The 112,053-nt window shown below is 70.5% G+C and carries 103 protein-coding genes (2 of these 103 only partly in view); 67 read left to right on the forward strand and 36 right to left on the reverse strand.

The window, feature by feature from the left end:
• Positions 1–134, forward strand: partial view of an IMP dehydrogenase gene (gene guaB / locus LMH63_RS09775; RefSeq protein WP_109677462.1) — the end only. 1,333 nt of this gene lie to the left of the window's left edge; the window shows 134 of its 1,467 coding nt (coding positions 1,334–1,467); its start codon lies off the left edge, out of view; the stop codon is at positions 132–134.
• Between the two features lie 304 nt (positions 135–438).
• Here guaB and LMH63_RS09780 read toward each other — a convergent pair whose 3' ends face one another.
• The gene (locus LMH63_RS09780; RefSeq protein WP_109677464.1) at positions 439–1,236 is read right to left on the reverse strand and encodes an ATP-grasp domain-containing protein; all 798 of its coding nucleotides are present in this window, start codon (positions 1,234–1,236) and stop codon (positions 439–441) included.
• 104 nt (positions 1,237–1,340) lie between these two features.
• Between LMH63_RS09780 and guaA the strand changes: the two genes are divergently transcribed.
• Positions 1,341–2,918 (forward strand): glutamine-hydrolyzing GMP synthase, encoded by a 1,578-nt coding sequence (gene guaA / locus LMH63_RS09785; RefSeq protein WP_109677466.1) that lies wholly within the window; start codon positions 1,341–1,343, stop codon positions 2,916–2,918.
• Positions 2,919–2,936: 18 nt separating this feature from the next.
• Positions 2,937–3,431: a tRNA adenosine(34) deaminase TadA gene (gene tadA / locus LMH63_RS09790; RefSeq protein WP_109677468.1), complete on the forward strand. Its 495-nt coding sequence runs from the start codon at positions 2,937–2,939 to the stop codon at positions 3,429–3,431.
• Between the two features lie 77 nt (positions 3,432–3,508).
• On the opposite strand, the gene LMH63_RS09795 is transcribed toward tadA, so the two are convergent.
• The 4 genes from LMH63_RS09795 to LMH63_RS09810 are packed head-to-tail and all read right to left on the reverse strand — an operon-like array spanning position 3,509 to position 7,239.
• Complete coding sequence (locus LMH63_RS09795) at positions 3,509–3,973, reverse strand: cupin domain-containing protein (protein WP_109677470.1); 465 nt, start codon at positions 3,971–3,973, stop codon at positions 3,509–3,511.
• Positions 3,966–5,078 carry a RuBisCO large subunit C-terminal-like domain-containing protein gene (locus tag LMH63_RS09800; RefSeq protein ID WP_109677472.1) on the reverse strand — a complete coding sequence of 371 codons (1,113 nt, stop codon included), beginning with the start codon at positions 5,076–5,078 and terminating at the stop codon, positions 3,966–3,968. The genes LMH63_RS09795 and LMH63_RS09800 overlap by 8 nt, the downstream gene beginning before the upstream one ends.
• Positions 5,075–6,193 (reverse strand): GGDEF domain-containing protein, encoded by a 1,119-nt coding sequence (locus LMH63_RS09805; RefSeq protein WP_109677474.1) that lies wholly within the window; start codon positions 6,191–6,193, stop codon positions 5,075–5,077. Before LMH63_RS09805 ends, LMH63_RS09800 begins: the two co-directional genes overlap by 4 nt.
• A complete protein-coding gene (locus LMH63_RS09810) occupies positions 6,190–7,239 on the reverse strand; it encodes a phosphoribulokinase (RefSeq protein ID WP_109677476.1) in 1,050 nt (349 codons plus the stop codon). The genes LMH63_RS09805 and LMH63_RS09810 overlap by 4 nt, the downstream gene beginning before the upstream one ends.
• Positions 7,240–7,450: 211 nt before the next feature.
• Here LMH63_RS09810 and rraA point away from each other — a divergent pair, with 211 nt between their 5' ends.
• The 4 genes from rraA to LMH63_RS09830 all read left to right on the forward strand — a co-directional run bounded on the left by rraA (position 7,451) and on the right by LMH63_RS09830 (position 9,838).
• The gene (gene rraA / locus LMH63_RS09815; RefSeq protein ID WP_109677478.1) at positions 7,451–7,930 is read left to right on the forward strand and encodes a ribonuclease E activity regulator RraA; all 480 of its coding nucleotides are present in this window, start codon (positions 7,451–7,453) and stop codon (positions 7,928–7,930) included.
• A 75-nt stretch (positions 7,931–8,005) separates the two neighbouring features.
• The gene (locus LMH63_RS09820; protein ID WP_109677480.1) at positions 8,006–8,464 is read left to right on the forward strand and encodes a CBS domain-containing protein; all 459 of its coding nucleotides are present in this window, start codon (positions 8,006–8,008) and stop codon (positions 8,462–8,464) included.
• A complete protein-coding gene (locus tag LMH63_RS09825) occupies positions 8,442–8,843 on the forward strand; it encodes an RNA-binding S4 domain-containing protein (protein WP_109677482.1) in 402 nt (133 codons plus the stop codon). Before LMH63_RS09820 ends, LMH63_RS09825 begins: the two co-directional genes overlap by 23 nt.
• The gene (locus LMH63_RS09830; RefSeq protein ID WP_109677483.1) at positions 8,840–9,838 is read left to right on the forward strand and encodes a glycosyltransferase; all 999 of its coding nucleotides are present in this window, start codon (positions 8,840–8,842) and stop codon (positions 9,836–9,838) included. The genes LMH63_RS09825 and LMH63_RS09830 overlap by 4 nt, the downstream gene beginning before the upstream one ends.
• Before the next feature lie 241 nt (positions 9,839–10,079).
• Here the strand turns inward: LMH63_RS09830 and LMH63_RS09835 are convergent, their stop codons facing one another.
• Together LMH63_RS09835 and uvrA are read right to left on the reverse strand one after the other, a co-directional pair.
• Positions 10,080–10,544 carry a GlcG/HbpS family heme-binding protein gene (locus tag LMH63_RS09835; protein WP_109677485.1) on the reverse strand — a complete coding sequence of 155 codons (465 nt, stop codon included), beginning with the start codon at positions 10,542–10,544 and terminating at the stop codon, positions 10,080–10,082.
• A gap of 247 nt (positions 10,545–10,791) precedes the next feature.
• Positions 10,792–16,434, reverse strand: a complete 5,643-nt coding sequence (gene uvrA / locus LMH63_RS09840; protein ID WP_109677487.1) for an excinuclease ABC subunit UvrA — start codon at positions 16,432–16,434, stop codon at positions 10,792–10,794.
• Positions 16,435–16,751: 317 nt separating this feature from the next.
• Between uvrA and LMH63_RS09845 the strand changes: the two genes are divergently transcribed.
• A complete protein-coding gene (locus LMH63_RS09845; protein WP_109677489.1) occupies positions 16,752–18,071 on the forward strand; it encodes a short-chain fatty acid transporter in 1,320 nt (439 codons plus the stop codon).
• Between the two features lie 80 nt (positions 18,072–18,151).
• On the opposite strand, the gene LMH63_RS09850 is transcribed toward LMH63_RS09845, so the two are convergent.
• The 4 genes from LMH63_RS09850 to LMH63_RS09865 form a co-directional block, all read right to left on the reverse strand.
• Positions 18,152–18,727 carry an MliC family protein gene (locus tag LMH63_RS09850; RefSeq protein WP_158280328.1) on the reverse strand — a complete coding sequence of 192 codons (576 nt, stop codon included), beginning with the start codon at positions 18,725–18,727 and terminating at the stop codon, positions 18,152–18,154.
• Between the two features lie 413 nt (positions 18,728–19,140).
• Positions 19,141–21,195: a tRNA(Met) cytidine acetyltransferase TmcA gene (locus LMH63_RS09855; protein WP_109677493.1), complete on the reverse strand. Its 2,055-nt coding sequence runs from the start codon at positions 21,193–21,195 to the stop codon at positions 19,141–19,143.
• A gap of 56 nt (positions 21,196–21,251) precedes the next feature.
• A complete protein-coding gene (locus tag LMH63_RS09860) occupies positions 21,252–21,419 on the reverse strand; it encodes a hypothetical protein (RefSeq protein ID WP_158280329.1) in 168 nt (55 codons plus the stop codon).
• A gap of 193 nt (positions 21,420–21,612) precedes the next feature.
• Positions 21,613–23,454: an ABC transporter ATP-binding protein gene (locus LMH63_RS09865; protein ID WP_199225618.1), complete on the reverse strand. Its 1,842-nt coding sequence runs from the start codon at positions 23,452–23,454 to the stop codon at positions 21,613–21,615.
• A 65-nt stretch (positions 23,455–23,519) separates the two neighbouring features.
• Here LMH63_RS09865 and LMH63_RS09870 point away from each other — a divergent pair, with 65 nt between their 5' ends.
• Together LMH63_RS09870 and leuA are read left to right on the forward strand one after the other, a co-directional pair.
• Positions 23,520–25,547, forward strand: coding sequence for an ATP-dependent helicase (locus LMH63_RS09870; RefSeq protein WP_109677495.1), 2,028 nt, complete (start codon positions 23,520–23,522; stop codon positions 25,545–25,547).
• 471 nt (positions 25,548–26,018) lie between these two features.
• On the forward strand, positions 26,019–27,719 hold the full coding sequence (leuA, locus tag LMH63_RS09875) for a 2-isopropylmalate synthase (protein ID WP_109677497.1): 1,701 nt from the start codon (positions 26,019–26,021) through the stop codon (positions 27,717–27,719).
• Between the two features lie 177 nt (positions 27,720–27,896).
• Here leuA and recQ read toward each other — a convergent pair whose 3' ends face one another.
• The gene (gene recQ / locus LMH63_RS09880) at positions 27,897–29,747 is read right to left on the reverse strand and encodes a DNA helicase RecQ (protein WP_109677499.1); all 1,851 of its coding nucleotides are present in this window, start codon (positions 29,745–29,747) and stop codon (positions 27,897–27,899) included.
• 101 nt (positions 29,748–29,848) lie between these two features.
• Complete coding sequence (locus LMH63_RS09885) at positions 29,849–30,511, reverse strand: OmpA family protein (RefSeq protein ID WP_109677501.1); 663 nt, start codon at positions 30,509–30,511, stop codon at positions 29,849–29,851.
• A 216-nt stretch (positions 30,512–30,727) separates the two neighbouring features.
• Between LMH63_RS09885 and LMH63_RS09890 the strand changes: the two genes are divergently transcribed.
• The 9 genes from LMH63_RS09890 to LMH63_RS09930 all read left to right on the forward strand — a co-directional run bounded on the left by LMH63_RS09890 (position 30,728) and on the right by LMH63_RS09930 (position 37,048).
• Positions 30,728–31,165, forward strand: coding sequence for a nucleoside deaminase (locus LMH63_RS09890; protein ID WP_109677503.1), 438 nt, complete (start codon positions 30,728–30,730; stop codon positions 31,163–31,165).
• Between the two features lie 184 nt (positions 31,166–31,349).
• Entirely contained in the window at positions 31,350–31,856 is a 507-nt protein-coding gene (locus LMH63_RS09895; RefSeq protein WP_109677505.1) for a YHS domain-containing (seleno)protein, read from the forward strand.
• Positions 31,857–31,980: 124 nt separating this feature from the next.
• Positions 31,981–32,601, forward strand: coding sequence for a class I SAM-dependent methyltransferase (locus LMH63_RS09900; RefSeq protein WP_229332552.1), 621 nt, complete (start codon positions 31,981–31,983; stop codon positions 32,599–32,601).
• 3 nt (positions 32,602–32,604) lie between these two features.
• Complete coding sequence (locus LMH63_RS09905) at positions 32,605–33,027, forward strand: GFA family protein (RefSeq protein ID WP_199225619.1); 423 nt, start codon at positions 32,605–32,607, stop codon at positions 33,025–33,027.
• A 102-nt stretch (positions 33,028–33,129) separates the two neighbouring features.
• Positions 33,130–34,155 carry a branched-chain amino acid aminotransferase gene (locus LMH63_RS09910; protein WP_109677687.1) on the forward strand — a complete coding sequence of 342 codons (1,026 nt, stop codon included), beginning with the start codon at positions 33,130–33,132 and terminating at the stop codon, positions 34,153–34,155.
• A gap of 13 nt (positions 34,156–34,168) precedes the next feature.
• A complete protein-coding gene (locus tag LMH63_RS09915; protein ID WP_109677507.1) occupies positions 34,169–34,594 on the forward strand; it encodes a DUF2784 domain-containing protein in 426 nt (141 codons plus the stop codon).
• Between the two features lie 215 nt (positions 34,595–34,809).
• Entirely contained in the window at positions 34,810–36,300 is a 1,491-nt protein-coding gene (locus tag LMH63_RS09920) for a DUF1538 domain-containing protein (RefSeq protein WP_199225625.1), read from the forward strand.
• A complete protein-coding gene (locus LMH63_RS09925) occupies positions 36,297–36,644 on the forward strand; it encodes a transcriptional regulator (RefSeq protein ID WP_109677511.1) in 348 nt (115 codons plus the stop codon). Before LMH63_RS09920 ends, LMH63_RS09925 begins: the two co-directional genes overlap by 4 nt.
• 14 nt (positions 36,645–36,658) lie before the next feature.
• On the forward strand, positions 36,659–37,048 hold the full coding sequence (locus tag LMH63_RS09930) for a CBS domain-containing protein (protein ID WP_109677513.1): 390 nt from the start codon (positions 36,659–36,661) through the stop codon (positions 37,046–37,048).
• A gap of 60 nt (positions 37,049–37,108) precedes the next feature.
• On the opposite strand, the gene LMH63_RS09935 is transcribed toward LMH63_RS09930, so the two are convergent.
• On the reverse strand, positions 37,109–38,446 hold the full coding sequence (locus tag LMH63_RS09935; protein WP_109677515.1) for a sensor domain-containing protein: 1,338 nt from the start codon (positions 38,444–38,446) through the stop codon (positions 37,109–37,111).
• A 159-nt stretch (positions 38,447–38,605) separates the two neighbouring features.
• Between LMH63_RS09935 and LMH63_RS09940 the strand changes: the two genes are divergently transcribed.
• Positions 38,606–39,058 (forward strand): DUF302 domain-containing protein, encoded by a 453-nt coding sequence (locus tag LMH63_RS09940; protein WP_109677517.1) that lies wholly within the window; start codon positions 38,606–38,608, stop codon positions 39,056–39,058.
• Positions 39,059–39,349: 291 nt separating this feature from the next.
• Here LMH63_RS09940 and LMH63_RS09945 read toward each other — a convergent pair whose 3' ends face one another.
• Positions 39,350–39,880: a phage integrase N-terminal SAM-like domain-containing protein gene (locus LMH63_RS09945; protein ID WP_229332553.1), complete on the reverse strand. Its 531-nt coding sequence runs from the start codon at positions 39,878–39,880 to the stop codon at positions 39,350–39,352.
• Between the two features lie 216 nt (positions 39,881–40,096).
• Here LMH63_RS09945 and LMH63_RS09950 point away from each other — a divergent pair, with 216 nt between their 5' ends.
• The 5 genes from LMH63_RS09950 (at position 40,097) to LMH63_RS09970 (ending at position 43,396) form a co-directional block, all read left to right on the forward strand.
• Entirely contained in the window at positions 40,097–40,579 is a 483-nt protein-coding gene (locus tag LMH63_RS09950) for a hypothetical protein (RefSeq protein WP_146205182.1), read from the forward strand.
• 89 nt (positions 40,580–40,668) lie between these two features.
• Positions 40,669–41,226: a hypothetical protein gene (locus LMH63_RS09955; protein ID WP_146205183.1), complete on the forward strand. Its 558-nt coding sequence runs from the start codon at positions 40,669–40,671 to the stop codon at positions 41,224–41,226.
• A 77-nt stretch (positions 41,227–41,303) separates the two neighbouring features.
• Complete coding sequence (locus LMH63_RS09960) at positions 41,304–42,596, forward strand: hypothetical protein (RefSeq protein WP_199225620.1); 1,293 nt, start codon at positions 41,304–41,306, stop codon at positions 42,594–42,596.
• Between the two features lie 88 nt (positions 42,597–42,684).
• Positions 42,685–43,161 (forward strand): AAC(3)-I family aminoglycoside N-acetyltransferase, encoded by a 477-nt coding sequence (locus tag LMH63_RS09965; protein WP_109677522.1) that lies wholly within the window; start codon positions 42,685–42,687, stop codon positions 43,159–43,161.
• Positions 43,162–43,240: 79 nt separating this feature from the next.
• Positions 43,241–43,396 (forward strand): hypothetical protein, encoded by a 156-nt coding sequence (locus LMH63_RS09970; protein WP_199225621.1) that lies wholly within the window; start codon positions 43,241–43,243, stop codon positions 43,394–43,396.
• Between the two features lie 77 nt (positions 43,397–43,473).
• Here the strand turns inward: LMH63_RS09970 and LMH63_RS09975 are convergent, their stop codons facing one another.
• Positions 43,474–44,187, reverse strand: coding sequence for a glutathione S-transferase family protein (locus tag LMH63_RS09975; RefSeq protein WP_229332554.1), 714 nt, complete (start codon positions 44,185–44,187; stop codon positions 43,474–43,476).
• Positions 44,188–44,241: 54 nt separating this feature from the next.
• Here LMH63_RS09975 and LMH63_RS09980 point away from each other — a divergent pair, with 54 nt between their 5' ends.
• Positions 44,242–45,366, forward strand: coding sequence for an enolase C-terminal domain-like protein (locus LMH63_RS09980; protein WP_109677526.1), 1,125 nt, complete (start codon positions 44,242–44,244; stop codon positions 45,364–45,366).
• 7 nt (positions 45,367–45,373) lie between these two features.
• Here the strand turns inward: LMH63_RS09980 and LMH63_RS09985 are convergent, their stop codons facing one another.
• The 4 genes from LMH63_RS09985 to LMH63_RS10000 all read right to left on the reverse strand — a co-directional run bounded on the left by LMH63_RS09985 (position 45,374) and on the right by LMH63_RS10000 (position 48,408).
• The gene (locus LMH63_RS09985) at positions 45,374–45,796 is read right to left on the reverse strand and encodes a GFA family protein (protein ID WP_109677528.1); all 423 of its coding nucleotides are present in this window, start codon (positions 45,794–45,796) and stop codon (positions 45,374–45,376) included.
• Between the two features lie 3 nt (positions 45,797–45,799).
• Complete coding sequence (locus tag LMH63_RS09990) at positions 45,800–46,612, reverse strand: class I SAM-dependent methyltransferase (protein WP_109677530.1); 813 nt, start codon at positions 46,610–46,612, stop codon at positions 45,800–45,802.
• Between the two features lie 47 nt (positions 46,613–46,659).
• The gene (locus LMH63_RS09995) at positions 46,660–47,283 is read right to left on the reverse strand and encodes a GNAT family N-acetyltransferase (RefSeq protein ID WP_109677532.1); all 624 of its coding nucleotides are present in this window, start codon (positions 47,281–47,283) and stop codon (positions 46,660–46,662) included.
• Positions 47,284–47,454: 171 nt separating this feature from the next.
• Positions 47,455–48,408 carry a GlxA family transcriptional regulator gene (locus LMH63_RS10000; protein WP_109677534.1) on the reverse strand — a complete coding sequence of 318 codons (954 nt, stop codon included), beginning with the start codon at positions 48,406–48,408 and terminating at the stop codon, positions 47,455–47,457.
• 281 nt (positions 48,409–48,689) lie between these two features.
• On the opposite strand from LMH63_RS10000, the gene LMH63_RS10005 reads away from it, so the two are divergent.
• Complete coding sequence (locus LMH63_RS10005; protein ID WP_199225622.1) at positions 48,690–49,652, forward strand: ATP-binding cassette domain-containing protein; 963 nt, start codon at positions 48,690–48,692, stop codon at positions 49,650–49,652.
• The gene (locus LMH63_RS10010; protein ID WP_109677538.1) at positions 49,649–50,458 is read left to right on the forward strand and encodes an ABC transporter permease; all 810 of its coding nucleotides are present in this window, start codon (positions 49,649–49,651) and stop codon (positions 50,456–50,458) included. The genes LMH63_RS10005 and LMH63_RS10010 overlap by 4 nt, the downstream gene beginning before the upstream one ends.
• On the opposite strand, the gene LMH63_RS10015 is transcribed toward LMH63_RS10010, so the two are convergent.
• The 3 genes from LMH63_RS10015 to dgcN are packed head-to-tail and all read right to left on the reverse strand — an operon-like array spanning position 50,443 to position 53,311.
• Positions 50,443–51,318 (reverse strand): D-amino-acid transaminase, encoded by an 876-nt coding sequence (locus tag LMH63_RS10015; RefSeq protein ID WP_109677689.1) that lies wholly within the window; start codon positions 51,316–51,318, stop codon positions 50,443–50,445. The two genes, LMH63_RS10010 and LMH63_RS10015, sit on opposite strands and share 16 nt — an antisense overlap.
• A 5-nt stretch (positions 51,319–51,323) precedes the next feature.
• The gene (gene dgcA, locus LMH63_RS10020) at positions 51,324–52,313 is read right to left on the reverse strand and encodes an N-acetyl-D-Glu racemase DgcA (protein WP_109677540.1); all 990 of its coding nucleotides are present in this window, start codon (positions 52,311–52,313) and stop codon (positions 51,324–51,326) included.
• Entirely contained in the window at positions 52,310–53,311 is a 1,002-nt protein-coding gene (gene dgcN, locus LMH63_RS10025) for an N-acetyltransferase DgcN (protein WP_109677542.1), read from the reverse strand. Before dgcN ends, dgcA begins: the two co-directional genes overlap by 4 nt.
• A 198-nt stretch (positions 53,312–53,509) precedes the next feature.
• Here dgcN and LMH63_RS10030 point away from each other — a divergent pair, with 198 nt between their 5' ends.
• A complete protein-coding gene (locus LMH63_RS10030) occupies positions 53,510–54,274 on the forward strand; it encodes a DUF429 domain-containing protein (RefSeq protein ID WP_109677543.1) in 765 nt (254 codons plus the stop codon).
• Between the two features lie 102 nt (positions 54,275–54,376).
• Here the strand turns inward: LMH63_RS10030 and LMH63_RS10035 are convergent, their stop codons facing one another.
• Positions 54,377–55,357 (reverse strand): NAD(P)H-binding protein, encoded by a 981-nt coding sequence (locus LMH63_RS10035; RefSeq protein WP_229332555.1) that lies wholly within the window; start codon positions 55,355–55,357, stop codon positions 54,377–54,379.
• A 160-nt stretch (positions 55,358–55,517) separates the two neighbouring features.
• Here LMH63_RS10035 and bchE point away from each other — a divergent pair, with 160 nt between their 5' ends.
• Together bchE and bchJ are read left to right on the forward strand one after the other, a co-directional pair.
• Positions 55,518–57,215: a magnesium-protoporphyrin IX monomethyl ester anaerobic oxidative cyclase gene (gene bchE, locus LMH63_RS10040; protein WP_109677547.1), complete on the forward strand. Its 1,698-nt coding sequence runs from the start codon at positions 55,518–55,520 to the stop codon at positions 57,213–57,215.
• A 16-nt stretch (positions 57,216–57,231) separates the two neighbouring features.
• On the forward strand, positions 57,232–57,873 hold the full coding sequence (gene bchJ, locus LMH63_RS10045; RefSeq protein WP_199225623.1) for a bacteriochlorophyll 4-vinyl reductase: 642 nt from the start codon (positions 57,232–57,234) through the stop codon (positions 57,871–57,873).
• Between the two features lie 384 nt (positions 57,874–58,257).
• On the opposite strand, the gene LMH63_RS10050 is transcribed toward bchJ, so the two are convergent.
• From LMH63_RS10050 to map, 7 genes are all read right to left on the reverse strand, one after another.
• On the reverse strand, positions 58,258–61,338 hold the full coding sequence (locus LMH63_RS10050) for an error-prone DNA polymerase (protein WP_109677549.1): 3,081 nt from the start codon (positions 61,336–61,338) through the stop codon (positions 58,258–58,260).
• 89 nt (positions 61,339–61,427) lie between these two features.
• Positions 61,428–62,561 carry a succinyl-diaminopimelate desuccinylase gene (gene dapE / locus LMH63_RS10055; RefSeq protein WP_109677551.1) on the reverse strand — a complete coding sequence of 378 codons (1,134 nt, stop codon included), beginning with the start codon at positions 62,559–62,561 and terminating at the stop codon, positions 61,428–61,430.
• Entirely contained in the window at positions 62,558–63,079 is a 522-nt protein-coding gene (locus LMH63_RS10060; protein ID WP_109677553.1) for an ArsC/Spx/MgsR family protein, read from the reverse strand. The genes dapE and LMH63_RS10060 overlap by 4 nt, the downstream gene beginning before the upstream one ends.
• Positions 63,076–63,894 (reverse strand): 2,3,4,5-tetrahydropyridine-2,6-dicarboxylate N-succinyltransferase, encoded by an 819-nt coding sequence (gene dapD, locus LMH63_RS10065; protein WP_109677555.1) that lies wholly within the window; start codon positions 63,892–63,894, stop codon positions 63,076–63,078. Before dapD ends, LMH63_RS10060 begins: the two co-directional genes overlap by 4 nt.
• 36 nt (positions 63,895–63,930) lie before the next feature.
• Positions 63,931–65,145 (reverse strand): succinyldiaminopimelate transaminase, encoded by a 1,215-nt coding sequence (gene dapC / locus LMH63_RS10070; protein WP_109677557.1) that lies wholly within the window; start codon positions 65,143–65,145, stop codon positions 63,931–63,933.
• A gap of 213 nt (positions 65,146–65,358) precedes the next feature.
• Complete coding sequence (gene glnD / locus LMH63_RS10075; protein ID WP_109677560.1) at positions 65,359–68,070, reverse strand: [protein-PII] uridylyltransferase; 2,712 nt, start codon at positions 68,068–68,070, stop codon at positions 65,359–65,361.
• A 1-nt stretch (position 68,071) separates the two neighbouring features.
• Entirely contained in the window at positions 68,072–68,833 is a 762-nt protein-coding gene (gene map, locus LMH63_RS10080; RefSeq protein WP_109677562.1) for a type I methionyl aminopeptidase, read from the reverse strand.
• Between the two features lie 248 nt (positions 68,834–69,081).
• Here map and rpsB point away from each other — a divergent pair, with 248 nt between their 5' ends.
• The 15 genes from rpsB to rnhB all read left to right on the forward strand — a co-directional run bounded on the left by rpsB (position 69,082) and on the right by rnhB (position 83,395).
• Positions 69,082–69,876 (forward strand): 30S ribosomal protein S2, encoded by a 795-nt coding sequence (gene rpsB, locus LMH63_RS10085; RefSeq protein ID WP_109677564.1) that lies wholly within the window; start codon positions 69,082–69,084, stop codon positions 69,874–69,876.
• 63 nt (positions 69,877–69,939) lie between these two features.
• Positions 69,940–70,824 carry a translation elongation factor Ts gene (gene tsf, locus LMH63_RS10090; RefSeq protein ID WP_109677566.1) on the forward strand — a complete coding sequence of 295 codons (885 nt, stop codon included), beginning with the start codon at positions 69,940–69,942 and terminating at the stop codon, positions 70,822–70,824.
• Between the two features lie 46 nt (positions 70,825–70,870).
• Positions 70,871–71,590: a UMP kinase gene (gene pyrH, locus LMH63_RS10095; RefSeq protein ID WP_109677568.1), complete on the forward strand. Its 720-nt coding sequence runs from the start codon at positions 70,871–70,873 to the stop codon at positions 71,588–71,590.
• 4 nt (positions 71,591–71,594) lie between these two features.
• A complete protein-coding gene (gene frr / locus LMH63_RS10100; protein WP_109677570.1) occupies positions 71,595–72,152 on the forward strand; it encodes a ribosome recycling factor in 558 nt (185 codons plus the stop codon).
• A gap of 85 nt (positions 72,153–72,237) precedes the next feature.
• The gene (uppS, locus tag LMH63_RS10105; protein ID WP_109677572.1) at positions 72,238–72,999 is read left to right on the forward strand and encodes a polyprenyl diphosphate synthase; all 762 of its coding nucleotides are present in this window, start codon (positions 72,238–72,240) and stop codon (positions 72,997–72,999) included.
• Positions 72,992–73,813 (forward strand): phosphatidate cytidylyltransferase, encoded by an 822-nt coding sequence (locus LMH63_RS10110; protein WP_109677574.1) that lies wholly within the window; start codon positions 72,992–72,994, stop codon positions 73,811–73,813. Before uppS ends, LMH63_RS10110 begins: the two co-directional genes overlap by 8 nt.
• 5 nt (positions 73,814–73,818) lie before the next feature.
• Positions 73,819–75,000, forward strand: a complete 1,182-nt coding sequence (gene ispC / locus LMH63_RS10115; protein ID WP_109677575.1) for a 1-deoxy-D-xylulose-5-phosphate reductoisomerase — start codon at positions 73,819–73,821, stop codon at positions 74,998–75,000.
• Positions 75,000–76,361 carry an RIP metalloprotease RseP gene (gene rseP, locus LMH63_RS10120; protein ID WP_109677577.1) on the forward strand — a complete coding sequence of 454 codons (1,362 nt, stop codon included), beginning with the start codon at positions 75,000–75,002 and terminating at the stop codon, positions 76,359–76,361. The genes ispC and rseP overlap by 1 nt, the downstream gene beginning before the upstream one ends.
• A 24-nt stretch (positions 76,362–76,385) precedes the next feature.
• Positions 76,386–78,665: an outer membrane protein assembly factor BamA gene (gene bamA, locus LMH63_RS10125; protein ID WP_109677579.1), complete on the forward strand. Its 2,280-nt coding sequence runs from the start codon at positions 76,386–76,388 to the stop codon at positions 78,663–78,665.
• A 24-nt stretch (positions 78,666–78,689) separates the two neighbouring features.
• On the forward strand, positions 78,690–79,247 hold the full coding sequence (locus LMH63_RS10130) for an OmpH/Skp family outer membrane protein (protein ID WP_109677581.1): 558 nt from the start codon (positions 78,690–78,692) through the stop codon (positions 79,245–79,247).
• Positions 79,248–79,265: 18 nt separating this feature from the next.
• Positions 79,266–80,324, forward strand: a complete 1,059-nt coding sequence (gene lpxD, locus LMH63_RS10135; protein ID WP_109677583.1) for a UDP-3-O-(3-hydroxymyristoyl)glucosamine N-acyltransferase — start codon at positions 79,266–79,268, stop codon at positions 80,322–80,324.
• On the forward strand, positions 80,324–80,806 hold the full coding sequence (fabZ, locus tag LMH63_RS10140) for a 3-hydroxyacyl-ACP dehydratase FabZ (protein ID WP_109677585.1): 483 nt from the start codon (positions 80,324–80,326) through the stop codon (positions 80,804–80,806). The genes lpxD and fabZ overlap by 1 nt, the downstream gene beginning before the upstream one ends.
• The gene (lpxA, locus tag LMH63_RS10145) at positions 80,803–81,579 is read left to right on the forward strand and encodes an acyl-ACP--UDP-N-acetylglucosamine O-acyltransferase (protein ID WP_109677587.1); all 777 of its coding nucleotides are present in this window, start codon (positions 80,803–80,805) and stop codon (positions 81,577–81,579) included. Before fabZ ends, lpxA (LMH63_RS10145) begins: the two co-directional genes overlap by 4 nt.
• Positions 81,580–81,638: 59 nt before the next feature.
• Positions 81,639–82,811, forward strand: coding sequence for a lipid-A-disaccharide synthase (lpxB, locus tag LMH63_RS10150; protein WP_109677589.1), 1,173 nt, complete (start codon positions 81,639–81,641; stop codon positions 82,809–82,811).
• Positions 82,808–83,395 carry a ribonuclease HII gene (gene rnhB / locus LMH63_RS10155; protein WP_109677591.1) on the forward strand — a complete coding sequence of 196 codons (588 nt, stop codon included), beginning with the start codon at positions 82,808–82,810 and terminating at the stop codon, positions 83,393–83,395. The genes lpxB and rnhB overlap by 4 nt, the downstream gene beginning before the upstream one ends.
• Before the next feature lie 164 nt (positions 83,396–83,559).
• On the opposite strand, the gene LMH63_RS10160 is transcribed toward rnhB, so the two are convergent.
• The 3 genes from LMH63_RS10160 to lpxA (LMH63_RS10170) are packed head-to-tail and all read right to left on the reverse strand — an operon-like array spanning position 83,560 to position 86,433.
• Positions 83,560–84,666 (reverse strand): DegT/DnrJ/EryC1/StrS family aminotransferase, encoded by a 1,107-nt coding sequence (locus tag LMH63_RS10160; protein ID WP_109677593.1) that lies wholly within the window; start codon positions 84,664–84,666, stop codon positions 83,560–83,562.
• 31 nt (positions 84,667–84,697) lie between these two features.
• Complete coding sequence (locus LMH63_RS10165) at positions 84,698–85,663, reverse strand: Gfo/Idh/MocA family protein (protein ID WP_109677595.1); 966 nt, start codon at positions 85,661–85,663, stop codon at positions 84,698–84,700.
• Positions 85,660–86,433, reverse strand: coding sequence for an acyl-ACP--UDP-N-acetylglucosamine O-acyltransferase (gene lpxA / locus LMH63_RS10170; protein WP_109677597.1), 774 nt, complete (start codon positions 86,431–86,433; stop codon positions 85,660–85,662). The genes LMH63_RS10165 and lpxA (LMH63_RS10170) overlap by 4 nt, the downstream gene beginning before the upstream one ends.
• A 177-nt stretch (positions 86,434–86,610) precedes the next feature.
• Between lpxA (LMH63_RS10170) and dnaE the strand changes: the two genes are divergently transcribed.
• From dnaE to truD, 10 genes are all read left to right on the forward strand, one after another.
• Entirely contained in the window at positions 86,611–90,147 is a 3,537-nt protein-coding gene (gene dnaE / locus LMH63_RS10175; protein WP_109677599.1) for a DNA polymerase III subunit alpha, read from the forward strand.
• Between the two features lie 242 nt (positions 90,148–90,389).
• Positions 90,390–91,346 (forward strand): acetyl-CoA carboxylase carboxyltransferase subunit alpha, encoded by a 957-nt coding sequence (locus LMH63_RS10180; protein ID WP_109677693.1) that lies wholly within the window; start codon positions 90,390–90,392, stop codon positions 91,344–91,346.
• A gap of 16 nt (positions 91,347–91,362) precedes the next feature.
• The gene (gene tilS, locus LMH63_RS10185) at positions 91,363–92,718 is read left to right on the forward strand and encodes a tRNA lysidine(34) synthetase TilS (protein ID WP_109677601.1); all 1,356 of its coding nucleotides are present in this window, start codon (positions 91,363–91,365) and stop codon (positions 92,716–92,718) included.
• Between the two features lie 103 nt (positions 92,719–92,821).
• Positions 92,822–94,489, forward strand: a complete 1,668-nt coding sequence (gene pyrG, locus LMH63_RS10190) for a CTP synthase (RefSeq protein WP_109677603.1) — start codon at positions 92,822–92,824, stop codon at positions 94,487–94,489.
• A gap of 9 nt (positions 94,490–94,498) precedes the next feature.
• Positions 94,499–95,338: a 3-deoxy-8-phosphooctulonate synthase gene (gene kdsA / locus LMH63_RS10195; RefSeq protein WP_109677695.1), complete on the forward strand. Its 840-nt coding sequence runs from the start codon at positions 94,499–94,501 to the stop codon at positions 95,336–95,338.
• 31 nt (positions 95,339–95,369) lie between these two features.
• Positions 95,370–96,671, forward strand: a complete 1,302-nt coding sequence (gene eno / locus LMH63_RS10200) for a phosphopyruvate hydratase (protein ID WP_109677605.1) — start codon at positions 95,370–95,372, stop codon at positions 96,669–96,671.
• Between the two features lie 2 nt (positions 96,672–96,673).
• On the forward strand, positions 96,674–96,955 hold the full coding sequence (ftsB, locus tag LMH63_RS10205) for a cell division protein FtsB (RefSeq protein ID WP_109677607.1): 282 nt from the start codon (positions 96,674–96,676) through the stop codon (positions 96,953–96,955).
• Between the two features lie 71 nt (positions 96,956–97,026).
• Positions 97,027–97,740, forward strand: a complete 714-nt coding sequence (ispD, locus tag LMH63_RS10210; protein ID WP_109677609.1) for a 2-C-methyl-D-erythritol 4-phosphate cytidylyltransferase — start codon at positions 97,027–97,029, stop codon at positions 97,738–97,740.
• Positions 97,740–98,222 carry a 2-C-methyl-D-erythritol 2,4-cyclodiphosphate synthase gene (gene ispF, locus LMH63_RS10215; protein WP_109677697.1) on the forward strand — a complete coding sequence of 161 codons (483 nt, stop codon included), beginning with the start codon at positions 97,740–97,742 and terminating at the stop codon, positions 98,220–98,222. Before ispD ends, ispF begins: the two co-directional genes overlap by 1 nt.
• Entirely contained in the window at positions 98,219–99,265 is a 1,047-nt protein-coding gene (truD, locus tag LMH63_RS10220) for a tRNA pseudouridine(13) synthase TruD (protein WP_109677611.1), read from the forward strand. The genes ispF and truD overlap by 4 nt, the downstream gene beginning before the upstream one ends.
• A gap of 125 nt (positions 99,266–99,390) precedes the next feature.
• Here truD and LMH63_RS10225 read toward each other — a convergent pair whose 3' ends face one another.
• A complete protein-coding gene (locus LMH63_RS10225) occupies positions 99,391–99,927 on the reverse strand; it encodes a Smr/MutS family protein (RefSeq protein WP_109677613.1) in 537 nt (178 codons plus the stop codon).
• Positions 99,928–100,051: 124 nt separating this feature from the next.
• Between LMH63_RS10225 and surE the strand changes: the two genes are divergently transcribed.
• The 5 genes from surE to rpoS all read left to right on the forward strand — a co-directional run bounded on the left by surE (position 100,052) and on the right by rpoS (position 103,984).
• Complete coding sequence (surE, locus tag LMH63_RS10230) at positions 100,052–100,801, forward strand: 5'/3'-nucleotidase SurE (protein WP_109677699.1); 750 nt, start codon at positions 100,052–100,054, stop codon at positions 100,799–100,801.
• On the forward strand, positions 100,801–101,463 hold the full coding sequence (locus LMH63_RS10235; protein WP_109677615.1) for a protein-L-isoaspartate(D-aspartate) O-methyltransferase: 663 nt from the start codon (positions 100,801–100,803) through the stop codon (positions 101,461–101,463). The genes surE and LMH63_RS10235 overlap by 1 nt, the downstream gene beginning before the upstream one ends.
• Entirely contained in the window at positions 101,460–102,044 is a 585-nt protein-coding gene (locus tag LMH63_RS10240) for a YqaA family protein (RefSeq protein WP_109677617.1), read from the forward strand. Before LMH63_RS10235 ends, LMH63_RS10240 begins: the two co-directional genes overlap by 4 nt.
• The gene (locus tag LMH63_RS10245) at positions 102,041–102,844 is read left to right on the forward strand and encodes a peptidoglycan DD-metalloendopeptidase family protein (protein ID WP_109677619.1); all 804 of its coding nucleotides are present in this window, start codon (positions 102,041–102,043) and stop codon (positions 102,842–102,844) included. The genes LMH63_RS10240 and LMH63_RS10245 overlap by 4 nt, the downstream gene beginning before the upstream one ends.
• Before the next feature lie 159 nt (positions 102,845–103,003).
• Positions 103,004–103,984, forward strand: coding sequence for an RNA polymerase sigma factor RpoS (rpoS, locus tag LMH63_RS10250; protein ID WP_109677621.1), 981 nt, complete (start codon positions 103,004–103,006; stop codon positions 103,982–103,984).
• 189 nt (positions 103,985–104,173) lie between these two features.
• Here the strand turns inward: rpoS and LMH63_RS10255 are convergent, their stop codons facing one another.
• The gene (locus LMH63_RS10255) at positions 104,174–104,545 is read right to left on the reverse strand and encodes an Mth938-like domain-containing protein (RefSeq protein ID WP_308443938.1); all 372 of its coding nucleotides are present in this window, start codon (positions 104,543–104,545) and stop codon (positions 104,174–104,176) included.
• Between the two features lie 196 nt (positions 104,546–104,741).
• Here LMH63_RS10255 and alaC point away from each other — a divergent pair, with 196 nt between their 5' ends.
• The 6 genes from alaC to LMH63_RS10285 all read left to right on the forward strand — a co-directional run.
• On the forward strand, positions 104,742–105,974 hold the full coding sequence (gene alaC / locus LMH63_RS10260; protein WP_109677624.1) for an alanine transaminase: 1,233 nt from the start codon (positions 104,742–104,744) through the stop codon (positions 105,972–105,974).
• A 4-nt stretch (positions 105,975–105,978) separates the two neighbouring features.
• Positions 105,979–107,289 carry a homoserine dehydrogenase gene (locus LMH63_RS10265; protein WP_109677701.1) on the forward strand — a complete coding sequence of 437 codons (1,311 nt, stop codon included), beginning with the start codon at positions 105,979–105,981 and terminating at the stop codon, positions 107,287–107,289.
• Positions 107,290–107,348: 59 nt separating this feature from the next.
• Positions 107,349–108,488, forward strand: a complete 1,140-nt coding sequence (gene thrC / locus LMH63_RS10270; protein ID WP_109677626.1) for a threonine synthase — start codon at positions 107,349–107,351, stop codon at positions 108,486–108,488.
• Positions 108,489–108,491: 3 nt separating this feature from the next.
• A complete protein-coding gene (locus LMH63_RS10275; protein WP_109677628.1) occupies positions 108,492–109,499 on the forward strand; it encodes a phosphoglycerate mutase in 1,008 nt (335 codons plus the stop codon).
• Entirely contained in the window at positions 109,496–111,247 is a 1,752-nt protein-coding gene (gene recJ / locus LMH63_RS10280; protein WP_109677703.1) for a single-stranded-DNA-specific exonuclease RecJ, read from the forward strand. The genes LMH63_RS10275 and recJ overlap by 4 nt, the downstream gene beginning before the upstream one ends.
• 64 nt (positions 111,248–111,311) lie before the next feature.
• On the forward strand, positions 111,312–112,053 hold the 5' portion of the coding sequence (locus tag LMH63_RS10285; protein WP_109677630.1) for an EAL domain-containing protein. It continues 320 nt past the right edge of the window; only the first 742 of its 1,062 coding nucleotides appear in the window; its start codon is at positions 111,312–111,314; the stop codon falls past the right edge of the window.

Genomic DNA, 112,053 nt, shown 5'->3' on the forward strand with positions numbered 1-112,053 from the left:
ACTGCGGCTGCCGCGACATCCACGAGTTCCGCACCCGCCCGGCCTTCGCCCGCATCACCAACGCCGGCGTCCGCGAGAGCCACGTCCACGACGTGAGCATCACCAAGGAGGCGCCCAACTATCGGGTGGACTGAGCCGCGTCCCGGCCTTGCCTGATCCCGTTTATGCCGGGACAAGGGAACGGCGGTCGCCGTGCCCGGGCCCGGAGTGGGCCGCTGCGCCCGGGACACGCCGTGAATACATCCATGTAGGCTCGACTGCGGCATCCCTGCCGCAGAGGGTCCCGGGCGCTCCTGCCGCGGCTCGCGCCGGGCACCATGTACCGGAATCCCGCGCTATGCCGCGGGTCTGCAGTGCCGGGGCGGTCACTCGTTGCTGATCAGATACCTGCACTGCCGCCAGGGCACAGCGCCAATCGGTCCTCGTGCCGGCAACGCGCTACCCTGCCAGCCGCACCGGCGGTTCTCCCGGCGGCGTCCGGTCCCGCTCCAACCACGCCCGGATCGGGTCGCTGAGACGGATGCCCGCCTGCTGCAGGGCGTCGTGGCCGAAGAGCACGTTGAACTCCAGCATGTAGGCGTGGCCCCCCACGAGCATGAGGTCGAAGCCCGCGTGGTCAATGCCGAAGTGGCGGGCGATTCGTCCGACCAGACCCAGAGCCGCGTGGGGCACATCGTCGAACGACACCTCGCCGCCCCGGGCGACGTTGTTGTGAAAGCAGCCCTCCGGCCCTTGGCGCCAGTAGGCGGTGACCACGGCGTCGCCTACCCAGACCACCCGCAGATCCCGCTCCGCCGGCAGGCACTCCTGCAGATAGAGCACGGGCTCGCGCTCCGCCCAGCGGCGCAGGCCCGCGGCCGTCTCGACCAGCGCCACGCCGGCACCCTGGCTCGCCCGGGGCTGCTTCGCCACCAGCGGCAGGCCGAGCCGGTCCAGCGCCAGCTCCAGCGCGGCCGGCGTCGAGGGCAGGATCAGGGTCTCCGGTACGTGGTCCGGAAAGGCCGCCTGCAGGGCCCGGGTCATCTCGATCTTGTCGTGGCCGAGCCGGTAGCTCGCTGCACTCGGGAAGATCCGCGCGCCGAGGCCATGCACCAGGGCATTCACCTGCCAGTACTCCGGAAACAGCACGCCATCGGCGTGGGCCAGCGCCTCGCGGTGCTCGAGCCAGCGTTCGGGGTGGATGTAGCGGGCCGGCAGGCCGAGGCTGCGGAAGGGGTCGAAGGTAATCAGGGGCACGGGTTTTCGGTTATCCTTGCGCGCTCGTCGACGCGCCTGCGAGGCGGTGCCAGTCGCCGCCGGCGCGCATTGTAGCCACGCCCGCCGGAAAACGGTATCGCCCCATGGTCCAGGACATCCACGCCGAGCGCATCCTCATACTGGATTTCGGTTCCCAGTACACCCAGCTCATCGCCCGGCGGGTGCGTGAGGCGGGCGTCTACTGCGAGATCCGGCCCTGGGACGCGGAGCCGGCGCGCCTCCGCGAGTTCGCGCCCCGGGGCGTGGTCCTCTCCGGCGGGCCCGAGTCGGTGCATTTCGAGGACACGCCGCGGGTGCCGGACCTGGTCTTCGAGCTGGGCGTGCCGGTGCTCGGCATCTGCTATGGCATGCAGGCAATGGCCCACCAGCTCGGTGGCACCGTGGAGCCGTCCGCGCAGAAGGAATTCGGCTACGCCCAGGTGCGCGCGCGTGGCCACTCGCGACTGTTGCGGGATATCGAGGACCACGCCAGTCCCGAAGGCTACGGACTGCTCGACGTCTGGATGAGCCACGGCGACCGGGTCGCGGCGCTGCCGCCGGGCTTCAAGGTGATCGCCAGCACCGGGAGCGCGCCCATCGCCGGTATCGGCGACGACGAGCGCGGCCTCTATGGCGTCCAGTTCCACCCCGAGGTCACCCACACCCGCCAGGGCCAGCGGATACTGGAGCGCTTCGTCCGCGGTATCTGTGGCTGTGCCGGGGACTGGACCGCCGGCAACATCATCGAGGATCTCAGCGCCCGGGTGCGCGAGCAGGTGGGCGACGAGAACGTCCTGCTCGGCCTCTCCGGCGGCGTGGACTCGTCGGTCGTGGCGGCGCTGCTGCACCGGGCCATCGGCGAGCAGCTGACCTGCGTGTTCGTCGACAACGGTCTGTTGCGGCTCGGCGAGGGCGACCAGGTCATGGCCACCTTCGCCCGGCACATGGGCGTGCGGGTGCTGCGGGTGGACGCCGAGGACCGCTTCCTGGACCGCCTCGCTGGCGTGGCGGATCCGGAGCAGAAGCGCAAGATCATCGGCAACACCTTTATCGACGTCTTTGACGAAGAGGCCGGGCGCCTGGAGAACGTGCAGTGGCTAGCCCAGGGCACGATCTATCCGGATGTGATCGAGTCCGCTGGTGCCAGCACCGGCAAGGCGCACGTGATCAAGTCCCACCACAACGTCGGCGGCCTGCCGGAGCGCATGAATCTGAAGCTGCTGGAGCCCCTGCGGGAGCTGTTCAAGGACGAGGTGCGCCGCATCGGCCTCGAGCTCGGCCTGCCGGCGGAGATGGTCCAGCGCCACCCCTTCCCCGGGCCGGGCCTCGGCGTGCGCATTCTCGGCGAGGTGCGCAAGGCCTACACCGATCCGCTGCGGCGCGCGGATGCCATCTTCATCGAGGAGCTGCGCCGGCACGATCTGTACGACCGCACCAGCCAGGCCTTCGCGGTGTTCCTGCCGGTGAAGTCCGTGGGCGTGACGGGCGACGGCCGTCGCTACGAGTACGTGGTGGCCCTGCGGGCGGTGGAGACCATCGACTTCATGACCGCCCGCTGGGCGCAGCTTCCCTACGACTTCCTCGACCATGTCTCCCGCCGCATCATCAACGAGATCGACGGCATCTCCCGCGTCGTCTACGACATCTCCGGCAAGCCCCCGGCCACCATCGAGTGGGAGTGAGGGGGCTTCGCCGCCGTCATGACGACCCCCGCGCCGGACGACGAGACCCTGATGGCCGACGCCCTGAAGCTGGCGCGACGGGCGGCGGAGGCGGGCGAGGTGCCGGTCGGGGCGGTGCTGGTTGCGGCGGGGCGGGTGGTCGGTGAAGGCTGGAACCGGCCCATTGCGGCGTGCGACCCCACCGCGCACGCCGAGATCCTCGCGCTGCGCGCCGGGGCGCGGGCGCTCGGCGCCTATCGGCTGCCCGGCACCACCCTGGTGGTCACGCTCGAGCCTTGCCCCATGTGCGTGGGGGCCATGATCCATGCCCGGGTGGAACGGGTGGTGTACGGCGCGGCGGATCCGAAGACCGGGGCCCTGGGCGGCGCCATGGCGCTGCACGAGCACGGCTCCCACAACCATCGGCTGGCCGTGACCGGCGGCGTCCTGGCCGAGGCCAGCGCGGAGCTGCTGCGCGGGTTCTTCCGGGCACGTCGGGGAAGCCGGGGGCGGCGACCGGAGGACGACGCCTGAGTCCGCCCAGAGGACTGCCAGGTGTCGGTGTGCCCGTGTTGCCCGTGTGGGAGCGGTCTCCGACCGCGAAGTGCCGGCTACCGCCGCAGGCGCCTCGCGACCTCCGGGTTCGCGCTGATTCGGGCCACGGTGTCGTCATCGGCGAGCCGGGGGCGGTCGCGATCGCGGCTGACGATGCAGAGGAAGCCCAGCGGCTCGTCGCCGGTGGCGTGGAACTGATGGGCGGCCCAGGGGCCGATGTAGACCACGTCATGGGGTGCCACCGGTTCCAGCCGGTCTTCCAGGATGACCTCTCCACGCCCGCGCAGGATCACCACGGAATGCGGATGGCCGTGTTGCTCCAGGGAGGTGTAGCCGCCCGGCTCGACCTCGAAATAGCGGGTCTCCAGCGCGAGCGCCGCCTCGTCCTCGGCGGTGCCGAGCAGCGTCTGCCGGGTGACGCCCCGGAAATGCGTGCCTTCGGTCTTGTAGGCGTGCACCGACACGCCCTGCCACTGCCAGTCGCGGGCCCGGATCACCCGGGTCGGGCGCTCGTCACTCATGCCGCTCCTCGAGGGCCGCGCGGAAGCGCTGGGCCGCCGTCGTGAGGTCTCCGGCGCGATACAGGTCGCCGCCGATCAGAAAGATCGTGTCTGCCCCATAGCGTGCCGCCCATTGCGGCGCGGCGTCCATGCTCATACCGCCGCCGGGCATGGGCCACGCCCCGCGCAGGCCGCCGAGAGGCGCCCGGAGGCGCTCCGCGATCGCCAGACACCGGGCCTCGCTGAAGGCGAAGCGCCCGCCTGCATTCGGATAGATGACCGCGTCCGCGCCGGCGATCCGGAACAGCTCTCCGAGCAGCACCGGCGTGTCGATGCCGTGATCCGGCCGCAGCAGCCCGCCGGTCAGGGCCGGGTGGGCGAGCACGGCGAGGCCGTGGGCGTCGCGCAGGTGTGCAACGGCCGCGAGCCCCGCGATCCAGGCATTCAGCAGCACGGTATCGCAGCCGGCGGCGCGGGCGGCCTCGGCGCGGCGATCCAGCTCCGCCGGGCCGGCGGTGACGTTGGGGCAGTAGCGCGCCTGCCCGCCGGTGGCGGCGTTGGCCCGGGTCACGGCCGCCTGGCAGCGTGCGAGGCGCTCGGCGAACGGGGCGGTGCGCTGGTCGGCGAGGCCGTGGTCGTCCTTGATCAGGTCGAGGCCGCCGCGGGCGAAGGCCTCGCAGCGCTGCGCCAGGCTGGCGGCGTCGAGACCCACCGGCTTCAGGGCCGTTGCAAGCAGGGGACCGTCGTGCACGCGGAGCCGCGTGCGCAGCCCGGCGATGCCGAGCGCCGGGCCGCCCAGGCACGCCAGCAGGCCCGCCGGCCAGTCCACCCCCACCAGGCGGATTCCGGACTGCAGGGAGCTGTTGCCGAACAGCAGATTGAGGAGCTGGGTGAGCTCGCCGCCGGCCACCGCCTCGGGGAAGCTGACGCCGGCCAGCCAGAGGCCGTCGCCCAGGGGCTCGAGCGAGGTGCACCGGCCAATCCATTCCGCGGCGATGGGGTCGGGCAGCGTCTCCGACGGCAACTCCGCGGTCTGCTCGAGGCAGAGCGCCTCGACCTTGGCTACCGGATCCTCACCGGGGCCGACGCGAATCTCGTAGCGCGCAAGGAAACGCGGCTCGCTCACGGCGTTCCGTCGCCCACCTGGTCGCCGCCAGCCTGGCGCGCCTGCTGAATGGCAAGATCCGCCGCGTTCACGAGGCCCTCGGTATCGGCGCCGTGCTCAGGGTACGCGGCGACTCCGACCGAGACGCTCAGTGCCGCGTCGCCACTCGCCATGGCGGCCACCGCCCGACGCATCCCCTCGGCCCGCTGACGGGCATCGGCAGCGGAGCATTCCGGCATGATCAGCGCGAAGCGTTCCCCGGACAGCCGGCAGGGGACGTCCGCGCTGCGGAAGCGCTCGCGCAGCAGGCTCGCGATGGCCTGGAGCATGCGGTCGCCCTGCTCATGGCCGAAGCGGTCGTTGTAGAGCCCGAACCGGTCCACATCCACCAGCACCAGGGCAACCTGGCCGCCGCGGCGTTCGGCGCGGTGCAGCTCGCGCTCCAGGTGCTCCTTCAGGTAGGGCGGGTTGTATAGCCCGGTGAGGGGATCGCGCAGGGCGGAGTGCCGCAGCCGCCGCTGCAGGGCCATGCCGCCGAGCACCAGGCCGGCGCAGCGGGCCAGCAGCTCGGCGCGCTGCTCGAGGGTGTCGCCGAGACGCTGCGACTCGGACTCGGGCCAGACCCGCAGCGCGCCGAGGCGCAATCCGAAGCCGCGGATGGGAAATTCCAGCGCCTCGCCGGTCGGGCCCGCGGCCTCGCGCCGGGCCAGCTGCTCCGGCGGGCTCGCCGCCCCCCGCCGACCATAGCTGCGGTTCCACTGGTTCTGGCCGTCCCAGACCCCGACCACGGCGGGTTCGGCGTCCTCCGCGCCCAGGCCGAATGCGCCCCGGGTGCCGGGCAGCAGCTGCCGGGCGGCGGAGACCATGACCTCGATGGCGTCCGACTCGGTGGGCGCAACGGCCAGGCGGGACAGCAGGCCACTCACCTGAGACAGGGGCAGGCTCGCGGGGTCGCCGCTTTCCGGTGTGGCCAGGGTGCCAAGGGTGTTCAGCTCCTCGCCCAGGGCCTCCTTGAGCGCGTGGAGCTCGGCGCCGAGGGCGTCCTGGCGCTCCAGCAGCTCGCGCAGGCGGGCCAGGGCAAGCCGCTGCGCCGCGCCCGGGCGGCCCGCGCGGCCGGCATCGGTGGGCTCGCTCATGCGTTGGCCCGGGTCGCCGCTTCCTCGCTCCATTGCCGGAGCAGGGCAGAGACGTGGCCGAGAAACGGCCAGGCGACCAGCAGCTGGGTGAACAGGATGGTGGAGGGCAGCGCCTCGCGCTCGCGCGCCGTGGCCGCCGGCGCCGGCAGACCGGCGAGGTTGAGGATCTCGTCCTCGAGCTGGCGCAGCGCGTCCATGGGCATGCGGCCGTCCACGTGCACCACGTTCACCGGACGCCCCCAGAAGCTGCTGGGCACCGTCGCGATCATGAACGGCATCGCCTGCTGGCGGGTCATGTTGTTCATGTCCACCGGCATGTACAGGGAAGGCTGCGGCACTTCCGTTGGCGTGACGATGATCTCCATGTGGTAGCAGGTCTCCGGCACGCGCGCCTTCAGCTCCTCCACGGCGAGCGCCGCCAGCTCGCTCTGGTGGATGCGCACGATGACGTCCGCATTGGCCTTCTGGAAATCGATCCAGCGGCGGTAGTCCGCCTGCCGCAGCTCCATCTGGCGCCGGGCCTCCGCCGGCTCGTAGCCGCGCTCGCTGACGTCACGGTCGAGCTTCCACTGCCATTTCACGTCGTCGTCGGAGTCCACGTACAGGCGGAAGTCCACGAAGGGCAGGAACTCCGGATACAGGGTGTGCAGCCCCTCGACGATGATCACCGGCGTCGGCCGGTGCCGGCGCGGCGCGGCGAAGGTGCCCGTCTCATGGTCGTAGACCGGAACCTCCACCGTCTCGCCGCGGCGCAGCCGCGCCAGGTGGTCCACCGCCTGGGGCAGGTGGTTCGCCCGCGGATCCAGCGGCGAGCGCCCGCTCCGCCGGCGCTGGGCGCGGTCTTCCTTGTGGTAGCCATCGAGGCTGATCTGGCTGACCACATCGCTGCCCAGCAACCGCTCGATGCCCTGGGTGTAGGTGGTCTTGCCGCTGCCGCTGTCACCCGCCACGGCGACCACGATCGGCCGGCCCGCCTCGCGGAGGAGGCCCCGGAGATCGTCGCGGCGCTGCGCGGTATCCGCTGGGCGGCCGGGGTTGCGCTCCATGGCGGGTCCTCGCGGCAGGGGGTGACGGAAGCGGACGGATCAGGTCATGGACGACCGTAGATGCTCCCATTCTCCGGTCCGCCCGAGCGCTGTCAAATACTGCCGGCCCGGCGACGGCAGACCGCCTTCGGCGCTATGCTACCCAGACAGTTGTACGCCCCGCATGGGCGCGGTTAGCGTCGGCGGCGGATCGAGAGGAGTGAGTAGGAGCATGGCGATCAAGACCACCGATCTCTGCGATGAGCATGAGGAGGCACTCCGGGTGCTCGCCCCCCTGTTCGGGGATTATGGCGGGCGCCATGCCTTCGCCGGCACCATTGCCACGGTCAAGGTGTTCGAGGACAACAGCCGCGTGCGCGAGGCCCTCGACGAGCCGGGCGAGGGTCGCGTGCTGGTGATCGACGGCGGCGGCTCGCTGCGCTGTGCCCTGCTCGGGGATCAGCTGGCGGCCAAGGCGCGGGACAACGGCTGGAGCGGCGTGGTGGTCTACGGCTGCGTACGCGATGCCGCCGACCTCGCCGATCTCGACGTCGGCATCAAGGCGCTGAACACCCATCCCTGCCGCAGCATCAAGCGCGGCGAGGGCGAGCGTGACGTGGCGGTGACCTTTGCCGGCGTAACGCTGCGCAGCGGCGAGTGGCTCTGCGCCGATGCCGACGGCATCATCGTGGCCGAGCAGCCGCTGGCGTGACGGCAGGACGCGGGCCTTGAACCCAGGGCCGGCGCCCGCATTGTGAACTGAGCCAGTCGCCGGGAGGAGAGACGCATGCGCACACCGGTCAGCACCCTGTTGCGTGGCAAGGCAGGGCAGCTTCATGTCCTGGGTCCGGACGCCACCGTGGCGGATGCCGTACACGAGATGAACCGGCACGACGTCGGCGCCGTTCTGGTCATGGACCCGGAGCAGAATCTGCTTGGGATCTTCACCGAACGGGACGTCCTGCGGCGCGTTATCGAAGCGAACCTCGATCACGCCAGGACGCCGCTGGAGCAGGTCATGACGCGCAAGGTGATCTGCCTGCGGCCGGATACGCCGGTGCAGGACGCGCTCGCCCTGGTCAGCAGCCACAACATCCGCCATCTGCCGGTGGTGGAGAACGAGCGCGTGCTCGGCATGATCTCGGTGCGGGATCTGACCACGGCGCTGGTGAGCGAGCGCGAGCACGAGCTCGCCGAGCTCACGGACTACATCTACGGCAGCTATGGTGGCCATGCCGGAGGCTGACGGCGTCCGCCTTGATCGCTGGCTCTGGGCGGCGCGCTTCTTCAAGACCCGCCGGCTGGCCGTGGACGCGATCAAGGGCGGCAAGGTCAGTGTCGACGGCGCCCGGGCGAAGCCGGCGCGCACGGTGCGGGCCGGGCAGCGGGTCAGCGTCACCAAGGGTGCGGTGACCTTCGATGTGGACGTTCTCGGTCTCTCCGAGCAGCGGGGGCCCGCTACGGAGGCCGAAAAGCTCTACGCCGAGACCGACGCCAGCATCGCAGAGCGCGAGCGCCAGCGTGCCCAGCGCCGGGCGGTCGCCGCCGCCATTCCGCAGCCCGATCACCGCCCGGACCGGCGCGACCGCCGCCGCCTCGCCGCCTTCAAGCGCGGCAGCGGGTGACCACGGCGCCCGCAGTCTCTGTCGTCCTGCCGGTGCGGGATGGCGGCCACTGCCTCGCCACGGCTGCGGCAAGTATCCTCGACCAGACCCGGCCGGACCTGGAGCTGCTGGTGGTGGACGACGGCAGCCGCGACGGCGCCGTGGCGGCGCTGCCGCCGGAGCCGCGACTGCGCCGGCTGGCAGCGCGCGGCCGGGGCATCGTCGCGGCGCTGAACACCGGCCTCGCGGCGGCGCAGGCGCCGGTCATCGCGCGCATGGATGCCGACGACGTGGCCCGCCCCGACCGACTGGCACGCCAGCTCGCCCTGCTCCAGGCCGAGCCCGATGTCGATATCGTCGGCGCCGAGGTCAGGATCGTCACCGACCACGGCTCACCCGGCGCCGGCTATCGGCGCTACGAGGCCTGGATCAACGATCTGCGCACGCCCTCCGCCATCGCGGCGGCGATGTTCGTCGAGTCCCCCATTCCCCATCCCACGGCGGTGATGCGCCGGACGGCCCTGGAACGGCTCGGCGGCTATCGCGAGGCCCCCTGGGCCGAGGATTATGACCTCTGGCTGCGCGCCCACCTGGCCGGCTGCCGGATGGCCAAGCCCGCCGGCGTGCTGCTGGACTGGCACGACGGGCCGCATCGGCTCTCCCGGCGGGATCCCCGGTGCAGCGACGCCGCCTTCACCGCCGCCCGCGCCCATTATCTGATTCGCGGGCCGGCCGCGAGGCGGCCCCTCGTTATCTGGGGCGCCGGCACCTACGGCGGGCGGCTGTGCGATGCGCTGGTGCGGGAGGGCGGCGACGTACGCGCCTTCATCGATATCGACCCGCGCCGCATCGGCGGCCACAAGCGGAACCGTCCGGTGCAGGGGCCGGGTGACCCGCTGCCGCCCAGGGCCCTGGTGTTGGCGGCCGTGCGCTCAGCGGGCGCACGCGAGCGCATCGCCGCGCATCTGACGGGTCGAGGCCTGCGAGAGGGCACCGACTTCATCGCTGCCGGGTAGCCTCTGGTAAAGCCGGGGAGGGGGTAGCTTTGACCTTGGGGAGGGTTCGGAGCCGTTTCCCTCTCCCGGGACACGCCGTAAATACATCCCTGTAGGCTCCACTGCGGCATCCCTGCCGCAGAGGGTCCCGGTTACGGCGGCCGCTCTCCAGGCCCCGGCACGGCGTTGCTCGCCTCTTACTGCGCAGGCGAGGCAGCCGGGTGTCGACTTCCGCCTGCGGTGGCAGCCGACCTCCCGCGGATTACTCCGCCGCGTCAATCCCGGGCTTGAGGCCCGCGGCCTCGATGCCGGCGAGGGCGCATTCCTCGTCTGCGTCGGAGGTGTCGCCGGTGACGCCAACGGCGCCGACGCTGTGGTTCCGGTCATCCAGCACCAGGACGCCGCCGGGCACCGGGACGAAGCGCCCGTCCGAGGCGGCGGCCAGCGCCGCCTGGAAGGCTTCGCGGCCCTGGTTGCGGGCACCGATCGTGCGGCTGCCGATGCCGAGCCCGAGCGCGCCCCAGGCCTTGCCCTGGGCGACCTCCATGCGCAGGATCCCGGCGCCGTCCTCGCGCTCCATGGCGACGATGTGACCGCCGGCATCCAGCACGACCACCGTGAGCGGCATGTAGCCCTTCTCCCGCCCGCGGGCCTTCGCGCCCTCGATAATCGCCTTGGCCTTGGCCAGCGGCAGGGTAGTGGTGAGTGAGAAGACGTCGCTTGGCATTTCTACTTCCTTTGGTCGGGTTTCGTGTTGGGTGGGCGCTGCGCAGTGTAGCGCGCGTCGAAGTCTTGTTCTGACGGTCGCGTCCATCCCGCCTGGTCGCGGCCACGCAAACGCGAGGCCTCGCAGCGGCGGTGGACGCGAACCTTAAACGTTAAACCCGAAACCCGAAACCGCGCCGGGGCCGCCAGGCGAACGTCAGTGAGCCGCGCTGGGCGCGGCCGTCGGCGAGCGCTGCGCGCTTGCCGACCTACGCCCGCCGCTCCCGGAGCGCGCCGCGCTCGGCAAGGAACTCGCCGAGGATGCGACCGGTATGCGAGCCGTCAGTGGCCGCCACCTGTTCCGGCGTGCCTTCGGCGACCAGGCGGCCGCCGGCGTCGCCGCCCTCGGGGCCAAGATCCAGCAGCCAGTCGGCCTCGGCGATGATGTCGAGGTTGTGCTCGATGACCACCACCGTGTGGCCGGCGTCCACCAGGCGGTGCAGCACGTGGATCAGGCGCTCCACGTCCGCCATGTGCAGGCCGACGGTGGGCTCGTCGAGGACGTAGAGCGTGTGCGGCTGGCGGCGGCGGCCGGTGTCGGGGCGCGCCTTGGCGAGCTCGGTGACGAGCTTGATGCGCTGGGCCTCGCCGCCGGAGAGGGTCGGACTCTGCTGGCCGAGGGTCAGGTAGCCGAGGCCGGTGTCCTGCAGCAGGCGCAGGCCGTGGTGCAGGCGCGGGTGGGCGGAGAAGAAATCCACCGCCTCGTCGATGCTCATGTTCAGGACGTCGCCGATTGAGCGCCCACGCCAGGTGACGGCCAGGGTCTCGGGGCTGAAGCGGGCACCGCGGCAGCTCTCGCAGGGCACCGTGACGTCCGGCAGGAAGCTCATCTCCACCCGGCGCACCCCCTGGCCCTCGCATTCGGGGCAGCGGCCGTCCCGGGTGTTGAACGAGAACCGGCCCGGCCCGTAGCCGCGGATGCGCGCCTCCTCGGTCTGCGCGAACAGCCGCCGGATGTCGTCGTAGAGGCCGACATAGGTGGCCGGACAGGAGCGCGGGGTCTTGCCGATGGGGGTCTGGTCCACCTCCAGCACGCGGTCCAGCGCCTGCCAGCCCTCCAGCCCGTCGCAGCCTTCGGGCGCCGGTGTCTGGCCGCGCTTCGCGCCCAGCAGGCGCCGCAGGTTGCCGTGCAGGACGTCCCGGACCAGGGTGCTCTTGCCCGAGCCGGAGACACCGGTGACCACCACCAGCCGCTCCAGCGGCACCCGGGCATCCACGTAGCGCAGGTTGTGCCGGTGGGCGCCGCGCAGGGTCAGGGTCTCGGGCGCCGGCTCACGGCGGGCGCCGTTCAGCGGGTGGCGCAGGGGCCGGGCCAGGCTGCGACCGGTGACCGAGTCCGGATGGCGCAGCAGCTCGTCCACGGTGCCCGCGGCCACCACGCGACCGCCGCGCACACCGGCGCCTGGCCCGAGGTCGATGACATGCTCGGCCCGGCGGATGGTGTCCTCGTCGTGCTCCACCACCACCAGCGTGTTGCCCTTGCCCTCCAGGCGGCCGAGGGTGTCGAGCAGGCGACGGTTGTCCCGCGGGTGCAGGCCGATGGTGGGCTCGTCCAGAACGTAGCACACGCCCTGAAGGTTGGAGCCGAGCTGCGCCGCCAGCCGGATGCGCTGGGCCTCGCCGCCGGAAAGCGTCGGCGCGGCGCGGTCCAGCGTGAGATAGCCCAGACCCACCTCGCGCAGGAACGCGAGGCGGTTGCGCAGCTCCGGGAGGATGTCCCGGGCGATGGCGGCGTCGCGGCCGGCCAGCACGAGCTCGGCGAAGAATGCCTCGGCGGCGTCCACCGACAGCGCCCCGTAGTCGGCGATGCTGCGCTCGAGGAAGCGTACGGCCAGGGCCTCGGGGCGCAGGCGATGGCCGTGGCAGGCCGGGCAGGTGCGGACCTCGGTCGCATCCTCACTGCGCCAGGCGTTCTCCTCGCCGGTCTGCTCGGCGTCGAATCCCGGCAGCACCGCGCCGGTGCCGAAGCAGGTCGGGCACCAGCCCTGGCGCGAGTTGTAGGAGAAAAGCCGCGGGTCCAGCGCCTCGAAGCTCCGCCCGCAGCCCGGGCAGGCGCGCTCGGTGGAGTACAGCGCGGGCTCGCCATCGCCGGCGGTGATCCGGACGCTGCCCTTGCCATAGGCGAGGGCCCGCTCGAGGGCGTCGCGCAGCTCACCCTCCCGGGCCGGGTCAACGGTCACGGTGGCCACGGGCAGGTCGATGTCGTGCTCCTGGTAGCGGTCGAGGCGCGGCCAGTGGTCGGTGGGGCGGTCCTCGCCGTCCACGCGCAGATGGGTGAAGCCCTTGCCGGCGGCCCATTTCGCGAGGTCGGTGTAGTAGCCCTTGCGCGCCACCACCAGCGGTGCCAGCAGCGTGACCCGCTCGCCGCGGTGCGCCGCCAGCAGGTGGGCGGCGATCTCCGCGTCGCTGCGGGCCTCGATGGCGAGCCCGCAGTCGGGGCAGTGCTGGGTGCCGAGCTTCACGAACAGCAGCCTTAGGAAGTGATGCAGCTCCGTCATCGTCGCCACGGTGCTCTTGTGGCCGCCGCGGCTGGTGCGCTGCTCGATGGCTACCGTCGGCGGGATGCCGAAGATGGCGTCCACGTCCGGCCGCGCCGCCGGCTGCACGAACTGCCGGGCGTAGGCGTTCAGCGACTCCAGATAGCGGCGCTGGCCCTCGTTGAAGACGATGTCGAAGGCTACGGTGCTCTTGCCGGAGCCGGAGATGCCGGTGATGACCGTCAGGCGGTTGTGCGGCACGCTGATGTCCACGCCCTGGAGATTGTGCTCCCGGGCGTTGTGGATGGTGATGGCCCGGCGGTTGCCGGACGCGGGGACGGCACCGACAGCCCCTGTGGGAGCGGCGCCCTCGCCGCGAATCCCCGCTTCTGCCGCGCTCTCGAGGCTCCGGTACACCCCCGGAGCCTCCGCGATTCGCGGCGGCGGCGCCGCCGCCACGGGCTGTGTCGGTGCCGTTCCCGCTGCCGCCGCCTGGCGCGCGGCGTAGGCGGCCAGCGCCCGTCCGGTGTGGCTCTCCGCTACCTGCATCACCACCTCCGGCGTGCCCTCGGCCACCAGCTGGCCGCCGCCTTCGCCGCCCTCGGGGCCAAGGTCGGTGATCCAGTCCGCGGCGAGCATCACGTCCAGGTTGTGCTCGATCACCACCACCGAGTGACCCGCTTCCAGCAGGCGCTCGAAGGCCTGCAGGAGGACGGCGATGTCCTGGAAGTGCAGGCCGGTGGTGGGCTCGTCGAACAGGAACAGCGTCCGCCCGCGGCGGCGCCGGCCGCCGGCCTTGGCCAGATGGCCGGCGAGCTTGAGCCGCTGGGCCTCGCCGCCGGAGAGGGTGGGTACGGGCTGGCCCAGCTTGAGGTAGCCGAGGCCCACCGCCTGCAGTGGCTCCAGCCCGCGCAGCACATCCGGGTAGTCGGCGAAGAAGGCGAGCGCCTCGGTGACGGTCATCTCCAGCACTTCCGCCACCGAGGCGGGTGGGGCCTCGCAGCCGCGGGAGGGGGGCAGCTTCACGTCCAGCACGGCGTCCCGGTAGCGGCGGCCGTCGCACTCCGGGCAGCGCAGATAGACGTCGGAGAGGAACTGCATCTCCACGTGCTCGAAACCGTTGCCCCCGCAGGCGGGACAGCGGCCCTGACCGGCGTTGAAGCTGAAGGTGCCGGCGGTGTAGCGGCGCTCCTTCGCCAGCGGCTCGCCGGCGAAGGCCTTGCGAATGGGATCGAAGGCGCCCACGTAGCTGGCGGGGTTGGATCGGGTGGTCTTGCCGATGGCGGACTGGTCCACCAGCACCACCTCGTCCACGGCGTCGGCACCCTCGATGGCGACGTGGCTGCCCGGGGCGTCCACCGCGTGGCCACGCTGCTTGCGCAGGCCGCGGTAGAGAATGTCCTCCATCAGCGTGGACTTGCCGGAGCCGGAGACCCCGGCGAGGCAGACCAGGCGCTCCAGGGGCAGCGCCACGTCGATGCCCCTGAGATTGTGTGCGGCGGCGCCCCGCACCGTAAGCCAGCGCTCCGGCGCGGGCCGCCGCGGGCGGTCGTCGTCCACCACCCGGCGCCGGCCGCCGAGATAGCTGCCGGTGAGGGAGTCCGGCTCGCCGGCGAGGGCGGCCGGGCTGCCGTTGAACACCAGTCGCCCGCCGCGCTCCCCCGGCCCGGGGCCGACGTCCAGGACCCGGTCGGCGGCGAGCATGACCTGGGGGTCGTGCTCCACCACCAGCAGCGTGTTGCCGGCATCCCGCAGCCGGTGCATGACCGCGACGATGCGGTCCATGTCCCGCGGATGCAGGCCGATGCTCGGCTCGTCGAGCACGAACAGGGTGTTCACCAGTGAGGTGCCGAGGGCCGTGGTCAGGTTGATCCGCTGCACCTCGCCGCCGGAGAGGGTGCGTGACTGGCGGTCGAGTGTGAGATAGCCGAGTCCCACCTCGCCGAGGAATCCTAGGCGCGTGCGGATGCCCTCCAGCAGCAGCTCCGCCGCCTCGTCCATGGGCGCCGGCAGCTGGATGTCCTGGAAGAACCGGCGCGCCCGGGCCAGCGGCAGGCGCATGACGTCGTGGACGTTGAGCCCCGGCAGGCCGCGGAAGGCGTCGTCGCCCAGGGTGCTGCCGCGCGGGCGGTGACGCTCGTCCGGGGGCAGGGCGGCGCTGGCGTCGTCATGGCCGCCCAGCCGCCAGAGCAGGGCCTCGGGCTTCAGGCGGGCGCCCTCGCAGGCCGGGCAGAGGTCGTAGCTGCGGTACTTGGAGAGCAGCACCCGCACGTGCATCTTGTAGCTCTTCGACTCCAGCCAGTCGAAGTAGCGCTGCACGCCGTACCAGGCGTCCGGCTCGTCCCAGTCGCCCTCACCCTCCAGCACCCAGCGGCGGTCGGCCTCGGGCAGGTCGCGCCAGGGGACGTCCGTGGCCACGCCCCGGCGGCGGGCGAAGCGCAGCAGGTCGCGCTGGCATTCCGCGGAGCGGCCGGACTGCCAGGGCCGGATCGCACCCTGGGCCAGGCTCAGACCGCCGTCGGGGATCACCAGCCCATAGTCGATGCCCATGATGCGGCCGAAGCCCCGGCAGGTCTCGCAGGCGCCGAAGGGGGAGTTGAACGAGAACAGGCTCGGCACCGGCTCGCGGTAGTGACGGTCACAGTCCGCGCAGTGCAGATCGCGCGAGAAGCGATGCTCGCCAACCGGCTGGCGCGCATCATCCAGCTCCTCCACGACCACCTCGCCGCGGCCATGGGCGAAGGCCGCCTCCACCGCCTCGACGATGCGGTCGCGGCGGCTCTCCTCGACCCGCACCCGGTCCTGGGTTACCCGCAGGCGAGTCATGTCCAGCCGGCGCACCCGGGTGTAGCCCTGGCCCTCCAGCAGCTGGCGGACCTCCGCCTCGTCGAAGTTCTCCGGGCGCTCGACGTCGAAGCCGATCAGCACGCGGGCACCGGGGCAGCGGGCCTGAAGGCGGGCGAATACGCCGTCCGGCGTGTCGCGGGCCACCCGCCGCCCGCAGCCGCCGCAGTAGAGGCGCGCGGCGCGGGCGAACAGGAGCTTCAGGTGGTCGTTGAGCTCGGTCATGGTGCCGACGGTGGACCGGGACGTGCGCACCGGGTTGGTCTGGTCGATGGCGATGGCGGGCGGGATGCCCTCCACCCGGTCCACCGCCGGCCGGTCCATGCGGTCCAGGAACTGCCGGGCGTAGGGGGAGAAGGTCTCGACGTAGCGCCGCTGGCCTTCGGCGTAGATGGTGTCGAAGGCGAGGGATGACTTGCCCGAGCCGGAGACGCCGGTAACCACGATCATCTCGCCCACCGGCAGATCCAGGTCCAGGTTCCGCAGATTGTTCTGGCGGGCGCCGCGGATACGGATCTGGTCGTCGGCCATGGGCTGGGGTCCTTCGCTGCGTGGGCGCGCTGCCGCGGTCAGACCGCGGCAGCCTGAGGGCGTTCCGGGGGCCTGGCGCGGCCGCTACCGAAGCCCGCCAGTATACCGGTGATGACTAGCCCGCATCTCTCACCCATCCACGGCTGCGGGCGCGGATCGGTGAGGGATGCGGGCTGGCCGCGGACTGCTCACGCGGCCTGCGGGCGGTGCCGCGTCCCGTGTCGCAATGCCGCCGTGTGAGCGGATAGACTGCGCCCGCGGTGTGAAGCGATTCGCGCCCGTCTTGGGCCAACAAACAACCGTCCGGGGGAGAGAACATGTTCAAGCGCATGACCCGCGGCTCCGTCTTCATGGTGGAGCGCTACCTGCCCGATCCCTACGTACTCGTGCTGCTGCTTACCCTGGTGGTGTTCGTTGCCGGCATGCTGGTGCAGGGCGCGACGCCCGTTGCCATGGTCGAGCACTGGGGTAACGGCTTCTGGAACCTGCTCACCTTCTCCATGCAGATGGTGCTGATCCTGGTGACCGGCTTCGTGCTCGCCAGCACTCCGTTCTTCAAGCGCATCCTGCGGGCCCTGGCCGGGACCGCGAAGACGCCCGGGCAGGCCATCGTGCTGGTGACGCTGGTCTCGCTCGCCGCGGCCTGGATCAACTGGGGCTTCGGGCTCGTCATCGGCGCCCTGTTCGCCCGCCAGCTGGCCCAGGCAGTGCCGGACGTGGACTACAAGCTGCTGATCGCCAGTGCCTATAGCGGGTTCCTCGTGTGGCACGGGGGCCTGGCCGGCTCCGTGCCGCTGGTGATCGCCACCGAGGGGCACTTCACCGCCGAGCGCATCGGCGTCATCCCCACCAGCGAGACCATCTTCGCGACCTTCAACCTGGTCATCGTGCTGGCGCTGTTCGTGCTCGTGCCGCTGATCAACCGCGCCATGCTGGGCCGGCCGGAGGACGCGGTGAAGGTGGATCCGGCCCGGCTCGCCGCCGCGGAAGAAGAATCCGAGCTGCGCTGGGAGCGCCCGGCGGACAGGGTGGAGAACAGCCTGACGCTGGGGCTCGCCATCGGCGTCATGGGCCTGGTGTTCGTCGCCTACTACTTCCTCGTCAACAACGGCGGGCTCAACCTCAACATCGTCAACTTCCTGTTCCTCTTCCTCGGCATCTGCCTGCACGGGCGCCCGTCCCGGTTCCTGGCCTCGGTGCGGGAGGCGGTGGGCGGTGCCGCCGGCATCATCATCCAGTTCCCGTTCTACGCCGGGATCATGGGCATGATGACGGACTCCGGGCTCGCCGCGACGCTGTCCGAGGGGTTCGTGGCTATCTCCAACGAGGTGACCTTTCCGCTGTTCACCTTCCTCTCCGCCGGCATCGTGAACATCTTCGTGCCCTCCGGCGGCGGCCAGTGGGCGGTGCAGGCGGAAATCATGCTCGGCGCCGGCGAGGCCCTGGGCGTGGACGCCGCGCGCACGGCCATGGCGGTGGCCTGGGGGGACGCCTGGACCAACATGATCCAGCCGTTCTGGGCGCTGCCGGCACTGGCCATCGCCGGCCTTTCGGCCAAGGACATCATGGGCTACTGCCTCATGGTCCTGCTGTTCTCCGGCGTGGTCATCGGCCTTGGCCTGATGTTCCTGCCGTAGGCGTGTTCGCCTGAACCTGCTGCTGTCAGGGGCCTCCCTGGCAGCAGCGCAGCCCGGGGCCTGCGGAGGCGGGCACGCCCTCAGTGCAGGGCGATGCCGCAGCCCTGCAGGGCCTGCCCGTCGAGCTCCAGCGCCACCTGCCAGTCGAACGCCCGCCCGCTCATGTCATCCCGGCAGGGGGCCGGGGTCAGCGCGGCGCGGAGGCGGGCGTCGTCGGTTTCCAGTGTCAGGTCGAACCCGGTTTCCCGCGCCAGCCGGGCCTCTGCGTCCGCGGCCGGAAAGCGCAAGGTGCGCGTGCCGTAGTCGGTGACGAGGGTCGTGCGCCGCGGGCCGAGCTCCAGCCGCCAGCCCGGCTCGTTGCCGACGGCAAGGAAGTCCACGCCGCGCAGCCGCGCGTCCTCTACCAGGGAGCCGAAGCGGTCCTCCTCGCAATGGAGCGTGCGCCCGTCGGCGGTGGTTACCCGCGCCTCCCGGCCACCGCTGCGGAAGCTGACGCCTTCGGCACCGAGGTAGCGGCTGCCGGAGGCCGCAGGCACGCGTTCCAGCTCGACATTACGGGCGGGAAAGAAGAGATAGAGGCGGTCTTCGCCCGCTCGCTCGGCGACAAGCCGGCTGTCGTTGTCGCAGACGTAGGCGCGGGCGGCGAGGTCGCCCATCGGGAGCTGCCGGTCCAGCGTCCCGGGCGCGGACGTCGGCGACGGCGCCGCGCAGCCTCCGAGAATGAGGCTGAGCGCGAGCAGGGCTAGCCCGCCTATCTCACCGATTCGCGAAGCGAGGGCGTGGAGATGGCGGGCAAGACAAGGCGCGGGAGAGCACGGGCGCGCAGGCGTACTCGACAGTACGTCGAGCACCCGAGCCGAGCGCAACGCAGGTTTGTCCGCCAGATCCGCGCCCGCAGCCGTGGATCGGTGAGATAGGCGGGCTCGTGCGAGCCGGCGTTCTTCGCCCGACGCCGCGGCGCACCTGCGTCGGTCAGCGCCGGCTTGCTCCCGCAGGGCCGTCATGATGCCTCCCGATGATGCGCTGTTGCCCATGCCTCGGCCGCCGGGCATGGCTTCCGGGGGCACGGTCAGGCCCCGCCACCTGTGTCGGCCCCGTCAGTGCCAGCGAGCGGCCCTTGCGCAACCAGCGCCCGGAGCCGCTGCAGCGCTTCCCGTCGCCCGCGGAGGCCCGTGCGGCGGGCAATGGCCGGCAGGTCCGCGGGATGCTCGACGGCGGCCTCGAGCAGGATCCGATCGCGCTCCCGCAGGGTATCGCGCCAGGGGTCCCAGCCGGAAACGGCAGTCAGGGCGGCATGGGTATCGAGCAGGCTGCGATGACCGTGGGCGAAGGCGTAGAGGTCCCGGGCGTCGATGGCCGCGCCGCTGGCGGGTGTGGGCAGGCCGGCCACGACGGCTGCCGCCAGGGCCGGGGACATGGCCTTCAGCGCATGCCGTCGCTGGCTCGGAAAGTGCCTCGCGAGGCGCTCCCGGGACTCGTGGTAGAGGGCCTCGCCGGCGGTGCTCAGGGGCTGCAGCACCATCACCGCATGGCTGCCGCTGGCGGCGTCGGCGCGATTGCCGACGCGCACCGGCTCGAGGCCGGCCTCGCGCCAGAACCGGAGCAGGGACGGCGTCGCCCCGAAGCTCGCGCCGAGCCAGTCGAGGCCATCGCGGCGAGCCTGATCGCGGGCAGCGGCCACGAGCCGGCAGCCGAGGCCGCAGCGCCGACGCGCGGGATGCACGGCAATGCGCAGGATGCGCAGGCCGCGATGCCGCGGGGCGTCGGCGACCCCGGCGTGGAACCCCAGGGACTGGGCCATCAGGTGTCCTGCCGGGCGGCGGCGGCCGAGCCAGATCTCGCGGGTCAGGTCCGCCGCGAATCCGCCCTCGGGCCGGGCCGCCAGCACGCCCGTGACCTGATCCTGCTCGAGGGCGAGCCAGAGCCGGACCTCCGGGTCGTCGAGGAGCTGGCGCAGGTCCCGCGGCCGGGTCTGATAGTGGCCGGCCACCAGCAGCCCGAAGGCGGCGCGCAGCCGGGCCTCGTCGGCGCCGAGTGCACCGCCGTCGACGCTGTGGACCGCAGAGGGTCGGGAGCCTCCGGTGGGCAGCGCGGCGGGCTCGGCATCCAGCAGCAGGGCCTCGGACACGAACGCCTCCAGCGGGTCGCCGACGCGCCAGCGTACGGGGGCCTCCATATGGCGCTGACCCGAGCCGGGGAAGCGGTGGGTCAGGTGCTCCAGCAACCGCAGCGCGACGCCCCGGCCCGTGCCCTCGTAGCCGTGGATGGTGGTGGCGAGCACGGCCCGCGGCCGGCCTTCCAGCAACGCCTGCAGCCGGGGCAGCGGCAGCGCGGCCGCTTCGTCCACCAGCAGCACCCCCGTTTCGGGTGGCGGGGCCTCGGGTGGCATGAACGCCGGCTCCCGGGGCGCGGCCTGCCGGAACAACGCCGCGGCTGCACGCCGGCTGGGCGCCGTGACGGTTACCGGCGTCCCCGCTGCCAGCAGCCGGCGGGCCGCGATGCCCAGTGCCGCGGACTTGCCCCGACCCCGGTCCGCGGTGAGCAGCAGGGGGGTGGGTGTGGCGGCGCGGGCATGGACGAGGATATCTGCCACGGCGTCGGCCTGGTCGTCGGTCAGGCACTCGGGGTCATGCGCGCTGGCCGTCGGCCGCCAGCTCGGGAGCGCCACCTCGCCGACGGGGCAACGCCTGACCGCCGGGTGGCTTGCGAGGAGACGGATCAGCCGGGTCAGGAAGCGACCCTGGAAGCGCCTGGGCGGGCAGCCATGGCTTGCCAGACGCTCCAGGGCGGGATCGGCCGTTGCCGGCCAGTCGTCGGCCGGTGGTGTCAGCAGCAGCAGTGCCCCGTCGCCGCGGAGCGCGCCGCCGAGCGCGCCCAGGTCGTCCGGATCGAGGCCGCTGTGGGCGTCAAGCACCGCCGCCGTCAGATCTCCGCCGAGGGCGCGGTTGCCGTGACCCGGTCGCAGCGAGGCCACGCCGTCCGGCGCCGGGCTGCCGATCCAGAGGACCTGCGCCGGGTCGAGTCCATGCAGGCAGGCTCGGGCGTCCTCCCGGCAGGCCTCCGCCTCGCCTTCGATCCAGAGCAGCCGCCGCTCGCCGGGCGGCCAGTCCTGCCGGGCGGCCACGCGTGCGCTCAGGTCGCTTCCCCGCTGGGCCAGTCCGCCACGCCGCGGCCTGGGCGTCAGCCCTGACGCTGGCGGGCTGCCTGCAGCAGGCGGCGGGCCCGGCGGCCGGCACGGCCAGAGGCCCGGCTCAGGGTCAGGGCGCGCAGCCGGCGCTGCTGGTCGTTGCCGCCGCCGTTAGCGGCCTCCGCCGCGGTGCTCAGCAGATCGGACGGCTTGCGGGTCATGCTCCACCTCGGAATGCGTTTCAGGGTGGGCGCAAGATAGGCATCCGTGCCGCGGCGCACAAGACGCCAGCCACCGCCAGTGCCGGTTTGCCGATCAGCGGTCGCTCCGTATTGGCACGGCCGACGCCCCACCCAGGGCGTCGTGGCGAGAGGCCACCCACGCATGGCCGAGTCACGCAAATGATCGGGTCTGCTAACGGTAACCGGCCGCCTGCAGTCGGAACAGCCGGGCATAGGTGCCATCGGCGGCGATGAGCGCATCGTGACTGCCGTGCTCGAGGATGCGGCCGTCGTCCAGCACCACGATCTCGTCGGCCATGCGCACGGTGGAGAAGCGGTGCGAGATCAGGATCGCCATGCGGTCCCGGGTCAGGCTGCGGAAGTGCTCGAATATCTCCGCCTCGGCGGCGGCGTCCATGGCTGCGGTGGGCTCGTCGAGGACGAGGATGTCTGCACCCTGGCGCATGAAGGCGCGGGCCACGGCGATCTTCTGCCACTGGCCGCCGGAGAGCTCGCGGCCGTCCTGGAACCAGCGTCCGAGCTGGGCGTGGTAGCCGCCGGGGAGCTCCTCGATGAAGTCGTCCGCCAGCCCGCGCCGCGCCGCTTCCCGCCAGCGGGACTCGTCGTCGAAGCGCTCCACGTCGCCGGCGCCGATGTTCTCGCCCACGGGCAGCTGGTAGCGCATGAAGTCCTGAAAGATCACCCCGATGCGCCGGCGCAGGGTCTCCGGGTCCCAGTCCCGCAGATCGGTGCCGTCGAGCAGGATGCGTCCGGCGCTCGGCTCGTAGAGACCGGCCAGCAGCTTGATCAGCGTGGTCTTGCCGGAGCCGTTGCGCCCCACCAGGGCCAGGCTGCGGCCCGGTGCCAGCGTCAGGGAGATGTCCTGCAGCGCCGGTGCCTCGCTGCCCGGATAGCTGAAGCTCACCCCCTCGAAGCGCAGGCCGTCACCGGGGCGCTCGCCCGCGGTGCGGGTGCCGTGGACGGCGGTCACCGGCTGCTCCAGGTATTCGTAGAGGTTGGAGAGGTAGAGGTTGTCCTCGTACATCCCGCCGATGGCGCCGAGGCTCGCGCTCACGGCGCCCTGGCCCTGGCGGAAGACGGCGAGGTACATGGTCATCTGGCCGAGGCTGATGGCGCCGGCGACGGTGGTCGCCACGATCCAGGCGTAGGTGGCGTAGAAGGCGAGGGTCCCCACCAGACCGAGGACGAAGCCCCAGATCTCGCGGCGCAGGGTGAGGTTGCGGTCCTCCCGGTAGAGGCGACGGAAGATGTCGCGATAGCGCTCCAGGAGCAGCGGCCCGAGCTGAAAGAGCTTGACCTCCTTGGCGCTGTCCTCCCGGGCGAGCACGGTCTCCAGGTACATCTGCCGGCGCGTGTCCGGCGAGCGCCAGCGGAACAGGCGGAAGGCGTCGCCGGAGAACTTCGCCTCGGAGACGAACTGGGGCAGCCCGGCGGCGACCAGGATCACCACCGCCCAGGGCGAGAAACCGAGCAGCAGGGCGGCGTAGCTCGTGAGCGATATGCCGTTCTGGAACAGCCCAAAGGTGCGGTTGACCAGGCTCAGCGGCCGGCTCGAGGCCTCGCGCCGGGCGCGTGTGAGCTTGTCGTAGAACTCCGAGTCCTCGAAGTGGGCCAGCTGCAGGGTCTGGGCCTTTTCCAGGATCATCACGTTGACGCGCTGGCCGAGCTGGGCCCGGAGCAGTGACTGGGCGGTCTGAATGGCACGCTGGCTGCCGGCGATGCCGGCCATGATGCCGCCCTCCAGGGCGACCAGCCAGAAAAGTGGCGCCAGCGCGACCGCGCCCTCGGCCTGCACCGCGGCCACCACGCCGTCGACGATGAGCTGGCCGACCCATGCCGCGGCCGCCGGCAACAGGCCGGCCACCACCGTGGCCACGGCGAGCACCACCGTGAGCGGGCGGCTGGTCTGCCAGACCAGGGCCACGGCGCGACGGCTGTAGCGGAACACGCCCAGGTAATCGCGCCAGCTGGCGCGCTCGCGGGGCGGAGCGGGGGAGGCATGGGCGGACGCCATGCACACCAGTGTACCGCGCGGCCGGGCTGCTATCCTTGCGCGCCTTCAGGGCAGAGGAGGGCGGCATGCTCGATCCGGATCAGGCGCGCGTCGTGGCCCACGGCAGCGGCCCGGCGGTGGTGCTCGCCGGCGCGGGGGCCGGCAAGACCCGCTGTACCACCGAGCGGGCCCGCCGCCGGCTGCTGGAGGACGGCGTCCCGGCCGAGGCCATGGTGTTGCTCACCTTCACCAACAAGGCCGCCGGCGAAATGCGCGAGCGTCTGGCGGCGCGCCTGAACGGTGCCGTGCCGCCACCGTGGATCGGCACCTTCCACAGCTTTGGCAGCCGCCTGCTCCGCACCCACGGCGAGGCCATCGGCGTGCCGCCCAACGCCACGCTGATGGACGCCGAGGACAGCCGGCGCATGCTCGACACCTTGCTGGCCGGCCCTTTCTCCGACCCCGAGCGGCGCCGGCGGGCGCTGTCGCTGCAGGAGGCGCTGAGCGCCGCGGGTCTGGATCTGACCGACGACGCCGACCTGGAACCCGCCCGGGACCTCTGTGATGCTGCGGGCTTCGGGCCCGTGGCGGCCGCGCGGCTGCTGCAGCGCCTGCGGCGCTACGACCGCGAGAAGCGCCAGGCGGCGATGCTGGATTTCGCCGATCTCATCCTGCTGCCGGCCCGGCTCCTGCGCCGCGATCCGGCGCTCTGCGCGCGGCTCACGGGTGCCCTGCGCGACATCACCGTAGACGAGGCCCAGGACACCGACGGCGCACAGTTCCGCCTGCTGCGTCTGCTCACGCCCCAGGACCGCACCGTGGTGCTGGTGGGGGACGATGATCAGGCGATCTACGAGTGGCGGCACGCGCGGCCGCAGAACCTGCGGGACTTCATCGCCGCCGAGGCGCCGGCCGTCTACCGCCTGGAGCGCAACTATCGCTCCGCGCCGGCCATCGTCACCGGCGGCGTCGCCCTGGTGCGCCATAACCTGGAGCGCCTCGAGAAGCACCCCTATGCGGTGCGCCCTGCGGCGGAGGAGACGGTCCGGCTGCGACTGTGGGGTGATGCCGAGGGCATGGCCGAGGGCGTGGCGGCCACGTTGCAGGACGCCCTGGACGCCGGCACACCGGCGGACGAGCTGGCCGTGCTCTACCGCAAGAACCGTCTGGCCCGCCCGCTCGAGGCGGCGCTGCTGCGGCGGGGGCTGCCCTACCGGGTCAAGGCCGGTATGGATCTGCTGGCCCACGCCGACGTGCGCATGATGCTCGCTGCCGGCCGGCTTGCCGCCAATCGGCGGGACATGCGGGCCCTCGCGCGCCTGGCGGACCTGGTGCCGGGCCTCGGTGCCCGGGGCGTAGGCCGCCTGCTGGACGCCGGCGGCGATCCGCTGGCGCAGGGTGGGCGGCTGTCACCGAAGGGTGCGGCCGGAGTGGCCGACCTGGCCCGCGCCATTGACGCCCTGTCCCGGCAGGGGCCGGCAGGGCTCGAGAGCTGGTGCCTGCAGACGCCGCTGGTGCGCGACTGGCTGGAGCGCCGCATCCGCGCCGCCGCGGGCGGACGCAAGGCGGAGGCGCCGGCCGTGGAGCGCGGCTGGCGCCCGGTACGGGCGCGGCTCGCCGCGATTCAGCGCGCCATGCAGCGGCGCCTGCAGGGGCTGCCCGCCGCCAGCGGCGATGCGGAACGCTGGTCCGCGGCCCTGGAGATCGCCGCCACCGGCACCGAGGAGGCGGAGCCCGAGTCCGGGCGCATTACGCTGAGCACCATCCATGGGGCCAAGGGCCTGGAGTGGGGCCGGGTGCACCTGTTCGGCTTCAGCGAGGGGCTGCTGCCCATGGCCCGCGACGGCGTCGTGGAGAACCTGGCCGAGGAGCGCCGGCTCGCCTACGTTGCCGTTACCCGCGCGCGGGACGCCCTCATGCTGCACCATGCCGACCGGGTGGATACGGGGGATGGCCAGGGGGTGCGGAGCGTTGCCGTCTCTCCCTTCGTCGAGGAGATCCGCCGCGGCCAGCCGGTGGTGGAGGAGGACCGCCGCCCTGGTGCCGAGCTGCCCGCCGACGCGGGGGCGACGGACTGGCTCGCCGCCATGCGAGCGGGCCTTGGGAGTCCCTGAGGGTCCTTCCAGCGTGTCCCGGGAGAACGGCCCGCGCATCGCCCTGCCGCCGCACGCGATGAGCCGGCAGCATCGCGGATACGCGCGTGTCGCTACCGGGTCTTCACGCTGTCGGGTGGGGGGATCCCGCGGCCGGGGTTGACGCCACCGCGCTTTGAGCGCTTTACTGCGGCCATGCTGTGGAACCCTCGCCACCTGCCGAACGCCCTCCGCCTGCCGCTGCTCCTGTCCGGCGGGCTGCTGCTGCGCCGCGCGCGCAGCTGATCCACACCCCCCCAAACCGCTGAGCCTTGAGATGCACCGCCGACCCGGCGGAGCCAACCCGTGACCGGACAGGAGCCCGGTGATGCGAACCAACCCAGTTCCCCTTCTTCGACTGCCCAGCGGCTGCCGGGCCTTGCGCGGGCCATAGCCCGCCCGGCAGCCGACGCGCCGAACGCTCAACAGGCATAGCGAAGAAAGGGCAACACCATGCTTCAGGATCCATCGCGAAAATACCGCCCGTACCGCCCGGTTCAGCTCGCCGACCGCAGCTGGCCGGATCAGCTCATCACCCGTCCACCGGTGTGGATGAGCACCGATCTGCGCGACGGCAACCAGGCGCTGTTCGAGCCCATGGACGCCGAGCGCAAGCTCGAGCTGTTCCGCATGCTCACCGAGGTGGGGCTGCGGGAGATCGAGGTGGGCTTTCCGTCGGCCTCGCAGACGGACTACGACTTCGTGCGCCGGCTGATCGACGAGGACCGCATCCCCGAGGGCGTGTGGATCGAGGTGCTTACCCAGGCGCGCCCGGAGCTGATTCAGCGCACCATGGAGGCGGTGAGCGATGCGCCGCGGGTGATCGTGCACGTCTACAACGCCACGTCACCGGTGTTTCGCGAGGTGGTCTTCGGTCAGGACCGGGACGGCGTAATGGCCATGGCCGTGCGTGGCGCGCGCCAGATCCGCGAGCTCGCCGAGGCCAACCCGCAGACCGAGTGGCGCTTCCAGTACAGCCCGGAGACCTTCAGCACGACGGAGCTGGACTTTGCCAGGGACATAGTCGATGCCGTGACCGAGGTCTGGGAGGCAGGCCCGGAGCGGCCGGTGATCATCAACCTCCCCGCTACCGTTGAGATGTCCACGCCCAACGTCTTCGCGGATCAGATCGAGTGGATGCACCGCAACCTCTCGAGGCGTGACGGCATCGTGCTGAGCGTCCACCCGCACAACGACCGCGGCACCGCGGTGGCCGCGGCGGAGCTCGCGCTGATGGCCGGCGCGGACCGGGTGGAGGGGTGCCTGTTCGGCAACGGCGAGCGCACCGGTAACGTGGACCTGGTGACGCTGGCGCTGAACCTCTACACCCACGGCGTGCATCCGGGGCTCGACTTCTCGCGCATCAACGACGTCGTGCGCACGGTGGAAAACTGCACCCGCATCGCCGTGCACCCGCGCCATCCCTATGTCGGCGATCTGGTGTTCACGGCGTTCTCGGGGTCCCATCAGGACGCCATCCGCAAGGGCTTCGCGGTGCAGCAGGAGGACGGCCCCTGGCAGGTGCCCTACCTCACCATCGACCCGCGGGATCTCGGGCGCACCTATGAATCCGTGATCCGGGTGAACAGCCAGTCCGGCAAGGGCGGCATCGCCTACCTGATGGAGCGCGAGTACGGGCTCGCCATGCCGCGGCGGCTGCAGGTGGAGTTCAGCCAGGTGGTCCAGGCCTGGACCGACGACACCGGCAAGGAGGTCCGCGCCGAGGAGCTCTGGCGCATCTTCGAGCAGGAGTATCTCGTGCTCGAGGAGCCGGTGGACTACCTCGGGCACAGCCTCTTCGACGTCGAGGACCGCCAGGGCATCCGCCTGCGAGTACGCGAGCAGGGCCGCGAGGAGACGCTGACCGGCGTTGGCAACGGCCCCATCGACGCGCTGCTCGCCGCCCTGGATGCGGATGTCCGCGTCCAGCACTACGAGGAGCACTCCATGGGCCGCGGCTCGGATGCCCGCGCCGTCTGCTTCATGGAGCTCTCCGCGGATGGGGTCCCCGGCGACGTCTACGGTGTCGGCATTCATCCGAACATCGTGACGGCGTCCATCCGCGCCGTGATCAGCGGCATCAACCGCATCTGGGCCCGCCTCCCGGCCGACCGCCGCGAGGCCCTGTTCCGGGCCGGCGAACGTTTCGGCTAGGAGTGTCTGCGCCCGCAGCCGTGAATCGGCGAGATGTGCGGGCTAGTGGAGGGCCGCTCTAAACACAACGACACAACGGGCACAACGATTCACAACGAAATCCTCCTCTCTTCGTTGTGTACCGTTGTGCTCGTTGTGTCGTTGTGTTGGGTGTCGGCGCCTTTTGGCGTGCCACCGTCAGCTTCGCTCCAGCTCGCTCAGAGCCTCCAGGAAGGCCTCGCCGTAGCGTTCGAGCTTGTGCTCGCCGACGCCCGGCAGGGCGGCGAACTCCTGCAGGGTGCGCGGGCGCTCGTGGAGCATGGCGAGCAGGGTGGCATCGTGGAAGATGACGTAGGGCGGCACGCCTTCCTCTTCGGCGATGGCGCGGCGCTTGCTGCGCAGGGCGGCCCAGGCCGCCGAGTCCACGGCGATGTCCTCGGGGCGTACCTTCGCGGCCCGCTCGCTGCGCACCTTGCGGGCCGCGGGGAGGTCCCGGCGCAGCTGCAGGGTGGCCTCGCCCCGGAGGAGCGGCCGGCAGCCCCGGGCGAGGCGCAGGCCGCCGTGGCCCTCCGGGTCCGCCTCCAGATAGCCCCCGGCCAGTAGCTGGCGCAGCACCGACTGCCAGGTGCCCTTGTCGTGCCCGGTGCCGATGCCGAAAGTACTCAGCCGGTCGTGGCCAAGGCGCTGGATGCGCTCGCTGGTGCGACCGAGGAGCACGTCTACCACGTGCGCGGCGCCGAAACGCTGGCCGGTGCGGTAGACGCAGGAGAGCGCCATGCGGGCGGCCTCGGTGGCGTCCCAGGTCTCGGGGGGCTGCTCGCAGTTGTCGCAGCGCCCGCAGCCGCCCGGATGGGACTCGCCGAAGTGGCCGAGCAGCACCGGGCGCCGGCAGCCGGTGGCCTCGCAGTAGCCGAGCAGGGCCTCCAGGCGCTGGCGCTCCTGACGCTTGTGCGCCTCCGGGGCCTCGGAGGCGGCGATCATCTGGCGCAGGCGGTAGATGTCCTGCAGGCCGTAGATGAGCCAGGCCTCGGCCGGCAGGCCGTCGCGCCCGGCGCGGCCCGTTTCCTGGTAATAGGCCTCGAGGGTCTTCGGCAGATCCAGGTGGGCGACGAAGCGGACGTCCGGCTTGTCGATGCCCATGCCGAAGGCCACCGTCGCCACCACCACCAGCCCCTCCTCGCGCAGGAAGCGCTCCTGATGGCGCCGCCGGGTGGCGGCGTCGAGGCCGGCGTGATAGGGCACGGCGGGGATGTCGTGGCCGGCAAGGAAATCCGCGATCTGCTCGGTGGCCTTGCGCGACATGCAGTAGACGATGCCGGAGGCGCCGGCGTGGCGTTCGCGGATGAAGCGCAGCAGCTGATCCCGGGCGCGGTCCTTCAGCCCCACGCGATAGGTGAGGTTCGGGCGGTCGAAGCTCGCGATGAATACCGCCGCGTCCGCGGGCAGCAGCTGCCGGCGGATCTCCTCGCGGGTGCGCTCGTCGGCGGTGGCGGTGAGCGCCATGCGGGGCACGCCGGGGAAGCGTTCCCCGAGCACGCCGAGCTGCAGATACTCCGGGCGGAAGTCGTGCCCCCACTGGGAGACGCAATGGGCCTCGTCGATGGCGAAGAGCGCGATGGGCAGCCGTGCCAGCCGCTCGAGGAAGCTGTCCGACAGCAGCCGCTCCGGGGCGACGTAAAGCAGGTCCAGCTCGCCGGCGTCCAGGGCACGCTCCGTGGCCCGGCGCTCCGCCGGATCGAGTCCGGAGTTCAGGGCCGCGGCGCGCACGCCATTGTGGCGCAGGGCCTCCACCTGATCCTGCATGAGCGCGATCAGGGGCGAGACCACCACCGCCACGCCGGGGCGCAGCAGCGCGGGAATCTGGTAGCAGAGGGACTTGCCACCGCCGGTGGGCATGAGGACCAGGGCGTCGCGCCCGGCGCAGACCGTGTCGATGATCTCTCGCTGCCGGCCGCGGAAACTGCTGTAGCCGAAGACGGACTGGAGGGTGCTTTCAGCGGTAGGCGGGCTGGCGGCGGTCGACAGATCCGTGTCGGGAGTGACAGCCATCGGGCACTGGGTCTCTGGCGGCGGACAATACGGGATTGTCCGCCTCCCGCAAGCAGGCGGCAACCCGCCCCCGGGCGCGAGGCGCCCGGGGGTGGCGGCGGTTACTCGCTGACCTGGCGCTGGACCTCGCGTTCCAGCTCGAGCTCCATCACCACGCGGCGGTTGGGCGCCAGGCACTCGATCAGTGCCTCACGGCCCAGGTCGTCCTCGCAGGTGACGACGGGGTCGTTCTCGCCACGACCGACGGCCTCGATCTCCACGCCGTCGGTTTCCGGGCGGCTCTCCAGGTAGGACGCCACGGACTCGGCCCGCTGCCGGGACAGTCGCTGGTTGTCCTCCGCGCTGCCGATGCGGTCGGTGTGCCCGATGACGCGCACCCGCTGCAGCCGCCAGTCCCCGCCGGCCTCGGCCAGGCCTTCCCGAATGGCGTTGCGGCCATCGCGGGTCAGGCGCGCCGAGCCAAACTCGAACAGGGCTCTGGAGTCGAGCTCAAGCTCCTGCACGCGGGTAACGGTCTCCGGCTCGTCCTCCATGGCATCGCTGTCGGCGGCCGGCTCCGGCTCTGGCTCCGGCTCCGGCATGGCGTCGCCGCAAGCCTCGATCGGGCCGGAATCCGTGCCTGGCTCACGCCAGCATTCGCCGGCCTCGTTGGTCCAGGGCTGGCCCTGGGGATTGGTCCAGGGGGCATTCACCTCGCTCTGGGCGGCGGCGATGCCGCTGGCCCCGAGCAGGGCGAGAGCGCTGAGTGTTGCTGCGAGTCGCATAGTTTTCTCCTAGGTCATTGGCCCGCGTGGGGCACTGCGCCGATCGGCCGAGCCGGCCGCTAATCCGGACGGCAGGCCGCCCACGCAGGCTGGGAGCATGGCATATTTCGACGGCCGCGGTGGAGACCCGCGGGCGGTCCAGCTCGACTGCCGGGCGGGTGCAGGGCGCCGCGTGGCAACATTGAAGGCGGGTGTGGAACAGCCGGGAGCGCGAACGTGGAAGCGGGCATGCAGGCAGCAATCGAAGAGGCGCGTCAGGGCCTCGCCGAGGGCGGTGTACCGATCGGCTCGGCCCTGGTATACGGCGAGCGGATTATCGGCCGAGGCCACAACCGCCGCCGGCAACGGGGCAGCGTGGTCCTGCACGGCGAGATGGACGCGCTGGAGAACGCCGGCCGCCAGCCCGCTTCCGTCTATCGGCACAGTGTGCTCTACACAACGCTCTCGCCATGCCCCATGTGCAGCGGGGCGATCCTGCTCTACGGCATCCCCCGGGTCGTGATCGGCGAGAACCGCACTTTCCTCGGCGAGGAGGCCCTGCTGCGCGAGCGCGGCGTGGCGGTGGAGGTGCTGGACCTCGACGAGTGCGTCGAGCTGATGCGTCGCTTCATCGCGGACTCCCCAGAGGTCTGGAACGAGGATATCGGCGAGTAGGGGTGGCGGCGGTCGTGCCGCTGCGGGGAACCGCTAAGGGCAATTGCGAATGGCGGGCTGCCGGCCCGCGGGGCACTCTCCCGGCGTTCCCTGGCCGTGGCCGTCGGTTCGCTGCCGGTGGCCAGGCCTTCCACGCCAATCCGATGTTGGGCAGCGCCGCTGGCGTCTGCCGGGAGGTTGAACCATGAAGCGCATTCCACGACCCCGCATCCTCATGGCCCTGGCGGTCCTTCTCGCCGTGGGCGGCGGCCTGCTGCTGTACAACCCGCTCGGGCAGTCCGGGGGCCAGGCCATCGCCGCGGGCGAGTCCGGCCCGGTGTTCGTCGCGGACGGCTACGCCATCCGTGGCTATGATCCGGTGGCCTACTTCACCGAGGGCGAACCCGTGGCGGGCAGCCCGCAGTTCGAGGCCGAGTGGAACGGCGCCACCTGGCGCTTCGCCTCGGCGGAGCACCGCGAGCGGTTCCTGGCCGACCCGGAGGCCTACGCGCCGGCCTACGGCGGGTTCTGCGCCTGGGCGGTGGCGGAAAAGGGCGAGCTTTACTCCATCGATCCCCATGCGTGGAAGATCGTGGATGGCCGGCTCTACCTGAATTACAGTGAGTCCATTCAGCGCCGCTGGGAGCAGGACATCCCGGGGTTCATCGAGCTCGGTGACCGGCGCTGGCCCGAGATCGTGGAGGGATCCTGATCCCATCGCGGCCCTGGCCTGCCACTGCGCGCAACAGGGAGCCCGGAGCCTGGAGCAGACCACCGACAACGAGGCCCGGATCCGTGCCGCATGGCAGGCCAACGGCGAGCCATGGACGGAAGCCGTGCGCGGCGGCTGCATCGCCAGCCGCCGGCAGGCGACGGATGCCGCCATCCTGTCGGCCGTCCAGGCGCTTGCGCCCCGATCGGTGCTGGACATCGGCTGCGGTGAGGGCTGGCTCGCCCGGGCCCTCGCGGCGAAGGGCATCGATGTCACCGGGATCGACGGCAGTGCGGAGCTGGTAGCGGCGGCGCGCGCCGCCGGCGGCGGGACGTTTCACCGTGTTGACTACGAGCACCTGGGCGCGCCCGGGGGCTTGCCCCTGGCGGAGCCGGGATCCTTCGATGTGGCGGTCTGCAACTTCTCGCTGCTCGGCAAGGCATCGACGGCCTCGGTGATCGAGGCGGTGCCCCGGTGGCTCGCGCCAAAGGGTTATCTGGTGATCCAGACGCTGCATCCGCTGGCCTGCGCGGACGGCGCCTATCGAGACGGCTGGCGCGAGGGTTCCTGGGCGGGGCTCGGCGAGGGGTTCGGTGAGCCGGCCCCCTGGTACTTCCGGACCTTCGAGGGCTGGAGCGGGCTGTTCGGGAGCGCGGACTTCGTCATCGAGGACCTTCTCGAGCCGCGGCTGCCCGGTACCGATACGCCGGCTTCGGTGCTTTTCGTGCTCTCGCGCAAGGTGTGATCCATGAGCCAGGACAACGGGGCGCCGATTCACAGCGGAGGCTGCCTTTGCGGTGGCGTCCGCTATGAGCTCGACGCGCCCATCGAGGGGATCTCGCTCTGCCACTGCCGCCAGTGCCGCAAGGCCTCCGGCTCGGCGTTCGTTGCGGTGGCGGTGGTGAATACGGCGGCGCTTCGCATCACCGCCGGCGAGGGGCTGCTGACGGCATACCGCGCCACGCCCGGGAAGCAGCGTGTCTTCTGCAGCCGCTGCGGGAGCCCCTTCTTCAGTGCCCGTGACGGGCAGCCCGAGGTGCGCCGGCTGCGGATCGGCACCCTGGATACGCCACTCGGCGAGGTCGCCAAGGTGCACGCGTTCACTGCCGACTGTGCGGACTGGGACGAAATCCTCGACGAGCATCCGCGGTTTCCCGGTTTTGCCCGCTGAGACCTGACCGTACTTCCGAAACGATCAGTGAGTATCCGGGAGGGCTGCCGGCCGGCCGCCTGATCCGCTAAGGTAGTGAGGTCCGACCTCACGGGTGCCATCATGCCGCCGGAAACCGCCAGCCAGACCGCGCCGCCCACCACGCCCGCCGCCTTCGGCACCGTGTTCTGCGACTGGATGACCGTCGCCCGTTATCGCGGCGGGCAGTGGTCAGGACCGGCGGTGGAGGCCGTCGCGCCGCTTGCGCTCCATCCGGGCGCCCACGTACTGCACTACGGCAGCAGCTGCTTCGAGGGGCTCAAGGCCTTTCGCATGCCGGATGGCCAGGTGCGCCTGTTCCGCGCCGACCGCCACGCCGAGCGGCTGCGGCGCAGCGCCGAGCTGCTCTGCCTGCCGCTGCCGCCGGTCGAGGTGGTGGAGGGCATGATCCGCGAGGCCGTCGCCGCCAACCGCGACGATACCCCGCATCCCCCGGGTGCGCTCTACCTGCGGCCGACGCTCATCGGTACCGAGGCCAACATCGGTGCGGCGGGCGCGCCGCCCGCGGAGGCGCTGCTGTACATCCTCGCCTCTCCGGTGGGGGACTACTTCAGCGGCGGCGGCCGGCCGCTCACCGTGCTCATCGAGGAGCACGGCATGCGCAGCACTCCCGGCTTCGGGCAGGCGAAGACCGGCGGCAACTACGCCTCCGCCATGCGCCATGTGGTGGCTGCGCGGCGCGAGCACGGCGCCGATCAGGTGCTGTTCTGCCCGGGCGGCGATGTCCAGGAGACCGGCGCCTCCAACTTCCTGCTCATCGACGACCGCCGGGTGCTCACCAAGCCGCTGGACGGCTCGTTCCTGCACGGCGTGACGCGGGATTCCATCCTCACTCTGGCCGCCGATCTCGGCTACGAGGTGGTGGAGCGGGACTTCAGCGTCGACGAGCTGCTGGCCTGGACGGCCTTCGGCGAGGCGGCCCTCTCGGGTACCGCCGCGGTCCTGACCGGTGTCGGCGAGCTGATTCGTGACGGTCGCCGCCACAGCGTCGGCGATGGCAGCATCGGGCCCAACACACGGCGGCTGCGCCAGGCGCTGACCGACATCCAGGCCGGCGCCGCGGAGGACCGCTTCGGCTGGCTGAGCTGAGACGGAGACTGCCGTGCAGGCCCTCGCGGATGCCGTGCTGCTGCTCCACCTCGCAGTGGTGCTGTTCGTGGTGAGCGGCCCGCCGCTGATCGCCCTCGGCAACCGGTGGGGCTGGCAGTGGGTTAACCGGCCGGCCTACCGGGTGGCGCATCTCCTCCTGATCGCCGTCGTCGTGGCCCAGGCGTGGCTAGGGGCGCTCTGCCCGCTGACGACGCTGGAGGTCTGGCTACGCCGGCAGGGCGGCGGCGCCGGCTATGAGGGCAGCTTCATACAGCAGGGGGTCCGGGCGCTGATCTACCACGAGGCGCCGATGTGGGTGTTCGCCGTGGTCTATACCGTCTTCGCCGGGATCGTGGTGCTGTTGTGGTGGCGATATCCGCCGACTCGCGGCCGGAGTGGGCGCCAGAGCCTGCGGCGACCTCTCTCCCAGCCTCGCTGATCACCGACAGGACCCGCCGGTCTGTCGTACCGATCCGCGTCCGCAGCCGCGAACCGGTGAGACATCCGGTCTGGCCGGGCTCGTGAGTAGACTGTCGGCTCTGCGGCACGCCGGCATGACCGACACGCGAACAGGGTCTTTCCTGCCGGCTGCGTCGACCGTGTGGATGCAAGGGATATGAGAGGGCAGTGACGGCGCTCCGCGAGTTCTACGGCATGGTCTGGCATGCCTTCCGCAATCTCCTGCCCATCATCCTGGTCGTAGGCTTTTTCCAGTTCGTGGTGATGCGGGAAGTGCCGGAGGGCTGGCTGACCATGACCCTCGGGCTGGGCGTGGTCGTGCTGGGCGTGGCGCTGTTCCTTCAGGGCCTGGAGCTCGGCATCTTCCCGGTGGGGAAGAACCTCTCCAACGAGTTCGCCCGGCGAGGTTCGCTGATCCTGCTGATGGCCTTCGGATTCTGTCTCGGCTTCGCCGCGGTGATCGCCGAGCCGGCACTGATCGCCGTGGCCGGGCAGGCGGAGGTCATCAGCGAGGGCCGCGTGAACGGCCTCGTGCTGCGCGCGCTGGTGGCGACCTCCGTGGGCGCGGTGACTGCGCTCGGGATCGTGCGCATCGTGCTCGGCCACAGCCTGCACTGGTACATGATCGTCGGCTACGTGCTGGTGGTAGCGGTGACCTTCTTCGCGCCGGAGGAGATCGTGGGCCTTGCCTATGACTCCGGGGGCGTGACCACCAACATCGTCACCGTACCGCTCATCGCGGCCCTCGGCATTGGTCTCGCCACCTCCATCCGCGGCCGCAACGCGCTGATTCACGGCTTCGGTCTGGTGGCGCTGGCGGTGATGGTGCCGATGATCTCGGTGCAGCTCTACGGGATTGCCGTGTACACCTTCGGCGACCCCGGGGCGGCGGCAGCCACGGGTGGGGCGGTCATCGCGCCGGAGGACAGTGCGCCCGCGGAGCCGGAGGCCGGGAGCCTGCTGCGTGGCATGGGCGCGGACCTTCTTGGCATGGTCCGGGACGTGCTGCCCATCATCGTCGTGGTGCTGGTGTTCCAGTACCTCGTGATCCGCAAGCGCATCGCCCACCTGCACCGGGCGATGGTCGGCTTCGTGCTGGTGATTGTCGGCCTCTATGCCTTCGTGCTGGGGCTCAAGCTCGGGCTGTTCCCCATCGGCCAGAGCATGGCGGCGCAGCTTATCGCCCGGGACGGCGTGGCGCTGGTCTACCTGTTCGCGTTCGCCATCGGCTTCGCCACCACCATGGCGGAGCCGGCGCTGATCGCCATCGGCGAGCAGGCTGAAGACGCCGCTCGCGGGCGGCTGCGGGGCAGTGTCATCCGGATGCTGGTGGCGCTCGGCGTGGCCATTGGCATCACCATCGGCGTGCACCGGATCATCTCCGGAGACTCCATTCACTACTACATCATGGGCGGTTACGCGGTGGTGATCCTGCTGACCTGGCTTGCGCCGCGCTTCATCGTGCCGCTCGCCTTCGACCTTGGCGGAGTGACCACCTCCGAGGTCACCGTGCCGCTGGTCACCGCGCTGGGTATCGGTCTCGCCAGCGCGATCGAGGGGCGCAACGTGCTTGTCGACGGCTTCGGCCTGATCGCCTTCGCGTCCATTTTCCCGATCATTACCGTCATGCTCTACGCTATCGTCGCGGATCTCGTCGTTCGGGCGAGAGGAGTGCAGGAATCATGAAGTTTGCAGCGCTCGTGGCCGTGCTTGCCGAGGACATGGAGGACGCCGCCATCGACGCCGCCAGGAACGCGGGCGCCGGCGGCGTGACCATACTCGGTGGGCGCGGCATCGGCATCGAGGAGAAGAAGACCTTCTTTGGTCTCACCTATGAGGGCAGCCAGTCGGTGCTGCTGTTCGTGCTGGAGAAGAAGCTCTCGGTACGCGTGCTGAAGGCGCTGACCCGCGACCTCGACCTGCAGAACGGCAGCAAGGGCGTCGTGTTCACCCTGCCGCTGGAGCATCTCGCCGGTATCGACCTGCAGCAGCTGGAGCGATTCGAATCGCAGCTGGAGCGCGAGATCTGACAAGGGGAGCCAGCATGCTCGTCAAGGACATCATGAAGACCGACGTGGTGACCATCTCGCCCCTGGCCTCGCTGCGCGAGGCCATGCAGCTGATGCGCAGCCGCGACGTCAAATCCCTGGTGGTCGAGAAGCGTGGGCCGCACGATGCCTACGGGCTGGTCACCTACACCACGATCCTGCGCACGATTGTGGCGGAGGAGGGCGACATCGACCTCATCAACGTCTACGACGTCTGCTCCAAGCCCGCGATCTCCGTCCATCCGGAGCTGGACGTGCGCCATGTGGCGCGACTGATGGTCAACCAGAGCTTCCGCCGGGTGCTGGTGCTCCGGGACAACGAGCTCGCCGGCATTCTGACCCGTAACGATATCGTCGCCTCAGTACTGGAGATGGCGGAGGATTAGCCCCCATATCTCACCGATTCACGCCTGGGGGTTGGATCCATCGCCACACCGGTGCTGGCATCAGCCTCGCCGGCGTTTCTCGGCGTACATGGCGCCATCGCCGATCCGGATCAGGGTCTCGCGGTCTTCGCCGTCCTCCGGATAGAGGGCGAGCCCGATGCTGCCCCTGATGGCGGCCTCCCGGCCCTCGCCGATGGCGCATGGCGCCTCCAGGGCGGCGTGGATCTTCTTCCGCATGCGCTCGGCGGCCTCGCGTCCGTCGATGTTGTTGAGCACCAGCACGAACTCGTCGCCCCCGACGCGGCTGACCGTATCCGCCTCGCGCACGCAGCCCGTAAGGCGGCGCGCCACCTCCTGCAGCAGGCGGTCCCCGGCTTCGTGGCCCCAGCGGTCGTTGATCTGCTTGAAGCCGTCAAGGTCCAGGTACACCACGGCGACCTGCTCCTCGTAACGATGGGCCCAGCGCAGGGCCACTTCCAGGCGGTCCTGCAGCATCCAGCGGTTGGGCAGGCCGGTGAGCGGATCGTGGCGGGCGGCATGCTCCAGCCAGGCCTGGGCGCGCTGGTGCTCGATGGCGGCGGCCAGCTGCAGCGAGACGAACTGCAGCAGCTCCAGATCCTGGCGGCTGTAGCGCAGGGGCCGGCTGCCGGAGTGCATCACCAGCGCCCCCATCACCCCATCCGCCATCGGCAACGGCACGCCGAGCCAGGCCTGCGCATCAACATTGGCCAGCTGGAGGCCGTTGGCGCCGGTACTGCCGCCGTCCTCGTCCGGTATCCAGATCGGCTCCCCGGTACGGATGACCTGGGTGCTGACCAGATGCGCCTCCAGGGGCTGCGGCGGCGGTGTCGGCCGCTCGGGATCCTGCCAGTAGGGGTAGGTGACCCGCTGGGTCTCGGGCTCGTAGAGCGCCACCGTAAAGTGGCTCGCCGGCAGCAGGTCCGCCAGAATGCGGTGCAGGCGTTGGTACAGTGTGTCCAGACCCTCGGCCTGGTGACTCGCCGCGGAAATCTGGTAGAGCGCGTTCTGCATCCGCTCGGCGTGACGGATCTCGGTCACATCCCGGGCCACCCCGATCCGCAGCCCCGCCTCCTCGGACCAGCGGGCCGACCACATCACATGGACCAGTCGCCCGTCCTTGTGCACGTAGCGGTTCTCGAAATGGGGCAGCGGCTGCCCCGCCATGACCTGGCGCGCCGCGTCCATCGTCCTGGAACGGTCTTCCTCGAAGACGAAATCCATCATCTTCCGGCCGAGCATCTCCTCCGGCGGGTAACCGAATACCTGCTCGGCCGCCGCACTGACGAAGACGAACCGGCCCTGCGCGTCGACGGCGCATACGGCATCGAGCAGCAAGTCCAGAACCTGTTCGAGGGGGATGGGCAGGTCGTTCGTCATCAGCAAAGGCAGCCGCGTGGTTTCCCGCGTTTTAGCACGGTATTACGGGTGCCGCCTCGAACCGAAAGTCGGCCCGGGCTGTCGCAGGGGGTGTGGGCCGGGCAGGGGTTCCGGGCCTCGTCGTTGAATGACACCGAAAACAATCCCTGGAGCATCGCCATGAAACGTATTCAGCGGATCGCCGTCGCTCTTCTGCTCGGCACCACCACCGGCGTATGGGCCGCCGACGGCCTGGTCAGGGTGCAGAGCCCTCATGGACCCAGGCAAACCATGGACCGCTTCGAGACCATCGTCGAGGAGCAGGGGCTCAACGTATTCGCAAGGATCGACCACGCCGAGGGAGCCGAGAGCGTGGACATGGACCTGCGGCCCACGGAAGTGCTGATCTTCGGCAACCCGAGGGGCGGGACGCCGTTCATGCAGTGCGCCCAGTCCGTGGGCATCGACCTGCCGCTGAAGGCGCTGGTCTGGGAAGACGAGGACGGCCAGACCTGGCTCGGCTACAACGACCCGGCCTGGATCGCCCAGCGCCACGACGCTGCCGACTGCCCGCCGGTGGAGAACATCAGCGAGGCGCTGGAGAAGCTGAGCGCGGCGGCGGTCGCGGAGTAGGCGGACCGGCAGGCCATTCCCCGCGGCGGCCGCTGCGGACTCACCGCGCAGCCTCCAACCGCGGAACGGGCTTCGACAGTACGCTCCCCCAGGGCACGCCGCGGCGGGCCAGCGCCTTCGGCTGCCCACCCGCCGCCCCGGCGATCCTCATGCGAGGACGTGCGCCGGTTCCCGCTACCGTGACGGCGCCATGCTCTGCCGCTAGACTCGGCAGGGGTGACGCTCCCGGCCGTGCCCGTGCCGGGATCCTGCGGACGGGATGAGGGCAGCGCAATGGATCGCCGGCCAGGCTCAGGATGCAGCATCCCGCCATTCGAACCGAACGCCCGCTGCACGGGCGCCGCTTGCCCCGCTCTGCCTGACCACGCCCACAGCCTTTCGCCGCAGACGCGACACTTCCGTAACGCGCAACCCGCTCCCGTACATCCGCTCTGCGAGCAGCCGTATATCCCCTCGCATGCAGGCGAGCACCCGAAGCACCTCGGCATGCGAGAGCACCACCGGAAGCCGGCGTGTGCGCCGTGCGCGCGTGACCGCCCCGATGTTGCCGATCGGCTGCTCCAGCACGCGGCGATACAGAAAGACAATGGCGTTCAGCGCCTGGTTCTGCGTCGCCGCCGCCACGTGCCGTTCGACAGCCAAGTGCTCGAGGAAGGACCTTACCTCGCGCGCGTCCATGGCGGCAGGATGCTGAAGCCCGTGAAAGCGGATGAAGTAGCGGATCCAGTAGCAGTAGGACTTCTCGGTGCGGCGGCTGTAGCGCTTGGTCCGGAGTGTGCGCCGAACACGCTCCATAAGACGGGGCTTGCGTTGCGAGTCCATTCGCCTACCTCCGTGCATACTGTATATAAGTACAGTTTCAAGCGAGCCGCGTCAACGTGCCGGCGTGATATCCAGGCACGCAAGACACGCTGGGAGCGAAAACCACATGGGATCGGGGAGTTGGCGCGGTCCGTGCCGCAACGGCACCAGAGATATCACGCCGGCACAGCTACTCGATATCGGCGCCGGCGAGCCAATCACTGTTAGAAGGGGCACATGGACAACGCATTCCGACATCTACATATGCCAGGCGAACTAGCATGCGAATTCATGGCGGTTTTCGCGAGGATGGAGTATGCGCTGAAGGCGACGCGATTTGCCGTGGGGAACGGAGGAATCGTGTCTGCCTCGTGGGATAGATTTGCCAATGAAGCTGATGAACTCTTCCATGCTGAATCAAGGGAAGACCTGAGGGACGCGGTCGAGTATCTCTGGGAGAGCCCGCCCCGCAAGCAGGTTCTCACTGAGAACAACGGAGTCAAGTTTTGTGATTTTGTGATTGATCCACAACAACGAGAACTCCAGCAACTCCTTCTGATGATAAGAACGGTGCGCAACAATCTATTCCATGGGGGGAAGCATCTACCGGATGGTGAGATGGAGCCTGGTCGTAATGAGGCGCTAGTACGTTCATCGCTCGTCGTACTAAGAACGTGTGCTCAGCTCGTGGAGGATGTGCGAGAGAGCTATGAACGGTAACCCTTCTAACAACAGCTTCAACTCGGACCGGCTTTTCCGCTGGCGCTCCAAAGCCGCCCGGTTAAGCTGAGCGTTAGGCGTCTATTGCTATGGCGGAAATTGAGAACCCCAAATTTAATAAGAACCACTCGCTCGATCTGAAGCCAATGCGGCTCGACGTGTATCGCCTCGCGTGCCAGTTTGAAGGTAGCGGTCCTTTGTCGGACGAAAGGGAAGATCTATCGGTCGATATGCATCAGGCGCTAAAGGACTTGGAGAAAGAATTCTTCTGTGATGAGGCGAGTCGGATTCTGCTTCAATCCGCAACCATCATACGCATGCTCGATGACGAGTCGGAGGCGGATTCCGACGAAAAAAATCCGTTCTTCTGCGGATTCCTACAAACGGCCGACAAGGAAGAGAGGCTTTCGCTTCGTGAGGCTTGTAATAAAATCATTCATGCCCGAAAAATAAACTTCGATCAGTCGCTTGAGGAAGGCACGCAGGGCTGCTTCGGCCCATACGTCTACCTCTACGGAACCCGTAGTCGTACAGATTGGAAAGCAACGCTATACATTCGCCAGTTCCTTGCTTATGCGGGCCAATTGCTCCGCGCGCGCAGCTTGGCGGAGTTTCTCGAATGGGAGAAGCGATATGGGTGTGCCTAACCAAGGCTTTCAGCCGACCTCGTACCTTGGCGGCTGAAGCCGCACGTTAGCCGTTGAAGAAAGCTTGAGGATCACTGATGAGCAAATCAGGAGGATATGTAGTTAGGTTGTCTCCCGATCGAAAGGATGCGTTTGAGCACAATCCTTACGACACTTTTGGTGAGCCGGTTCAAGAGTTCTCTCATAGTCGAAATGTCCCGTTGGCTTGCTTCGTCATAGATAGCTCAAATAAATTAACAGATATCGCTCTCGGCAAACGAGGTACGAGAGCTGGTACCGATATGCGCAGATTGAATCTGCATGATATATACACCCTAAAATCACCTGTGGATATCGATGACATAGAAAAAAGGGTTCCTAATAAACTCAAAAAAAAGGTCTCAGAGAAAATTGCATTTGGAGGATTGCTCCCGCCTAAAAGCTTCGAAAGCTTTCTCAATATTGTCAGTTCGCTTGCGCCTGATTCCTCACGCATTCTGTCCAGATTCAGTGAGGCTAGGTATAGGCGTATACAGAATCTCTCAAGTCAAGTGCGGGCGACCCTGGCCGAACAAAAAGAAGCTGTTGCGACGGCATTAACGATCGCAGGCATTGGTCGGGATGAGATCTACGGTTGGGATGTTAATGATAAGGGAACAACCACCTCATTCCTCGATGGTTTAGAACAAGTAAGGCTTCGTGAAGATCCTATGGTAGTTAATGATTTAAATAGCTTGCCAGGGTATGAAGCCATTCGACACACAAGTCATGCATTGGTTGTTTTCGAGAATACACAATCAAAACTGACAGTGGTATTAGCCAACCGGCTTCCTTTGGAGAAACAACTGGGCGTCGATCTGATCTACTACAACGAAACATTTTCATGCTTTCTCATGGTTCAGTATAAAGCGATGGAGGAGGAAGGTGGACAAGCCGTATATAGATTTCCAAATCAGCAGCTTTCAGACGAAATAGATCGCATGAGGTTGGTGTTAAGTGAGCTTCGTAAGGTTGGTCCCAATGCCGAAGCTGACGGCTTTAGATTGTCAGAAAATCCGTTCTTTCTAAAAATCTGCCCGAGGCTAGTGTTTGATCCAGATAATATCGGGCTGGTGAAAGGCATGTATCTCCCGCTCGACTATTGGGACCTTCTTTCAGAGCATCCAACGACGGTTGGTCCGAAAGGGGGGAAACGCCTTTCGTATAATAATGTCCGCCGATATTTTGATAATACCGAGTTTGTCACGATTGCCTCCGGTGGGTGGGTCGGTACAACAATTGCGCAATCTAAGCATTTGGAATCAGCTATAAGAAGTACATTAAAGTCAGGTCGAGCAGTTGTCTTTGCCGTAAATATACAAACGGACCGCAGGCATCGCCGAAATCGCTAACAAGGCGCTCGTTCGGACGCAAACTGCGCTGCGCTTCGTTTCCGCCGCAGAGCTTGGTCGTTGTGTAGCGTAGGAGCGTCAGTCATCGATGCGAGATTGTTACACAGTCCAAAAGCTTTCCGAAGACGATCTGGAGTTGATGGACGCGCTCTTGCACACGTTCGGTGAGGTATTCAATGAACCGAAAAACTACGCAGAAGCGCGTCCTGGTGCCGAGTACATGCGTCGATTGCTCGGCAGTGACTACTTCATCGCCATGGTGGCCGTAAAGCATGGCAAGGTTGTGGGTGGTCTCGCCGCATACGAGCTTAGGAAGTTCGAACAGGAGCGGAGTGAGATCTACATCTACGATTTGGCTGTTTCGAGCCAGCACCGACGGCAGGGAGTCGCGACCGCGTTGATCCGAGAACTCAGGAAAATAGGCGAGGCACGGGGAGCCTATGTGATCTTTGTGCAAGCTGATACCGGAGCGGAAGACGAGGCGGCCATAGCCCTCTACTCCAAACTGGGAACTAAGGAAAGTGTCCTGCATTTTGATATTCCGGTGATCGAGGACGATACATAACCATCGGTTCCAGGCGACGCGCGTACCTCGCGCGCCTGAACCGAAACGTTAGCCGTCAGGTCCCGGATGATTCCATTCCGTGGAGCGACAGCCGCAGTTGCCGCCGGTGCAGGCCGGTGAGCTGGTCACGACGGGGACGATCACGACGGCGCACGCCGTGCACCCGGGCGAGGTCTGGCGAACGCAGGTGGACGGCATCGGCCTGCCTGGTCTGACGGTCGAGCTCACTCGTTGAGCCCGGTCATCTCGGAGGTGTCATGCAGACAGGGATTGCCAGCCCGCGCGCTGTCCGTGGCGCCCTCGCTGCCGCGCTCAGGAGGCGGCCAGCGGAATCGGCTCTGGTGAGACACCCTGTTCCTGCGCCGCCTGGCGTTGCCGCTCCAGCGCGCGTTGGAAGGGGTCGCGTGCCTGCAGGCCCTGCCAGTAGTCCTGTATGCCAGCGGAGAAATGCTCGCCAAGACCAAGGTCGGAGGCCAGCAGCAGAGCGTAGCCCACGGCGATGTCGGCGATGGTGAAGCGCCCTGCGCAGAGACAGGCCCGGTCCGCCACCGCGGCGTCAACGGCCCGCAGCCGTGCCAGGAACCAGCGGGTGTAGTCCTCGACGACCTGCGGGTGGCGGCGCGCCTCGGGCTCCAGGCGGCTGTAGCGCAGCACGAGGGTCTGCGGAAAGGTGAGGGTGGCCTCGCCGAAGTGCAGCCAGTTGAGGTAGGCCCCGAAGTCGGGCTCCGCGCTCCCCACCTCCAGATCGGAGGGGCCGTAGCGGCTCACCAGGTACTGGCAGATGGCGACCGACTCGGTCATGCGCACCGGGCCGTCGAGAAACAGCGGAATGGTGCCGATGGGGTTGAGCGCCTTGTAGTCCTTGCGATGGACGCGGGGCGGGAACGGCAGCACCTGCAGCTCGCAGGGCAGGCCGAGCTCCTCCAGCGTCCACAGTACGCGAAAGGAGCGGGCGTTCACGCAGTGGTAGAGGGTGATCATGGGTGGCACGTCATCCGCCGGCTGCAGCGCACGGAAAGATAGCATTCCCCCCTGGCGGCTAGACTACGGGTTAGTGATGGCCGGGAGGCAGACGCGCTGATGACCGCCGAGCTGACCATCCGCGATCTGCAGGTGCGCGGAGCGAGCGTGCCGATGCCCCGCCCGCTGGTGACGGGGGGCGGCACCATCCGCACCGCACCGCTGGCACTCGTGGACCTGCTTACCGAGGAGGGGGTGACCGGCCACACCTACCTCTTCTGCTACACGCCGCCGGCCCTGGGGCCCGTGGTGGCGCTGCTGCACAGCCTCGCGCCGGTGCTGCAGGGGCAGCCCCTTGCGCCGCACGAGCTGGAGCGCTCCCTGCGCGCCCGCTTCCGCCTGCTGGGGAGTACCGGCATTGTCGGCATGGCTATCGCCGGCATCGACATGGCCGCCTGGGACGCCCTGGCCCGGTCGCGGTCCCTGCCGCTGGTGCGCCTTCTCGGCGGCCAGCCCGGGCGGATTCCCGCATACAACAGCTGCGGTCTCGGGATGATCGGACCGGAGCGCGCGGGTGAGGAGGCGCGGGAGCTGGTGGCGGCGGGCTTCCCGGCGGTGAAGATCCGCCTCGGCTATCCGGAGCTCGCGACCGATCTCGCCGTGGTCCGCGCCGTTCGCGAGGCCGTGGGCGAAGGGGTGCGTCTGATGTGCGACTACAATCAGTCCCTCTCCGTGCCGGAGGCCGAGTGCCGGGTGGCGGCGCTGGCCGGGGAGGGCCTGACCTGGATCGAGGAGCCGACCCTCGCGGATGACCTTCGCGGCTATGCACGCATTCGTGCCGCCGCTGCCACCCCGATACAGGCCGGAGAGAACTGGTGGGGCGCGCGGGAGATGCAGGCAGCCCTGGACGCGGGCTACTGCGACCTGGGCATGCCGGACGTCATGAAGATCGGCGGCATTACCGGCTGGCTGCGGGCCGCCGCGGTGGCGGACACGGCAGGGCTGCCCCTCTCGAGCCATATCTTCCCCGAGGTCAGTGCCCACCTCCTGGCCGCCTCGCCCACGCGCCACTGGCTCGAATACGTGGACTGGGCGAACCCCATCCTGCGCGAGCCGCTTGCCATCGAGGACGGCCATGCCCTCGTCCCCGATCGGCCCGGTTCCGGGATCGAGTGGGACGAGGCCGCCCTGGCGCCGTACCTTTGCGGCGCCCCGGACTGCGTCGACGGTTCGGTCAAGGGCTGATGACCGCTCACTCCGAGGAATAGAGCGCAAACACCTCCGCCGCGGTCAGATTCGTGGTGTCCTCCGCCAGCGAATAAAAGGCGGGCTTATCGTCGATGAAGATCTGCCTGGTGAGCTGCCAGCGGTCCTGGTCGTCGAGCAGGCCGACGGGCAGGGCGTAGTGGGTACCGGCCTGGAGCCGATAGAAGAGGTGCGTGCCGCAGTGGCGGCAGAAGCCGCGTTCGGCCCAGTCCGAGGAGGGGTAGACGGCAATGTGCTCGGCGCCTTCGAACGCCACGGCGTCGGCGCATTCCACGGCGAACATCGGCCCGCCGCTCCAGGTGCGGCACAGGCTGCAGTGGCAGACGTCCACCTCGTGGCTCTTCGGGGTGGCCACGAGGCGCACGGCGCCGCAGAGGCAGCGGCCGTGCAGCGGTTCGGTGGGATCCATGCCTCAGTCCTCCACAGCGGTGTGATGGGGTATGGCGGGGCGCCGCGAGCCGCGCTCGCTGCCCTTCTTCTCCAGGACCCAGATCATGAACGGGCTGCGCGCCGGATCGAAGGGGCTGCGGTCGTAGTGACCGTGGACGTCCCGCACGCGGAAGCCGGCATCCCGGGCCATGGCGGCAAAGCGCTCGCGCTCGATCAGCTCGAAGCGCATCGGTAGCAGGCGCTTCCAGCGCAGGCTGCCGTCGGCGCCGAAGCACTCGAAGAATTGCAGGCGGTTGACGACGGGCTGGCCGCCGGTCTCAAAGCCGGAGACAACGAGACTGCCTTCCCGGTGGGGAAAACGGCCGACCAGGCGCAGGGTGCCGTCGACCTGGCGGCGGCGCAGCGCCGGGTTGTGCAGGGTGCAGATGAAGCGCCCGCCGGGCAGAAGGCAGCGGTGCACGGCCGCGAGTGCCTGGCGCTGGCGTGCCTCGCCGGTGATTTCCATGAACGACTGGAACGGCAGCAGCGCAAGCCGGAAGCGCGCGGGCAGCTCGAGCTGACAGATATCCGCGCAGCGCAGCTCGGCGCGCAGCCCACGCTGCCGCAGCTTGCGGTCGAGCACCTCGAGCATCCGCGGCGAGACGTCGACGCAGGTCAGCGCCACACCGGCCTCGATCAGCGGCAGCGACAGCCGACCGGTGCCGGCGGTGAGCTCCAGCACGGGTCCGGCCGCCGCCTGCGCCTCCTGCAGGAAGAACGGGACGTCATCGACGGCCGTGACGTAGAGATCGTAGATCTCGGCGACGGGATCGTAGTCGATGCTGGTTGCGCTCATTGCACTGATCCTCCCGCAGCGGGGGGTACACGCCCCTGTTGCCGCGATCAGCCGGCCTCCGGCATCGGTTCCGGCGCGCGCTGCTCCGCCCGCCCTTCCATGGGCTCGAGGGAAGCCGGGAGGTGAAGCGCCTTCGCCATCCGCACGACGGGAAACGCGATGCCTTCGCGCAGCGGCAGCGCGGTGCGCTCGATGCGCCGGAAACCGCGCCGGGCGTAGAAGCGCTCGGCGGTGAGCGTCGAGCGCAGCACGAGGCTGCCGGCGTGCCCTTCCGCCGCCGCGGCCTGCTCCAGGTGCTCGTAGATCCGCCCGCCGACGCCGCGGCCCGCGGCCGCCGGATGCACGTAGAGTGCGCGAATCTCCACCTCGGGTAGCACGCCCTCCCTGGTACAGCGCATCTGCCCGGTCGGCTGCCAGCCACCGCTGCCGACCAGCGCACCGTCCAGGGTCGCGACCAGGAGTCGGCCAGCTTCGAGGCAATCGGGTGCCGTCGTGTCGAAGTCGCTCAGGAACGCCGCCAGCTGGACGCCGGAGTAGTCCCTGGCGCAGAGCGTCAGCACGCTGAGGATATGCATGGCGCGGAGCGCCGCGACGTCTTCACCGCAGGCGGGCCGCAGACAGAGGTGGGGACCGTCGGCCGGACTCTGCTGACGGTTTTCCACGGTAAACATTCTTGACCTCCGGGTTGTAGTGGACCGCGCCGGCGTCTGCCGGGCGGGCTGCCAATCCGGGGGGAACGATAGGCAAGAGCCGCGGGAAGGTTGAGGTCGAATCACCACGGAAAAGCGTCATGATCGGGGCCCTGTCGGCGCCGGGCGACAGGCCCGCGAGGCGGCCAGGCCTCAGGCAGCGATCGGGCCCGTGCGGCGGCCGTCACGCAGCTCCGTGGGTTTGCGGCCAAGAACGCGCAGGAACGCCTCGCGCATCCGGTCCTCGCAGGCGAAGCCGACCTCTCTCGCGATGGCGCCCAGGCTCAGGCGGGTGTTCTCCACCATCGGGCGCGCCTCCTCGACCCGCACGCGCTCGATGAAGCGTGCCGGGGTGATGCCCGTCTCGTTCTTGAAGGCGCGGGTGAACTGGCGCGGTGAGAGCAGGGCGACCTCCGCAAGCCGCTCCACCGGCAGCGGCTCACGCAGGTGCTCGCGGATGAATCCCACCACGCGGCGCATGCGGTTGCTGCTGGTTGAAGTGTTCAGCAGCGTGGAGATCTGCGGGCTCATGCCATCGCGCCGCGTGTAGATGAGCATGTCCCGCGCCACGCGGGAGGCCAGCGACGGGCCGAAGTCCGCCTCCACGAGGGCGAGGGTGACGTGCAGCGCGGAGACGTCGCCGGCGCAGGACCAGACCGGCCCCTGGTCCAGATACAGCCGACCGGGCACGATCTCCACCTCCGGAAACTGGCTGCGGAAGGCCTCGAGCTGCTTCCAGTGCACCGTCGCCCGGGCGCCGGCAAGCAATCCGGCGCGGGCGGCGACGAAGTTCCCCGAGCAGAGCGCAACCGTTCGCCGCGCCCGCGCCGCCAGGGTGACGGCCAGCTCGCAGAGCGCCTGGGGCTGGGTGGTGACGAAGTCCGGGCAGCCGGCGATGAAGAGGGTGGTGAGGCGCCCCGGGTCCGGTCGGTGCACGCGCAGCTCGACTCCGAGATCCGTGGGCACCATGCCGTCCTGCACCCCGACCAGCTCCCACTGGTAGCTCCCCGGGCGGGCGAGCTCGGCGTGGCTCAGCACCTCCAGGGCACTGGAGATCTCCCAGAGATGGGCGCCTTCGTGGACCAGAAATCGAACTGCTCGCGGCATGGCTCACACCGAATTCGTTTCGGACAACGGATCGGTCTGCCGGCCGCCCCTCACCGGCGAGGCACAAGAGGTTAAGTCGTCCAGTCGGAAGGTTCCGTTACTCCCGACGTACGGCAGCCGGTTCGCCCATCAGCAGCAGCCGCCGCCTATTGATGCCGCGGCGGGGAGCGGAGAAGCTACGCCATCGGCGCAGGGACCGTTGAAGGCACGCAGGGCCAGGAGATCGGGCGGCGGCGCAGAGATTGGGCAGGCGGATGACAACCACACCAGCGATAGAGACGATGGCGCTCCAGAAGCGCTTCCGGGAGACTGAGGCGCTGCGGGGTATCGATCTGCGGGTCGAGCGCGGCACGGTGTTCGGCCTGCTCGGCCCGAACGGCGCCGGCAAGACCACCACCATCCGCGTGCTGGCGACGCTGCTGCGGCCCACCGGCGGTACGGCGCGGGTGCTCGGGCACGACGTGGTGCAGGAGGCCGCCCGGGTGCGGGCGCAGGTCAGCCTGACGGGGCAGTTCGCCTCCCTGGACGAGGACCTGACGGCCCGGGAGAACCTGGTGCTCGTGGCGCGGCTGCTCGGCTTCGGCTGGCGCGCCGCCCGCGCGCGGGCCCGGGAGCTGCTGGTGGCCTTCGGTCTGGCGGACGTGGGCGGCCGGCAGGTACGCAGCTTTTCCGGCGGCATGCGCCGGCGCCTGGATATCGCTGCGAGCCTGGCGAAGCGACCGGAGCTGCTGTTCCTGGATGAGCCCACCACCGGTCTCGATCCGCGCAGCCGCAGCCAGGTCTGGGAGCTGGTGCGCGGCATCGCGGCAGAGGGCACCACGGTGCTGCTCACGACCCAGTATCTCGAGGAGGCGGACCGCCTCGCGCAGCGCATGGCCGTGATCGACGACGGCCGCGTGATCGCCCAGGGGTCGGGCCGCGAGCTCAAGGCCTCCGTGGGTAGCCGCGCGCTGCACGTGCAGGTGGCGGATCCGGCGCGGCTCGCCGAGGCCTCGGCACTGCTCCGTGAGGTGATGCAGGACGAAGTGCACGACGGCCCCGAACCCGGCATGTTATCCGTCCGGGTCGCCCGGGAGGCGCGGGTGGCGGAGGCCCTCGCGGCGCTCGCCGCGAGGGGCCTCGCGGTGCGGGAGTTCGCCCTGGTGCAGCCGAGCCTGGATGACGTCTTCTTCGCCCTTACCGGCCATGGCGCCGAGCAGGGGGCCACTGGCGAGGCCGCAGCGCCCGCGGAGGTGGTGGCATGAGCCGCCCCGGACTGCCGTCTGCCGGAATTGCGGAACGGGCTGCCGCCCCGCCGGGCGCGCTGTCGGCCGTGCTGACCCTCGGCTGGCGGGCGGCACTGAAGATCAAGCACGTGCCGTTCCAGCTCTTCGACGTCATGGTCCTTCCCATCATGATGACGGTGCTGTTCACCTTCCTCTTCGGTGGCGCGCTGGCGGGCTCGACCGGGGCCTACCTGCAGTTCCTGCTGCCGGGCATCGTGGTGCAGACGGTGCTGTTCCTGACCGTCTACACCGGAGTCGGCCTCAACACGGACGTCCAGCACGGCCTGTTCGACCGCTTCCGCTCGCTGCCCATCTGGCAGCCCGCGCCGGTGGTAGGCGCGCTGCTGGGGGACCTCGCCCGCTATTCCCTGGCGGCGATGGTGGTGGTCGTGGTGGGGCTTCTGCTCGGCTTCCGGCCGGAGGCCGGCGTCGGGGGCGTGCTGCTGGCGGTCCTGCTGCTGATGGTGTTTGCCTCGGCGATGTCCTGGCTATGGATTATCGTGGGCTTTCTGGTCCCCACGGCGGAGTCGGTCATGACCACCAGCTTCCTGGTGATCTTCCCGCTGACCTTTATCAGCAACATCTTCGTGGACCCGGCGACCATGCCGGACTGGCTGCAGGCCGTGGTGGCGGCGAACCCCGTGACCCATCTCACCAACGCCTCGCGGGGATTGATGCATGGCGGCGTGGCGCTCGTGGATGTGGCCTGGGTGCTGGGCGCCTCGGCGGTGCTGACCGCCCTCTTCGCGCCGGTGGCGATGCGGCTGTATTACCGCGAACGGTGATCCGCGGCGAGCAGACGCCGGCGGCTCTCCTCGATGTAGAGCTCCCGTATCCGCCGCACCACCGGGCCGGGCGTGCCGCCGCCGATGTCGTGGCCGTCGATGTTGATCACGGGGGTCACCAGGCTGGTGGCGCTGGTGATGAAGGCCTCGGCGGCCTGCTTGGCCTCGGCAACGGTGAACGCGCGCTCGCGGATCGGGACGCCGGCTTCCCTGGCGTAGGCGAGCACGGCGCTGCGGGTGATGCCATGGAGGATGGCCTCGGAGAGCTGGCGGGTCACGACCGTCCCGTCCGGCTCCACGATGTACGCGTTGTTGGAGGTGCCTTCCGTGACCGTGCCCTCGTGCACCATCCAGGCGTCGTCGGCACCGTGGCGAACGGCCTCGGTCTTTGCCATGGAGGGGTAGAGCAGCTGGGTGGTCTTGATGTCGCAGCGTCGCCAGCGCTGATCGGGGACGGTGATTACCCGGATGCCGCGCTTCGCAGTGGGGCTCTCCAGAAGCGCCTTCTCCTGGGTGAACAGCACCAGCGATGGGGTCGGCTCATCGGGCATGAGGAAGTCCCGCTCGGCGGCGCCGCGGGAGACCTGCAGGTAGATCAGGCCCTCCCGCAGGCCGTTGCGCCGGAGGAGCTCGCGGTGGATCTCCAGCAGGGTCTCGTCGCTGCAGGGCGCGGGAATGTCGAGCTCGCCGAGGCTGCGGGCGAGACGGCGCATGTGCGCGTCGAAGTCCACCAGGCCGCCGTCGAGCACCGCGGTCACCTCATACACGGCGTCGGCGAAGAGGATCCCGCGGTCGAAGATCGACAGGGTTGCCTCGGTTTCGGGGAGATACTGCCCGTTGACGTAGACCGTTCGGCTCATCGGCTCTAGCCCCATAACGTGGATTCCGGTGGATGGACGCCCCGGGCGTCGTAGCGCAGCCCGGGTTCGCGGTCCGCCGCCAGCAGCAGCGGGCCGTCCAGATCGGTGTAGGCAGCCCCCTGGGCGAGCAGCACCGCCGGCGCCATCGCCAGCGAGGTCGCGAGCATGCAGCCGACCATGATGCCGAGGCCATCGGCGCGCGCGGCCTCGCGCAGCGCGAGTGCCTCGGTCAAGCCGCCCGCCTTGTCGAGCTTGATATTGACCAGATCGTAGCGCCCGCGTATCCGGGCCAGCGAGGTGCGATCGTGGCAGCTCTCGTCCGCGCAGAGGGGCACCGGCCGCGGCAGCTCGGCAAGGGCAGCGTCGTCCGCCGCCGGCAGCGGCTGCTCGATCATGGCCACGCCGGCGCGGGCAAGCTCGGGGGCGAGGCGCTCGTAGGCGGCGGCGTCCCAGCCCTCGTTGGCATCGACGATGAGCCGCGCCTCCGGGGCGCCGTCGCGCACCGCGTGGATGCGCTCGATGTCCTCGTCGCCGCCGCCGAGCTTGATCTTGAGCAGGGGGCGCGCCGCGTTGGCAGCGGCGCTGGCGGCCATGGCCGCCGGCGTATCCAGGGAGAGGGTATAGGCGGTGATCACCGGCTCCGGCGCCGCGAGCCCTGCCAGCTCCCAGACGCGCCGGCCGGACTGCTTCGCCGCCAGGTCCCAGAGCGCGCAGTCGAGGGCGTTGCGCGCCGCGCCGGCGGCCAGCGTCCCCGCCAGGGCGTCGCGGTCGAGGCCCTCGGCTACCGCCTCCCGCAGCCCCTCCAGGGTCGCGACCACGCCGGCCACGGTCTCGCCGTAGTGGGCGTAGGGCACGCACTCGCCCTGACCGGTGTGGCCATGCTCGTGGATCGCCACGCGCACCACTTCCTGCACCGTGCGCGACCCGCGGGAGATGGTGAACGCCGCGCGCAGCGGAAAGCGCTCGGCGTGGACCTCGAGGCGGCGCCGGCTCACAGCGACTCCAGGGCGTCCACCAGGGGTCCGGCACCGTAGCGGATGGGGTCCGTGGCGGGCAGCCCGGTCTCCTCCCTGGCGCGCTCGATCCAGGCCCGGGCGGCCCGCTCGTCCAGGGCGCTGGTGTTGAGCGCCACACCCACCGTACGCGCGGCCGGGTTGACGATGTGAGCGCAGCGCTCGGCCAGGCTCAGCACGTCGGTCAGCCCGGGCAGGGTGTAGTGGGGCAGACCGCGCATGTGCGGGCGTTCCGGTTCGTGGCACAGCACCAGCGCGTCCGGCTGGCCGCCATGGATCAGCGCGAGGGTCACGCCGGAGTAGGAGGGATGGAAGAGGCTGCCCTGGCCCTCGATGATGTCCCAGTGGTCCGCGTCATTGTCGGGCGTCAGCCATTCCACGGCGCCGGCCATGAAGTCCGCCACCACGGCATCCAGGGGTACGCCGCCGCCGGTGATGAGGATGCCGGTCTGGCCGGTGGCACGGAAGGTGGCGTTCAGGCCACGCTCGTGCATCTCGCGCTCGATGGCCATGCTCGCGTACATCTTGCCGACGGAGCAGTCCGTGCCCACTGTCAGGCAGCGCCTGCCGCTGCGTCTGCTGCCGTCGGCGATGGGGTAGTCGTGCTGCGGCACGCGGACGTCGAAGAGCTGCCGGCCCGCCTTCTGCGCGGCCTCCACCAGCTCCGGCTCGTCGTGGAGATGATTGTGCAGCCCGGCCGCCAGGTCCATGCCGGCAGCGAGCGCCTCCTTCAGCACGGCGATCCACTGCCGCGAGATGACGCCCCCGCGGTTGGCGACGCCCACCACCAGGGTCTTGGCCCCGGCGTCGGCGGCCTCGGCGACGGTCATATCCGGCAGGCCCATGTCCGGCTTGCAGCCGGGCAGGCGCAGCTGGCCGACGGCGGCGTCCGGGCGCCAGTCGCGGATGCCCTTGGCCACCTTGGCGGCGAGCAGGTCAGGTGCGTCGCCCAGAAACAGCAGGTACGGTTGTCGCAGCATGCCCCATCCCTCCAGAGAATATCCCCGTAAGGTACCGCGTCCGGGGGTCCTGCGCCGAGCCTCCGGTCCCGTGGATGCGGGCCCCGTGCCGACCGGCCGGGACTCGCGGCTGGAGGACCGTGCGGGGAGCCTGAGAGGCGGGCGGCGCACGCGTCGGCCGCAGGCAGCCGCCATGATGGCAGCGGAGGCAGCCGGCCGATGAGCCGGGAGGCGGGGAACGAAGCGGGCGTGGCGTGGGTGGGCGCCGATGGCTGTCCCGGCGGATGGGTCGCGGTCGGCGTGACGACGGCGGGCGACCTGCGGTCCCGGGTCTGCCCGGACGTGGTGGCGTTGCGGGCATGGGCGGGCGCCGGGGCGCTGATCCTCATCGATATTCCCATCGGTCTGCGCGAGGACGGCAGCGCCGGGCGGGACTGCGACCGCGAGGCCCGCCGCCTGCTCCGGGCGCCGCGGGCGGCAAGCGTGTTCACTCCGCCGGTCAGGGCCTGCCTCGAGGAGGGCAACTGGGCCGCCGCCAACGCGCGCAGCCGTCGGCTCACCGGCCGCGGACTGAGCCGGCAGGCCTGGAATATCGCCCGCAAGATCCGTGAGGTGGACGGCTGGCTGCGCGCCGATCCCGAACGGCAGCGTCTGCTGCGGGAGGCGCATCCGGAAGTTCTGTTCCAGGCGCTGAATGACGGCGCGCCCATGCGCCACCCGAAGCGGCGCAGCGCCGGGCGCAGGGAGCGTCTCGCCGTGCTGGCGCGCCACGCCCCCGACGCGCCGGCGTTCTTCGAGGGGGAGCGGGCGGTGCTGCGGCGCGCCGGCGCCATGGCCGACGATCTGCTCGATGCCATGGTCTGCGCGCTCGCCCCCTGGGCGAGCCGAGGCGCGCTGGCTACGCTGCCGGCGGAGCCGGAGCAAGACGCTGCGGGCCTGCGCATGGAGATCGTGTACCCGCTGGCGGCCGCCGTGTCGGGGTGACGTCCCGCGCAGGCGTCGCCCGCATATCGCACCGATCCACGCCCACAGCCGTGACGCGGTGGGTGCAGCGGCCGGGCCACCCTCGTCCCTGGCCAGGGCGCGTCAGAAGATCCCCTGTTCCCCGAGCTCCTGGCCAGCCATGCCCTCGCGCAGGACGCGGCGGTAGAAGTCGCTCAGGGTGTCGCGGCCGGTGGCCGGCGTGGCCGCGGCGTCGTAACGGCCGGTGGCCGGGTCGAGCCAGAGCATGTCCTCGGTTGCGTAGTAGCGGGCGATGCGGGCGAACTCGGCCTTGTCGCTTAGGCGCGGGGCGGCGCAGGCAAGGGCATCCAGGGTCGGGATGAGGGTGTCCAGCAGGCGGATGGGTATCCGTCGGAAGCGCGGTCTGCGCCCGGTGAGCTCGAAGAGCAGCTCGCCGCGTTCGCGGGCCGTCAGCGCCGGGTCCGGGCCGCCGATGGGCAGGATGCGGCGCTGGCGCGAGGGATTCTCCAGGCAGTCCGCCATGAACGCGGCGAGATCGCGCTCGCTGATGGGCCGGCAGGCGGTGCCGCCGTCGCCGAAGAGCAGATACGGCTTGCCGGCCCGGACGCGCGGTACCTGCCCGGCCAGCGACTTGTAGAAGGCGGTGGGCCGGACGATCGTCCAGTTCAGCTCCGAGGCCTGCAGCGCCTGCTCGAAGGCGAGCTTGGCATGCTGGAAGGCGAGCCGGGGCTTCTGCACGCAGATCGCCGAGAGCAGCAGGAACTGGCGGACTCCGGCGGCCCGTGCCGCCGCCAGCAGTTTGCGGTTGGCCGCGTAGTCCACCCGCCAGGCGTCGGTGATGCCGCCGCTGCGCGAGGCGATGCAGGAGACCACCGCGTCCACGGGCTCACCGGCGAAGCCTTCGCGGGCGAGAGAGGCCGAGTCGCAGACCTCGGCAGTCCGGACCTCCGAGCCCGCGAGCTCCGGCGGCAGGGGTTGCCGCGTCGCCCGCGCCAGGCTCACCACGCGATGGCCGCGACCGATGAGCTCGCGCGCCACATGGCGGCCGATATAGCCGGTGGCGCCGGCAACGATGATGCGCAGGCCGTGGTGGCTCGCCGTCACCGTGGCACTCCGGCGAATACCGGAGCCTGCGCCGGGCCTACGCGCTGCGCCTTCGGTGGCTGTCGCCCTGGCATCCGTCGGCACCTCCCATTGATCTGCGTCAAGTAAAAATGACGCCGGTGGTGTCAGCTTAACATGACACTTCCGGCGGAGAACGCCCATGCGGATCGTGCTCATCCATCCGAACTATCACTCGGGCGGCGCGGAGATCGCGGGCAACTGGCCACCGGCATGGGTCGCCTACCTGGGCGGCGCGCTGAAGGCCGACGGCTACGACGATATCCGCTTCATCGACGCGATGACCGAGGACCTCTCCGACGAGGCGCTTCGGGAACGGCTCGCGGCGGAGCAGCCGGACATCGTCGGCGCCACCGCGATCACGCCCTCGATCTATCGCGCGGAGCGCGTCCTGGAGATCGCCCGTGAGCTGCACCCGCAGGCGGTCACCGTGCTGGGCGGCGTGCATGCGACATTCATGTACGAGCAGGTGCTCACCGAAGCGCCCTGGATCGACGTCATCGTGCGCGGCGAGGGCGAGGAGGTGATGCTCTCGCTGGTGCGCACCGTGGATGCCGGCTTCTGGCCGGAGGCCCGGTCCACCATCCGCGGCATCGCCTACACGGAAGACGAGGGCGACGAGTCGCGGGTGGTGGCGACCCCGCCGGCGCCCACGGTCAAGGACCTGGACGCGTTGACCCCTGACTGGTCGCTGCTCTCCTGGGAGCGCTATACCTACGTGCCTCTCGGCACCCGGGTCGCCATTCCGAACATGGCCCGGGGCTGCCCCTTCACCTGCTCCTTCTGCTCCCAGTGGAAGTTCTGGCGCGACTACCGCGTGCGTGACCCGGTGCGGGTGGTGGACGAGATCGAGCGGCTCGTGGAGGAGCACGGCGTGGGCTTCTTCATCCTCGCCGACGAGGAGCCCACCATCCACCGGAAGAAGTTCACGCAGTTCTGCGAGGAGCTGATCGCCCGCGGCCTGCCGGAGCGGGTCAAGTGGGGCATCAATACCCGGGTCACCGATATCCAGCGCGACAGGGAGCTGCTGCCGCTCTGGCGCCGGGCGGGGCTGGTGCATGTCTCCCTCGGCACCGAGGCGGCGGCGCAGATGCGCCTGGATCTCTTCAACAAGGAGACGCGCATCGAAGAGAACCGGGAGGCGATCCGCCTGCTGCGCGAGGCGGACATCTTCACCGAGGCCCAGTTCATCGTCGGTCTGGAGAACGAGACCGAGGAGACGCTGGAGGAGACCTACCGCTTCGCGCGGGACTGGGATCCGGACCTCGCCAACTGGGCGATGTACACGCCCTGGCCGTTCAACACGCTCTCCCAGGAGCGCTCGGACCAGGTGGAGGTGTTCGACTTCGAGAAATACAACTTCGTCACCCCGATCATGAAGCCGGCGGCCATGGACCGGGCAACGCTGCTCGACCGGGTGATGCACAACTACCGCCGCTTCTACATGCGCAAGGCCCTGTTCCACTACCCATGGCGGGGCACGGGGTTCCGCCGCCGCTACCTGCTCGGCTGCCTCAAGGCCTTTCTCAAGGCCGGCGTCCAGCGCACGTTCTACGACCTCGGCAAGGTGGGCTACTGGGGGCCGCAGTCGAAGAAGAAGGTCAACTTCCACTTCGACGCCGAGCGGGCCAAGGCCTCGGCGAAGCTCGCGGACTGGGAGGCCCTCGCCGATCGCAAGCGCAAGGCCCGCGAGCGCCGCGCGGCGGTCAGGGCCCAGGTGCTGGCGCAGAAGGCGGAGGCGCGGGCCGCCGCGGGCGCGGAGCTCAGCGAGGGGCCGGGCGGCGTTCGTGTGCAGCCGGCGGGCGAGCTCGCCGGAGGCGCCCCGGCGGAAACCCACTGAGCGGCGGCCGGGCGTCGTGTCCGCGAGCGCGCTGCCGGACCTCGCACAGGCCACCGCCGGGCCGGGGCGCGTCGGGCCGAACGCGGTGCTGCAGCTCGTCCCGGCACTGGCGGCGGCCGGGCTCGCGGCGCGCACGCCGGCGCTCTTCGCCGCCGCCGGCGCGGGGGACTGGCTGGCGGAGCCGCCTGCGGTCATGCTCGATGAGCGCCAGGTCGCGGCCCTGCATCGAACCCTGCGCACGCAGCTGCCGCCGGCGCTGGCACGGGCGGTGCTCGCCGACGCGGGCCGTCGCACCGGGGACTACGTCCTGGCCCACCGCATCCCCGCCCCGGCCCGGTGCCTGATCCGGGCGCTGCCGCGGCCGCTGGCGGCCCGCGCCCTGATCGCCGCGATCCGGGCCCACGCCTGGACCTTCGTCGGCTCCGGGCGGCTCACCGCCCGGCCGGGCCGGCCCGCCATCCTGGCGGTGACGGCCAACCCGCTGGCGGCCGCACCGGGCGAGCCCGCCAGCGGCTGCGTGTGGCATGCCGCCGCCTTCCGGCAGCTCTTCCGCGGCCTGGTCCACCCGCAGGCCACGGTCCGGGAAACCGCCTGTGCCGCCCACGGCGCCGAAGTCTGCCGCTTCGAGATCCACGCGGCGAGCTCCGAATCCGCGTAGGTCGTGCACCGCCGCCAGGCGGTGTGCGACGTCTTCGGGCTGTCGATGAAACACAACGACACAACGGACACAACGGTTAACCAAAGAAGGTCGCATTGACAGCGGGCCGCGGCCACGCGGCTAGCCTGTATCGCCGCGGCGGCGGACACCCACGGCTGCCGTGCGATCCGGGGCGGGAGCGCCCGGGACCCTCTGCGACAGGGATGTCGCAGTGGAGCCTCCAGGGACGGATTCACGGCGTGTCCCGGGCGCTCCCGCCCCGGATCGCACTCGGCACGGCCGATACTTTCCGATGACGTCGCGGGGCGTGGGTGAGGCAGGTACTCGGTTCGGTGCCCAGCCAACGCCCGAGACGTCGCACACCGCCTGGCGGCGGTGCACGACCTACTGGAAGTCCCGGCTGCGGGTGACCAGGCGGCCGAGCAGGGCGCTGTGGTCCTCGACCCGGCCGGCGATGAGGTGGGTGACCTCGCCGCGGCGCTCCCAGACGCCGGTTACGCCCATCAGCCGCGCGCCGACCACGATGGGGCGCCGGCGCTCCGAGAGATCCTTCCAGACCACCACGTTCACCACGCCGGTCTCGTCCTCCAGGGTGATGAAGGTCACGCCGCCGGCGGAGCCGGGGCGCTGGCGGGTGATGACGAGCCCCGCGGTACGGGCGATGCGGCGGTGCCCCACCGCCTGCAGCTCGGCGGCGCTGCGGTAGCCGCGCCGGCGCAGGGTGTCGCGGAGCAGGGCGACGGGGTGCCGCCCGAGGGAGAGGCCGAGGCTCTGGTAGTCGTGCACCAGGTCCTCGCCCTCACTCGGTGCCGGCAGCCGGGCAGCCGGCTCCTGGCTGGGGGCCTGCGCCAGCAGCGGGCCGGCGTCGTCCACGCCGAGCACCTGCCACCAGGCCTGGCGGCGGTGGCCGGCGAGGCTCGCCAGCGCGCCGGCGTCGGCCAGCGCCCGCAGGTCCCGGCGATCGAGCCCGGCGCGACGGGCGAGGTCCTGGACACTGGCGAACGGACCGCTCTGGTCGCGGGTGTCCACCACGCGCTGCGCCGCCTCGGCACCGAGGCCCTTCACGAGCCGCAGGCCGAGGCGCAGCGTCAGCGTCTCGCCGGGCTCCAGCGTGCAGTCCCAGTCGCTGGCGGTGACGTCCACCGGGCGCACCTCGACGCCGTGGGCGCGGGCGTCCCGGATGATCTGGGCCGGGGCGTAGAAGCCCATGGGCTGGCTGTTGATCAGTGCGCAGGCGAACACCTCGGGGTGATGACACTTGAGCCACGCCGAGACGTAGACCAGCAGCGCGAAGCTCGCCGCGTGGGACTCCGGGAAGCCGTACTCGCCAAAGCCGCAGATCTGCTGGAAGACGCGCTCGGCGAAGGCGTCCTCGTAGCCGCGCTCGCGCATGCCCGCGAGCAGCCGCTCACGGAAGGGGCCGAGCCCGCCCTTGCGCCGCCAGGCGGCCATGGCCCGGCGCAGCTGGTCCGCCTCGCCGGGGCTGAAGCCCGCCGCCACCACGGCGAGCTGCATTACCTGCTCCTGGAAGATGGGCACGCCCAGGGTGCGCTCGAGCACGCCGCGCACCTCGTCGCTCGGGTAGTCCACCGGCTCCAGGCCCTCGCGCCGGCGCAGGTAGGGGTGGACCATGTCGCCCTGGATGGGCCCCGGGCGGACGATGGAGATCTCGATCACCAGGTCGTAGAAGCAGCGCGGGCGCAGCCGCGGCAGCATGGCCATCTGCGCCCGGGATTCCACCTGGAACACCCCCACCGAGTCCGCCCGGCCGAGCATGTCGTAGACCGCCGGGTCCTCCCGCGGGACCGAGGTGAGATCCAGGGCGAGCCCGCGGTGCTCGGCCAGCAGGTCGAAGGCACGGTGGATGGCGGTGAGCATGCCCAGCGCCAGGCAGTCCACCTTGAGCAGGCCGAGGGACTCGAGGTCGTCCTTGTCCCACTGGATGATGCTGCGCCCGGCCATGGCGGCGTTCTCGGTGGGGACGAGCTCGGCCAGCGGCCCGCGACTGATGACGAAGCCGCCCACGTGCTGGGAGAGGTGCCGGGGGAAGCCGATGAGCTGGTGCACCAGGGTGAGCACCCGTTCGAGCACCGGGGTGTCCGGGTCGAAGCCCGCCTCGCGCAGGCGCTCGGGAGCGATGCGCCCGCCGTCCCACCAGTGCAGGGCGCGGGCGAGGCGGTCCACCTGGTCCTCGGCGAGGCCCAGCGCCTTGCCCACGTCGCGCAGGGCGCTGCGCGGGCGATAGCTGATGACCGTGGCGGCGAGCGCGGCGCGGTGGCGGCCGTACTTGCGGTAGACGTACTGGATGACCTCCTCGCGGCGCTCGTGCTCGAAGTCGATGTCGATGTCCGGCGGCTCGTCCCGCTCCCTGGAGAGGAAGCGCTCGAACAGCAGGCTGGACTTCGACGGGTCCACGGCGGTGACGCCGAGGCAGTAGCAGACCGTGGAGTTGGCCGCCGAGCCGCGGCCCTGGCAGAGGATCCCCTGGCTGCGGGCGAAGCGCACCAGGTCGTGCACGGTGAGGAAGTAGGGCTCGTAGCCGAGCTCGGCGATAAGCCCGAGCTCGTGCTCGATGGCCGCGTGCACCCGCTTCGGCACGCCCTCCGGCCAGTGCGCCCGGGCGCCGGCCTCGGTGAGCGCGCGCAGCCAGGAGGCCGGGGTGTGGTCGTCCGGGACCAGCTCCTCCGGGTATTCGTAGCGCAGCTCGTCCAGGGAAAAGTGACAGCGCGCGGCGATGCGCACGCTCTCGGTGACCAGCGCGTCGGGGTAGAGGCGGGCCAGGACCTCCCGCGGGCGCAGGTGGCGCTCGCCGTTGGGCTCCAGCGCCCGCCCGAGCTGGTGCACGGGGCGGCGCAGGCGGATGGCGGTGAGGGTGTCCTGCAGGGCGCGGCGGCCGCGGGCGTGCATAAGCACCGCGCCGGTGGCGACCCGGGGCAGGCCGGTGGCCGCGGCCAGAGCCTCGGAGCGGGCGAGGCGGACGGCGTCGCCGCCGTCGTGGTGCAGGCTCACGGCGAGCCAGGCGCGGCCGGGGAAGCGCTCGGCGAGCCAGCGGGCGTCCTCTTCCGGGGTGTCCGCGGCGCAGGCAAGAAGCGCGAGGCAGCCCGGCACGCCCTCCTCGAGATCGGCCCGGGTGAGGCGGTACTGCCCCTTGGGGGCCTGGCTGCGGCCGAGGGCGATCAGCGCCGAGAGCCGGCCGTAGGCGGCGCGGTCGGGGGCGAGGAGGACCAGCACGGGGCCATCCACCAGGCGCAGCTCGCTGCCGATGATCAGCGGCAGGCCGTGGTCCTTCGCCGCCACGTGGGCTCGCACCGCGCCGGCCACCGAGCACTCGTCGGTGACCGCCAGCGCCCGGTAGCCAAGCCGCACGGCGCGCCGTACCAGCTCCTCCGGGTGCGAGGCGCCGCGCAGGAAGGTGAAGTTGGTCAGGCAGTGGAGCTCGGCGTAGTCAGGCGTGCCGGCGCGCATGGGTGATCTTCCGGATACTGTTGATTTGTACAGTATTCGGAAGGTGGGGCGAGTGCAACGGGTTAACACCGCCCGGTGCGAGGCCGGGGTCAGGGGGCGAGCAGCCGCCGGATCACTGCCTCGTAAACGTGCGAGAGGGCGTCCAGGTCGGCAGCGGCGACGTGCTCGTCCACCTGGTGGATGGTGGCGTTGCGGGGGCCAAGCTCCACCACCTCCGCGCCGAGGGGGGCGATGAAGCGGCCGTCCGAGGTGCCGCCGGCGGTGCTCGGACGGGGCGGCTCACCGGTCTCGGCGGTCACCGCGTCGATCAGGGCCGCCCGCAGCGGTCCCGGTTCGCTGGCGAAGGGCTCCGCCGAGCGCTGCCAGGCGAGCTCGGCGTCGAGGCCGTGGGCCGCCACCATGGCCGCGATGCGCGCCTCCAGCCCGGCCGCCGTGGAGGCGGGGGAAAAGCGCAGGTTGAAGGCGACCCGCGCCTCGCCGGGGATGACGTTGCCGGCGCCGGTGCCGGCCTCGAGGTTGCTGATCTGGAAGGTGGTGGGCGGGAACTCGTCGGTGCCCCGGTCCCATTCCATGGCCACCAGCTCCGCGAGCAGGGGGGCGAGGCGATGCACCGGATTGTCTGCCAGGTGCGGATAGGCCACGTGGCCCTGGCGCCCGCGGACCGTCAGCCAGCCGTTGAGGGAGCCCCGGCGGCCGACCTTGATGACGTCGCCGAAGCGGGCCTCGCTGCTCGGCTCGCCCACGAGGCACCAGTCGATGCCCTCGCCGCGGGCAGCCAGGGTCTCGGCCACGCGGCGGGTGCCGTCCCGGGCCGGCCCTTCCTCGTCGCTGGTGAGCAGCAGAGCGACGCTGCCCGACACCCCCTCCGCAGCGCCGAACACGCGCTCGCAGGCGGTGACGAAGGCGGCGACGCTGCCCTTCATGTCCGCTGCACCGCGGCCATAGAGGAGGCCGTCCTCCAGGGCGGGCTCGAACGGGGGATGGCGCCAGCGCGCCTCCGGCCCCGGCGGCACCACGTCGGTATGGCCGAGGAAGACCAGCAGGGGCGCCGCCTCGCCGCGTCGCAGCCAGAGGTTGGTGACCTCGCCGAAGCGCAGGGTCTCGGCGGCGAAGTCCAGGGGGGCAAGCCGCTCGGCGATGAGGGCCTGGCAGCCGGCGTCCTCCGGCGTCACCGAGGGTCGGCGGATCAGCGCCCGGGCGAGGTCCAGGGTGGGGCTGGTCACAGCACCCGCTCCCAGGCGTCCGGGTCGAAGCCCACCTGCACGGTGTCCTGCGTCTCCAGTACCGGGCGCTTCACCAGCCTCGGCTCCTCCAGCATCAAGGCGCGGGCCTCGTCTAGCCCGCATTTCTCGCCGATCCGCGGCTGCGGCCGCGGATCTGGCGGGCAATCCTGCGTTGCGCTCGGTTCGGGTGCTCGACGTACTGTCGAGTACGCCTGCGCGCCCGAACTTTCGCGCGCCTTGTCTTGCCCGCCATCTCCACGCCCTCGCTTCGCGGATCGGCGAGAAATGCGGGCTAGGCCCTCGCGCCGCCCGAGGGGCAGCGCCCGCCAGCTCGTGCTGCGGCGGTTGAGCAGCGCCTCCCAGGGCAGGGCGTCCAGCCAGCGGTCCAGCGTGGCGGGCTCGAGGCCGGTGCGGGCGAGGTCGACGAACTCCACCTCGCTGCCCCGTGCGGCGAGCCACTGCCGGGCACGGCGGCAGCGGTCGCAGCTTGCGAGGCCGTAGACGCGCACGGCGCTCACGGGCGCAGCAGCTCGTTGATGCCGACCTTGGCGCGGGTCTTGGCGTCCACCTGCTTGATGATCACCGCGCAGTAGAGGCTGTGGCTGCCGTCCTCGGCGGGCAGGCTGCCCGGTACCACGACGGCGCCCGGGGGCACCCGGCCGTGGCTGACCTCGCCGGTCTCGCGGTTGTAGATCTTGGTGCTCTGGCCGATGTACACGCCCATGGAGATCACCGCCCCCTCGCCGACGATCACGCCCTCGACGATCTCCGAGCGCGCGCCGATGAAGCAGTGGTCCTCGATGATGGTGGGGTTGGCCTGCAGCGGCTCCAGCACGCCGCCGATGCCGACGCCGCCGGACAGGTGCACGCCCTTGCCGATCTGGGCGCAGGAGCCGACGGTGGCCCAGGTGTCCACCATGGTGCCCTCGTCAACGTAGGCGCCGATGTTCACGTAGGAGGGCATGAGCACGACGCCAGGGGCGATGTAGGCACCGCGGCGGGCCGCCGCCGGCGGCACCACGCGCACGCCGTCGGCGGCGAAGTCGCGGCTCGCGTAGTCGGCGTACTTGAGCGGAACCTTGTCGTAGTAGTCCGTCTCGCCGCCGCGGATCACCTGGTTGTCCGTGAGGCGGAAGGAGAGCAGCACCGCCTTCTTCAGCCACTGGTGGACCTGCCATTCGCCGTCGATCTTCTCGGCGACGCGGGCCTCGCCGCGGTCGAGCAGGGCAAGGGCCTCGGCCACTGCCTCGCGAACCTCCGGCGGGGCACTGGCCGGGCGCAGGTCCGCGCGTTGCTCGAAGGCGCTCTCGATGGTCTGCTGGAGCTGGCTCACGGTACTTCCTCCTGGATGGCTGTTCGCTGATGCGGCTCAGGCCCGGTCGGCGCCGGCCTGCAGGAAGCGGCGCAGCCGCGCCGCGGCCTCCACGCAGGTGTCGCGTTCGGCGACCAGCGCGATGCGCACATGGCCCGCCCCCGGGTCGCTGCCGTCCGGCTCGCGCCGCGAGAGGTAGCGTCCGGGCAGCACCGTCAGATGCTCCCGAGCATACAGCTCGCGCGCGAAGTCGGTGTCCGCCCCCGGAGTGCGCGCCCAGAGATAGAAGCCCCCCGCCGGCGGGTCATAGTCGAGCACGCCGTCCAGCGCCGCCCCCACAGCCGAGAACTTCTCCCGGTAAAGACGGCGATTCTCGCGCACATGGGCCTCGTCGCTCCAGGCCGTCCGGCTGGCTGCCTGCACGTGCAGCGGCAGGGCGCAGCCGTGGTAGGTGCGGTAGAGGGCGAAGCGCTCGATGAGTGCCGCGTCGCCCGCGACGAACCCGGAGCGCAGCCCCGGTGCGCTGGAGCGTTTGGAGAGGCTGTGGAAGACCAGGCAGCGCTCGAAGCCGGTGCGGCCGAGCTCGGCGCAGACCTGCAGGAGGCCGGCGGGCGGGTTCGCCTCGTCGGCATAGAGCTCGCTGTAGCACTCGTCGGCGGCGATGACGAAGCCGTACCGGTCCGCCAGGGCGAGGGCGCGTCGCCAGTAATCCCGGGACAGCACCGTACCGCTCGGGTTGCCGGGGCTGCAGAGGTAGAGCAGGCCGCAGCGTGCCCAGGTGGCCTCGGGGACGGCGTCGAGATCCGGCGCGTAGCCGTTGGCCCGGGTTGTGGGCAGAGTCAGGGGCTCGCCGCCGGCGAGCAGCGCCGCCCCCTCGTAGATCTGGTAGAAGGGATTCGGCATCGCCACCACCGGCTGCCGAGACGGATCCAGCACCGCCTGGGCCACGGCGAACAGGGCCTCCCGCGTCCCCGCCACCGGCAGCACATGCCGTTCCGCGGTCACGCTCCCCGCCGGCAGTGCAAAGCGCGCCGCCAGCCAGCCCGCGATCACCTCCCGCAGCGACGCCTCGCCGCGGCTTGCCGGATAGCGCCCGATCCCCTCCGCCACCGCCTCGCGCAGGGCGTCTACGATGAACCCGGGTGTTGGATGCTTCGGCTCCCCGATGGACAGCACGATGGGCGCCAGCCCCGCCGGCGGCGTGGTGTCCGCGAGCAGGGCGCGCAGGCGCTCGAAGGGGTACGGGTTTAGGCGGGCTAGGTTTGGGTTCACGGCGTTATTACGGGTGGTGGCTTTGTTCTGGCGCTCTGGGATTCGAGTTCAAAGTTGCGGGTAGTTCAAAGTTCAAGGTTCAAAGTTCAAAGACCGCTACCGCCGGCGATGGAACGGTAGCTCCGCCGTGCAGGGGCGAAGCGATGCGGCGGGAGTCTTTGAACTTTGGACTTCGAACTTTGAACTCGGTGTGTGAGCCCGCCAAAGGCGGGCTCACACACCGTCCGCCCTCTTCATGATGTCCGGCTCGTCGTCCAGGAGCTCCATCAGGGTTCGGCGGACGCACTGGCGGAGGTCGCCGCTCAGGGGCTGGTTGTCGCGGTCGGTGATGAAGAAGACGTCCTCGGCGCGCTCGCCGATGGTGGCGATCTTGGCGTTCTGCAGGCGCACCCCGCAGCGGGCGAAGACGTAGCCGACCTGGGCGAGCAGGCCGGGCTGGTCGCCGGTTATGAGCTCCATGGCGCTGCGGCCGTTGTTCTCGTCGTCGCCGAACTCGATCTGAGTCTCGGTGTTGAAATGGCGCAGGCGCCGGGGCAGGGCGCGGCGGGAGGGTTCCGGCAGGCGCTCGGGGCCGCTCAGGGCGTCGGCGATGTGCTGCTCGATCTCCTGCCGACGCCAGTCGCGCTCGATGGGGCGGCCGTCCTCCTCCAGCACCAGGTAGCTGTCCAGGGTGTAGCCATTCTCGGTGGTGATGATGCGGGCGTCCTGGATGTCCAGGCCGAGCTGGTCCAGGGCCGAGACCGAGAGGGCGAAGATGTTGTCGCGGTCGCGGGCGTAGACGAACACCTCCGTGCCACCACGCTGGCTCACCGGCTCGATCAGCACCAGCGGCCGCGCCGGCGCGGCGCCCGCGGCGTGGATGGCCTCGGTGTGCCAGGCGATCTCCTCGGCGGCGTAGCGCAGGAAGTAGTCGCGCGCGAAATGGCGCCAGATGGCCCGTACGGTCATGTGATGCAGGCCGTGCTGCTTGAGCAGCTGCCGTGCCCGGGCCTGGGTCTCGCGGACCAGCTCGTCCTCGTCGATGGGGTTGCCGAGGCCGCGGCGGATGGCGCGCTTGGTCAGCCGGTAGAGCTCCAGCAGCAGCGCCTCGCGCCAGCTGTTCCAGAGCTTGGGGTTGGTGCCGCGGATATCGGCGACGGTGAGCAGGTAGAGGTAGTCCAGATGCTGGCTGTCGCCCATCTGGCGGGCGAACTCGTTGACCACCTGCGGATCGGAGATGTCCTTGCGCTGGGCGGTCATGGACATCAGCAGGTGATGCCGTACCAGCCAGGCCACCAGGCGGCAGTCGTAGCGCGACAACCCGTGCTGCAGGCAGAACTGATAGGCGTCCTCGGCGCCGAGCTCGGAGTGGTCGCCGCCCCGACCCTTGGCGATGTCGTGGAACAACCCCGCGAGATACAGCAGCTCCGGCTTGGGGATGCGGCGGATGATCTCGCTGCAGTGGGGGAACTCGTGGGTGTGCTCCGGCACCGTGAGCCGGCGCAGGTTGCGCACCACCATGAGCGTGTGCGAATCCACGGTGTAGGCGTGGAAAAGGTCGTACTGCATGCGCCCGGTGATGTCACCGAATGCCGGAATGTAGCGCCCGAGCACGCCGTAGGTGTGCATGCGCCGCAGCTCGTGGGTGATGCCCCGGGGCTGGCGCAGGATCTCCATGAACAGGCTCTTCGCCCGCAGGTCGCGTCGGAAGCGCTCGTCGATGCGATGGCGATTCTCGCGGATGAGCCGCACCGTGGCCGCGCGCACGCCCTTGATCTCAGGGTGCTGCTGGATCAGCAGGAACACTTCCAGCAGCGCGAAGGGATAACGGCGGAAGACGTTCGGATGGGTGACCTCGATGAACCCGCGCTTGACCTGAAAGCGCTTGTTGAGCAGCCGCGGGGCCTCGTCCACGTCGGCGTAGAGGATCGCCTCCTGGTAGAGCTGCAGCAGCATCTCGTTGAGGCGGTTGAGCTGCATCACGGTGCGGTAGTACCGCTGCATGAACTGCTCGACCGCCAGCGTGTGGTCGGCGTCCTTGTAGCCGAACTGCTCCGCGAGCTGGGTCTGGTGGTCGAACAGCAGCCGGTCCTCCCGGCGGCCGGCGAGCACATGCAGGGCGAAGCGGATGTCCCACAGGAAGTGCTGCCCGCGCATCAGCAGGCGGTGCTCGGCGTCGGTTAGGAAACCGTGGCGGATCAGCTCCTGGAGGCTGTCGGCGTTGAAGTGCCGCTTGGCGACCCAGCCCACCATGTGGATGTCGCGCAGGCCGCCGGGGCTCTCCTTGATGTTCGGCTCGAGATTGTAGGCGGTGTCGTGGTACTTCTCGTGCCGCGCCTGCTGCTCGCGCCACTTGGCCTCGAAGAAGGCGCGGCTCGGCCAGAGCCGTGCCGGCCCCGTCGCGGCCTGCATGGTCTCGAACAGCTCGGCATCGCCGTCGATGCGCCGCGCCTCCATCAGGTTGGTGGCGACGGTGATGTCCCGCTCCGCCTGGCGCACGCAGTCGTCCACGGTGCGCACGCTGTGCCCCACCTCGAGGCCCACGTCCCAGAGCACGGTGACGAAGTCGGTGAGGGCGGCGTCGAAGCGGGACCCGGCGTCCGGGGGCAGCAGCACCATGAGGTCGGTGTCCGACCCCGGATGCAGCTCGCCGCGGCCGTAGCCGCCCACGGCGGCGATGGTGGCCTCGGCCGCCAGCGGGCCGAGGCAGCGCTGCCACAGGCGCCGGACCACGGCATCCACCACCTGCGCGCGCAGCGGCACCAGCACCGCCGCCGGCGTCCCCTCGAGAAACCGTGCCGCGAGGGTCTCGTCCGCCTCCTGCAGGGCGGCGCGCAGCAGCGGGCCGGCGCGCTCGCCGGCGGCGAGGGCCCCGTCGAGGGCCTCCAGGTCGATCAGCTGGCGATCGTCGTAGAGGCTCTCCGGGGGGCGGGTGGCAACGCTCATCTCAGCCCCGGCCGTCGCTCAGGGTGAGCACGTCGACGCCGTGCTCGGTCACGGCGACGGTGTGCTCCCACTGGGCGGAGAGGCTGTGGTCCTTGGTCACCACTGTCCACTTGTCGCCGAGGACCCGGGTCTCCGGGCGGCCGGCGTTGATCATGGGCTCGATGGTGAAGGTCATGCCCGGCTTCAGCCGCTCGCCCTCTCCAGGGCGGCCGTAGTGCAGCACCTGCGGATCCTCGTGAAAGACGCGGCCGATACCGTGGCCGCAGTATTCGCGCACCACCGAGCAGCCATGGCTCTCGGCCAGCGTCTGCACGGCGTGGCCGATGTCGCCCAGGGTGGCGCCGGGGCGCACGGCCTCGATGCCGGCCCAGAGCGCCCGATACGCCACGTCCGTGACGCGGCGACCCTGGATGCTCGGCTCGCCGGCGAAGAACATGCGGCTGGTGTCGCCGTGCCAGCCGTCGTGAATCACGGTGATGTCGATGTTGACGATGTCGCCGCGCTTCAGGCGCTTGTTGCCGGGGATGCCATGGCAGACCACATGGTTCACCGAGATGCAGGTGGCCTTGGGGAAACCGCGATAGTTGAGCGGCGCCGGCGTGCAGCCCATGGCCTCTATGGCCTCGTGGCAGCGGCGGTCGAGCTCGGCGGTCGTGACGCCGGGCTCGACGTGCGGTCCGATCATGTCGAGGACCTGCGCGGCCAGGTGACCGGCCACGCGCATCTGCTCGATCTCCTCGGGGGTCTTGATGGTGATGGTCATTGAGGAACCTTGTGGGGGGCGTGCGCAGATCGGCTGCGCGCCCTGCCGGCGGGGCCGCCGGCAAATTGTGGCCGAAGGGCGCTTATGGTATAAATCGCCCGCCTTCGAGGCAACGACCGGGCCACCCCCGGCAAGTCCTGAAGCCACTTGAAGAAACCACACATGCACCGACACATGCGGCCGGGTGCCCTCACGGGTTGCCGCATGCGGGTGCATGGAGGCCTAACCCGACCAAGGAGAAACTCCCCATGGCCAAGGTAACCATGCGCCAGATGCTGGAGGCCGGCGTCCATTTCGGTCACCAGACCCGCTACTGGGATCCGAAGATGGCGCCGTACATTTTCGGCGAGCGCAACAAGATCCACATCGTCAACCTCGAAAAGACCCTGCCGCTGTACGAGGACGCACTCAACTACCTCGGCCGGCTGGCGGGCAACGGCGGGCGGATCCTCTTCGTCGGCACCAAGCGCTCCGCGCGGGATGCCGTCAAGGAGGAGGCCGAGCGCTGCAAGATGCCGTATGTCAATCATCGCTGGCTCGGCGGCATGCTCACCAACTTCCGTACCGTCAAGCGCTCCATCAAGCGCTTCAAGGAGCTGCAGCAGCAGCAGGCGGACGGCACCTTCGAGAAGCTCGGCAAGCGCGAAGTGCTCTCTCTGCAGCGTGAGATGCAGAAGCTCGAGCGGGCCTTCGGCGGCATCGTCGACATGGACTCGCTGCCGGACGCACTGTTCATCATCGACGTCGGCTACGAGCGCATCGCCGTTCAGGAGGCGCGCAAGCTCGGCATCCCGGTAGTGGCGGTCGTGGATACCAACAATTCGCCGCGGGAGGTGGACTACGTCATCCCCGGCAACGACGACGCCTTCCGCGCCATCCGCCTGTACCTGCGCGGCGCCGCCGACGCCATCAACGATGCGCGCATGGCGAGCACCCGTCCCGGCGGCGAGGGTGACGACTTCGTGGAAGTGCGGGAACCCGAGGCCGCCGATCCGGCGGCCGAGCCGGCTTCGGAGCCGGCCGCCGAGGACAAGGCCGAGTGAAGCTCGGCCTTTCTCGTTGCAGCCCGCACACCCCGTAACGGAACAAGATGAGGAACCGCGTTCATGGCGATTAGCGCACAGCTGGTAAAGGACCTGCGCGAGCGCACCGGCGCCGGCATGATGGAGTGCAAGAAGGCCCTGGTGGAGACCGACGGCGATATCGAGGGCGCCATCGAGGTCATGCGCAAGCGTGGCCTGGCCAAGGCCGACAAGAAGGCCGACCGCGTGGCGGCGGAGGGCGCCATCGTGGTGGCCGTGGACGGCGAGGCCCGTCACGGTGCCATGGTGGAGATCAACAGCGAGACCGACTTCGTCGCCGCCAGCGACGACTTCAAGGGGTTCGCCGACAAGGTCGCCGCCCGCGTGCTGGCGGACGCGCCGGCGGATCTGGAGGCGCTGCTGGCGCTGCCGCTGGAGGCCGGGGGCGCGGACGTGGCCACCGCCCAGAAGGAGCTGGTGGCGAGGATCGGCGAGAACATCCAGGTGCGCCGCTTCCAGCACTACGCCTCCGAGGGCGGCCGGCTCTTCCACTACCTGCACGGCAGCCGCATCGGCGTGCTGCTGGAGCTGGAGGGCGGTGACGACGAGCTCGGCCGCGACCTCTGCATGCATGTGGCGGCGAGTCGCCCGGTGTGCGTAAGCGTCGATGAGGTGCCGGAGGACCGGGCCGCCAAGGAGCGGGAGATCCTCGTCGCCCAGGCGCAGGAGTCCGGCAAGCCGCAGGAGATCATCGAGAAGATGGTCGAGGGCCGGCTGCGCAAGTGGCTCGCCGAGATTACCCTGCTCGGGCAGCCGTTCGTGAAGGATCCGGACCAGACCGTGGAGCAGCTGCTCAAGGAGCGGGGCGCGAAGGTGGTGCGCTTCGCCCGCTTCGAGGTGGGCGAGGGCATCGAGAAGCGCCAGGAGAACTTCGCCGAGGAGGTCGCCGCCCAGGTCAAGGGCTCCTGACGGGCGAGGCCATCGCCCGTCCCACCGTGGTCATCAGGAGCCCTGCATGAGCGAGCCGAAATACAAGCGCATCCTCCTCAAGCTGAGCGGCGAGGCCCTGCTGGGGGACGCCGACTACGGCATCGACCCGAAGGTCCTCAAGCGCCTGGCCGAGGAGGTGGAGGCGCTGGTGGAGCGGGGCGTGGAGGTGGCGCTGGTGATCGGCGGTGGCAACATCTTCCGCGGTGCGGGGCTCGCCGCCACCGGCATGGACCGGGTCAGTGCGGACCACATGGGCATGCTCGCCACCGTGATGAACGCCCTGGCGCTGCAGGATGCCCTGGAGCGCCAGGGCGTTTTTACGCGGGTCATGTCCGCGATCAAGATCAACCAGGTCTGCGAGGACTACATCCGCCGCCGTGCGATCCGTCATCTGGAGAAGAAGCGGGTGGTGATTCTTGCCGCCGGCACCGGCAATCCCTTCTTCACCACGGATTCGGCGGCGAGCCTGCGTGCGGTGGAGATCGGCGCGGACATCATGCTCAAGGCCACCAAGGTGGACGGCGTCTACTCCGCCGACCCGGTGAAGGACGGCGGCGCCACCCGCTACCGGCGACTGACATACGATGAGGTGCTGGACCGACGGTTGTCCGTGATGGACGCCACCGCCATCGTGATGTGCCGGGACCAGAACATGCCCATCGTGGTGTTCGACATCACCCGGCCCGGCGGCCTCGCGCAGGTGGTCGACGGCGCCGATGTCGGCACCCTCGTGGAAAGGGGTTGAATGCATGATCGAGGACATCAAGAAGGACGCCGCCGCCCGCATGGCGAAGAGCGTCGAGAGCCTCAACAGCGACCTGCACAAGATCCGCACCGGCCGGGCGCACACCAGCCTGCTGGACCACATCACCGTGCCCTACTACGGCTCCGAGGTGCCGCTGAACCAGGTGGCCTCGGTGTCCGTGGGCGATTCCCGTACCCTGGTGGTCCAGCCCTGGGAGAAGAACATGATCTCCGTGGTGGAGAAGGCCATCATGGAGTCCAACCTCGGGCTGACGCCGAACTCCGCCGGTCAGGTGATCCGCATCCCGCTGCCCTCGCTGACCGAGGAGCGTCGCCGGGACCTGGTGAAGGTGGTGCGCGAGGAGGCCGAGCAGGCGCGCGTGGCGGTGCGCAATATCCGGCGCGACGCCAACGGCGACCTGAAGACGCTGCTCAAGGAGAAGGAGATCACCGAGGACGATCAGAAGCGCGCCGAGCAGGAGATCCAGAAGCTCACCGACAAGTACGTCGGCGAGATCGACGCGCTGCTGGCGGCCAAGGAAGAGGAACTGATGGCCGTGTGAGACGGCCGCTGCGCAGCGTGCGCCGGCGCCGCCGCGACGGCTCCCGCCTGGGCCTCGCGTTGCGGAATGCCAGCCTGGAGCTCCCATGACCGTCGACAAGCAGGGCAGCCAGGCCGGGGCGCCCGTGCCCCGGCACGTCGCCATCATCATGGACGGCAACGGGCGCTGGGCCCGCGCCCGTAACCAGCCGCGCCACTATGGCCACCGGGCCGGCGCCCGGGCGGTGCGCGAGGCGGTGGAGGCCTGTGGCCGCGCCGGCGTCGAGGCGCTGACGCTGTTCGCCTTCAGCAGCGAGAACTGGCGCCGCCCGGCGACGGAGGTGCGCGTGCTCATGGAGCTGTTCCTGCGCACGCTGGACCGGGAGACCGATCGCCTGCACGAGAACGACATCCGCCTGCGCATGATCGGCGACCGCAGCCGCCTCGAGCCGCGGCTGCGGGAGCGCATTGCCACCGCCGAGCGCCTTACCCGGGACAACCGCGGTCTGCATCTGAACGTCGCGGCCAGCTATGGTGGGCGCTGGGACATCGCCTGCGCGGCACGGGCCCTGGCGCGCGAGGTCGCTGCCGGTGACCGGGATCCCGAGAGCATCGACGAGACCGCCCTCGGCGAGCAGATCTCCCTGGCGGACCTGCCGGCGCCGGACCTGTTCGTGCGCACCGGGGGCGAACGGCGCATCAGCAATTTCCTGCTCTGGCAGCTCGCCTATACCGAGCTCTACTTCACCGACGTGCTCTGGCCGGACTTCGACGCCGCGGAGATGCACCGCGCGATGGATTGGTATGCCTCCCGCCAGCGTCGCTTCGGTCGGGTCCCCGACGCGGACTCCGGCGCCGGCCATGCTTAAGTTGCGCGTGCTCACGGCGCTGCCGCTCGGGCTGGCGGTGCTCTGGGTCGTATGGGGGGCGCCGGCGGCGGTGCTGCCCGGCCTGATCGCGGCGGTTAGCGGCCTGGGGGCCTGGGAATGGGCCCGCCTTGGCGGCCTGCAGGCGCCGGTCTGGCGGGCCGCCTACTGCCTCGGTGTGCTGCTGCTGCTCGGGATCCTGGCCCTGGGTGGTGTCGCGGAAGGCGGTCTCTGGGTCGTGCTCGCGGTCCTGTGGTGGCTCGCCGTGGGGGGGCTTCTGCTCGCCCAGGCCGCGCGGGGCGGGGCGCTGCGGCTATCCCCGGTGTGGCGGCTGGCGGCGGGGCCGCCGACCCTGGTCTTTGCCTGGCTGGCCTTCGTCGCGCTGCATGCCCAGCCTGTCGCCGGGCCGTTCCTGGTCACGCTGCTGCTGCTGCTGGTGTGGGGCGCGGACATCGGCGGCTACTTTGTCGGCCGCGCCTGGGGCCGGCACAAGCTTGCGCCCGCCATCAGTCCGGGCAAGACCTGGGAGGGTGCCGCGGGCAGCCTGGCGCTGGCGCTGCTCGCCGCGCTCACGCTGTGGGCGCTGGCGCCGACGCTGGGCGCGCCGCGGCCGGGGCTCGGCTGGTTGCTGGGCGCGAGCGTGGTGACCGTCGCCGCCGGCATCGCCGGGGATCTCTTCGAGAGCCTGCTCAAGCGGCAGGCCGGGGTAAAGGATAGCGGCCGGCTGCTGCCGGGCCACGGCGGCGTCCTCGACCGCGTGGACGCGTTGCTGGCGGCGGCGCCGGTGCTCGCGGCAGGGCTGGCGGTGCAGGCGTGAGCGGCATGCGCAGCATCAGCATCCTCGGGGCGACCGGGTCCATCGGCGGCAGCACGCTGGACGTCATCGCGCGTCACCCGGACCGCTATCGGGTGGAGGCCCTCACCGCCAACCGGGATGTGGATGCCATGGCGGCACTCTGTGCGCGCTTCCGGCCCGCCCTCGCGGTGATGGCGGACGCCGGCGCGGCGCGGGCGCTGGCTGCGCGGCTCGAACCCGGGAGCCCGACGCGGGTGGCCGCGGGCGCCGAAGGCCTGGCCGAGGCCGCGGCCGGTGGTGGGGCGGATACCGTCGTGGCGGCCATCGTCGGCGCGGCGGGGCTGGCGCCGACGCTCGCTGCGGTGCGGGCTGGGCGCCGGGTGCTGCTCGCCAACAAGGAGGCACTGGTGGTGGCGGGGGCGCTGTTCATGGCCGAGGTCGCCGCCCACGGCGCCGAGCTGCTGCCCGTGGACAGCGAGCACAACGGCGTGTTCCAGTGCCTGTACGCGAGCGGTGGTGCCGTGGCCGGAGCGGCCGGTGTGGAGCGCATCCTGCTCACCGCCTCCGGCGGCCCGTTCCGCGAGCGGGCGCCGGAGACCCTGGGCGCGGTCACCCCGGAGGAGGCCTGTGCGCATCCGACCTGGTCCATGGGCCGCAAGATCTCTGTCGACTCCGCGACGATGATGAACAAGGGCCTCGAGGTGATCGAGGCCTGCTGGCTGTTCGCCATGGAACCGGACCGGGTGGGGGTTGTCATCCACCCGCAGAGCCTCGTGCATGCGCTGGTGCGCTATCGGGACGGCTCGGTGCTGGCGCAGCTCGGGCAGCCGGACATGCGGACGCCCATCGCCCAGGCCCTGGCGTGGCCGGAACGGATCGACTCCGGGGTCGCGCCCCTGGATCTGATGGCGGTGGGGCGGCTCGATTTCGAGGCCCCGGACCTGCGCCGCTTTCCCTGTCTCGGTCTGGCCGAGGCGGCCCTGCGGGCCGGCGGTAGCGCGCCGGCCGCCCTGAACGGCGCGAACGAGGTAGCGGTGGCAGCATTTCTCGAAGGGCGTCTGGGTTTTACCGGCATCGCGGCGGTAATCGAAACCACCCTGGAGGCGATGCCTGCCGGCGCTGCCGACAGCCTCGATGATCTGCTGGCCGCCGAGGGCGAAGCGCGGCGTCTCGCCGGCGCAGCCGTGGCCCGGCAGCGGAGGGATTGATGGGCGTTCTCATCGACATCCTGGGCTTCATTGTCGCCATCGGCATTCTGGTGACCGTGCACGAGTTCGGGCACTTCTGGGTGGCGCGGCTGGTAGGCGTGCGTGTCACCCGCTTCTCGGTGGGGTTCGGGCGGCCACTGCTGCGCCGGATGGGGCGCGACGGCACCGAGTACGTGATCGCCGCAATACCGCTCGGCGGCTACGTCAAGATGCTCGACGAGCGCGAGGAGAACGTCCCCGCGGAGCAGGCCGCCGGCGCCTTCAACCGCAAGCCGCTCTGGGCCCGCAACGCAGTGATCGTCGCGGGGCCGGCGTTCAATTTCCTGTTCGCGATCGTCGCCTACTGGGGCGTCTTCGTGGTGGGTGCCACCGAGGTGCGCCCGATCATCGGCGAGATCAACGAGGGCACGCCTGCGGCCGAGGCCGGCTTCCAGCCCCGTGACGAGCTGCGGGCCATCGGCGGGCGCGAGGTCCAGGCCTGGGACGGCGCCATCATGGCGCTGATCGAGCACGCCGGGGACGACGACGTCCCCGTTCGTGTCCAGCGCCCGGACGGCACCGAGCGCGAGCGCCTGCTCGACCTCGATGATGCCGGGCTGCTCGGCGACGACCCGGACGTACTGAGCGCGCTGGGGCTGCAGCCGTGGACGCCGCAGGTGCCACCGGACATCGGCCGGATAATGCCCGACGGCGCCGCGGCCGGCACGGATCTGCGGCCGGGGGATCGCGTCCAGGCCGTGGACGGCGAGCCGGTGGCGGACTGGCGCGGCCTGGTGGACGCCATTCAGGCCCGGCCGGGCGAGACGGTACGGCTCACCGTGGCCAGGGATGGCGCCGCACGCGAGATCGAGGTTACGCTCGGCAGCCGCGACGGGGCGGAGGGGCCGGTGGGCGTGCTCGGCGTCACGCCCCGAGTCCCGGAGGACCTCTACTCCGAGTTGCGCCGCGAGGTGCGTTACGGGCCGCTGGCGGCGGTGCCGGAGGCCGTGAGCGCCACCTGGCAGGCATCGGCGCTGACGGTGGAAGTCCTGGCGAAGATGATCACGGGGGAGGCGTCGGTGAAGAATCTGAGCGGCCCGCTGAACATCGCCCAGTATGCGGGTGATTCGGTGTCCCTCGGCATCACGCCGTTCCTCAAGTTCCTCGCCATCGTCAGCATTAGCCTCGGCATCCTGAATCTGCTGCCGGTGCCGGTGCTGGATGGCGGCCATCTGCTCTACAACGGCATCGAGTGGGTGCGTGGACGGCCCCTCTCGGAGGCGGCCCAGGGCTTCGGCCAGCAGATCGGCCTCGCGGTCCTGTTCCTGCTGATGGCGGTGGCCTTCTACAACGACCTTCTGCGAATTTTCGGACCGCGCTGAGACAAGGCGGATAAAGGCTGGGGGATGCGCAAGCGACTGGTCGCCCTCACGGGTGCGTTTTTGTTGTTCCTGGCCGGAGCGGCCCAGGCGTTTACGGTGGAGGAGATCCGCATCCGCGGCCTGGAGCGGATCGCCGAGGGCACGGTGCTCAACTACCTGCCGGTGGCGCCCGGTGACGACTTCGGCGATGGCGATGCCGCCGATGCCATCGAGGCCCTGTACGACACCGGCTTCTTCGAGGACGTCAGCCTCCTGCGGGACGGTAATCGCCTCATTGTCTCCGTGGTCGAGCGCCCGGCCATCGCCCGCATCGAGTTCAACGGCAACGACGAGATCGGCGACGACGACCTGCGCGAGGGGCTCGCCGGCGCCGGCCTCGGCCAGGGCCAGAGCTTCGATCGCTCGCTGCTCGAGACCATCGAGCGCGAGCTCGAGCAGCAGTACTTCGCCCTTGGCTTCTACGACGTCCAGGTAAGCAGCACTGTCTCGCCGCTGCCGCGCAACCGGGTGGCGCTGCGGCTGGACATCCGCGAGGGCGAGCCGGCCGCGGTGCAGGAGATCACTTTCGTCGGCAACGAGGCCTACGACGACGACACCCTGCGTGACGAGTTCCAGATGGGGCCGGCACCCTGGTGGGCGCTGTTCTCGAACCGGGACAAGTACTCCCGGGCGCGGCTCTCGGGGGACCTGGAAACGCTGCGCGCGTTCTATCGCGACCGCGGCTACATCAACTTCGAGATCGTCTCCACCCAGGTGGCCATCACCCCGGATCGGCAGCGCATCCATATCACCGTCAATCTGGACGAGGGTGAGCGCTACGAGGTCGGCGACGTGGACCTGGCCGGCGAGCTCATCTTCGCCGAGGCGGAGCTGCGGGAGCTGCTGGCCGTGGAGAGCGGCAGCACCTACTCCCAGGCAGCGGTAACGCGCACCGTCGAGGCGCTGCGGGAGAAGCTTGGCGAGCGCGGCTATGCCTTCGCCAACGTCAATCCGGTGCCGGACGTGGACGAGGAGGCCGGTACCGTGAATCTGACCTTCTTCGTCGACCCTGCCGAGCGCGTCTACGTACGCCGCATCCGCATCTCCGGCAACGAGCGCACGCGGGACGACGTCATCCGCGGGGAGCTGCGCCAGCTCGAGGGGGCCTGGCTTTCCACCGAGGAGCTGCGCGAATCCGAGCGCCGCCTCGGCCGGCTCGGCTTCTTCAGCGACGTCAGCGTGGAAACGCCCCGCGTGCCGGGCGAGAGCGATCAGGTGGACGTGGAGGTGGACGTCACCGAGCGGCTGTCCGGCAGCCTGCAGGCGGGCATCGGCTTCGGTACCGACCAGGGCGTGATCCTCAACTTCGGCGTCAGCCAGGACAACCTCTTCGGCACCGGCGACCGGGTGGAATTCGCCGCCAACAGCAATCGCTACAACACCCTCTACCGGCTCTCCTACCTGGAGCGGAATCACACGGTGAGCGGGATCGACCGGCGCTATTCCCTCTCCTACCGCGACGTCGATGCCGAGGAGGCGGATCTCGCGGACTACGGTTTGACGAGCATCACCGCCGCGTACGGCTACCGCATTCCGGTGAGCAGCAACGACACCATCGGCGCGGATCTCGAGGTGGACGACATCACCCTGGACCTGCGCAACGACGCCACCGCGCTGCAGCGGGACTTCGTCGACCGCAACGGCGAGCGCAATCAGGTGCTGCGGGCGAACCTGAGCTGGACGCGGGACACCCGCGACCGCGCAGTTTTCCCGCGCAGCGGGGCCCGACAGCAGGCGCGGCTGGAGGTCTCGGTGCCGGGCTCCGATCTCGAGTACTACCGCGCCACCTACGAGCAGTCGCGCTACTTCTCGCTGACGGAGATGACCACTGTCGCCTTCGACGGCTCGCTCTCCTACGGCGATGCCTACGGCACCGGCGAACGCCTGCCGTTCTACGAGAACTACTACGCCGGCGGCATCTCCACGGTGCGCGGCTTCGAGGGCAACTCCCTCGGCCCGCGGGACGAGAACGACGACCCCACCGGCGGCAACCTTCGGGCCCTGGGCCGCGTGGAGCTGCGCTTCCCGCTGCCGGGCGACGCCGCCCAGGAGAATCTGCGGCTGGCCACCTTCATCGATGCCGGCCAGGTCTGGGACGCCGAGACGCAGGACGTTAACAGCTCCGATCTGCGCTATTCCGCGGGTCTTGGCCTCATCTGGTACTCGCCCCTCGGTCCGTTGACAATGAGCGTGGCGCAACCGTTAAATGACGAGCCCAATGATGAGACGCAGACTTTCCAGTTCTCCCTCGGCGCCTTCTTCTGAAGGGGCCTGACGGTGCGACAACCGATGGCCCGACTCCCCGCGCCGGGGCGGCCGCGTCTGCTGCCCGGCCTGATCGTTACCCTGCTGTGCCTGCTGCTGGCAGCGCCGGCCGTGGCGCAGGACGGTCTGCGTATCGGCTTCGTCAATCCCGGAAGGGTGTCCTCCGAGGCGCCTCAGGCCGAGGCGGCCCGGGAAAAGCTCCAGGAGGAGTTCGCGCCCCGCGACGAGGAGATCGTCGCCATGCAGGAGGAGCTGCGGGAGCTGGAGGATCGCCTCAGCCGCGAGACACTCGAGCTGCCGGAGGAAGAGCGTCAGCGCCTGGAGCGCGAGATCGTCTCCCGCCGGCGGGATATCCAGCGCACCCAGGAGGCCTTCCGCGAGGACTTCAACATGCGCCGCAACGAGGAGCTCGGCCAGCTCCAGCGTCGCATCCTGCGCACGGTCAGCGAGTTCGCCGAGGAGCAGGGCTACGATCTCGTGGTCAGCGACGGCGTTGTCTACGCCAGTGACGCCATCAACATCACCGACCTGATCATCGAGCGGCTGCGCCGTCAGTATGAGCAGGCCAACGGCGGCGAGTGACGGCACGGAGGCCCGGGGGTGGGGGATGATCACGGCGTAAGCCTGCAGACGCTCGCCGAGCTCACCGGTGCCCGCCTGGTGGGCGACGGCAGTCGCCGCATCGACCGCGTCGCCCCTCTGCAGCACGCCGGACCGGGTGCGATCAGCTTTCTTGCCAACAGCAAGTACCGCCGCTACCTCGCCGAAACCGGTGCCTCCGCTGTGGTGGTGCGTCCCGCGGATGCCGACGGCCTGCAGCTGCCGGCCCTGCTCAGCGACAACCCCTATCTCTGCTACGCCCGCATCGCGCGCCACCTGAATCCGCTGCCGCCGGTCCGCCCGGGGGTCCATCCCTCGGCCGTGGTTGCCCCGGACGCGGAGATCGCGGACGACGCCGAGATCGGCCCGCAGGCGAGCATCGGCGGCGGCGCACGGATCGGGCCACGCTGCCTGGTGGGACCGGGCTGCGTGCTCGGTGCCGGCGTGGTGCTCGGCGCGGACTGCCGGCTGGAGGCGCGGGTGACCGTCTATCACGGCTGTCGCCTGGGGGAGCGCGTGCGGGTGCACGGCGGCGTCGTCATCGGCGCCGACGGCTTCGGCTTCGCGGCCGGGGACGCGGGCTGGGAGCCGGTGCCGCAGCTCGGCGGGGTCGTGATCGGTAACGACGTCGATATCGGCGCCAACACGACCATTGATCGTGGCGCGCTCGAGGACACCGAGGTCGGCGACGGCGTCAAGATCGACAACCTGGTGCAGATCGCGCACAACGTCAGCATCGGCGAGCACACGGTAATTGCCGGGTGTACGGGCGTCTCGGGGAGTACCCGCATCGGGCGGCGGTGTACCATCGGTGGCGGCGTCGGCATCGCCGGGCATCTGTACATCGCCGACGACACGGTGCTCACGGGCATGACCATGGTGACCCATGACGTCCGCGAACCGGGCCTGTACTCTTCCGGCGTCACCATATCGCCGGCGCGGGAGTGGCGGCGCAACGCGGTACGCTTCCACCAGCTCGACGACATGGCACGCCGGCTGCGGGCGCTGGAGCGCTGGCTCCGGGACCGGGGCGAGGATTCGGAGAACGGGAAGACGTAATGACTTCAGATACCGAGGACGGGTCGCGCACCATCGCCCTGGACGGCATCCAGCGCCGGCTGCCGCACCGCTATCCGTTTCTGCTGGTGGACCGGGTGCTCGACTATGCGCCGGGCGAGTGGCTTCTGGCGCGCAAGAATGTCACCGCCAACGAGCCCTACTTTGCCGGCCATTTTCCGCAGAAGCCGATCATGCCCGGCGTGCTGCTGATCGAGGCGATGGCCCAGGCCTGCGGCCTGCTGGCCTTCGTCACCCGCGAGCACGAGCCGGGGGCGGAGCTGCCAGACGGCGCCCCGCTGTTCTACCTGGTCGGCGTCGACGGGGCGAAGTTCAAGCGGCCGGTGGTGCCCGGCGATACCGTCGAGTTCCGCGCCAGCCTGCAGCGCGTGGTGCGCGGTATCTGGCTGTTCCAGGCGGATGCCCGGGTGGAGGGTGCCATGGCCGCCGCGGCGGATATCCGCTGCACCATGAGGGCGGTGTGAGCGGGATCGACCCCAGGGCCGTCATCGACCCGGACGCCCGGCTGGCGGCCGATGTCGAGATCGGCCCCTACGCCATCATCGGTCCCGGTGTGGAGCTGGGCCCCGGCTGCCAGGTGGGGCCGCACGCGGTGGTGCGCGGTCCCTCCCGGATCGGCGCGCGCACCCGCATCTTCCAGTTCGCCTCCGTCGGCGAGATTCCCCAGGACAAGAAATTCGCCGGTGAGGAGAGCGTGCTCGAGGTCGGCGAGGACAACACCATCCGCGAGTTCGTCACCATTAATCGCGGCACGGGCGAAGGCGGCGGGCGCACGCGGATCGGTGCGGGCAACTGGATCATGGCCTACGTCCATATTGCCCACGACTGCCAGGTGGGCGATGGCATCGTCTTCGCCAACGGCGCCTCCCTGGCCGGCCATGTCGAGGTCGCGGACCATGCGATCCTCGGCGGCTTCACCCTGGTGCATCAGTTCTGCCGCCTGGGGCGGGGCTGCTTCGCCTCCATGGGCAGCTGCATCCGCCAGGACGTGCCGCCCTATGTCACCGTCGCCGGTGACCCGGCACTGCCCCACGGGCTGAACAGCGAGGGCCTGCGCCGGCGCGGCTGCACGGCGCAGCAGATGCGGGCACTGCGCCGTGCCTATCGGGCGCTGTACAAGCGCGGTCTGCGCCTGCACCAGGCCATCGACGAGATCGCTGCGGCGGCGGACAGCGAACCCATGCTGGAGCCGCTGGTCACCTTTCTGCGCGAGAGTCGGCGAGGGATCGTCAGGTGAGCGCCGACGCCGGGGCCCGCAGCCCGGCCGCCGGCCGCGCCACGGGCTGAGACATCGCGATGCGCATCGCCATCGTCGCGGGCGAGCCGTCCGGGGATTTTCTCGCCGCCGGGCTCATGGCCGAGCTCAGGCGGCGCTTCCCGGCCGTCACCTTCGAGGGTATCGGCGGCGAGCGCATGCGGGCCGTCGGCATGCAGAGCTATCATCCGCTGGAGGCCCTGTCGGTCATGGGCCTCACCGAGGTGCTGCGCCACCTGCCGCGGCTGCTCGGTATCCGCCGGGATCTGCTGCGCCGCCTGCGCGCGGCACCGCCGGACCTCTACATCGGCGTCGATGCGCCGGACTTCAACCTGCCCGTGGAACGCCGACTGAAGGCGGCCGGGGTGCCGACGGTGCACTACGTCAGCCCGACGGTGTGGGCCTGGCGGCCCGGACGGCTCGGCAAGCTGCAGGCCGCGGTGGATCGGATGCTCTGCATTTTTCCCTTCGAGCGCGACTTCTTCCGCGCCCACGACTTCCCGGCCGTGTTCGTCGGCCATCCGCTGGCCGACGAGATCCCGCTGGAGCCGGACCGTGCGGCGGCGCGCGAGGCCCTCGGCCTCGGCGAGGCGGACGAGGTGCTGGCGGTACTGCCTGGCAGCCGCCGCTCCGAGGTGCGGCGGCTGGCGCCGGTGTTCGTCGAGGTCATGCGGCGGCTGCAGGCCGAACGGCCGCGGCTGCGATTCGTGATTCCCTGCGCATCGCCGCCGCTGCGCCCGGAGATTGAGGCCTTGCTGCCGCCGGCGCTCGCCAGCCAGGTCATGCTCCTGGACGGCCGCGCCCGCGAGGCGCTGACGGCCGCCACCGCCGCGCTGGTGGCCTCGGGCACGGCCACGCTCGAGGCCATGCTGCTGAAGCGGCCCATGGTCATGGCCTATCGCGTCAGCCGGCTCACGGCCTGGATCGCCCGCCGGTCGGTGATCATTCCGCACTTCGCGATGCCCAATCTCATCGCCGGGCGCGAGGTCATCCCGGAGTTCACCCAGGACGCCGCCACGGCCACGCGCATTGCCCCCGCCGTGCTGGCCATGCTGGAGGCGCCGGCAGAGCGCGCGGAGCTGGTGACGCTTTTCCGCGAGCTGCACGAGAGCCTGCGCCAGGGCGCGAGCGCCCGCGCCGCCGAGGCGGTGACCCAGCTGCTGTGCGAGCAGGGCCATGTGCCCGTGCCGGTCACGTCCGGGGAGCCGGGATGATCGCCGGCGTCGACGAGGTCGGCCGCGGGCCGCTCGCCGGACCGGTGGTGGCGGCCGCCGTGATCCTGGACCCGGATCGGCCGGTGGCCGGTATCACCGACTCCAAGCGTCTCTCGGCGAGGCGCCGCGAGACGCTGGCGACGCAGATCCGGGAGCGCGCGGTGGCCTGGGCCATCGCCGAGTGCAGCCCGGAGGAGATCGATACGCACAACATCCTGCGTGCGAGCCTGCTGGCCATGCAGCGCGCCGTGGCGGCGCTGGCCCCCGCCCCGGTCTCGGCGCTGGTGGATGGCCGCGAGCTGCCGGAGCTGCCGTGTCCGGCCCGGGCCGTGATCGGCGGCGACGCCAGCGAGCCGGCCATCGGTGCGGCATCGATCCTGGCCAAGGTCTACCGCGACGGCCTCATGCTCGAGCTGCACGCCCGCCACCCCGAATACGCCTTCGACCGCCACAAGGGCTACCCCACGCCCCTGCACCTGGAACGCCTCCGCCACCACGGGCCGCTGCCGTGCCACCGCCGCTCCTTCGCCCCGGTCCGGGCAGTCATAGCCGGCGTGCGCACAGTCGAGAGAGGAGGGGGATAACCGCAAAGGCGCAAAGAACGCCAAGGGAGGAGACTTAGGGGGTTTGGCTGGTGCGAGCATCCGGTACGGCACGCGATTAAGGGGAGCTTGCGTCCCTTACACTCAACCTCCCGACTTCGCGTCCTTTGCGCCTTCGCGGTGGTCCCCCGGTCCCCGTAACGCGCCTATCCACTAGCCGAGCGGACGACCTCGGCGATGTGGTCGACGGTGGCGTCGGGGAGCTCGGGGTAGATGGGGAGGGAGACGCAGCGGCGGGCGGTGTCCTCGGCGATGGGGAGGTGGACGCCGGCGTAGCGGTCGGCGAAGACCTCCTGGCGGTGCAGCGGGATCGGGTAGTAGATGGCGCAGCCGATCTCCGCCTGCTGGAGGGCCTGCATCAGCGCGTCCCGACGCGGGCCGTCGGCGCAAAGCAGGGTGTACTGGTGGTACACGTGATGGCCGATGCCGTCCTCGTGGGGCGGGGTGAGGCCGGGGAGGCCCGCCAGGGCCGCGCTGTAGCGGCGGGCCACGCGCCGGCGCTCGGCATTGTAGCGGTCGATGCGCTTGAGCTTGCTGCGCAGGATCACCGCCTGCATCTCGTCCAGCCGGCTGTTGTAGCCGATCATGTGATGGTGGTAGCGCTCGCGGCTGCCGTGGTTGCGCAGCGCCCGCAGGCGCTCCGCGATGCCGTCGTCGCTGGTGCTGACCAGGCCGCCGTCGCCGTAGGCGCCGAGGTTCTTGCTCGGGAAGAAGCTGAATGCCCCGGCAGCGCCCAGGCTTCCGGTCTGCGCGCCGTCCACGCTGGCGCCGAAGGACTGGGCGCAGTCCTCGACCAGGACGAGCCCGTGGCGCTCCGCCAGCGCCGTCAGTGCCGGCATGTCCGCAGGCTGGCCGAACAGGTGCACCGGCAGCAGCGCCCGCGTGCGCGGGCCGATTGCCGCCTCGGCGGCGGCCGGGTCGATGTTGAAGCTGCGCGGGTCGATATCCACGAACACCGGCTCGGCGCCGAGGTAGCGGATCGCCTCGGCGGTGGCGATGAAGGTGAAGGGGCTGGTGATCACCTCGTCCCCCGGTCCGATGCCGGCGGCGGCCAGGGCGAGGTGCAGGGCGTCGGTGCCGGAGGCGCAGCTCACCGCGTGGGGCACGCCGAGATAGTCCGCCACCTCGGCCTCGAAGGCCTGGACGTTAGGGCCAAGAATGAACCTGGCGCCGTCCAGCACCTCGGCGAGGCCGGCGTCGATTTCGGCGCGCAGCTCGGCGTACTGGGCGGTGAGATCGACCATCGGGATCATGGGCTCGGGCGTCCTTCTCTGCGCCGTCGTATCACGGCTGACCGGGCAGCGGATTCTCGCGCAGCTGGCGGGAGATTTCGATGGCCGCCTCCAGCGCCCGTCGCCCGTCCTCGCCGGAGACCACCGGCCGCGTGCCCCGGCGGATGCTGTCGAGGAAGGCGGCGATCTCGGCCTGCAGCGCGTCGCCGGGCTCCAGGGTCCGCTGCTCGTGCTCGATGTCCGCCATGGTGGGGGCGGCGTCGGCGTCCGCCTCATCGCGCCGGCGCCGGATTTCGACGCTGCGGGCCTGCATGTCCAGGGCGAGGTAGGCATTGCGCTGGAAGATGCGCATGCGCCGCTCGGCCTTCAGGCTCACGCGGCTCGCGGTGACGTTGGCGACACAGCCGTTGTCGAACTGCAGGCGGGCGTTGGCGATGTCGATGTCCCGGGAGATCACCGGCGCACCGTTGGCGTCGATGCGGGCGAGGGGGCGGTCCACCAGCTCCAGGATCAGGTCGATGTCATGGATCATCAGATCCAGCACCACGCTGACATCGGCGCCGCGCGGGTTGAACGGGGCGATGCGGTGGGATTCGATGAACATCGGCTCGCGCACCAGGTCGGCGACCTCGAGCACAGCGGGGTTGAAGCGCTCCAGGTGGCCCACCTGCAGCAGGGCGCCATGGCGGGCGGCGAGGGCCACCAGCGCGTCCGCCTCGGCCACGCTCACGGTGACCGGCTTCTCGATCAGCACGTGGGTGCCGGCCTCCAGGAACGGCGCGGCGATGGCGTAGTGCTGGCGCGTGGGCACCACAATGCTCACCGCGTCCACCTGGTCGCGGAGGTCGTCGGGGTCGGTGAGCGCCCGGCAGCCCACCTCGGCGGCCACGGCCCGCGCGCGCTCGGCGTCACGGTCCACCACGGCAACCAGCTCGGCATCCGGAAGTGCCGCGTACTTCTGGGCGTGGAAGCGGCCGAGGTAGCCGACGCCGATGACGGCGGTGCGGAGTGCAGTCATCGGATCAGCCCCCTGCGGCTCTGGCGGACGAAGGTCACCAGCTCGGCGATCTCCGGCAGATCCAGGGCCGGATCCGCCTCGATCCTTGCCAGCGCCTCCTCCAGACGCAGCCCTTCCCGGAAGAGTAGCCGGTAGGCCCCTCGGATGGCCTGCTGGGCGGCAAGCGACAGGCCCGCCCGCCGCAGTCCGCGGCTGTTGAGGCCATGCAGTCGGGCGCGGTTGCCGGCCACGGTGACGTAGGGCGCGACGTCCTGGGTGACCACGGCGCCCCCGCCGAGCATGGCGTTGCGGCCGATGCGCACGAACTGGTGCACACCGCAGACCGCGGAGATGTAGGCCTGGTCGCCGACGTGCACGTGGCCGGCGAGCTGGCTGCCGTTGGCGATGGTCACGCGGCTGCCGAGATCGCCGTCGTGGCCGAGGTGGGTGTAGGCCATGAACAGATTGTCGTCGCCGATGCGGGTCACCCCCCGATCCTTCGGCGTGCCGCGATGGACGGTGACGAATTCGCGGAAGACGTTGCGCGCGCCGATCTCGAGGCGCGTCGGCTCGCCGGCGTAGCCGGTGTCCTGGGGCGGCAGGCCCAGCACGGCGTGGGCGGCAAGGCGGTTGCCCGGGCCAAGGGTGGCGGGCCCCTCGAGCACGGCGTGGGGGCCCACCTCGCAGCCGTCGCCCAGCGTGACGCCGGCGCCGATCACCGCATAGGCGCCGACCCGGACATTCCGGCCGAGGCGGGCCTCCGGGTCGATGACGGCGGTGTCGTGAATCATGCGGGCTCCTTGCGGAAGCGCGGGCCGGCGAATGGCGGTGACCCGGTGAGATATGCGGACCAGTCCAGTAGCATAATGAACCGGCCCCGGCGGGGCATCCCCGCGCCTCCCCCTGGCGGCGGATGCCGGACCGCGGGCATCGTGCCCATTCATGCTCCAGCGCGGGAAGTGAACCTGATGCCGGCCGGCTTCGTCCATCTGCATCTGCACACCGAGTTCTCCCTGATCGACGGCATCGTCCGCGTCAAGCCGCTGGTGCAGGCGGCAGCATCGTCGGGCATGCCCGCGGTGGCAGTCACCGACCAGGGCAACCTGTTCGGGATGGTGAAATTCTACCGGGCGGCACTGGCCGCCGGCGTCAAGCCGCTGATCGGCGCGGACCTGCGCATCGCCGCCCCCGAGGGGAAAGGCCATGACGTCATGACCTTCCTCTGCATGGACGACACCGGCTACGGCTCGCTGACGCGGCTGATCACCGCGAGCTACCTGGAGGGGCAGGGCAGCGAGGGCCTGCCGGTGGTGCAGCGGGCATGGCTGGAGCAATGGCATGAGGGCCTGATCGCGCTCTCCGGTGCCGCCCGCGGTGACGTCGGTCGGGCGCTGGTGGCCGGGCAGGAGTCCCTCGCCCGGGAGCGGCTCGACTGGTGGACCGCGCTCCTCGGGGACCGCTACTACCTGGAGCTGCAGCGTACCGGCCGGCCGGGGGACGAGGACCAGGTACACGGCGCCGTGGCCCTGGCCGCCGCGGCGGACGTGCCGGTGGTGGCCACCAACGACGTGCGCTTCCTGCAGCGCGAGGACTTCGAGGCTCACGAGGCGCGGGTCTGCATCCACGAGGGGCGGGTGCTGCACGATGAGCGGCGGCCGCGCCGCTACAGCGAGGAGCAGTATCTGCGCGGTCCCGAAGAGATGGCAGAGCTGTTCGCCGACATCCCGGAGTCGCTCGAGAACACCCTCGCCATCGCGCAGCGCTGCAATCTGTCGCTCACCCTCGGCCAGAACGTGCTGCCGGACTTCCCCGTGCCGGCCGGCATGGGCATCGATGACTACCTGCGCACCGAGGCCGAGGCCGGGCTGGAGCGCCGGCTGGCGCGCATCATTCCGGCGGATGCCGAGGACCCGGAGGGCACGCGCCGCTACTATCGCGAGCGTCTGGAGCGCGAGCTCGGCGTCATCAGCCAGATGGGCTTTCCGGGCTACTTCCTGATCGTCGCCGACTTCATCCGCTGGGCGAAGCAGCAGGACATCCCGGTGGGCCCGGGGCGGGGCTCGGGCGCGGGCTCGCTCGTCGCCTATGCGCTGGATATTACCGACCTGGATCCGCTGCGTTACGACCTTCTGTTCGAGCGTTTTCTTAACCCTGAGCGGGTGTCGATGCCCGACTTCGATGTCGACTTCTGCATGGAGAAGCGCGACCGGGTGATCGACTACGTGGCCGATCGCTACGGCCGCGAGAAGGTCTCGCAGATCGCGACCCACGGCACCATGGCCGCCCGCGCGGTGGTGCGTGATGTCGGCCGCGTGCTCGGCCACGCCTACGGTTACGTGGACCGTATTGCCAAGCTCATACCCTTCGAGCTCGGCATGACCCTGGAGAAGGCGCTGGCCCAGGAGGAGGATCTGCGCGCCCTCTACGACGGCGACGAGGAGGTGCGCACGCTGCTCGACCTCGCGCGGCGGCTGGAGGGCCTCTCGCGCAACGTGGGCAAGCACGCCGGCGGTGTCGTCATCGCGCCCTCGGACCTCACCGACTTCGCGCCGCTCTACTGCGAGCCGGGCGGCGGAGGCCTCGCCACGCAGTTCGACAAGGACGACGTCGAGGCAGTGGGTCTGGTGAAGTTCGACTTCCTCGGCCTGCGCACGCTCACCATCATCGACTGGACCGTGCGCGCCGTGAACGCCATCCGCGCGGGACGCGGCGAGTCGGCCCTGGACATTGGCGACATCCCGCTGGACGACCCCGGCACCTTCGAGCTGCTGAAGGACTGCCAGACCACCGCCGTCTTCCAGCTCGAGTCCCGCGGCATGAAGGATCTGATCCGACGCCTGCGGCCCGACAGCTTCGAGGACATCATCGCCCTGGTGGCGCTGTTCCGCCCGGGGCCGCTGCAGTCCGGCATGGTGGACGACTTCATCGACCGCAAGCACGGCCGCAAGCCCGTCGCCTACCCGACTCCGGAGCTCCATCACGACGCCCTGCGCCCGATCCTCAAGCCCACCTACGGCGTCATCCTCTACCAGGAGCAGGTGATGCAGATCGCCCAGGCGGTGGGCGGCTACAGCCTCGGTGGCGCCGACCTGCTGCGTCGGGCCATGGGCAAGAAGAAGCCCGAGGAGATGGCCAAGCAGCGCCAGATCTTCCTCCAGGGCGCCACGGCCCAGGGCCTGCAGCCGGCCCACGCGGAAGGCCTCTTCGACCTGATGGAGACCTTCGCCGGCTACGGCTTCAACAAGTCCCACTCCGCCGCCTACGCACTGCTGTCCTACCAGACCGCCTGGCTCAAGCGGCACTATCCGGCGGCGTTCATGGCCGCGGTGCTGTCCTCGGACATGGACAACACCGACAAGGTGGTGACCCTCATCGACGAGTGCCGGAGCATGGCGCTCGCCGTGGAGCCGCCGGATGTCAACCGCTCGGCCTGGATGTTCCAGGCCCGGGACGAGCGCACCATCGTCTACGGCCTGGGCGCGGTGAAGGGCGTCGGCCATGCCGCCATCGAGGCGGTGGTGGAGGCGCGGGACGCGGGCGGGCCGTTCGCCGATCTGTTCGACCTCTGCCGGCGCATCGACCTGCGCCGCGCCAATCGCCGCGTGCTCGAGGCGCTGATCCGCTCCGGCAGCCTGGACAGCCTCACCCCCAACCGGGCCAGCGCCATGGCGTGGCTCGGGCGGGCCCTGCAGGCCGCCGAGCAGCAGACGCGCAACCGCCAGCTCGGCCAGGACGACATGTTCGGCCTCGGCAGCGCGGCGGCGGAGGCGGATACCGGCAGCGATCTGGCGAGCGTGGCGGAATGGCCCGAGCAGGAGCGGCTCGCGGCGGAAAAGGACACCCTTGGCCTCTATCTCACCGGGCACCCCATCGAGGAGCACGAGGCGGAGCTCGGCGCCATCGTCAGCTGCCGCCTCAAGCAGGCCGCCGCCGGCGCCGGCGGCACGGCGGTGGCGGGCGAGGGCAACGGCCACGGCCGCCGGCGCGAGGGCGAGCGGCGGGTGGTGGTGGCGGGCCTCGTGGTCGCCCTGCGCGCCCGCCTGACCCAGAGCGGCAAGCGCCTCGGCTTTCTCACCCTGGACGACCGCACGGCGCGCCTGGAGGTGATCCTGTTCGGCGACGCCTACCAGCGCTACCGCCACCTGCTGGCCAAGGACCGCCTGCTGGTGGTGGAGGGCGATCTCGGCTACGACGAGTTCAGCGACGGCTACCGGGTGTCCGCCGAGCGCGTGCTGGACATGACCGAGGCCCGCGAGGCCTTTGCCCGGCGCCTGGTGATCGGCGTCGACGCCGCGCGCGCCGGCAACGGCTTCGTGCCGGCCCTGCGCGAGGCCCTCACCGAGTACCGCGAGGGCCACTGCCCGGTGTGGATCGACTACCACGGCGAGGGCGCCGAGGCCCGCCTGCGCCTCGGGGACGACTGGCGCGTGCGCCCCACCGACGACCTCGTCCGCCGCCTCGAGTCCCTCGTCGCCCCCGGCGCCGTGCGCCTCGACTACTCCTAGCGGCAGAGCGGTGGACAGTCGCAAAGGCGCAAAGGACACGAAGGAAGTCGCCAAGGAATGGAGATGAGGGCGAGGCCCGCCACCCTAGTTGGGTGTCCGCGCCCTGTATGAACATCTTGGCGCCTTCGGTCTTTGCGCCCTTTGCGTCTTCGCGGTTCGTCTGCAATTCGCGACGTCCCGGTAACGCGTTGGCGGTGTTATGATCCCGGGCTTTGCGCCGGAGCGGGCTGCGGATGGCGACGATGAATCTCAACTTCCTGGACTTCGAGCGGCCGATCGCGGAGCTGGAGGCCAAGATCGAGGAGCTCCGCTACGTCGGCGATGACGCCGACGTCAACATCAGCGAGGAGATCGCCCGGCTGCAGGCCAAGAGCCGGCAGCTCACCGAGCAGATCTTCGGCAGCCTCACGCCGTGGCAGGTCGCCCAGCTCGCCCGCCATCCCCAGCGCCCCTACACCCAGGACTACATCGACGCGCTCCTCACCGACTTCGAGGAGCTCCACGGTGACCGCACCTTTGCCGACGACCCGGCCATCGTCGGCGGCATCGGCCGGCTGGACGGCCGGTCGGTGGTGGTGATCGGCCACCAGAAGGGCCGCGACACCCGCGAGAAGATCCGCCGCAACTTCGGCATGCCGCGCCCCGAGGGCTATCGCAAGGCCCTGCGGCTGATGGAGATGGCCGAGCGCTTCAGCCTGCCGGTGATCACCTTCATCGACACCCCCGGTGCCTATCCCGGCGTCGGCGCCGAGGAGCGCGGCCAGAGCGAGGCCATCGCCCGCAATCTCAAGGTCATGGCGCGGCTGCGCACGCCGGTGATCTGCACCGTGATCGGCGAGGGCGGCTCCGGCGGGGCGCTCGCCATCGGCGTCGGTGACCGGCTGCTGATGCTCCAGTACAGCACCTATTCGGTGATCTCTCCCGAGGGCTGCGCCTCCATTCTCTGGAAGAGCGCCGAGCGCGCTGCGGACGCCGCCGAGGCCATGGGCATCACCGCCACCCGGCTGAAGGAGCTGGCGCTGGTGGACCAGCTGATCCCGGAGCCCCTCGGCGGCGCGCACCGGGACCGGGAGGCCACCGTCGAGCGGGTGCGCACGGCGCTGCTGGAGCAGCTGGAGCCGCTGCAGCGCACGGATATCGATACCCTCCTGGAGGAGCGCTACCAGCGCCTCATGGGCCTCGGCCACTTCCGGGAGTAGCCCGGCCGCGCGCCTCATGCCCTCGCTCACACCCGCCGATCTGCGCGCCGCGCTGCCCGCCGGGCTCGGGTCGCTGGCGGTGGCGTTCAGCGGCGGCCGCGACTCCCACGTGCTGCTGCATCTGGCCGTCGCCGCCGGCCTGCGCGTGCGCGCGCTCCACGTCCATCACGGGCTGCAGGCGCAGGCGGATGCCTGGGCCAGGCACTGCGAGACCGTCGCCGGCGACCTGGGCGTGCCGCTGACGGTGCTGCCGGTACGGGTGGTCCCGGCCGGGGAGGGCCTCGAAGCGGCGGCCCGCGCGGCCCGCTACCGGGCACTGGCCCGGGCGCTGGCGGTCGGTGAGCACCTCGCCACCGCGCATCATGCCGACGATCAGGCCGAGACCCTCCTGCTGCGCGTCCTCCGTGGCACCGGACCGGACGGTCTGGCAGGCATCCAGCCGCAGCGCGCGCTTGGGGCCGGCACCCTGCTGCGGCCGCTGCTGGCCGTGCCGCGGTCCGCCATCGCCGCCTATGCCGACGCCAGGGCGCTGGCGTGGATCGAGGACCCGGCGAACCGGGACCCGCGGCACGATCGCAGCTGGCTGCGCCACCGCATCATGCCCGAGCTCGCGGGGCGCTGGTCGGATGTGCCGCAGCGGCTGGCGCGCCTGGCCCGGGAGTCTGCCGAGGCCCGCGCCCTGCGCGACGGGCTGCTGGACGAGGTGCTCCGGGGCATGGCCGGCGAGCCCCCGGGGCCGCTGCCGGTGGCAGCCCTCGCCGCGCGCCCGGAGCGCGAGGTCCGGGCGCTGGTGCGGCGGTGGCTTGCCCGGGACGGCCGGCGGCCGCCGCCGGCGGCGCGGCTTGCCGACGGCCTCGCCGCGCTGCTCGGCGCCGCCGCGGATCGTGCGCCGGAGCTGGTCTGGGCCGACGGCCGCGTCGGCCGCCATGCCGGCGAGCTCTACCGCCTGCCGCTGGACTGGCCGGTACCGACGCCGCGCCCCGTGGCGCCCCCACCGGCAACGAGCGTCTGGGACGGTGTGGGGGGTATCCGGTGGCGCTCCGTGACCGGCGCGGGGCTCGAGCCCGCGCGGCTGCCGGGCGAGCTGCTGGCGCGTCCGCCCGCCGCCGGCGATCGCTTCCAGCCCCCAGGGCGGAAGCGCCGTGCCCTCAAGCACTGGCTGCGGGAGGCGGGGGTGCCGCTGTGGTGGCGCGCGCGGCTGCCGGTTATCCTCACTGCGGAGGGTGAGCTCATCGCCGTTGCCGGACTGGCGGTGGCCGAGGGCTGGCAGGCGGGCCCCGGCAGTGCCGGCTGGTGGCCCGACTGGCAGCCGCAGCCGCCGCAACCGGCGGGCGATGCGGCGGTTTTGCGGCGGTCCCCCGGGCGCCCGTGACGGCGGCCTCGCGTTGTACCGGGGTGGGGGTTCTGCTACCTTCTGCGGCCATTCCGGGCGGGTCTTCACGCACCCGCCCCACCCTCATTGAGCCGGCGGAACCATGACGCGATTCATCTTCATCACCGGCGGTGTCGTGTCCTCCCTGGGCAAAGGCATCGCCGCCGCCTCGTTGGGCAGCATCCTGCAGGCCCGCGGGCTGACCGTGACCATGGTCAAGCTCGACCCCTACATCAACGTCGATCCGGGCACCATGAGCCCGTTCCAGCACGGCGAGGTGTTCGTCACCGACGACGGCGCCGAGACCGACCTCGATCTCGGCCACTACGAGCGGTTCGTGCGCACCCGCATGACCCGCAACAACAACTACACCACCGGCCGCATCTACGAGAACGTCATCCGCAAGGAACGCCGCGGCGACTACCTCGGCGGGACGGTGCAGGTCATCCCCCACATCACCGACGAGATCAAGCGCTGCATCGAGCAGGGCGCCGGCACCGCGGACGTGGCGCTGATCGAGATCGGCGGCACCGTGGGCGACATCGAATCGCTGCCGTTCCTCGAGGCCATCCGCCAGATGGGCACGGAGCTCGGCCGCAACCGCTGCCTGTTCGTGCACCTGACCCTGGTGCCCTTCATCGGCGCCGCCGGCGAGATGAAGACCAAGCCCACGCAGCACTCCGTCAAGGAGCTGCGCTCCATCGGCATCCAGCCGGACATCCTGGTCTGCCGGGCGAGCCAGCCCATCCCGGAGGACGAGCGGCGCAAGATCGCGCTCTTCACCAACGTCGAGCCGCGCGCCGTGATCTCCGCCCTGGATGTCGACAATATCTACAAGGTCCCGGAGATGCTGCACCAGCAGTCGCTGGACAACATCGTGGCGGAGAAGCTCGGCATGGAGCTGCCGCCGGCGAGCCTGGCCGACTGGCACCGGGTGGTGGAGGCGATGGAGCACCCCGAGGGCGAGGTGACCATCGCCATGGTCGGCAAGTACGTCAATCTGGCGGACGCCTACATGTCCCTGAACGAGGCGCTGCGCCACGCCGGTATCCAGGCGCGGCGCCGGATCGCGATCCGCTACGTGGATTCCGAGGAGATCGAGCGCGACGGCCCCGGCATGCTTGCCGACGTCGATGCCATCCTGGTGCCGGGCGGGTTCGGCGAGCGCGGCATCGAGGGCAAGATCGCCGCCGCGGGCTTTGCGCGCGAGCAGGGTATTCCCTACCTCGGCATCTGCCTCGGCCTGCAGGTGGCCGTCATTGAGTTCGCGCGCAACGTCGCCGGGCTGCAGGGGGCGCACAGTACCGAGTTCGTCACCCACCCGCAGCATCCCGTGATCGGCCTGATCACCGAGTGGATGAACGAGGAGGGGCTGACGGAATACCGCGACGCCACCTCCGACCTCGGCGGCACCATGCGCCTGGGCGCCCAGTCTGCCCATCTCGTGCGTGGCAGCCGCTTTCACGAGGTCTACGGCAAGGACGTCATCCGCGAGCGCCACCGCCATCGCTTCGAGTTCAACAACCGCTACGAGCAGGTTCTCGCCGACGCCGGGCTCGGCATCTCCGGCTGGTCCCGGGACAGTCACCTGGTCGAGACGGTGGAGCTGCCGGACCATCCCTGGTTCCTCGCCTGTCAGTTCCATCCGGAATTCACCTCCACGCCGCGGGACGGGCATCCGCTGTTCACGGGCTTCGTGCGTGCCGCCTCGCGGCGGCGCGAGGCGGCACGCAGCGACGGCCGCGAGGCGACGGCCGGGTCGGGAGGCTGAGCCGTGACGGTGACACTCGCCGGTCGCCCGGTGGGCCTGGAGCATCCGCTGGCCCTCATTGCCGGACCCTGCGTGGTGGAGTCCGCGGAGCTCACCCTGGAGATCGCCGGTGAGCTGCGGGAGATCGCCCGGGCGCTGGACATCCCCTTCGTGTTCAAGGCCTCCTATGACAAGGCCAACCGCTCCTCGGCGGCGAGCTTCCGGGGGCCGGGCCTGGAGGCGGGGCTGAAGGTGCTCGAGCGGGTCCGCCAGGAGCTGGCACTGCCAGTGGTCACGGACGTGCACGAGTACACGCCTCTGGACGAGGTGGCGTCGGTGGTGGACGTCCTGCAGACACCGGCCTTCCTGTGCCGCCAGACGGATTTCATCCAGGCGGTGGCCCGCTGCGGGCTGCCGGTGAATATCAAGAAGGGCCAGTTCCTCGCGCCCTGGGACATGGCCAACGTCGTCGACAAGGCCCGCGCCACCGGCAACCACCAGATACTGGTCTGCGAGCGCGGGGTGTCCTTCGGCTACAACAATCTCGTCTCCGACATGCGCGCCCTCGCCGTGATGCGCGAGACCGGGGCCCCGGTGATATTCGACGCCACGCATTCCGTGCAGCTGCCGGGTGGGCAGGGGCATGCCTCCGGGGGGCAGCGCGAGTTCATTCCGGTGCTCGCCCGGGCCGCAGTGGCGAGCGGCATCGCGGGCCTGTTCATGGAGACGCACCCGCGGCCGCACGAGGCGCTTTCCGACGGTCCCAACGCCTGGCCGCTCGGGCACATGCGCGAGCTGCTGGAGACCCTACTCGAACTGGACGCGGTGGTTCGGCGCCGGGGGCTCGCTGAGCAGCAACTCGGCGGCTGACGCCGTGCGGACAACAACGAGGAAGCAAGTCATGGCCCGTATCGAGCACATCGTCGCCCGCGAAATCCTGGATTCCCGCGGCAACCCTACGGTGGAGGCAGACGTCAGCCTGGCCGGGGGCGGCTTCGGTCGCGCCGCCGTGCCCTCGGGCGCCTCCACCGGCGCCCGCGAGGCGGTGGAGCTGCGCGACGGCGATGCCGCACGCTATCTCGGCAAGGGCGTGCTGGCCGCGGTCGAGAACGTCAACACCGTCATCCGCGACGCGCTCACCGGCATGGACGCGGACGACCAGCGCCGCATCGACGAGCGCCTGATCGAGCTGGATGGCACCGACAACAAGAGCCGCCTGGGGGCCAATGCCCTGCTGGCCGCCTCCCTGGCGGTGGCCCACGCGGCGGCGAACGCCGCCGGCCGGCCCCTGTTCCGCCAGCTGTGCCCCCAGGGGGAGTGCGTGCTGCCGGTGCCGATGATGAACATCCTCAACGGTGGCGCCCACGCCAGCAACAGCGTGGACATCCAGGAGTTCATGGTGATGCCGGTGGGCTTCCAGCGCTTCAGCGAGGCGCTGCGCTGCGGCACCGAGATCTTCCATGCGCTGAAGCGCGTGCTCGCGGCCCGCGGCCTGTCCACGGCCGTCGGCGACGAGGGCGGCTTTGCGCCGGATCTGCCCTCCAACGAGGCGGCCATTGAGGTCATTCTCGAGGCGGTGGAGAAGGCCGGCTACCGGCCCGGCGAGCAGGTCTGGCTGGCGCTGGACGCGGCGAGCTCGGAGTTCTACGACGGTGGCCGCTACCGGCTCGCCTCCGAGGGCCGCGAGTTCGACGCCGCCGGCTTCGTCGAGGTGCTGCGGGACTGGGTGGGGCGCTATCCCATCGTCTCCATCGAGGACGGCATGGCCGAGGACGACTGGGATGGCTGGCGCCAGCTCACCGAGGCCGTGGGCGATCGTGTCCAGCTGGTGGGGGACGATCTCTTCGTCACCAACACCGCCATCCTGCGCGAGGGGATCGACCGCGGCATCGCCAACGCCATCCTCATCAAGTTCAACCAGATCGGCACGCTGACCGAGACGCTGGACGCCATCGCCATGGCGGACGCGGCGGGCTACGCTGCCGTGGTCTCCCATCGCTCCGGCGAGACCGAGGACACCACCATCGCCGACCTCGCCGTCGCCAGCACCGCCACCCAGATCAAGACCGGCTCGCTCTGCCGCTCCGATCGCGTCGCCAAATACAATCAGCTGCTGCGCATCGAGCAGCTCCTGGGGGACGCGGCCCGCTACGCCGGGCGCGACGCCTTCACCAGCCTCCGCGAATTCGGCCCGGGCCGCTGACCATGCGGATGCTCGCCGCCGCCCTGCTGCTCGCGCTGCTGGTGCTCCAGGGGCGTCTGTGGTTCGGCGACGGCAGCATCCCCTCGGGCTGGCGCCTGTCCCGGGAGGTGGCCGAGCAGCAGGCGGAGAACGCCGCCCTGGAGGAGCGCAACCGGGCCCTGGCCGCCGACGTTGCCGACCTCAAGAGCGGCCTGGAGGCGGTGGAGGAGCGGGCCCGGCGCGAGCTCGGGATGATCGGCGAGGCGGAGCGCTTCTACCAGGTCGTGGAGCAGGATGCTCGCTGAGCGCTCGCGCCACGCCCCCTTGCACCGGCTCGATCGCCTGGCCGGCTTTCGCCGCCCCATCGGTGTGAGCGATGCGGGCTAGGGCGCTGTGGGCGGTGGTGGCCGCCGCCGGTGGCGGCGAGCGCTTCGGCAGCGATCTGCCGAAGCAGTATCAGGTGCTGCACGGGCGCAGCGTGCTTGGCTGGTCGCTGCAGGCGGTGCGGGGAGCGGCGCCGCTGCAGGGGCTGGCTCTGGTGCTGGCGCCGGGTGACGAGCACTGGCGTGCCCTCGACGAGCCTGCGCTTGCCGGGGTGATCGCCTGCCGGGGCGGGACCACGCGGCAGGCCTCGGTGGCGAACGGGCTCGCCGCCCTGGGCGAGGCGGGCGCCGGAACGGACGACCTGGTGCTGGTGCACGATGCGGCGAGGCCCTGCGTGCGGACCGCGGACATCCGCCGCCTGATCGAACGCGCCGGCGATTCGCCGGACGGCGGGCTTTTGGCCGCGCCCGTGCGCGACACGCTCAAGCGCGCGGCGGGCGAGCAGGTGCAGGCCACGGTGCCCCGCGGGGGCCTGTGGCAGGCCTTCACGCCGCAGCTCTTCCCCTTCGACAGACTCCGGCGTGCCCTCGCTGCGGCAGCGGAGCAGCCGGTCACCGACGAGGCCGAGGCGATGGAGCGGGCCGGGGCCAGGCCCCGGCTGGTGGAAGGGGCCGTGGACAACATCAAGCTCACCTATGCCAGCGATCTCGCCCTGGCGGCGGCGATTCTTGCGGCCCGCGAGGCCGGGGCAGAGGAGGCGCCGTGATCAGGGTGGGTCAGGGCGTCGACGCCCATCGTTTCGCCGCGGACCGACGGCTGGTGCTCGGTGGGGTGACCATTCCCTACGAGCTCGGCCTCGCCGCCCACTCCGACGGCGACTGCGTCATGCACGCCGTCACCGACGCGCTGCTCGGCGCCATCGGGGCAGGTGACATCGGTCAGCACTTCCCGGATACCGACCCCGCCTATGCCGGGGTGGACAGCCGGCGTCTGCTGCGGGCGGCGGTGGCGCTTGCCCGCGAACGGGGCTGGGCCACGGTGAACATGGACGCCACCATCATCGCCCAGCGCCCGCGGCTCGCGGACCACCTGCCCGCCATGCGCGATTGCTTCGCCGCGGACCTCGGCATCGAGGCGGAGGCGGTGAACCTCAAGGCCACCACCACGGAGCAGATGGGCTTCACCGGTCGCGGCGAGGGGATCGCGGCCATGGCGGTGGTGCTGGTCGCCCGCACGGACGCTCCGTGACCGGCCCTCCGGCGGCGCGGCTGCTGCCCTGCGCACGGCCTCCGGCCCACGGGGCAGCCCTTGGTACCGCGCGGTTGCGCAGCCAGCCGGCGGACTTCCGGGTCCGCGAGCGGCTCGGCTTCGAGGCCGACGGTGAGGGGCCGCACCTGCTGCTGCGGATCCGCAAGACGGGTCTGACCACGGACGAGGCCATCCGCGCTATCGCCGCGGCCTGGGCGGTGCCGGCGCGGGACATCGGCCATGCCGGGCGCAAGGACCGCGATGCGGTCACCGAGCAGTGGCTGACGGTGCCCTGGCCCCTCGCCGGCGCGCTGCCCGCTCCAGGGCGGCTGGCGGGTGGCCTCGAGCTGCTCGAGGCCGCCCGGCACCGGCGCAAGCTGCGGGTGGGGGCCCTCACCGGCAACGCGTTCCGCCTCGTGCTGCGCGAGGTGGCAGCCGCACCGGCTGCCGTCGACCGGCGCCTCGCTCGCCTGGTCCGGTACGGCGTCCCGAACTACTTCGGCCCGCAGCGCTTCGGCCGCGGCGGCGCCAACGTGGACAAGGCCCTGGCCTGGATGCAGGACCGCCTGCGGGTGCGCGGCCGCGGCCAGCAGGGCCTGCTGCTCTCCGCGGCGCGGTCGGAGTGCTTCAACCGGGTGCTGGCTGCCCGTGTGGGGGAGGGCAGCTGGGACCGCGCCGGACCGGATGACCTGATGGTGCTGGACGGCCGCGGCAGCCTGTTCGCCGCGGCGGACGAGGCGCCGGCAGCGCTTGCCAGGCGCACGGCACGCCTCGAGATCCACCCCACCGGCCCGCTGCCCGGCAGCGCCGGCCCGGCCCCGGGCCCCGCCGTCGCCAGGCAGGAATCCGAGGCCCTCCGCGGTCTGGAGCCCCTCGTCGACGGCCTCCAACGCCGCCAGGTCACCGCCGCCCGCCGCAGCCTGCGCCTGCGGGTCGAACGCCTCGCCTGGCACTGGCCCGAACCGCACACCCTGGTGCTCGAGTTCGGGCTAACGGCGGGGGGATACGCGACGAGCGTCGCTGCGGAGCTCTTCGAGCTCTGAGTGGCAAGTCGCAAGTTACAAGTTACAAGTTACAAGTGCGGCTGTGGGCGGGGCGCGTCGAACAGGCACATCCGGCCCTTGCAACTTGAAACTTGTTACTTGCCACTGCTGCTGGGCCGGCCGTCTCACGGCCGGCCCAGCAGCACGTACACCGCGCCAGTGCCCCCGTCGACAGGTCGCGCCGAGCAGAAGGCGAGGACGTCCTCGCGCTGGCGGAGCCAGCGGTCGACCTTGTGCTTGAGCACAGGGCCGGTGTTGGGGGAGCGGCGGCCCTTGCCGTGGATGACGCGGACGCAGTGCAGCCGGCGATCGCGGCAGTCGTTGAGGAAGTCGGCGAGTAGCCGTTTGGCGGGGTCCACCGTGAGGCCGTGCAGGTCCACCTCGGCCATGACGCTGTAGTGTCCGCGGCGGAGCTTGCGCAGGGTGCGCCGCTGCACGCCCGGGCGGGCGTAGGCGATGGCCTCGCCGAGCTCGGCGCCGAGGCCGTGGTCCGCGCTGGGCTCCAGCAGCTCCCGGAGTACGGCGCGATCGTCGGCAAGGCGCTGTCCCGGCACCGGGGCGGGGCGCCGGCGGCCGGTGCTGGCCTGGGGCCGTCGGCGCAATGGCCGGACATCCTGCATGGCGGCGCGGAACAGGGCGCGGTCCGGATCGTCGTCGTGCATGGCTACCTCGCGGGCTCCATGGTAACGGACCGTGTGACGCCGTGCAGGGTTCGCGCCGCGGGCGTCTGTCAGGGCACTGGCAGATCGGTATAGTAGGGCGCGCCCGGGGCCGGAGAGAGGGATGATGCGGATACTGGTCAGCAATGACGATGGCTTCAGCGCTCCCGGCATCGGCGTGCTTGCCGAGGCCATGGCCCACCTCGGGGAGGTGGTCATCGTTGCGCCGGAGCGGGACCGCAGCGGCGCGAGCAACTCGCTGACGCTGGACGCGCCGATCCGGGTTCGCCGGGAGGGCGAGCGGGGCTACCGCGTGGAAGGCACCCCCACGGACTGCGTCCATCTCGCCATCACGGGACTGCTCGACCACGATCCTGACATGGTGATCTCGGGGATCAACTCGGGGGCCAATCTGGGTGACGACGTCCTCTACAGCGGCACCGTGGCGGCCGCCATGGAGGGGCGTTTCCTTGGTCTGCCGGCGGTGGCGGTGTCCCTGGCGAGCTTCGACCCGCAGCACTACGAGACCGCCGCCCGGGTGGCAACACTGCTGGTGGAGCGGCTGCGGGAGGACCCTCTGCCGGCGGACACCATACTTAACGTCAACGTGCCGGACCGGCCCTGGTCAGAGCTGGCCGGCTTCGAGGCCACCCGGCTCGGCCAGCGCCACCGGGCGGAGCCGGTGGTCCGCTCCGAGGACCCTCGCGGCCGGCCCATCTACTGGATCGGCCCGCCAGGGGTTGAGCAGGACGCCGGCCCGGGGACCGATTTCGATGCCATCAACCGTGGCTGCGTCTCGGTGACGCCGATCCAGGTGGACCTCACCCGCTATCGGGCCCTCGATCAGGTGGCGGGCTGGATACAGGGGCTCGGCTGATGAACCCGCGCAACGTCTCCGGCATTGGCATGACCTCCCAGCGCACCCGCGAGCGACTGGCCCGGCGCCTGGGTGATGCCGGCATACGGGATGCGCGGGTGCTCAACGTCATCCGTCACGTCCCGCGCCACCTGTTCGTGGACGAGGCCCTGGCCTCCCGTGCCTACGAGGACACGGCGCTGCCCATCGGCCACGGGCAGACCATCTCCCAGCCCTTCGTAGTGGCGCGCATGACGGAGCTGCTCATCGAGCACCGGCTGCCGCAGAAGGTGCTGGAGGTGGGGACCGGGTCCGGCTACCAGGCCGCCGTGCTGGCGGCGCTGGTGCCCCAGGTGTTCACCATCGAGCGCATGCGCGCCCTGCACGAGCGCAGCCGTCGCCTGTTCCGCGACCTGCGCCTGCACAACATTCGCCAGCGGCTGGGCGACGGCTACGCCGGCTGGCCCGCGGAGGCGCCGTTCGAGGGGGTCGTCCTCACCGCCGCGCCGGAGACGATCCCGCAGACGCTGTTCGAGCAGCTCGCCGAGGGCGGCCGTCTGGTGGCCCCGGTGGGGCCGCCGGGCGTCCAGGAGTTGCGGGTCTATGTGCGAACCGCCGACGGCGTGGAGCAGCGCGCGGTGGAGCGCGTGAGCTTCGTGCCCATGCGCGAGGGACTCGAGTGACGGCCGTATTCACCCCGCTCTATGACCGCGTGCTCCGCTGGTCCGGGCACCCGCGTGCCCCCTGGCTGCTGGGGGCGCTGAGCTTCGCCGAGTCCTCGTTCTTCCCGGTGCCGCCGGATGTGATGCTTGCGCCCATGAGCCTGGCGCGCCCGCGCCGGGCGCTCTGGCTGGCCACGCTCACGACCGTCAGCTCGGTGCTCGGGGGGCTGCTCGGCTACGCCATCGGAGTATTCGGGCTGGAGCTGGTGCTGCCGCTGATCGTGGAGCTGGGGCAGATCGAGGCCTACGAGGCCGCACGTGAGTGGTTCGCCGCCTGGGGCTTCTGGGTGGTGCTGGTGGCGGGCTTCTCGCCCATCCCCTACAAGCTCTTCACCATCGCCGCGGGCGCGATGGCGGTGCCGCTGCTCCCGTTCGTGCTGGCCTCCCTGCTCGGGCGCGGCGCGCGCTTCTATCTGGTGGCATCGCTGGTTGCCTGGGGCGGGCCGCGGCTGGAGCCCTGGCTGCGGCGCTACATGGAGCGTATCGGCTGGGCCTGCGTGGTGCTGCTCGCCGCCGCGCTGGTCTACACACGCCTGGCATGAGTCCCGTTTCGGGCCAGGCGCGCGGCGGCAAGGGCAGGCTCACCGTGCTGCCCGCGCTGCTGCTCCTGCTGCTGCTCGCCGGCTGCGCCGAGTTCGAATATGGCAGTCAGCTGCCCCGACGGGGCAGCGCCGGGCCGCCGCCGACGGTCTACGAGGTCCGCCGGGGCGACACCCTGTACTCCATCGCCTGGCGCCACGGCCTTGACTTTCGCCGCGTCGCGGCCTGGAACGGCATCGGCGCGCCGTACCGGATCTATCCCGGCGATCGGCTGCGGCTGCGACCGCCGCCAGGCGGCGGGCCGCGCGAGACGGCGAGCGGCAGCTCGAGTCGACGCCCGGAGAGCGCACCAGGCAGCCAGCGCCAACCCGAGTCCCGACCCGAGACCAGCAGCCGTGCGGCCTCGTCACCCGCGCCCGCGGGCACGGGAGAGGTGAGCTGGCGCTGGCCGCTGGAGGGCCGCATCGTCCGTGGCTATGACGCGAACAACGCCGGCAAGCGGGGTATCAGCATCGCCGGGGAGCCGGGCGCTACCGTGCGCGCCGCGGCCCCGGGGCGGGTCGTCTACAGCGGCAGCGGCCTGCGCGGCTATGGCAACCTCGTCATCGTCAAGCACAACGCCCGCTACCTCACCGCCTACGGCTACAACCGGGAGCTGCTGGTGGGCGAGGGCGACGACGTGGGCGCCGGCGATCCCATCGCCCGGCTCGGCAGCGGGCCGAACCGCGATGGCGAGCTCCACTTCGAGATCCGGCGCGACGGCGAGCCGGTGAACCCGGAGCGTTATCTGCCCCGTCGCTGACCGGCGACGCTGCGCCGTTGCGTTCGGTCGACGAGCGGGCATATATTGAACCCGAAACAAGAAAAACGGCCACGGGATCCGGCGGCCGGTGTTGCACGCCGGCCATGTGGCAGGGCCTTGCCCGACGGAGGCAGCATGGCGAAAAAGCAAGCGGTTCGGATGGCCTCAGACGTAGCGGCCGCGGAGCCCGATCTGCTCGAGGACGAGCTGATCCTCGAAGCCGACGACGGCGAGGCGGGGCGTATCGCCAGCGCCGAGCCCGAGCCTGAGCCCGCCGAGTCTGCCCGGCGCACCGAGAGCTACGAAAGCACCCTCGATGCCACCCAGCTCTATCTCAACGAGATCGGCTACTCGCCGCTGCTGAGCGCAGAGGAAGAGGTCTACTACGCCCGGAGGGCGCAAGCTGGCTGTGCCGCCTCGCGGCGGCGGATGATCGAGAGCAACCTGCGCCTGGTGGTGAAAATCGCCCGCCGCTACATGAACCGCGGCCTCGCCTTTCTCGACCTGATCGAGGAGGGCAACCTGGGCCTTATCCGGGCCGTGGAGAAATTCGACCCCGAGCGCGGCTTCCGCTTCTCCACCTACGCCACCTGGTGGATCCGGCAGACCATCGAGCGCGCGATCATGAACCAGACGCGCACGATCCGCCTGCCGATCCACGTGATCAAGGAAATCAACCAGTACCTGCGCACTGCCCGGCAGCTGGTGCAGCGTCTCGACCACGAGCCGACCGTGGAGGACATCGCCCGGGCCATGGACCGCCCGGTGGAGGATGTCCGCCGCATGATGGGCCTGAACGAGGGCGTCACGTCGGTGGACGTCCCCATCGGCAAGGATGCCGACCGCGTCCTGCTCGATGCGATCCCTGACGAGACCAACCCCGATCCCTTCTCCGCCCTGCAGGAGGAGGACGTGGTCGGCCATCTCGACCAGTGGCTCCAGGAGCTCTCCGAGAAACAGCGCGCCGTCGTCGTCCGCCGCTTCGGCCTCCACGGCCACGAGAAGGCGACCCTGGAGCAGGTGGGCAACGAGATCGGCGTCACCCGCGAACGCGTCCGCCAGATCCAGATCGACGCCCTGCGCCGGCTGCGGGAGGTGATGGAGCGGGCGGGATACTCGCAGGACACGGTATTCGGTTAGCGGGCGCGTGCGCGCGGTTCAAAGTTCAAGGTTCAAGGTTCAAAGACTTCTGCCGAATGTCAGTGCCTTGCATGAGCTCGCGGAGGGTGTCTTTGAACTTTCAACCTGAAACTTTGAACTCGAGCCTACGGCTCGCGCTTTGAACTTTGAACCTGAGACTTTGAACTCGCAGCGCTGATCGTGGAGCCGTCAGGACGGCTCCACGATCAGCGCTGCGACGACCTTCCGCCCCTCCGACATCAGGATGTTGTACGTCCGGCAGGCGGAGGCGGTGTCCATGACCTCGAGGCCGATGCCGCGGGAGATGAACGCGAGCATGAGCTCGCGTTGCGGGAACTGCTGGCGCTCTCCGGTGCCGAGCAGCACGACCTCCGGCTCGAGCTCCAGCGCGGTGTCCAGGTGGGATGCGGTAAGCTCCTCGAGGCGCTGGGGGGCCCACTCGCTGATCAGCGTATCCGGGCTCAGCACCAGGCTGGTGGTATAGACACCCTGATTCACCTGGATCCGGCCAGGGCCGTAGCTGCGAACCTGGTAGGCGCCCTCGCCGCTGTCCATGGTCATCTTCATGCCCGCACGATAGCGCCGGTCCGGACCGCGCGGCAACAGACTCGATTGACAGCGGCGGGGGTGCCCATTAGCTTTCGGGGTTTGTCGCCCGGGATGGGGAGCGGCCCCGAACGGCCGCGTCGGTGTGTGTCCCCGTCCTGGTGCCCCCGCGCCCGGCCCCGTGATCGCAAAACCTATGCAGAGGCCCGCCTTGAACGAGGAATTCCAGCGCATCAAGCGCCTGCCGCCCTATGTCTTCAATATCGTCAACGAGTTGAAGGCGGCGGCGCGAGCGCGGGGCGAGGATATCGTCGACTTCGGCATGGGCAATCCGGACCTGCCGACGCCGAAGCACATCGTGGACAAGCTGGTGGAGGCGGCGCAGCGCCCGGACACCCACCGCTACTCCATGTCGCGCGGCGTGCCGCGGCTGCGTCGGGCGATCACGCGCTGGTACCGGAGCCGCTACGACGTCGAGCTGGATCCGGAGAGCGAGGCGATCGTCACCATCGGCTCGAAGGAGGGGCTTGCCCACCTGGCGCTCGCCACCCTCGGCCCCGGCGACGCCGTGCTGGTGCCGAACCCCGCCTATCCGATCCATCCCTATGGGGTGGTGATCGCCGGTGCGGACATCCGCCACGTGCCGCTGGTGCCCGGGGGCGACTTCTTCGAGGAGCTGGAGAAGGCGATCAAGGACACCTGGCCGAAGCCGAAGATGCTGATCCTGAACTTCCCGGCCAACCCCACGGCGCAGTGCGTGGAGCTGGAGTTCTTCGAGCGGGTGGTGGCCATCTGCCGCGAGCACGGCATCTGGGTGGTGCACGACCTGGCCTACGCGGATCTGGTCTACGACGGCTACCGTGCGCCCTCCATCCTCGAGGTGCCGGGGGCGAAGGAGATCGCGGTCGAGTCGTTCTCCCTGTCCAAGAGTTACAGCATGCCCGGCTGGCGCGTGGGGTTCGTCTGCGGCAACGAGAAGCTCGTGGCCGCGCTGGCGCGGATGAAATCCTACCTCGACTACGGCATGTTCACGCCCATCCAGGTGGCCGCGATCCACGCCCTGGAGGGGCCGCAGGAGTGCGTCGAGGAGGTCCGGGATACCTACCGGGCGCGTCGCGACGTCCTCTGCGAAGGGCTCAATGCCGCCGGCTGGGCGGTGGCGAAGCCGAAGGCGACGATGTTCGTCTGGGCGCCGATTCCCGAGCCCTATCGCGAGATGGGCTCCCTCGAGTTCTCGAAGAAGCTGCTGCAGGATGCCAAGGTGGCGGCATCGCCCGGCATCGGCTTTGGCGAGTATGGTGACGATCACGTCCGCTTCGGCCTGATCGAGAACCAGCACCGTACCCGCCAGGCGATCCGCGGGATCAAGCAGATGCTGCGCCGGGACGGGCTGGGGCCCAGCTCCGTCGCCGGACTCGAGGTCGGCAATGAACAAGGGGGGTGAGAACTTGCAACCGGTGAAGGTGGGGCTGCTCGGCCTCGGTACGGTCGGCGGCGGCACGGTCAATCTGCTGGCGCGCAACGGGGACGAGATCACCCGTCGCGCCGGGCGTCCGGTGGAGGTGGTGCATGCGGCGGCACGCCACCCGGAGCGGCCGCGTACCTGCAGCACCGAGGGTATCCGGCTCACCAGCGACCCGTTCGAGGTCGTGGACGACCCGGAGACCGAGATCATCGTGGAGCTCATCGGCGGCGAGGGGCTGGCGAAGGAGCTCACGCTGCGCGCCATCGACCGGGGCAAGCACGTGGTCACGGCGAACAAGGCGCTCATCGCCCTCCATGGCAACGAGATCTTCGCCCGTGCCCGGGAGCGCGGCGTCACCATCGGTTTCGAGGCCGCCGTGGCCGGTGGCATTCCGATCATCAAGGCGGTGCGCGAGGGACTGGTCGGCAACCGCATCGAGTGGCTCGCCGGGATCATCAACGGCACCGCGAATTTCATCCTCACCGAGATGCTCTACGCCGGGCGCGAGTTCGGCGAGGTGCTCGCCGAGGCCCAGCGCCTCGGCTACGCGGAGGCGGATCCCACCTTCGACGTGGACGGTATCGACGCCGCGCATAAGCTCACCATTCTTGCCTCCATCGCCTTCGGGATCCCGCTCCAGTACGACAAGGTCTACTGCGAGGGCATCGGCCACGTGAGCCGGGAGGACGTCGAGTACGCCCGCGAGCTCGGCTTCCGGATCAAGCACCTGGGCATCTGCCGCCGCGACGAGGACGGCATCGGTCTGCGGGTGCACCCGACGCTGCTGCCGGAGCGCCAGCTCCTCGCCAACGTTGACGGCGTGATGAACGCGGTCATGGTCAAGGCCGACCCGGTGGGGCCGACGCTCTACTACGGCGCGGGCGCCGGTGCCGAGCCCACGGCCTCCGCCGTGGTCGCGGACCTGGTGGATGTGGTGCGGGAGTTCACCCTGGAGCCCGAGAACCGGGTGCCGTACCTGGCCTTCCAGTCCCACTCGCTCTCGGACGATCCGGTGCTGCCCATGGAGGCGGTGGAGACTGCCTACTATCTGCGCATGCTCGCCAAGGACCAGCCGGGCGTGCTGGCGGAGGTCACCCGCATCCTGGGCGACTCCGGCATCAGCATCGAGGCGATCATCCAGAAGCAGCCGGGGCCGGGGGCCGAGGACGTGCCCATCATCATCCTCACCCATCGGGTGCGGGAGTCGCAGATGAACCTCGCCTGCGAGCGGATCGAGGCGCTGGAGGCGATTCAGGGGCAGCTCACGCGCATGCGGGTCGAGACGCTGGCCTGACGGCCGCGCCGCCGCGACCGACCGCCCGGGGACCGCTCCATGATCATTAAGGAAACACGATGCCGTTCCGTGCGCGCTACACCGGCCTGATCAACAAGTACCACGACCGCCTGCCGCTGGCGGACGACGCGCGGGTGATCAGCCTCGGCGAGGGCAATACGCCCCTGATCCGGCTCAACAACATCCCGCGGGATCTCGGGCGGGACGTCGACCTGTACGTGAAGTTCGAGGGGCTCAACCCGACGGGGTCGTTCAAGGACCGGGGCATGACCGTGGCGGTGACCCAGGCGGTCTCCGCCGGCAGCCGCGCCATCATCTGCGCCTCCACCGGCAACACCTCCGCCTCCGCCGCGGCCTACGCCGCCCGCGCCGGCATCCGCGCCTTCGTGCTCATCCCCGACGGCAAGATCGCCATGGGCAAGCTCGCTCAGGCCATCATGCACGGCGCCGAGGTGCTGCAGATCCGCGGCAACTTCGATGCCGGCATGCGCATCGTGAAGGCCATGGCCGAGCAGGCACCGGTGACCATCGTCAATTCGGTCAACCCCTATCGGCTGCAGGGGCAGAAGACCGCCGCCTTCGAGATCGTCGAGGAGCTGGAGCGGGTGCCGGACTACCACTGTCTGCCCGTGGGCAATGCCGGCAACATCACCGCCCACTGGATCGGCTACAGCGAGCTGGCGCTCAGCCATGGCGATGCCGCCACCGCCGCCTGCAGCTTCTGCAGCGGCCGGTGCCGCTACAACTGCGGCATCGTCCGCGAGCGTCCGGTGATGGTGGGCTATCAGGCCAGCGGCGCGGCGCCGTTCCTGCGCAACGCCATGGTGGACGACCCGGAGACCGTGGCCACCGCCATCCGCATCGGCCACCCGCAGAGCTGGGACTACGCCTGGGCGGCGAGCCGCGAGTCCGGCGGCTGGTTCGACGAGTTCCCGGACGAGGCCATTCTCGAGGCCCAGTACCAGCTCGCCGCCCGCGAGGGCGTGTTCTGCGAGCCCGCCTCCGCGGCCTCGGTCGCGGGCGCCATGCGGGACATCCGCAGCGGCCGCATCCCGGAGGGCAGCACGGTGGTCTGCACGCTCACCGGCCACGGCCTGAAGGACCCGGACGTGGCCCAGCGCCATGCCGAGGCCGCCGTGACCACGGTGGATGCCACCAGCGAGGCCGTGCGCGACGCGATCCTCGGCAAGCTCGACTGAGCGATGGCGCGGCCGCGGCTGACGCTGCTCGCCCCCGGCCTGCTCGGGCCGGTTCCGGACACCCTGCGCGACGCCGTCGGCGATCTCGGCCCGCTGCCGGGCCTGACCCGCCTGCTGGCGCGGGCGAGGCGGACGCGGCAGGCCGGCGACGATGCCGAATCCCTGCTGCAGGCGGCCACCGGCGGCGAATGGGCGCCCGGGGGTGTCGCCCGCGCGGCGCTGCCCGGGGCCGCCGAGGCGCCGCTGTGGTACCGTGCGGCGCCCGTCCACCTGCGCGCTGATCGAGACCGTCTGCTGCTGTTCGCCGGCGCCGGGCTGTATCCCGCGCCCGAGGCGGCGGAGGCGCTGGCCGCGGCCTTCAACGGCCTGTTCGCCGAGGACGGGCTGCAGCTGGTCACTGCCGATGACAACTGGCTCCTGGCCGCGGAGCGGGCGCCCGGGCCGGATCTGCCGCCGCTCGCCGAGGTGGCCGGCCGCTATCTGGATGCCTGGCTCCCGACCGGCGAGTCGTCACGGCCGTGGCGACGGCTGCTGAACGAGGTACAGATGCTCTTCCACGACCACCCCGTGAACCGCCAGCGCGAGGCCGCCGGCCTGCCCGCGGTCAACGGGCTCTGGTTCTGGGGGGGCGGTCCGGTGGCCACGCAGGCGCCGGCACTGGCCGGCTACCACGGCAGCCATCCGGTGCTCCGCGGTCTCGCGGCGCTGGCCGAAGTGCCCGCCGACCCGCTGCCGGATGGCGTGGCCGCGCTGCCTGCGGACGGCGACCGGCTGGTGCTGGTGGACGATGCGGAGTCGGCGCTGCTGGGTGGTGATGCCGGAGACTGGCTGAGCGCCATCGGCCGCTTCGAGACGGCCTTCGCCGCACCGCTGATGGGCGAGGCGGCCGGGCGCTGGGGGGCGGTGGATGTGCTCCCGGGGGACGGCTGGCGCTACCGGCTGGATGCCGCCAGTCGCTGGCGGCTATGGCGGCGGCGGCGATCCCTGCGGGATCGGGTGCAGCGGACATGAACGCGAGCCGTCGGCAAATCCGCCGCCGCGAGGTCGATCACGACGCGGCCGCCAGGCTGCCGCAGGACTGGCACCCGGTTCTGCGGCGCGTGTATGCGGCGCGGCGTGTCTCGGCGGCGGCGGAGGTGAGCTATGGCCTCGACGGGCTGCCGGCGCCGGACGGCCTGGGCGGCATGGCCACGGCCGCGGACACCCTGGCCCGGACCCTGACCGCCGGCGGCCGGATCCTCGTGGTGGGCGACTTCGATGCCGACGGCGCCACCAGCTGCGCGGTGGTGCTCAAGGCGTTGCGCGCCATGGGGGCCACGGCCGTCGACTATCTCGTCCCCAACCGCTTCGATTTCGGCTACGGCCTGAGCCCGGAGCTGGTGGCCGTCGCGCGGGAGAGGGCGCCGGACCTCATCCTCACCGTCGACAACGGCGTCTCCAGTGTGAACGGCGTCGCGGCAGCGGTGGAGGCGGGCATCCCGGTGGTGGTCACCGACCATCACCTGCCGGGGGAGACGCTGCCGGCGGCCGCCGCCATCGTCAATCCCAACCTCCCGGGGCAGCGCTTCCCGGGGCGACACCTCGCCGGCGTGGGCGTGGCCTTTTACGTCATGCTGGCGCTGCGGGCATGGTTGCGCGCCGAGGGCTGGTTCGGCGACGGGCGGCCCGAGCCGGCGCTCGCCGAGCTGCTGGACCTGGTGGCGCTGGGCACCGTGGCGGACGTGGTGCCTCTGGACCACGCCAACCGCACGCTGGTGGCCCAGGGGCTGCGACGGATCCGGGCCGGGCGGGGCAGCCCCGGGGTCGTGGCGCTGCTGAGTGCGGCCGGCCGCGATCCGGCGCGCACCGTGGCCGCGGATCTCGGCTTTGCGGTGGCGCCGCGGCTGAACGCGGCCGGGCGGCTCGAGGACATGGGCCTCGGCATCGAGTGCCTGCTGAGCGACGACCCGGCCGCTGCCGAGCGCCTCGCAGCGCAGCTCGACACCCTGAACCGCGAGCGCCGCCGGATCGAGCGGGACATGCGCGAGTCCGCGCTGGCGGGGCTCGAGGCCGAGGCGCTGGCCGGGGATGGCGACGTCGGCCCCGCGCTCTGCCTGCTGCGGGATGACTGGCACCAGGGCGTGGTCGGCATCGTCGCCTCCCGGGTCAAGGAGCAGTTCCACCGCCCGGTGATCGCCTTCGCGCCTTCCGAGGCCGGCCTGATCAAGGGTTCGGCCCGCTCGGTGCCGGGGCTGCACATCCGCGATCTGCTCGAGGAACTGGACACCGAGACCGGAGGGCGGCTGATCCACCGCTTCGGGGGCCACGCCATGGCGGCGGGGCTGACCCTCGGGCGGAGCGACTTCGACGCCTTCCGGGAGCGCTTCCGCGCCCTGGTAGCGGCGAAGGTGGACGCCGAGACCCTCACCGATACGCTCTACACCGATGGCGCCCTGGCCGGGGACGAGATCACCCTGGCGCTCGCGCACACGCTGCGCGCGGCCGGACCCTGGGGCGCCGGCTTTCCGGAACCGAGCTTCGATGGCAGCTTTTGCGTCTGCGACCGCCGCATCGTCGGCGGCAGTCATCTGCGCCTGACGCTGGCGCCGGCGGAGGCACCCGCGGTGCGGCTCCCGGCCATCGCCTTCAACGCCCTCGAGCGCGGCTGGGATGAGGTCGGTGAGCGGGTTCGCGTGGTTTATCGGCTGGACGTGAACCAGTATCGCGGGCAAGAATCCCTGCAGCTGATGGTGAGCCACATCGAGCCGCTCGGGCCCTGAAAGAAATCACGGATGGGGATATGAACAAGCATGAGGTGGCGCCAGACCACCGAGGAGGCTCGCCATGGGCTGCCCTGGTTGCGAGGTAGTCCCCTCGCTGGCTTCCCAGAGTGGCACCCTTTACCTCGCGCCCCCGCTGGCGCATACCCGGGCCCGACTGCGCAAGGCGCTGGACGCCGCGGGCCTGCTGGCGGAGGAGTCGTCGCCCGCCGAATCGGTGCTCGCGGTGCCGGTACCCGCCGGCGGCCTGGCCGAGCGGCTGGGGCAGCTCGACCACATGCTGTCCGGCCCCGAGCAGCAGGCCTGTGCCAGCCTGTTCCTGGCGCAGGGTGAGGCGTTCGATCTGGGCTGCCTGGCGCGAATGGAGCCGCTCGCCGTCGGCATTGGCCGGGCGCAGGGTGAATGGCTGGCGGAGATGATCCGCCACGAGCGCTTCGCGGTTCACTTCCATCCCATCGTCCACGCCCAGCAGACCGGCGTGGCGTTCGCCCAGGAGGCGCTGCTGCGAGGGCTGGACGCCGGTGGCGAGCTGGTGCCGCCGGACCGGCTGTTCGGTGCCGCCCGCTCCGCCAATCTGCTGTTTCACCTGGACCGCAGTGCGCGGGTGGCTGCCATTCGAGCCGGCCGCCAGCACGGCCTGACCACGCCGCTGTTCATCAACTTCAACCCCACCGCCATCTATGACCCGAGTTTCTGCCTGCGCACCACCTGGGACGAGATCCGGCAGTCCGGGGCCTCACCGGATCAGTTCGTGTTCGAGGTGGTGGAGAGTGATCACGTCAACGACCCCGATCACCTGCTCGCCA

Origin of the sequence: Spiribacter halobius (assembly GCF_020883455.1) — a bacterium.
In the GTDB taxonomy this organism is placed as follows: domain Bacteria; phylum Pseudomonadota; class Gammaproteobacteria; order Nitrococcales; family Nitrococcaceae; genus Sediminicurvatus; species Sediminicurvatus halobius.

What these genes read in the sequence shown, in the direction of transcription:
- guaA (WP_109677466.1), top strand. Translation starts at nt 1,341, where the DNA reads ATGGTCCAGGACATCCACGCCGAGCGCATCCTCATACTGGATTTCGGT.
- tadA (WP_109677468.1), top strand. Translation starts at nt 2,937, where the DNA reads ATGACGACCCCCGCGCCGGACGACGAGACCCTGATGGCCGACGCCCTG.
- LMH63_RS09795 (WP_109677470.1), bottom strand. Translation starts at nt 3,973, where the DNA reads ATGAGTGACGAGCGCCCGACCCGGGTGATCCGGGCCCGCGACTGGCAG.
- LMH63_RS09805 (WP_109677474.1), bottom strand. Translation starts at nt 6,193, where the DNA reads ATGAGCGAGCCCACCGATGCCGGCCGCGCGGGCCGCCCGGGCGCGGCG.
- LMH63_RS09810 (WP_109677476.1), bottom strand. Translation starts at nt 7,239, where the DNA reads ATGGAGCGCAACCCCGGCCGCCCAGCGGATACCGCGCAGCGCCGCGAC.
- rraA (WP_109677478.1), top strand. Translation starts at nt 7,451, where the DNA reads ATGGCGATCAAGACCACCGATCTCTGCGATGAGCATGAGGAGGCACTC.
- LMH63_RS09820 (WP_109677480.1), top strand. Translation starts at nt 8,006, where the DNA reads ATGCGCACACCGGTCAGCACCCTGTTGCGTGGCAAGGCAGGGCAGCTT.
- LMH63_RS09825 (WP_109677482.1), top strand. Translation starts at nt 8,442, where the DNA reads ATGGTGGCCATGCCGGAGGCTGACGGCGTCCGCCTTGATCGCTGGCTC.
- LMH63_RS09835 (WP_109677485.1), bottom strand. Translation starts at nt 10,544, where the DNA reads ATGCCAAGCGACGTCTTCTCACTCACCACTACCCTGCCGCTGGCCAAG.
- uvrA (WP_109677487.1), bottom strand. Translation starts at nt 16,434, where the DNA reads ATGGCCGACGACCAGATCCGTATCCGCGGCGCCCGCCAGAACAATCTG.
- LMH63_RS09845 (WP_109677489.1), top strand. Translation starts at nt 16,752, where the DNA reads ATGTTCAAGCGCATGACCCGCGGCTCCGTCTTCATGGTGGAGCGCTAC.
- LMH63_RS09850 (WP_158280328.1), bottom strand. Translation starts at nt 18,727, where the DNA reads ATGGGCGACCTCGCCGCCCGCGCCTACGTCTGCGACAACGACAGCCGG.
- LMH63_RS09860 (WP_158280329.1), bottom strand. Translation starts at nt 21,419, where the DNA reads ATGACCCGCAAGCCGTCCGATCTGCTGAGCACCGCGGCGGAGGCCGCT.
- LMH63_RS09865 (WP_199225618.1), bottom strand. Translation starts at nt 23,454, where the DNA reads ATGGCGTCCGCCCATGCCTCCCCCGCTCCGCCCCGCGAGCGCGCCAGC.
- LMH63_RS09870 (WP_109677495.1), top strand. Translation starts at nt 23,520, where the DNA reads ATGCTCGATCCGGATCAGGCGCGCGTCGTGGCCCACGGCAGCGGCCCG.
- leuA (WP_109677497.1), top strand. Translation starts at nt 26,019, where the DNA reads ATGCTTCAGGATCCATCGCGAAAATACCGCCCGTACCGCCCGGTTCAG.
- recQ (WP_109677499.1), bottom strand. Translation starts at nt 29,747, where the DNA reads ATGGCTGTCACTCCCGACACGGATCTGTCGACCGCCGCCAGCCCGCCT.
- LMH63_RS09885 (WP_109677501.1), bottom strand. Translation starts at nt 30,511, where the DNA reads ATGCGACTCGCAGCAACACTCAGCGCTCTCGCCCTGCTCGGGGCCAGC.
- LMH63_RS09895 (WP_109677505.1), top strand. Translation starts at nt 31,350, where the DNA reads ATGAAGCGCATTCCACGACCCCGCATCCTCATGGCCCTGGCGGTCCTT.
- LMH63_RS09905 (WP_199225619.1), top strand. Translation starts at nt 32,605, where the DNA reads ATGAGCCAGGACAACGGGGCGCCGATTCACAGCGGAGGCTGCCTTTGC.
- LMH63_RS09910 (WP_109677687.1), top strand. Translation starts at nt 33,130, where the DNA reads ATGCCGCCGGAAACCGCCAGCCAGACCGCGCCGCCCACCACGCCCGCC.
- LMH63_RS09920 (WP_199225625.1), top strand. Translation starts at nt 34,810, where the DNA reads ATGGTCTGGCATGCCTTCCGCAATCTCCTGCCCATCATCCTGGTCGTA.
- LMH63_RS09925 (WP_109677511.1), top strand. Translation starts at nt 36,297, where the DNA reads ATGAAGTTTGCAGCGCTCGTGGCCGTGCTTGCCGAGGACATGGAGGAC.
- LMH63_RS09930 (WP_109677513.1), top strand. Translation starts at nt 36,659, where the DNA reads ATGCTCGTCAAGGACATCATGAAGACCGACGTGGTGACCATCTCGCCC.
- LMH63_RS09935 (WP_109677515.1), bottom strand. Translation starts at nt 38,446, where the DNA reads ATGACGAACGACCTGCCCATCCCCCTCGAACAGGTTCTGGACTTGCTG.
- LMH63_RS09940 (WP_109677517.1), top strand. Translation starts at nt 38,606, where the DNA reads ATGAAACGTATTCAGCGGATCGCCGTCGCTCTTCTGCTCGGCACCACC.
- LMH63_RS09945 (WP_229332553.1), bottom strand. Translation starts at nt 39,880, where the DNA reads ATGGACTCGCAACGCAAGCCCCGTCTTATGGAGCGTGTTCGGCGCACA.
- LMH63_RS09950 (WP_146205182.1), top strand. Translation starts at nt 40,097, where the DNA reads ATGGACAACGCATTCCGACATCTACATATGCCAGGCGAACTAGCATGC.
- LMH63_RS09955 (WP_146205183.1), top strand. Translation starts at nt 40,669, where the DNA reads ATGGCGGAAATTGAGAACCCCAAATTTAATAAGAACCACTCGCTCGAT.
- LMH63_RS09960 (WP_199225620.1), top strand. Translation starts at nt 41,304, where the DNA reads ATGAGCAAATCAGGAGGATATGTAGTTAGGTTGTCTCCCGATCGAAAG.
- LMH63_RS09965 (WP_109677522.1), top strand. Translation starts at nt 42,685, where the DNA reads ATGCGAGATTGTTACACAGTCCAAAAGCTTTCCGAAGACGATCTGGAG.
- LMH63_RS09975 (WP_229332554.1), bottom strand. Translation starts at nt 44,187, where the DNA reads ATGCTATCTTTCCGTGCGCTGCAGCCGGCGGATGACGTGCCACCCATG.
- LMH63_RS09980 (WP_109677526.1), top strand. Translation starts at nt 44,242, where the DNA reads ATGACCGCCGAGCTGACCATCCGCGATCTGCAGGTGCGCGGAGCGAGC.
- LMH63_RS09985 (WP_109677528.1), bottom strand. Translation starts at nt 45,796, where the DNA reads ATGGATCCCACCGAACCGCTGCACGGCCGCTGCCTCTGCGGCGCCGTG.
- LMH63_RS09990 (WP_109677530.1), bottom strand. Translation starts at nt 46,612, where the DNA reads ATGAGCGCAACCAGCATCGACTACGATCCCGTCGCCGAGATCTACGAT.
- LMH63_RS09995 (WP_109677532.1), bottom strand. Translation starts at nt 47,283, where the DNA reads ATGTTTACCGTGGAAAACCGTCAGCAGAGTCCGGCCGACGGTCCCCAC.
- LMH63_RS10000 (WP_109677534.1), bottom strand. Translation starts at nt 48,408, where the DNA reads ATGCCGCGAGCAGTTCGATTTCTGGTCCACGAAGGCGCCCATCTCTGG.
- LMH63_RS10005 (WP_199225622.1), top strand. Translation starts at nt 48,690, where the DNA reads ATGGCGCTCCAGAAGCGCTTCCGGGAGACTGAGGCGCTGCGGGGTATC.
- LMH63_RS10010 (WP_109677538.1), top strand. Translation starts at nt 49,649, where the DNA reads ATGAGCCGCCCCGGACTGCCGTCTGCCGGAATTGCGGAACGGGCTGCC.
- LMH63_RS10015 (WP_109677689.1), bottom strand. Translation starts at nt 51,318, where the DNA reads ATGAGCCGAACGGTCTACGTCAACGGGCAGTATCTCCCCGAAACCGAG.
- dgcN (WP_109677542.1), bottom strand. Translation starts at nt 53,311, where the DNA reads ATGCTGCGACAACCGTACCTGCTGTTTCTGGGCGACGCACCTGACCTG.
- LMH63_RS10030 (WP_109677543.1), top strand. Translation starts at nt 53,510, where the DNA reads ATGAGCCGGGAGGCGGGGAACGAAGCGGGCGTGGCGTGGGTGGGCGCC.
- bchE (WP_109677547.1), top strand. Translation starts at nt 55,518, where the DNA reads ATGCGGATCGTGCTCATCCATCCGAACTATCACTCGGGCGGCGCGGAG.
- LMH63_RS10050 (WP_109677549.1), bottom strand. Translation starts at nt 61,338, where the DNA reads ATGCGCGCCGGCACGCCTGACTACGCCGAGCTCCACTGCCTGACCAAC.
- glnD (WP_109677560.1), bottom strand. Translation starts at nt 68,070, where the DNA reads ATGAGCGTTGCCACCCGCCCCCCGGAGAGCCTCTACGACGATCGCCAG.
- map (WP_109677562.1), bottom strand. Translation starts at nt 68,833, where the DNA reads ATGACCATCACCATCAAGACCCCCGAGGAGATCGAGCAGATGCGCGTG.
- rpsB (WP_109677564.1), top strand. Translation starts at nt 69,082, where the DNA reads ATGGCCAAGGTAACCATGCGCCAGATGCTGGAGGCCGGCGTCCATTTC.
- tsf (WP_109677566.1), top strand. Translation starts at nt 69,940, where the DNA reads ATGGCGATTAGCGCACAGCTGGTAAAGGACCTGCGCGAGCGCACCGGC.
- pyrH (WP_109677568.1), top strand. Translation starts at nt 70,871, where the DNA reads ATGAGCGAGCCGAAATACAAGCGCATCCTCCTCAAGCTGAGCGGCGAG.
- frr (WP_109677570.1), top strand. Translation starts at nt 71,595, where the DNA reads ATGATCGAGGACATCAAGAAGGACGCCGCCGCCCGCATGGCGAAGAGC.
- uppS (WP_109677572.1), top strand. Translation starts at nt 72,238, where the DNA reads ATGACCGTCGACAAGCAGGGCAGCCAGGCCGGGGCGCCCGTGCCCCGG.
- LMH63_RS10110 (WP_109677574.1), top strand. Translation starts at nt 72,992, where the DNA reads ATGCTTAAGTTGCGCGTGCTCACGGCGCTGCCGCTCGGGCTGGCGGTG.
- ispC (WP_109677575.1), top strand. Translation starts at nt 73,819, where the DNA reads ATGCGCAGCATCAGCATCCTCGGGGCGACCGGGTCCATCGGCGGCAGC.
- rseP (WP_109677577.1), top strand. Translation starts at nt 75,000, where the DNA reads ATGGGCGTTCTCATCGACATCCTGGGCTTCATTGTCGCCATCGGCATT.
- bamA (WP_109677579.1), top strand. Translation starts at nt 76,386, where the DNA reads ATGCGCAAGCGACTGGTCGCCCTCACGGGTGCGTTTTTGTTGTTCCTG.
- LMH63_RS10130 (WP_109677581.1), top strand. Translation starts at nt 78,690, where the DNA reads ATGGCCCGACTCCCCGCGCCGGGGCGGCCGCGTCTGCTGCCCGGCCTG.
- fabZ (WP_109677585.1), top strand. Translation starts at nt 80,324, where the DNA reads ATGACTTCAGATACCGAGGACGGGTCGCGCACCATCGCCCTGGACGGC.
- lpxB (WP_109677589.1), top strand. Translation starts at nt 81,639, where the DNA reads ATGCGCATCGCCATCGTCGCGGGCGAGCCGTCCGGGGATTTTCTCGCC.
- rnhB (WP_109677591.1), top strand. Translation starts at nt 82,808, where the DNA reads ATGATCGCCGGCGTCGACGAGGTCGGCCGCGGGCCGCTCGCCGGACCG.
- LMH63_RS10160 (WP_109677593.1), bottom strand. Translation starts at nt 84,666, where the DNA reads ATGATCCCGATGGTCGATCTCACCGCCCAGTACGCCGAGCTGCGCGCC.
- LMH63_RS10165 (WP_109677595.1), bottom strand. Translation starts at nt 85,663, where the DNA reads ATGACTGCACTCCGCACCGCCGTCATCGGCGTCGGCTACCTCGGCCGC.
- lpxA (WP_109677597.1), bottom strand. Translation starts at nt 86,433, where the DNA reads ATGATTCACGACACCGCCGTCATCGACCCGGAGGCCCGCCTCGGCCGG.
- dnaE (WP_109677599.1), top strand. Translation starts at nt 86,611, where the DNA reads ATGCCGGCCGGCTTCGTCCATCTGCATCTGCACACCGAGTTCTCCCTG.
- LMH63_RS10180 (WP_109677693.1), top strand. Translation starts at nt 90,390, where the DNA reads ATGAATCTCAACTTCCTGGACTTCGAGCGGCCGATCGCGGAGCTGGAG.
- tilS (WP_109677601.1), top strand. Translation starts at nt 91,363, where the DNA reads ATGCCCTCGCTCACACCCGCCGATCTGCGCGCCGCGCTGCCCGCCGGG.
- pyrG (WP_109677603.1), top strand. Translation starts at nt 92,822, where the DNA reads ATGACGCGATTCATCTTCATCACCGGCGGTGTCGTGTCCTCCCTGGGC.
- eno (WP_109677605.1), top strand. Translation starts at nt 95,370, where the DNA reads ATGGCCCGTATCGAGCACATCGTCGCCCGCGAAATCCTGGATTCCCGC.
- ftsB (WP_109677607.1), top strand. Translation starts at nt 96,674, where the DNA reads ATGCGGATGCTCGCCGCCGCCCTGCTGCTCGCGCTGCTGGTGCTCCAG.
- ispD (WP_109677609.1), top strand. Translation starts at nt 97,027, where the DNA reads ATGCGGGCTAGGGCGCTGTGGGCGGTGGTGGCCGCCGCCGGTGGCGGC.
- LMH63_RS10225 (WP_109677613.1), bottom strand. Translation starts at nt 99,927, where the DNA reads ATGCACGACGACGATCCGGACCGCGCCCTGTTCCGCGCCGCCATGCAG.
- surE (WP_109677699.1), top strand. Translation starts at nt 100,052, where the DNA reads ATGCGGATACTGGTCAGCAATGACGATGGCTTCAGCGCTCCCGGCATC.
- LMH63_RS10235 (WP_109677615.1), top strand. Translation starts at nt 100,801, where the DNA reads ATGAACCCGCGCAACGTCTCCGGCATTGGCATGACCTCCCAGCGCACC.
- LMH63_RS10245 (WP_109677619.1), top strand. Translation starts at nt 102,041, where the DNA reads ATGAGTCCCGTTTCGGGCCAGGCGCGCGGCGGCAAGGGCAGGCTCACC.
- rpoS (WP_109677621.1), top strand. Translation starts at nt 103,004, where the DNA reads ATGGCCTCAGACGTAGCGGCCGCGGAGCCCGATCTGCTCGAGGACGAG.
- LMH63_RS10255 (WP_308443938.1), bottom strand. Translation starts at nt 104,545, where the DNA reads ATGACCATGGACAGCGGCGAGGGCGCCTACCAGGTTCGCAGCTACGGC.
- thrC (WP_109677626.1), top strand. Translation starts at nt 107,349, where the DNA reads ATGCCGTTCCGTGCGCGCTACACCGGCCTGATCAACAAGTACCACGAC.
- LMH63_RS10275 (WP_109677628.1), top strand. Translation starts at nt 108,492, where the DNA reads ATGGCGCGGCCGCGGCTGACGCTGCTCGCCCCCGGCCTGCTCGGGCCG.
- recJ (WP_109677703.1), top strand. Translation starts at nt 109,496, where the DNA reads ATGAACGCGAGCCGTCGGCAAATCCGCCGCCGCGAGGTCGATCACGAC.